Origin of the sequence: Burkholderia sp. RF2-non_BP3 (assembly GCF_001522185.1) — a bacterium.
GTDB classification, from domain to species: Bacteria; Pseudomonadota; Gammaproteobacteria; order Burkholderiales; family Burkholderiaceae; genus Burkholderia; species Burkholderia diffusa.
Genome location: NZ_LOSU01000076.1, coordinates 56202 through 170074, shown reverse-complemented (window position 1 = coordinate 170074; position 113873 = coordinate 56202). Strand labels below are relative to the sequence as shown.

99 protein-coding genes, 1 tRNA gene and 2 pseudogenes (1 of these 102 only partly in view) are annotated in these 113873 nt (G+C 67.2%); 56 read left to right on the top strand and 46 right to left on the bottom strand.

From position 1 onward, the window contains the following. The 11 genes and pseudogenes from WS45_RS32620 to WS45_RS34575 form a co-directional block, all read left to right on the top strand. On the top strand, positions 1–1039 hold the 3' portion of the coding sequence (locus WS45_RS32620; RefSeq protein ID WP_373559455.1) for a right-handed parallel beta-helix repeat-containing protein. The gene continues 224 nt to the left of window position 1, outside the view; the window shows 1039 of its 1263 coding nt (coding positions 225–1263); its start codon lies off the left edge, out of view; it ends in the stop codon at positions 1037–1039. A 678-nt stretch (positions 1040–1717) separates the two neighbouring features. Further along, on the top strand, positions 1718–2491 hold the full coding sequence (rfbF, locus tag WS45_RS32615) for a glucose-1-phosphate cytidylyltransferase (protein WP_059527428.1): 774 nt from the start codon (positions 1718–1720) through the stop codon (positions 2489–2491). Further along, entirely contained in the window at positions 2473–3558 is a 1086-nt protein-coding gene (rfbG, locus tag WS45_RS32610; protein ID WP_257140721.1) for a CDP-glucose 4,6-dehydratase, read from the top strand. Before rfbF ends, rfbG begins: the two co-directional genes overlap by 19 nt. 15 nt (positions 3559–3573) lie before the next feature. After that, positions 3574–4887: a lipopolysaccharide biosynthesis protein RfbH gene (gene rfbH / locus WS45_RS32605; RefSeq protein WP_059703479.1), complete on the top strand. Its 1314-nt coding sequence runs from the start codon at positions 3574–3576 to the stop codon at positions 4885–4887. 12 nt (positions 4888–4899) lie between these two features. Then, positions 4900–5955, top strand: a complete 1056-nt coding sequence (locus WS45_RS32600; protein WP_059703478.1) for an NAD-dependent epimerase/dehydratase family protein — start codon at positions 4900–4902, stop codon at positions 5953–5955. Next, on the top strand, positions 5952–6758 hold the full coding sequence (locus WS45_RS32595) for a transketolase (RefSeq protein WP_059703474.1): 807 nt from the start codon (positions 5952–5954) through the stop codon (positions 6756–6758). Before WS45_RS32600 ends, WS45_RS32595 begins: the two co-directional genes overlap by 4 nt. Then, positions 6755–7672: a transketolase family protein gene (locus tag WS45_RS32590; protein WP_059703472.1), complete on the top strand. Its 918-nt coding sequence runs from the start codon at positions 6755–6757 to the stop codon at positions 7670–7672. The genes WS45_RS32595 and WS45_RS32590 overlap by 4 nt, the downstream gene beginning before the upstream one ends. Next, positions 7659–8060: a GtrA family protein gene (locus WS45_RS32585; RefSeq protein ID WP_059703470.1), complete on the top strand. Its 402-nt coding sequence runs from the start codon at positions 7659–7661 to the stop codon at positions 8058–8060. The genes WS45_RS32590 and WS45_RS32585 overlap by 14 nt, the downstream gene beginning before the upstream one ends. Next, positions 8057–9028, top strand: coding sequence for a glycosyltransferase family 2 protein (locus WS45_RS32580; protein WP_059703464.1), 972 nt, complete (start codon positions 8057–8059; stop codon positions 9026–9028). The genes WS45_RS32585 and WS45_RS32580 overlap by 4 nt, the downstream gene beginning before the upstream one ends. A gap of 33 nt (positions 9029–9061) precedes the next feature. Beyond that, positions 9062–11386, top strand: a complete 2325-nt coding sequence (locus tag WS45_RS32575) for a DUF7024 domain-containing protein (RefSeq protein ID WP_059703462.1) — start codon at positions 9062–9064, stop codon at positions 11384–11386. Between the two features lie 81 nt (positions 11387–11467). Next, positions 11468–11703 (top strand): annotated as a pseudogene (locus WS45_RS34575) (transposase); the annotation flags it as partial. 10 nt (positions 11704–11713) lie between these two features. Here the strand turns inward: WS45_RS34575 and WS45_RS32570 are convergent. From WS45_RS32570 to WS45_RS32560, 3 genes and pseudogenes are all read right to left on the bottom strand, one after another. Beyond that, positions 11714–12031 (bottom strand): annotated as a pseudogene (locus WS45_RS32570) (Arm DNA-binding domain-containing protein); the annotation flags it as partial. Positions 12032–12194: 163 nt separating this feature from the next. Next, a tRNA-Arg gene (locus WS45_RS32565) sits at positions 12195–12269 on the bottom strand. A 147-nt stretch (positions 12270–12416) separates the two neighbouring features. Continuing rightward, positions 12417–12599: a rubredoxin gene (locus tag WS45_RS32560; protein WP_006478164.1), complete on the bottom strand. Its 183-nt coding sequence runs from the start codon at positions 12597–12599 to the stop codon at positions 12417–12419. Between the two features lie 197 nt (positions 12600–12796). On the opposite strand from WS45_RS32560, the gene WS45_RS32555 reads away from it, so the two are divergent. The 5 genes from WS45_RS32555 to WS45_RS32535 all read left to right on the top strand — a co-directional run bounded on the left by WS45_RS32555 (position 12797) and on the right by WS45_RS32535 (position 20676). Further along, positions 12797–13201: a DUF4399 domain-containing protein gene (locus WS45_RS32555; protein ID WP_059528288.1), complete on the top strand. Its 405-nt coding sequence runs from the start codon at positions 12797–12799 to the stop codon at positions 13199–13201. 229 nt (positions 13202–13430) lie between these two features. After that, the gene (locus tag WS45_RS32550; protein WP_059689435.1) at positions 13431–15380 is read left to right on the top strand and encodes an ATP-binding cassette domain-containing protein; all 1950 of its coding nucleotides are present in this window, start codon (positions 13431–13433) and stop codon (positions 15378–15380) included. 223 nt (positions 15381–15603) lie between these two features. Beyond that, complete coding sequence (locus tag WS45_RS32545) at positions 15604–17586, top strand: DNA topoisomerase IV subunit B (RefSeq protein WP_059527399.1); 1983 nt, start codon at positions 15604–15606, stop codon at positions 17584–17586. Between the two features lie 62 nt (positions 17587–17648). Beyond that, positions 17649–19970 carry a DNA topoisomerase IV subunit A gene (gene parC, locus WS45_RS32540; RefSeq protein ID WP_059703460.1) on the top strand — a complete coding sequence of 774 codons (2322 nt, stop codon included), beginning with the start codon at positions 17649–17651 and terminating at the stop codon, positions 19968–19970. 247 nt (positions 19971–20217) lie between these two features. Beyond that, entirely contained in the window at positions 20218–20676 is a 459-nt protein-coding gene (locus tag WS45_RS32535) for a CopD family protein (RefSeq protein WP_059448642.1), read from the top strand. A gap of 62 nt (positions 20677–20738) precedes the next feature. Here the strand turns inward: WS45_RS32535 and WS45_RS32530 are convergent, their stop codons facing one another. Continuing rightward, a complete protein-coding gene (locus WS45_RS32530; RefSeq protein WP_059703459.1) occupies positions 20739–21623 on the bottom strand; it encodes a LysR family transcriptional regulator in 885 nt (294 codons plus the stop codon). 112 nt (positions 21624–21735) lie between these two features. On the opposite strand from WS45_RS32530, the gene WS45_RS32525 reads away from it, so the two are divergent. Next, a complete protein-coding gene (locus WS45_RS32525; RefSeq protein ID WP_059527391.1) occupies positions 21736–22182 on the top strand; it encodes a multidrug/biocide efflux PACE transporter in 447 nt (148 codons plus the stop codon). Positions 22183–22218: 36 nt separating this feature from the next. Here WS45_RS32525 and WS45_RS32520 read toward each other — a convergent pair whose 3' ends face one another. The 7 genes from WS45_RS32520 to WS45_RS32490 all read right to left on the bottom strand — a co-directional run bounded on the left by WS45_RS32520 (position 22219) and on the right by WS45_RS32490 (position 30573). Next, entirely contained in the window at positions 22219–23433 is a 1215-nt protein-coding gene (locus tag WS45_RS32520; RefSeq protein WP_059703457.1) for a chromate transporter, read from the bottom strand. A 196-nt stretch (positions 23434–23629) separates the two neighbouring features. Further along, the gene (locus WS45_RS32515) at positions 23630–25969 is read right to left on the bottom strand and encodes a bifunctional diguanylate cyclase/phosphodiesterase (RefSeq protein WP_059527386.1); all 2340 of its coding nucleotides are present in this window, start codon (positions 25967–25969) and stop codon (positions 23630–23632) included. Between the two features lie 217 nt (positions 25970–26186). After that, positions 26187–27068: a PhzF family phenazine biosynthesis protein gene (locus WS45_RS32510; RefSeq protein ID WP_059703455.1), complete on the bottom strand. Its 882-nt coding sequence runs from the start codon at positions 27066–27068 to the stop codon at positions 26187–26189. Between the two features lie 13 nt (positions 27069–27081). Beyond that, a complete protein-coding gene (locus WS45_RS32505; RefSeq protein WP_006478174.1) occupies positions 27082–27540 on the bottom strand; it encodes a RidA family protein in 459 nt (152 codons plus the stop codon). 42 nt (positions 27541–27582) lie between these two features. Next, positions 27583–28764, bottom strand: a complete 1182-nt coding sequence (locus tag WS45_RS32500; protein WP_059600352.1) for an aminotransferase-like domain-containing protein — start codon at positions 28762–28764, stop codon at positions 27583–27585. Between the two features lie 152 nt (positions 28765–28916). Beyond that, positions 28917–29825, bottom strand: a complete 909-nt coding sequence (locus WS45_RS32495) for a DMT family transporter (protein ID WP_059703450.1) — start codon at positions 29823–29825, stop codon at positions 28917–28919. Positions 29826–29880: 55 nt separating this feature from the next. Then, positions 29881–30573 carry a VOC family protein gene (locus WS45_RS32490; RefSeq protein ID WP_059703449.1) on the bottom strand — a complete coding sequence of 231 codons (693 nt, stop codon included), beginning with the start codon at positions 30571–30573 and terminating at the stop codon, positions 29881–29883. 230 nt (positions 30574–30803) lie between these two features. Here WS45_RS32490 and WS45_RS32485 point away from each other — a divergent pair, with 230 nt between their 5' ends. The 4 genes from WS45_RS32485 (at position 30804) to WS45_RS32470 (ending at position 35402) form a co-directional block, all read left to right on the top strand. Further along, the gene (locus WS45_RS32485; RefSeq protein ID WP_059703499.1) at positions 30804–32264 is read left to right on the top strand and encodes an aminotransferase-like domain-containing protein; all 1461 of its coding nucleotides are present in this window, start codon (positions 30804–30806) and stop codon (positions 32262–32264) included. A 158-nt stretch (positions 32265–32422) separates the two neighbouring features. After that, a complete protein-coding gene (htpG, locus tag WS45_RS32480; RefSeq protein WP_059689430.1) occupies positions 32423–34321 on the top strand; it encodes a molecular chaperone HtpG in 1899 nt (632 codons plus the stop codon). Positions 34322–34329: 8 nt separating this feature from the next. Next, positions 34330–34926, top strand: a complete 597-nt coding sequence (locus tag WS45_RS32475; protein ID WP_059689448.1) for a chorismate--pyruvate lyase family protein — start codon at positions 34330–34332, stop codon at positions 34924–34926. Beyond that, entirely contained in the window at positions 34926–35402 is a 477-nt protein-coding gene (locus tag WS45_RS32470) for a DNA-deoxyinosine glycosylase (RefSeq protein WP_059689429.1), read from the top strand. The genes WS45_RS32475 and WS45_RS32470 overlap by 1 nt, the downstream gene beginning before the upstream one ends. 37 nt (positions 35403–35439) lie before the next feature. On the opposite strand, the gene WS45_RS32465 is transcribed toward WS45_RS32470, so the two are convergent. Beyond that, complete coding sequence (locus WS45_RS32465) at positions 35440–35694, bottom strand: hypothetical protein (RefSeq protein WP_059689428.1); 255 nt, start codon at positions 35692–35694, stop codon at positions 35440–35442. 142 nt (positions 35695–35836) lie between these two features. On the opposite strand from WS45_RS32465, the gene WS45_RS32460 reads away from it, so the two are divergent. From WS45_RS32460 to WS45_RS32445, 4 genes are all read left to right on the top strand, one after another. After that, entirely contained in the window at positions 35837–36754 is a 918-nt protein-coding gene (locus WS45_RS32460) for a hypothetical protein (protein WP_059689427.1), read from the top strand. Positions 36755–36953: 199 nt separating this feature from the next. Further along, positions 36954–37196: a DUF3311 domain-containing protein gene (locus tag WS45_RS32455; RefSeq protein ID WP_059703448.1), complete on the top strand. Its 243-nt coding sequence runs from the start codon at positions 36954–36956 to the stop codon at positions 37194–37196. Continuing rightward, complete coding sequence (gene mctP, locus WS45_RS32450) at positions 37193–38743, top strand: monocarboxylate uptake permease MctP (RefSeq protein WP_059527358.1); 1551 nt, start codon at positions 37193–37195, stop codon at positions 38741–38743. The genes WS45_RS32455 and mctP overlap by 4 nt, the downstream gene beginning before the upstream one ends. A gap of 430 nt (positions 38744–39173) precedes the next feature. Further along, positions 39174–39686 carry a hypothetical protein gene (locus WS45_RS32445; RefSeq protein ID WP_156437357.1) on the top strand — a complete coding sequence of 171 codons (513 nt, stop codon included), beginning with the start codon at positions 39174–39176 and terminating at the stop codon, positions 39684–39686. A 53-nt stretch (positions 39687–39739) separates the two neighbouring features. Here WS45_RS32445 and WS45_RS32440 read toward each other — a convergent pair whose 3' ends face one another. From WS45_RS32440 to WS45_RS32420, 5 genes are all read right to left on the bottom strand, one after another. Beyond that, positions 39740–40192: a VOC family protein gene (locus WS45_RS32440; protein WP_059527353.1), complete on the bottom strand. Its 453-nt coding sequence runs from the start codon at positions 40190–40192 to the stop codon at positions 39740–39742. Between the two features lie 246 nt (positions 40193–40438). Continuing rightward, positions 40439–41392 (bottom strand): transaldolase, encoded by a 954-nt coding sequence (tal, locus tag WS45_RS32435; protein WP_059689424.1) that lies wholly within the window; start codon positions 41390–41392, stop codon positions 40439–40441. A 168-nt stretch (positions 41393–41560) separates the two neighbouring features. Further along, positions 41561–42772, bottom strand: coding sequence for a benzoate/H(+) symporter BenE family transporter (locus tag WS45_RS32430; protein ID WP_059703444.1), 1212 nt, complete (start codon positions 42770–42772; stop codon positions 41561–41563). A 56-nt stretch (positions 42773–42828) separates the two neighbouring features. Then, positions 42829–44004, bottom strand: a complete 1176-nt coding sequence (locus WS45_RS32425; RefSeq protein ID WP_059527344.1) for a vWA domain-containing protein — start codon at positions 44002–44004, stop codon at positions 42829–42831. 21 nt (positions 44005–44025) lie between these two features. Next, positions 44026–44868, bottom strand: coding sequence for an AAA family ATPase (locus WS45_RS32420; RefSeq protein WP_059527339.1), 843 nt, complete (start codon positions 44866–44868; stop codon positions 44026–44028). 244 nt (positions 44869–45112) lie between these two features. On the opposite strand from WS45_RS32420, the gene WS45_RS32415 reads away from it, so the two are divergent. Together WS45_RS32415 and WS45_RS32410 are read left to right on the top strand one after the other, a co-directional pair. After that, entirely contained in the window at positions 45113–45472 is a 360-nt protein-coding gene (locus WS45_RS32415) for a c-type cytochrome (RefSeq protein ID WP_011885616.1), read from the top strand. A gap of 40 nt (positions 45473–45512) precedes the next feature. Next, on the top strand, positions 45513–45872 hold the full coding sequence (locus tag WS45_RS32410; RefSeq protein WP_011885615.1) for a c-type cytochrome: 360 nt from the start codon (positions 45513–45515) through the stop codon (positions 45870–45872). A 72-nt stretch (positions 45873–45944) separates the two neighbouring features. On the opposite strand, the gene WS45_RS32405 is transcribed toward WS45_RS32410, so the two are convergent. Further along, positions 45945–46412, bottom strand: coding sequence for a DUF1841 family protein (locus WS45_RS32405; RefSeq protein ID WP_373557189.1), 468 nt, complete (start codon positions 46410–46412; stop codon positions 45945–45947). 202 nt (positions 46413–46614) lie between these two features. Between WS45_RS32405 and WS45_RS32400 the strand changes: the two genes are divergently transcribed. Then, positions 46615–47544, top strand: coding sequence for a DMT family transporter (locus WS45_RS32400; RefSeq protein WP_059703443.1), 930 nt, complete (start codon positions 46615–46617; stop codon positions 47542–47544). A gap of 109 nt (positions 47545–47653) precedes the next feature. Here WS45_RS32400 and nth read toward each other — a convergent pair whose 3' ends face one another. After that, on the bottom strand, positions 47654–48298 hold the full coding sequence (gene nth, locus WS45_RS32395) for an endonuclease III (protein ID WP_006754450.1): 645 nt from the start codon (positions 48296–48298) through the stop codon (positions 47654–47656). Then, positions 48295–49290 carry an electron transport complex subunit RsxB gene (rsxB, locus tag WS45_RS32390; protein ID WP_059689421.1) on the bottom strand — a complete coding sequence of 332 codons (996 nt, stop codon included), beginning with the start codon at positions 49288–49290 and terminating at the stop codon, positions 48295–48297. The genes nth and rsxB overlap by 4 nt, the downstream gene beginning before the upstream one ends. 156 nt (positions 49291–49446) lie before the next feature. Here rsxB and WS45_RS32385 point away from each other — a divergent pair, with 156 nt between their 5' ends. After that, complete coding sequence (locus WS45_RS32385) at positions 49447–50079, top strand: TetR family transcriptional regulator (protein WP_059527327.1); 633 nt, start codon at positions 49447–49449, stop codon at positions 50077–50079. Between the two features lie 81 nt (positions 50080–50160). Here the strand turns inward: WS45_RS32385 and WS45_RS32380 are convergent, their stop codons facing one another. Continuing rightward, on the bottom strand, positions 50161–51648 hold the full coding sequence (locus tag WS45_RS32380; protein WP_059689420.1) for a polyhydroxyalkanoate depolymerase: 1488 nt from the start codon (positions 51646–51648) through the stop codon (positions 50161–50163). Between the two features lie 211 nt (positions 51649–51859). Continuing rightward, positions 51860–53689 carry a glycoside hydrolase family 15 protein gene (locus WS45_RS32375; protein WP_059527320.1) on the bottom strand — a complete coding sequence of 610 codons (1830 nt, stop codon included), beginning with the start codon at positions 53687–53689 and terminating at the stop codon, positions 51860–51862. 165 nt (positions 53690–53854) lie between these two features. On the opposite strand from WS45_RS32375, the gene WS45_RS32370 reads away from it, so the two are divergent. Further along, on the top strand, positions 53855–55102 hold the full coding sequence (locus tag WS45_RS32370; RefSeq protein ID WP_156437356.1) for a lactonase family protein: 1248 nt from the start codon (positions 53855–53857) through the stop codon (positions 55100–55102). Between the two features lie 101 nt (positions 55103–55203). Here the strand turns inward: WS45_RS32370 and WS45_RS32365 are convergent, their stop codons facing one another. Next, positions 55204–60036 carry an FtsK/SpoIIIE family DNA translocase gene (locus tag WS45_RS32365; RefSeq protein WP_059703439.1) on the bottom strand — a complete coding sequence of 1611 codons (4833 nt, stop codon included), beginning with the start codon at positions 60034–60036 and terminating at the stop codon, positions 55204–55206. 180 nt (positions 60037–60216) lie between these two features. After that, positions 60217–60762 carry an META domain-containing protein gene (locus tag WS45_RS32360; protein ID WP_059527312.1) on the bottom strand — a complete coding sequence of 182 codons (546 nt, stop codon included), beginning with the start codon at positions 60760–60762 and terminating at the stop codon, positions 60217–60219. 215 nt (positions 60763–60977) lie between these two features. On the opposite strand from WS45_RS32360, the gene purT reads away from it, so the two are divergent. From purT to WS45_RS32340, 4 genes are all read left to right on the top strand, one after another. Beyond that, entirely contained in the window at positions 60978–62192 is a 1215-nt protein-coding gene (gene purT / locus WS45_RS32355) for a formate-dependent phosphoribosylglycinamide formyltransferase (RefSeq protein ID WP_059703437.1), read from the top strand. An 18-nt stretch (positions 62193–62210) separates the two neighbouring features. Next, positions 62211–62405, top strand: a complete 195-nt coding sequence (locus tag WS45_RS32350) for a DUF6726 family protein (RefSeq protein ID WP_059703436.1) — start codon at positions 62211–62213, stop codon at positions 62403–62405. 82 nt (positions 62406–62487) lie between these two features. Further along, positions 62488–62871, top strand: a complete 384-nt coding sequence (locus WS45_RS32345; RefSeq protein ID WP_059703434.1) for an MliC family protein — start codon at positions 62488–62490, stop codon at positions 62869–62871. 431 nt (positions 62872–63302) lie between these two features. Further along, entirely contained in the window at positions 63303–64850 is a 1548-nt protein-coding gene (locus WS45_RS32340) for a DEAD/DEAH box helicase (protein ID WP_059528283.1), read from the top strand. Positions 64851–65095: 245 nt separating this feature from the next. Here the strand turns inward: WS45_RS32340 and gluQRS are convergent, their stop codons facing one another. Both gluQRS and WS45_RS32330 read right to left on the bottom strand, forming a co-directional pair. Beyond that, positions 65096–65989, bottom strand: a complete 894-nt coding sequence (gene gluQRS / locus WS45_RS32335) for a tRNA glutamyl-Q(34) synthetase GluQRS (protein ID WP_059689415.1) — start codon at positions 65987–65989, stop codon at positions 65096–65098. Between the two features lie 22 nt (positions 65990–66011). Beyond that, positions 66012–66866, bottom strand: coding sequence for a sulfurtransferase (locus WS45_RS32330; RefSeq protein WP_059527299.1), 855 nt, complete (start codon positions 66864–66866; stop codon positions 66012–66014). Between the two features lie 222 nt (positions 66867–67088). On the opposite strand from WS45_RS32330, the gene dnaE reads away from it, so the two are divergent. From dnaE to WS45_RS32315, 3 genes are all read left to right on the top strand, one after another. Next, on the top strand, positions 67089–70622 hold the full coding sequence (dnaE, locus tag WS45_RS32325; protein ID WP_059689413.1) for a DNA polymerase III subunit alpha: 3534 nt from the start codon (positions 67089–67091) through the stop codon (positions 70620–70622). Positions 70623–70941: 319 nt separating this feature from the next. Then, a complete protein-coding gene (locus WS45_RS32320) occupies positions 70942–72030 on the top strand; it encodes a glycosyltransferase family 9 protein (RefSeq protein ID WP_059689412.1) in 1089 nt (362 codons plus the stop codon). 196 nt (positions 72031–72226) lie between these two features. Beyond that, a complete protein-coding gene (locus WS45_RS32315) occupies positions 72227–73405 on the top strand; it encodes a glycosyltransferase family 9 protein (RefSeq protein ID WP_059689411.1) in 1179 nt (392 codons plus the stop codon). 147 nt (positions 73406–73552) lie between these two features. Here the strand turns inward: WS45_RS32315 and WS45_RS32310 are convergent, their stop codons facing one another. The 3 genes from WS45_RS32310 to WS45_RS32300 all read right to left on the bottom strand — a co-directional run bounded on the left by WS45_RS32310 (position 73553) and on the right by WS45_RS32300 (position 76700). Further along, complete coding sequence (locus WS45_RS32310) at positions 73553–74833, bottom strand: O-antigen ligase family protein (protein ID WP_059703432.1); 1281 nt, start codon at positions 74831–74833, stop codon at positions 73553–73555. Between the two features lie 127 nt (positions 74834–74960). Continuing rightward, on the bottom strand, positions 74961–75803 hold the full coding sequence (locus tag WS45_RS32305; RefSeq protein ID WP_059689409.1) for a glycosyltransferase family 2 protein: 843 nt from the start codon (positions 75801–75803) through the stop codon (positions 74961–74963). A gap of 144 nt (positions 75804–75947) precedes the next feature. Next, positions 75948–76700: a glycosyltransferase family 2 protein gene (locus WS45_RS32300; protein ID WP_059689408.1), complete on the bottom strand. Its 753-nt coding sequence runs from the start codon at positions 76698–76700 to the stop codon at positions 75948–75950. Between the two features lie 223 nt (positions 76701–76923). On the opposite strand from WS45_RS32300, the gene msbA reads away from it, so the two are divergent. Further along, entirely contained in the window at positions 76924–78675 is a 1752-nt protein-coding gene (msbA, locus tag WS45_RS32295; RefSeq protein WP_059689407.1) for a lipid A export permease/ATP-binding protein MsbA, read from the top strand. A gap of 88 nt (positions 78676–78763) precedes the next feature. Beyond that, complete coding sequence (locus WS45_RS32290; protein WP_059689406.1) at positions 78764–79156, top strand: RcnB family protein; 393 nt, start codon at positions 78764–78766, stop codon at positions 79154–79156. Positions 79157–79214: 58 nt separating this feature from the next. Here WS45_RS32290 and WS45_RS32285 read toward each other — a convergent pair whose 3' ends face one another. From WS45_RS32285 to WS45_RS32270, 4 genes are all read right to left on the bottom strand, one after another. Beyond that, positions 79215–79799, bottom strand: coding sequence for an FUSC family protein (locus WS45_RS32285; RefSeq protein ID WP_059703431.1), 585 nt, complete (start codon positions 79797–79799; stop codon positions 79215–79217). Between the two features lie 30 nt (positions 79800–79829). Further along, positions 79830–81089, bottom strand: a complete 1260-nt coding sequence (locus WS45_RS32280; protein WP_059703429.1) for an MFS transporter — start codon at positions 81087–81089, stop codon at positions 79830–79832. Continuing rightward, entirely contained in the window at positions 81086–82051 is a 966-nt protein-coding gene (locus WS45_RS32275; RefSeq protein WP_059703427.1) for a PRC-barrel domain-containing protein, read from the bottom strand. Before WS45_RS32275 ends, WS45_RS32280 begins: the two co-directional genes overlap by 4 nt. Before the next feature lie 326 nt (positions 82052–82377). Then, the gene (locus tag WS45_RS32270) at positions 82378–82713 is read right to left on the bottom strand and encodes a YggL family protein (protein WP_059703425.1); all 336 of its coding nucleotides are present in this window, start codon (positions 82711–82713) and stop codon (positions 82378–82380) included. A gap of 307 nt (positions 82714–83020) precedes the next feature. Here WS45_RS32270 and WS45_RS35530 point away from each other — a divergent pair, with 307 nt between their 5' ends. After that, the gene (locus WS45_RS35530; protein WP_156437355.1) at positions 83021–84046 is read left to right on the top strand and encodes a pentapeptide repeat-containing protein; all 1026 of its coding nucleotides are present in this window, start codon (positions 83021–83023) and stop codon (positions 84044–84046) included. Positions 84047–84098: 52 nt separating this feature from the next. Here WS45_RS35530 and rng read toward each other — a convergent pair whose 3' ends face one another. The 9 genes from rng to upp form a co-directional block, all read right to left on the bottom strand. Continuing rightward, entirely contained in the window at positions 84099–85568 is a 1470-nt protein-coding gene (rng, locus tag WS45_RS32260) for a ribonuclease G (RefSeq protein WP_059703423.1), read from the bottom strand. An 8-nt stretch (positions 85569–85576) separates the two neighbouring features. After that, positions 85577–86209, bottom strand: coding sequence for a Maf family protein (locus WS45_RS32255; protein ID WP_059703421.1), 633 nt, complete (start codon positions 86207–86209; stop codon positions 85577–85579). 51 nt (positions 86210–86260) lie between these two features. Next, positions 86261–86731, bottom strand: a complete 471-nt coding sequence (rlmH, locus tag WS45_RS32250) for a 23S rRNA (pseudouridine(1915)-N(3))-methyltransferase RlmH (protein ID WP_044844705.1) — start codon at positions 86729–86731, stop codon at positions 86261–86263. Positions 86732–86750: 19 nt separating this feature from the next. Beyond that, the gene (rsfS, locus tag WS45_RS32245) at positions 86751–87197 is read right to left on the bottom strand and encodes a ribosome silencing factor (RefSeq protein WP_059533282.1); all 447 of its coding nucleotides are present in this window, start codon (positions 87195–87197) and stop codon (positions 86751–86753) included. 4 nt (positions 87198–87201) lie between these two features. Beyond that, a complete protein-coding gene (locus WS45_RS32240) occupies positions 87202–87960 on the bottom strand; it encodes a nicotinate-nucleotide adenylyltransferase (RefSeq protein ID WP_373557203.1) in 759 nt (252 codons plus the stop codon). Further along, a complete protein-coding gene (gene hemF, locus WS45_RS32235; protein ID WP_059533277.1) occupies positions 87957–88877 on the bottom strand; it encodes an oxygen-dependent coproporphyrinogen oxidase in 921 nt (306 codons plus the stop codon). The genes WS45_RS32240 and hemF overlap by 4 nt, the downstream gene beginning before the upstream one ends. 118 nt (positions 88878–88995) lie before the next feature. After that, positions 88996–90276, bottom strand: a complete 1281-nt coding sequence (purD, locus tag WS45_RS32230; RefSeq protein ID WP_059468145.1) for a phosphoribosylamine--glycine ligase — start codon at positions 90274–90276, stop codon at positions 88996–88998. A 105-nt stretch (positions 90277–90381) separates the two neighbouring features. Then, positions 90382–91110 (bottom strand): YebC/PmpR family DNA-binding transcriptional regulator, encoded by a 729-nt coding sequence (locus WS45_RS32225; protein ID WP_044844700.1) that lies wholly within the window; start codon positions 91108–91110, stop codon positions 90382–90384. A 217-nt stretch (positions 91111–91327) separates the two neighbouring features. Then, positions 91328–91978, bottom strand: coding sequence for a uracil phosphoribosyltransferase (gene upp / locus WS45_RS32220; RefSeq protein ID WP_006478229.1), 651 nt, complete (start codon positions 91976–91978; stop codon positions 91328–91330). Between the two features lie 217 nt (positions 91979–92195). Here upp and WS45_RS32215 point away from each other — a divergent pair, with 217 nt between their 5' ends. From WS45_RS32215 to WS45_RS32135, 16 genes are all read left to right on the top strand, one after another. Continuing rightward, positions 92196–92975, top strand: coding sequence for an SDR family oxidoreductase (locus WS45_RS32215; RefSeq protein WP_059703420.1), 780 nt, complete (start codon positions 92196–92198; stop codon positions 92973–92975). Positions 92976–93030: 55 nt separating this feature from the next. Continuing rightward, complete coding sequence (locus tag WS45_RS32210) at positions 93031–93423, top strand: methylglyoxal synthase (RefSeq protein ID WP_059533273.1); 393 nt, start codon at positions 93031–93033, stop codon at positions 93421–93423. A 172-nt stretch (positions 93424–93595) separates the two neighbouring features. Then, positions 93596–94570 (top strand): quinone oxidoreductase family protein, encoded by a 975-nt coding sequence (locus tag WS45_RS32205; RefSeq protein ID WP_059703418.1) that lies wholly within the window; start codon positions 93596–93598, stop codon positions 94568–94570. 308 nt (positions 94571–94878) lie between these two features. After that, entirely contained in the window at positions 94879–94971 is a 93-nt protein-coding gene (gene kdpF / locus WS45_RS32195) for a K(+)-transporting ATPase subunit F (RefSeq protein ID WP_006752209.1), read from the top strand. Further along, entirely contained in the window at positions 94968–96773 is a 1806-nt protein-coding gene (gene kdpA / locus WS45_RS32190) for a potassium-transporting ATPase subunit KdpA (RefSeq protein WP_059703417.1), read from the top strand. Before kdpF ends, kdpA begins: the two co-directional genes overlap by 4 nt. 54 nt (positions 96774–96827) lie before the next feature. Further along, complete coding sequence (gene kdpB / locus WS45_RS32185) at positions 96828–98912, top strand: potassium-transporting ATPase subunit KdpB (protein ID WP_059533267.1); 2085 nt, start codon at positions 96828–96830, stop codon at positions 98910–98912. A gap of 27 nt (positions 98913–98939) precedes the next feature. Continuing rightward, entirely contained in the window at positions 98940–99521 is a 582-nt protein-coding gene (gene kdpC, locus WS45_RS32180) for a potassium-transporting ATPase subunit KdpC (protein ID WP_059703415.1), read from the top strand. A 147-nt stretch (positions 99522–99668) separates the two neighbouring features. Next, entirely contained in the window at positions 99669–102512 is a 2844-nt protein-coding gene (locus tag WS45_RS32175) for a sensor histidine kinase (RefSeq protein WP_059703413.1), read from the top strand. After that, positions 102505–103203, top strand: a complete 699-nt coding sequence (gene kdpE / locus WS45_RS32170) for a two-component system response regulator KdpE (RefSeq protein ID WP_059533261.1) — start codon at positions 102505–102507, stop codon at positions 103201–103203. Before WS45_RS32175 ends, kdpE begins: the two co-directional genes overlap by 8 nt. A 158-nt stretch (positions 103204–103361) precedes the next feature. Then, complete coding sequence (locus tag WS45_RS32165; protein ID WP_059689393.1) at positions 103362–103646, top strand: putative hemolysin; 285 nt, start codon at positions 103362–103364, stop codon at positions 103644–103646. A gap of 164 nt (positions 103647–103810) precedes the next feature. After that, positions 103811–104131: a quaternary ammonium compound efflux SMR transporter SugE gene (gene sugE / locus WS45_RS32160; RefSeq protein WP_059703411.1), complete on the top strand. Its 321-nt coding sequence runs from the start codon at positions 103811–103813 to the stop codon at positions 104129–104131. A 222-nt stretch (positions 104132–104353) separates the two neighbouring features. Beyond that, entirely contained in the window at positions 104354–104971 is a 618-nt protein-coding gene (locus WS45_RS32155; protein WP_040144699.1) for a DUF4126 domain-containing protein, read from the top strand. A 107-nt stretch (positions 104972–105078) separates the two neighbouring features. After that, entirely contained in the window at positions 105079–107583 is a 2505-nt protein-coding gene (locus tag WS45_RS32150) for an ABC transporter permease (RefSeq protein WP_082722105.1), read from the top strand. 42 nt (positions 107584–107625) lie between these two features. After that, positions 107626–108036: a group II truncated hemoglobin gene (locus tag WS45_RS32145; RefSeq protein ID WP_059703408.1), complete on the top strand. Its 411-nt coding sequence runs from the start codon at positions 107626–107628 to the stop codon at positions 108034–108036. 103 nt (positions 108037–108139) lie between these two features. Beyond that, complete coding sequence (locus WS45_RS32140; protein WP_059533251.1) at positions 108140–108871, top strand: alanyl-tRNA editing protein; 732 nt, start codon at positions 108140–108142, stop codon at positions 108869–108871. Further along, positions 108868–109485, top strand: coding sequence for a DUF924 family protein (locus WS45_RS32135; protein WP_059703407.1), 618 nt, complete (start codon positions 108868–108870; stop codon positions 109483–109485). The genes WS45_RS32140 and WS45_RS32135 overlap by 4 nt, the downstream gene beginning before the upstream one ends. A gap of 101 nt (positions 109486–109586) precedes the next feature. Here the strand turns inward: WS45_RS32135 and WS45_RS32130 are convergent, their stop codons facing one another. The 4 genes from WS45_RS32130 to WS45_RS32115 form a co-directional block, all read right to left on the bottom strand. Further along, on the bottom strand, positions 109587–111482 hold the full coding sequence (locus WS45_RS32130) for an ArnT family glycosyltransferase (RefSeq protein ID WP_059703404.1): 1896 nt from the start codon (positions 111480–111482) through the stop codon (positions 109587–109589). A gap of 230 nt (positions 111483–111712) precedes the next feature. Further along, a complete protein-coding gene (locus tag WS45_RS32125; RefSeq protein WP_059533247.1) occupies positions 111713–112477 on the bottom strand; it encodes an SDR family oxidoreductase in 765 nt (254 codons plus the stop codon). Between the two features lie 22 nt (positions 112478–112499). Beyond that, positions 112500–113081, bottom strand: a complete 582-nt coding sequence (locus WS45_RS32120) for a TIGR00730 family Rossman fold protein (RefSeq protein ID WP_059703402.1) — start codon at positions 113079–113081, stop codon at positions 112500–112502. Beyond that, positions 113078–113833, bottom strand: coding sequence for a TetR/AcrR family transcriptional regulator (locus tag WS45_RS32115; protein WP_059533242.1), 756 nt, complete (start codon positions 113831–113833; stop codon positions 113078–113080). Before WS45_RS32115 ends, WS45_RS32120 begins: the two co-directional genes overlap by 4 nt. Positions 113834–113873: the final 40 nt, after the last annotated feature.

The window sequence follows — 113873 nt, the reverse complement described above, 5'->3', positions numbered from 1 at the left end:
ACGCCTGGTCATCGCACCGGGACGCTACGTCGTCGGGCATTCGCTTGCCGTGACGGCGCCGCAGGCAGTGATTTCCGGATACGGCGCGACGCTGGCCGCCACGAATCCGGCCGACCAGACGATCGAGATGCGCGGTGCCGGTTCGACGCTCGTCGGCGTGACGCTGGCCGGCACCGGCACGACGCGCCTCACGACGCCCGAGTCGACGAAAGTCGAGGTGACGGGCTCGGACGTGCAGGTGCTCGGCGTGACGATCCTGGGCGGCGCGAGCGCCGGGATCTTCGTGTTCGGCGGCAACGGTATCGCGATCGTGGGCAATACCGTGCGGGCGACGCTGGCCGACGGCATCCATACGACTTACGGTTCGGCCAACGTGCTGGTGCAGAACAATACGGTGGCCGGCACCGGCGACGATCTGATCGCCGTGGTCAGCTATCTCGGCGACGGCCGCCTGAGCAACAACGTGCTGATCGACCATAACGCGGTGTCGGGCAACGCGTGGGGGCGCGGCATCACCGTCGTCGGCGGGCAGGCGGTAACGATCTCGAACAATACGGTCGACGGCGTCGAGAAGGCGGCGGGGATTCTGGTCGCGCAGGAAGACAGCTGGAAAACCTACGGGTCTTCGAACGTCGTCATCAAGGGCAATACCGTGACCAACATCCAGAACGCGAACGTGAACAACGGGCTGCAGCCGACGCAGCAGGCCGCGATCGAGCTGGATACGTGGTCGGGAACCGTGTCGGATGTCACGGTGGCGGACAACCGCGTGTCGGGCTCCGGCTATGCGGGTTTCCGGGCGTACGGGAACGTCTGTTCGTTCAGTGTGACGGGCAACACGTTCTCGTCGATTGCCGGCTTGCCGGTCTGGTTGTTGACGAATGGTTGCGCGGCGAACCAGATCGTCGTCGATGCGAATCGGCTCGGGGACGGCAGTCTGCTGGTGCTGCCGGCCGGGGCGTCGCCGACGGGGACGTTTGCCGTGACGGGCGCGAATGCGAGTCTGATGCCGCAGGTCAGGACGGGGTTGATGCAGTGAGCGGCGACCATTGCGGGGCGGTGCATGCGGGTGGTGGGCGTTATGGGGACAATTCCCGCGAGGTCAGAACCGGCGGCGTTCTCCGGGCGGCGAATGTTCGGGAATAGTTTGACCGCCGACAGAATTCATGCGTCAGGAATGAAGCGGGGGCAACACGAATCGCGTGTATGGAAATGGCGTCAGACCAAGGAGTCTGCAGTTGCCTGCATGCCTGATACGGGTTGCGACTACTTTCGCTCCGAGCGGGAATCTGTTGTAATTTCACGTTTAGATACATGGTTGTCGCGTGGGCTTCCGATCCATCGACGAGATGCGTCGGCTCGGCACAGTGCGTTCATCCCTCGAGATGTCTCCCATCAGCCGCCCTTGATGGCGTCCGAGACAACTGATGTTCCACCCGCAGCGTGACAATCCTGACATCTGAAAGCCGTATCTTTTGCATTTTCGTACAACCCCTGCACCCTCGACGTGTCCGGCAAGGTTGCTAACCAGTGCATCCGGCTCAAATATTTTGGTTGTCAGACGAAGTGAAACAGTTCCTCCAAATTGTCCCGTCGCGACATCAACATGCGAGTCGCGATGACTATCCGGCTCGTCACGCTGGTTGAGTACGGCATCCGCTGTTATCTCCTTTCAGGGCAGGGCGGCTAGCCGCTCGACGTTCAACACAGGATTCTGATGAAAGCAGTCATTCTTGCGGGTGGGCTGGGAACGCGCATTTCGGAGGATACGGTCAACCGCCCGAAGCCGATGATCGAAATTGGCGGGAAACCGATCCTCTGGCACATCATGAAGATTTATTCCGCTTACGGTGTGAACGACTTCGTGATCTGCTGCGGCTACAAAGGCTACATGATCAAGGAGTATTTCGCGAATTACTTCCTGCATATGTCCGATGTCACTTTTGATATGCGGACCAATGAAATGCAGGTGCATCAGCAATACTCGGAACCCTGGAAAGTCACGCTGGTTGATACGGGCGAATCGACCATGACGGGGGGGCGTCTTCGTCGCGTGAAGAATTTCGTCAAGGACGAGGCAGCGTTCTGTTTCACGTATGGTGACGGCCTGAGTGACGTCAACATCACCCGACTCGTCGAGTATCACCAGAAGAGCAACGCGCTCGCCACCCTTGTGGCCGCGTTTCCGCCTGGGCGCTTTGGCGCGCTGGATATTCACGACAACAAGGTCACGTCGTTCAAGGAAAAGCCGAAGGGTGACGGCGGCATGATCAATGGCGGTTTCTTCGTGCTGTCGCCGAAAGTGATCGATCTGATCCCCGGCGATGCGTGCGTCTGGGAACAGGAGCCGCTCGAGCAACTTGCCGAGCAGGGCAACCTCGCAGCCTACGAGCACGAAGGATTTTGGCAGCCGATGGATACGTTGAGGGACAAGTTGCTCCTCGAAAAACTTTGGCAGACCAATGAGGCGCCATGGAAGGTATGGTCATGATTGCCCCATCGTTCTGGTCCGGAAAACGTGTCTTTCTGACGGGGCATACGGGCTTCAAGGGAAGCTGGTTGACGCTGTGGCTCCATTCGCTCGGGGCAGAGGTCACGGGTTATTCGCTCGCGCCCGACACCACGCCGAACCTGTTTTCCCTTGCACGAGTGGACGAGGGTATCGAGTCAGTCATTAACGATATTCGCGATCGCGGACAGTTGCTCAACGCACTGCGCCGTGCTGAGCCCGAGGTCGTGATCCACATGGCAGCACAATCGCTCGTTCGCGCGTCATATGCGAGCCCGGTGGAAACATACGAAACCAACGTAATGGGCACCGTGCACGTGCTGGACGCAATCCGCCAAGTACACAGTGTCCGATCGGTCGTGGTCGTTACGACCGACAAATGCTACGAAAACCGCGAATGGGAATGGGGTTACCGCGAGAATGAAGCAATGGGCGGCTACGACCCATATAGCAGTAGCAAAGGCTGCGCAGAACTCGTTACCGCCGCGTATCGCAATTCGTTTTTCAACGAAGCCGCCTACGATACACATCGCGTGGCAATTGCGAGCGCACGTGCCGGTAATGTGATCGGCGGTGGCGACTGGGCATCGGACCGTCTCATTCCGGACATCGTCAAGGCGATCGGCGCCGGCGAAATCGTCAGCATCCGCAACCCGCACGCGATTCGCCCCTGGCAGCACGTGCTGGAGCCGCTTGGCGGCTATCTGCTGCTTGCCGAGAGACTGTACGTCGAAGGGGTACGTTACGCCGGAGCATGGAATTTCGGGCCAGATGATGCCGATGCACAATCAGTGCAGGCGATTGTCGAGCGCATGGCTTCCCGGTGGGGTGACAACGCACGCTGGCAGCTGGATGGAGGCGATCATCCGCACGAGGCTACCTACCTCAAGCTCGACTGTTCAAAAGCACGTGCCCGTCTCGGATGGCGGCCCCGTTGGGACCTCGACTTAACCCTGGACAAGATCGTCGATTGGTACAAGGCGGCGCGCGAGTGTGAGGACGCGAGGACACTGACGCTTGCCCAGATCGCCGACTATACCCGGTCATAGCTATTTATCATCGCAATGAACACAGATCAAATCCGCACGCAAATCATCGAGCTCGTCAAACAGTATGGCGAGCTCGCGACTCGACGCCCTGCCTTCGAGCCTGGCCAGACGGTGGTGCCTCCGTCAGGCAAGGTGATTGGCGCACGGGAAATGGAACTCATGGTCGAGGCATCCCTCGATGGTTGGCTGACGACGGGACGATTCAACGAAGCGTTCGAAAAAAGGCTCGCGGCGTATCTCGGCGTCGAGTACCTGATCACCGTGAACTCAGGCTCGTCGGCGAATCTAGTGGCATTCTCGACCTTGACCTCGCCGAAACTTGGTGACCGCGCCATTCGTCCGGGTGACGAAGTCATCGGCGTCGCAGCAGGGTTTCCGACGACGGTCAACCCGATTCTTCAATTCGGTGCGGTTCCTGTATTCGTAGACGTCGAATTGGGTACGTACAACATCGATGCGACGAAGATCGAGGCGGCCATCTCGCCCAAAACCAAGGCGATCATGCTCGCCCATACGCTTGGCAACCCGTATAACCTCGAGGCAATCACCGCGTTGTGCAGGAAGTACAACCTGTGGCTGATTGAAGACTGCTGCGACGCGCTCGGCGCAACTTACAATGGCCAACTGGTCGGCACCTTCGGCGATATCGGCACGCTCAGTTTCTACCCGGCCCATCACATCACGATGGGCGAGGGTGGCGCGGTGTTCACCAACAACCCGGAATTGAAACTCATCGCCGAATCCTTCCGTGACTGGGGCCGCGACTGCTATTGCGCGCCCGGTAAGGACAATACGTGCGGCAAGCGCTTTTGCTGGAAGCTCGGCACGCTCCCGGAAGGCTACGACCACAAGTACACGTATTCCCACCTTGGCTATAACCTGAAGATCACCGACATGCAGGCGGCGTGCGCACTCGCGCAAATGGACCGGCTGGATGGATTCGTTCAGGCGCGCCGCGAGAATTTTGCGTATCTGCACGAGCGTTTGCAGACTTGTACGGAGCATCTGCTCCTGCCGCACGCGACACCGAACGCTGATCCGTCGTGGTTCGGCTTTCCCATCACGCTGAAGCCCGAGGCAGAGTTCTCGCGCGTCGACTTGCTGACTTACCTCGACCAGAACAAGATCGGCACCCGCTTGCTGTTTGCCGGCAACCTCACGCGTCAGCCTTATATGATTGGTCAGGAATATCGCGTGAGCGGCGCTTTGACGAATACCGACATCGTGATGAACCAGACTTTCTGGGTCGGCGTCTACCCGGGGCTGAGCCACGAAATGCTTGACTTTATCGTCGAGAAAATTGAGACGTTTGTCGGCGTCAATTTCTAGGCGTTGTCATCGATGCGGAAGCCGTACCCACGAGAAGATCTCGAACTGATCGTTCAGCATACGGCGAATGTCTGGGCGGATTTCCGTGGGGCGCGACTATTCATCACGGGTGGCACGGGTTTCATCGGATCGTGGTTGCTGGAAGCAGTCCAGCACGCCAATCGGACACTCGGTAGCGGGATCGAGGTTGTCGTACTGAGTCGCAATCCCGAAAAGGCGCGCACGTTCGCGCCGCATCTTTATGCAACTCCTGACCTGGCATTGTACGAAGGTGATGTCATCGATTTCGAAACGACGACGGGCACGATGGGTGCGATCGACCTTTGCATCCATGCAGCGACCGACGTCGCGGACATCACGAAGGCTGGCGATGGTTTGCGGGTGTTCGATGCGAATGTGACCGGTACACGTCGGGTGCTGGATTTCGCGTGCTCGAATGGTGCGACACATTTTTTGCTGACGTCGAGCGGCGCCATATACGGGCGTCAGCCCTCGACGCTGGAGCGGACGCCTGAGAGCTATTGTGGCGCGCCTGATACGCTCGACACAAAAGCGGCGTACGGGCACGGAAAGAGGTCGGCTGAATGGCTCGCATCGACCTACGGCGAGCAGCATGACATCGATGTTTCCATTGCGCGAATCTACGCGCTCGTCGGGCCGGGTATCCCGATGGACGGTCCATTTGCCGCCGGCAACTTCATCCGCGATGCGCTGGCGGGGCAGCGCATCGTCATCAAGGGCGACGGGCGGCCTCTACGCAGCTATCTGTACATCGCAGATGCCTGTATCTGGCTTCTGCGGATGCTGCACGGAGGCGTGACGGGGCGCGCCTATAACGTGGGCTCCGAACGCGCAGTGTCGATTCTCGAACTTGCTCGCATGGTGGAGACGCTATGCAGGGCACGCGAGGCCGCCGTGCCGGACATGGCGCCTGCGTCCGGTCCGGCGCCGCGCTATATACCTTCGACCTCTCTAGCGCGTCATTCGCTTGGCGTGGCGGAGTATACGACTCTGGAGTCGGCTCTTGCCAAGACGATCAACTGGAACCGAAACACGGTCATCGCATGAAGACATTTGAATCGTCCCGGCTTCGCAAGACCATTCTCGATATGGCGTTCGCAGGATCGACCGTCCATATCGGTTGTGCATTTTCCATCGTTGAGCTGCTGGCGGTGCTGTACCGCAAACACCTGCGCTACGAGCCAAGCGATCCGCGTTCTCCCGGTCGCGACTATATGGTCCTGAGCAAAGGCCACGGTGTGATGGCTCAGTATGCCTGTCTGAATGAAATAGGCTGGCTCGCCGACGATGAAATCGCCCATTACTTTGGCAATGGCACGCGCCTCAAGGGACTCGCCGACGCGCACGTGCCCGGTATCGAAGCTACGGCAGGGTCGCTCGGACATGGCCTTTCCGTCGGAGTCGGTCTTGCGTTGGCTGCGAAGCGAAACGACACCGATCAGAAGTGCTATGCGCTCGTTGGAGACGGCGAACTGAATGAAGGCTCAATCTGGGAGGCGGCGCTCTTTGCGGCCCAGTTCAAGCTGGACAACCTAATCGTCATCGTCGACGCAAATGGATTCCAGGCCATGGGCACGACAGACGAAGTGATCGGACTCGGCGACATCCAGGCCAAGTTCGAGGCATTTGGTTTCGATGCCGTCTCTGTCGATGGTCACGACGAAACCGTAATCGATCAAGCGTATCGGACACTGAAGGCCCGAAAAGACGGGCGCCCGAAAGCGATGGTGGCTCGCACGATCAAAGGCAAGGGCGTCTCGTTCATGGAGCATGAAAATATCTGGCACTACACGCGACTCACGGCGCAAACCTATGACCTCGCGATTGCCGAGCTGGGAGAGAAGCGATGAGGGATGCATTTTCTGATGCGATTGTCGGCGCGGCGCGGCAAGATCCCAAGGTTCTTCTGCTGACGGGCGATCACGGCTACGCGCTCTTCGATGCATTTCGCAAAGCATGCCCCGATCAATACATCAATTGCGGCATCGCAGAGCAGAACATGGTGGGCGTAGCCGCAGGTCTTGCCAAGGGCGGATTCAAACCGATCGTCTACGGACTCGCCGCATTTGTGCCGATTCGCGTTCTGGAGCAGATCAAGATCGATGTCTGCTATGAAGGTCTGCCGGTGACTTTCATCGGCGATGGCGCGGGAGTGGTCTACGCGCAACTGGGTACGAGCCACCAAAGTACGGAAGACATTGCTGCGCTTCGCGCGATCCCGCAGCTGTCGATATATTCTCCTGCTGACCGGTTCGAGCTGACTGCCTGCATGCAGGACATCTCGGACAGACAGGCGCCTGCCTATCTGCGGATGGGCAAGGCGGATCTTGGCGATGTGCATTCCGCTCCGATCGACTCGTGGCGCGCTGGCAACGCTGTCCCACTGACGAACGAAGCGCACCCGAGCCTTTTCATTGCGACAGGTTCGGGTGTGCGGCTGGCTCAAAAGGTCGCGGCTGCTGTTGGTGGCGCGGACATCGTCTCCGTACCCTGCATCAAACCCTTTCCTGTCGAGTCGATTCACCGGCTTGCAGCGGGCAGGCAAGTGATCGTGACGTTTGAAGAGCATTCGATTTACGGTGGATTGGGTGGCGCCGTCGCGGAAGCGCTGATGGGAAGTTTCGTCGGGACGTTCGTGCGTATAGGCATTCAAGACAGATTCAGCACGTTCTGCGGCAACTATCCCTATTTGATGGAAAGCCATGGTCTTTCCCCGGATGCCGTCAAGGTGCAAATAAAGAAGGCACTCGATGCAAGCGTCTAATTTCGACCGCGAGCCTTTGACAAAGGCGTTTGTCCAGCTATTGCGTTTTCTGGTTGTCGGAGGGCTGAACACACTGGTTGGCTACTCGTTGTTTGCGGTTCTGACTTACGTGGGTCTCGCTTATCCCGTCGCTATCGGGCTCGCCACCGTCGGCGGTGTGCTCTTCAACTTCCAGAGCGTCGGACGGCTTGTATTCGACGGTGCACCGCGGTCGCGCTTCTGGCGATTCGTCGGTGTCTACTGTGTGATCTACCTGTTGAATCTCGGCGGAGTGCGGTTGCTGCTCGGTCTTGACGCAAACATCTATATTGCGAATGCTCTGACGTTGCTTCCGCTCAGCGTCATTGCGTTTATCCTGAATCGCCGTTTTGTCTTCAACCTGTCATGAAGCATATAACCGTTGTCACGCCTTGTTTCAATGAAGAGGAAAACGTCCGGGCTGTCTACGAAGAGACACGTCGCGTGTTCTCGACGATTCCGGAGGTGACCTACGACCATCTCTTCATCGACAACGCATCGACGGATTCGACGGTCAGCATCCTGCGAACGATCGCTGCGGATGATCCGGCGGTTGGCGTGATCGTTAACGCACGGAACTTCGGACACATCCGATCGCCGATGCATGGTCTTTTGCAGGCTAAGGGCGATGCTGTCATTCTGCTGGTCGCCGACCTGCAGGATCCGCCCGAACTGATGCGCGAGTTCGTGAAGAACTGGCTCGCTGGCGCACCCGTCGTGGTCGGCGTAAAGCCTGAATCGAAAGAATCAGCGCTCTTCTTCGCGCTGCGCAGGATGTACTATCGTCTGGTCACGCAGATCGCCAACGTCACGCTGATCCAGAACTTTACGGGGTTCGGGCTTTACGACCGCAAGGTCATCGAGATCCTGCGACAGATCGATGATCCATACCCCTACTTCCGCGGCCTCGTGTGCGAGATCGGGTTCGAGATCAAACAGATTCCATACGTCCAGCCGCGCCGCAAACGGGGGATATCGAAGAACAACTTCTACACGCTCTACGATATCGCAATGCTGGGTATTACCTCGCATTCGAAGGTACCGTTGCGGCTTGCCACGATCGCCGGGTTTGTCCTTTCCGGCCTGAGCCTTTTCGTCTCGTTCATGTATTTCGTCTTGAAGCTCGTGTTCTGGAGCAGCTTCTCGATGGGCAGCGCTCCGATGCTGATCGGTCTATTTTTCTTTGCGTCGGTGCAGTTGTTCTTTATTGGCCTGCTTGGCGAGTATGTGGGCGCGATTCTTACCTATGCGCAAAAGAGACCGTTGGTGGTCGAGCGCGAACGGATCAATTCGGGTGGGACCGCCATTGAGGCTCAAGCGGCCTCGAGACCGAATTGATCGACAGTCCAGATGATCTCCTGAGCAAACGGCATGAACGATCGACCTCCCGGCAGAATCTCCCACATGCAATCGTCAGAAAATCGGTTGGCTTCCGAGTGGACTTTTTCAGGCACGCTGATGATGGTGTGTCTGGTCGTGGGCTGGCAGCTATCGGGTGCAGCCTATCTCGGTCTTCATCTCCCGCTCATCTATGGAAGCGATGGCATTTTCACTCTCTCGTTGATACAGCGTGCGGTGAGGAGTCACTGGTTCTTCAGCACTGAACTATTGGGCGCGCCGTTCGGCGCTAGTCTGTATGACTATCCGATTCCGGACTCGGGCAGTATGCTCGTGCTCAAGGTTCTTGGCCGGACTTTCGGTAATCCCGCTACCGCGCTCGACCTCTACTATTTGATTGGATTTCCACTCAATGCGGTCGCGGCATACTGGGTGCTCCGGAAGCTTCGGATCTCGAAGGTGCTGAGTTTCGCGGGAGGATTCATCTTCACGCTGCTTCCGTTCCATTTTCTTCGACTCCATCATCTCTTTTATACTTGGTACTTCGCCGCACCGATGTTCGTCTGGTTCGCCAAGCGGATCTGGGATGGTGAAATGTCTTTCAGTTTCGAGCGACGCGCCGTGAAGAGAACGCTGCTCGATGCGTTGATCCTGCTCGTGCTTTCATGTTTCGGCGTGTATTACGCGTTCTTTGGCGTTCTTTGCCTGCTTACGGCCGGCATCGTGCGATCGGTTCAGCAAAAGGCGATTAAGGCGATCTGGCCTGCCATCGTGGCCGTGGCGATCGTATCGTTCGGCATTGTGGCCAACGTCAGTCCGAACCTGTTCTATCGGATGCAGCACGGCGTTAATCAGGAAGCGGCGTGGCGCTCGCCCGGCGAAGCGGAACTATACGGTCTCAAGATCGATCAGCTTCTGCTGCCGCGGCCGGATCATCGCTATAAGCCGTTTGCCAAGCTTACGGCGGACTACTCGACGACCTTTCCGCTCGTCAACGAAAATGCCTTTGCATCGCTTGGCATCATCGGCAGCGTTGGCTTGCTAAGCCTCGTGATTTTTGTGGTCGTGCCGACGCAGCGGCGCATTCCTGAAGAGCCCCTGCAACTCCTTGCAAGTCTCACGATCGTGCTGGTGTTGTTCTGCACGATCGGTGGATTTTCCGGCATATTCAGCCTGCTCGTCAGCCCGATGATTCGAGCCTGGAATCGGGTCAGCGTATTTGTTGCCTTTATGTCAATTGCTGCGGTATTGCTGTTGATCCAGCGATATCTGTGCGCCGGCGAACGCGCTTCTCTCCGGATCGCGACGTTCACTTTGGCGTTGTGTGCATTTGCGCTATGGGATCAGACAACGTCGCCCTCTCTGACTCGTCTTGAAAAAAACAAGGTTGAATTCAATAGCGACGCGAGTTTCGCCCGTGCGATCGAACAGCAGGTTCCGGCCGGAAGTGCGATCTATCAATTGCCATACGTCGGGTTTCCCGAAGGACCCACGCTCAACCGCCTCGAGCCATACGATCTGGCACGCCCCTTTTTGCATACCAGTGCGCTCAGGTGGAGCTTCGGCGGTATGAAGGGTCGCGACGGCGATCTGTTCTTTCGCTACCTCGCACTCGAACCCGTCGCACGGCAGATAGAAGTGATCAGGCGAATCGGCTTCAACGGTATCTATATCGACCGGCGCGGTTATGCTGACAACGGCGCTGCCATCGAAGCCGAGCTTACTCGGAACCTCGGTGTTGCGCCGACTGTCAGCCGGACCGGCGACCAGGTCTTCTTTGCTCTTGCAAGCCGGTCGGCTGGAACGACCAACGTGGATCTTTCCGGAATGACAGCGCATCAGATCATGGAGCGGGCTGGCTATGTGGTCGACAAATTGGGGCCGCGGAACAACAACTCACTCAGCGAAGGCATTGACCTTACCCAAACAAGTTTTCCGAGGTTCCTCGAGAACGTTCGCGGTTTATCGATGCGAGAAGACTGGGGGCGTTGGTCGGATGCCAGTGTGTTCCCCGGTGTGGAGTTGACCTTCGTTCGGCCGCTTCCAGCACGATTCACGCTGCACGTCCGCATGCAGGGATACGGGCCGAACATTGGGAAACCTTCAAGCATCATGATTGGTCAACAGACCGAAACCGTGATTCCAGGTACCGAGATTCGCGAATTCGCGTTGCGCTTTGACAATCCCACTGCAGCACGCGCAATCTGGATCCAACCGGCTTTGCCGCGCTCTCCGCAGCAAAGCGGTACGGGTAACGATGGCCGGCTGCTTGGCGTCGGCATACAGAAGATCTGGATAACGACCGGGGACGCCCCGGCGCTGGAAAGCGAATCGCGACGATACCCCGCAGGTGCGTGATTTCGGGGCTGGAGGTGACCCGGCCACCAGCAAACAGGGCGAACCGGGATCTAGCAAAGTTCGTTTTCGGAGAAGACGAACATGAAGAAGCGCTTTGCGGAAGAGCAAATCATCGGTTGTCTGAAGGCGGCCGGGGCCGGTATGCCGGTCAAGGAGCTGTGCAGGAGCACTGGGTTCAGTGACGCATCGTTCCACCCTTGGCGCGCGAAGTTCGGCGGCATGGGGTATCTGAAGCTCGCCGACTCAAGGACCTGGACAGCGAGAACACGCGGCTCAAGAATCTGCTGCCTGGAGCGATGGTCGACATGAAAGCGCTCTAGGTAACCGCTCGCGGGCTACCGCTTCGAATGAGTTGGCCGCCGCGATCTCGGCGGCCCGTCTTGCGTCCTTCTTCGCCTCGCCCGGATCGATGCCGGCCGCGATCTGCTCGCGGGCATCGTCGCGCTTCTTCCGTGCCGTCGCAAGCGTGACGGCCGGATAGACGCCGAGGGCGAGCGTCTTCTGCTTGCCAAGGAAGCGGTAAGACAAGCGCCAGTACTTCGCGCTGTTCGGTTTGACGAGCAAGAATATCCCGTTGCCGTCCGTCAGTTTGTATGGTGCCGCGCTGGCCCTCGCGTTCCGCACCTGTATGTCAGTGAGAGGCATTGTTGGTATCTGTGTTGTTGGTATCTGCTGATACCAACAAAAATACCAACACTTTCTCTGGCTGTCACTGAGCAACGTTGGGTAACGATAGGCGCGAGAGGGCCGCCGGACGGGCTTGAGCGGGGAGTTTCTTGTGAATCTTGGGGGAGGTTTGGGGCTTGGCTGGTCCCCCCGACAGGAATCGAACCTGTATCTAGCGCTTAGGAGGCGCTTGTTCTATCCATTGAACTACGGGGAGAGCCATGTCCGCAGTTTCACGCACAGAAGACGCGAACGGGACGGCAATGTGGACAGCGCGCAGAGTATAGCAAACGCGCGGCGCATCGGCGGACGGAATGCGTGCCGATGCGCGCCGCGCGCGCTCGATCGTGTCCGGAAGCCCGAATCAGAAATCGACGACGACGAAATCTTCCTTGCCCACGTCGCACAGCGGGCAGCGCCAGTCGGCGGGAATGTCGGCGAAACGGGTGCCGGCGGGGATGCCCTCGTCGGGCAAGCCTTCCGCTTCGTTGTAGACCCACCCGCAAATCAGGCAGACCCAGCTCTGGTATTCGGTTACTTCGCTCATGTGGTGCTCGGAATGATGAAAATCTGTGATGCCGTCCGCGGCGTGGCCGGCGGACGAAAGGCGCAATGGTACCGGAATTTCGCCGAACGCCTCTGCAACGTCGTTTTAAACGTGCGCATCGCGAACAACGGACGTCATCGCGCGGGCCGCGCACGCAGTGTATGCTTCGTGAGCCTTTCAATCTGAAGGAGGAAACGATGCTCAACAAGAAGTGGATCGCGGGTGCGGTATGTGTCGCGGCGCTGGCCGTGTCGACGCTCGCGCGTGCCGAGGCGCGCGTGTTCTTCGTCGAGCCGAAGGACGGCGCGACGGTGTCGAGCCCCGTGCACGTGAAGTTCGGCCTCGAAGGCATGGGGCTCAAGCCGGCCGGCGACATGACGCCGGATACGGGCCACCATCACCTGCTGATCGACGGCAAGCCGGTGCCGAAGGGCGACGTGATCCCCGCGACGGACCATTCGCTGCACTTCGGCAAGGGCCAGACCGAAACCGACGTGACGCTGCCGCCCGGCCAGCACACGCTGACGCTGCAGCTCGGCGACGGCGCGCACCGCTCGTACGGTCCCGAACTGAGCTCGACGATCTCGGTCAACGTGAAGTAATCGCACTGCCCGCATGCGCGCACCCGGCCGGGAAGCTGCGGCCGGATGCCCGCCGCGGGGGCTGCGCAACATCGCCGCGTCGCATGCCGGCCCCGTCCGCCGGGCGCGCCGTCATGCCGCCGCGGCACGAAATGAACCGCGCACCGGCCTAGTCCGTCCGGCCATCCCGGCGCAGGCGTCCGCCACCGGTACAATGGGCGCTTCCGATTTCTCTCTTCGCCGTCTCCCCATGTCGCTTTATTCCATTACCGGCGCGCAACTCGCGTTCGGTCACGTCGCGTTGCTCGATCACGCGGATTTCTCGCTGGAGGCCGGCGAGCGCGTCGGCCTGATCGGTCGCAACGGCGCGGGCAAGTCGTCGCTGCTGAAGATCGTCGCCGGGCTGGCGAAGCCCGACGACGGGCTGATCACGCGCCAGCAGGAGCTCGTGACCGTCTACGTGCCGCAGGAGCCCGAGTTCGAACCGGGCGCGACCGTGTTCGATGCCGTCGCGTCGGGGCTCACGCACACGCGCGAAGTGCTCGAAGAATACGATTCGATCGCGCACCGCCTCGCGGAGACGCCCGAAGGCGCCGAGCACGACGCGTTGCTCGCGCGGATGAACGCGCTGCAGTCGTCGCTCGATGCCCACGATGCATGGAACTGGCGTACGCGCGTGTCGATGACGCTCGCGCAGATCGGCCTGACGGACGGCGACGCGCAGGTCGACGCGCTGTCGGGCGGGATGCAGAAGCGTGTCGCGCTGGCGCGCGCGCTCGTGCTCCAGCCCGACGTGTTGCTGCTCGACGAACCGACCAACCACCTCGACTTCGACGGCATCCGCTGGCTGGAAGAACTGCTCGTCGCGCAGCGCGCGGGCCTGCTGTTCATCACCCACGATCGCGCGTTCCTCGACCGCGTCGCGACGCGCATCGTCGAGCTCGACCGCGGCCGGCTGCTGTCGTATCCGGGCAATTTCTCCGCGTATCAGACGCGCAAGGCGCAGCAGCTCGAAGTCGAGCGCGTGGAAAACGAGAAGTTCGACAAGCTGCTCGCGCAGGAAGAAGTGTGGATCCGCAAGGGCGTCGAGGCGCGCCGCACGCGCAGCGTCGGCCGCATCGCGCGGCTCGTGCAGATGCGCAACGAGCGCGCGGAGCGCCGCAATTCGCAGGGCAACGTGAAGCTCGACGTCGCGCAGGGCGAGAAGTCGGGCAAGATCGTCGCGGAGTTGACGGACGTGACGAAGCGCTACGGCGATCGCACGGTCGTCGACACCTTCTCGACGACGGTCATGCGCGGCGACAAGATCGGTTTCGTCGGCCCGAACGGCGCCGGCAAGACCACGCTGCTCAAGCTGATCCTCGGCGAACTGAAGCCCGACGCGGGCACGGTGCGCACCGGCACGAACCTGCAGGTCGCCTATTTCGATCAGATGCGCGCGCAGCTCGACCAGGAAAAGAGCCTGGCCGACACGATCAGCCCCGGTAGCGAATGGGTCGAGATCGGCGGCGTGCGCAAGCACGTGATGAGCTATCTCGGCGATTTCCTGTTCGCGCCGGAGCGCGCACGCTCGCCGGTGAAGTCGCTGTCGGGCGGCGAGCGCAACCGGCTGTTGCTCGCGCGCCTGTTCGCGCGGCCGGCCAACGTGCTGGTGCTCGACGAACCGACCAACGACCTCGACATCCCGACGCTCGAACTGCTCGAAGAGCTGCTGGCCGACTACGACGGCACGGTGCTGCTCGTCAGCCACGATCGCGCGTTCCTCGACAACGTCGTCACGTCGGTGATCGCGGCCGAGGGCGACGGCAAGTGGCGCGAATACGTCGGCGGCTTCACCGACTGGCAGATCCAGAGCGAGCGTTCGCAGCAACTCGCGCAGCAGGAGGCGGCGAAGCGCGCGGTGAAGGAGGCGGCGCCGGTCAAGGAAGACGCGGCGAAAAGCGCGGCCGGCCGAAACGCACAGCGCACGGTGAAGCTGTCGTTCAACGAGCAGCGCGAACTCGATGCGCTGCCGGAGAAGATCGCGGCGCTCGAGGAAGAACAGAAGACGATCAACGCGCAGCTGGAGGACGGTTCGATCTTCGCGAAGGATCCGCAGGAAGGCACGCGCCTGACCGAACGGTTCGCGGCGATCGACGACGAGCTCCTCGCCGCGCTCGAGCGGTGGGAGACGCTCGAGGCAAAGCGCAAGCCGGTCTGACGCCCCGTGCGCCGTGTAATTGAACTTGCGACGGCGCGCCACGCGGAACCAGTAAAATACCGCGCGTCCCGGGCAGCGCAGCGAACGCTGCGCGCCCGCTTTCGGAGCAGTCCAAGCACACCGTTGTTTCGATTCGCTTTTTTACGGAACTCAACGTTTTGTCCACGACGTTATCCACACGAGGTGTGGACAACGTCCCGATGAATGACGAAATTCAGCGCCTATGTCAACGAAGAAGCCCAGCGCGGCCTATAGCGAAGCATCGATCAAGGTGCTCAAGGGTCTCGAGCCGGTCAAGCAGCGGCCCGGCATGTACACCCGTACCGAAAATCCGCTGCACATCATTCAGGAAGTCATCGACAACGCGTCCGACGAGGCGCTCGGCGGCTACGGCAAGCAGATCACGGTCACGCTGCATGCCGACCAGTCGGTGTCGGTCGAGGACGACGGCCGCGGCATCCCGTTCGGGATGCACCCCGAAGAGGGCGTGCCGGTCGTCGAGATCGTGTTCACGCGCCTGCACGCGGGCGGCAAGTTCGACAAGGCCGCCGGCGGCGCGTACACGTTCTCGGGCGGCCTGCACGGCGTCGGCGTGTCGGTGACGAACGCGCTCGCGACGCGTCTCGACGTGACGGTCTGGCGCGACGGCAAGATCGCCGAGCTCGGCTTCGCCGAAGGCGACGTCGTGAAGCCGCTCGCGACGCAAGGCGCGGGCCGCGGCGAGAAGAAGTCCGGCACGCGCGTGCAGGTCTGGCCGAATCCGAAGTATTTCGATTCGCCGAACCTGCCGCTCGGCGAGCTGCAGCGTCTGCTGCGCTCGAAGGCCGTGCTGCTGCCGGGCGTCGAGGTCGTGCTCGTCAACGAGAAGACCGGCGAGCGCCAGGCGTGGAAGTACGAGGACGGCCTGCGCGGCTACCTGCTCGACGAGATGAACGGCAGCGAGCTGCTGATTCCGCTGTTCGAAGGCGAGCGCTTCGCCGATGCGCGTTCGACCGACGAAACCTTCGCCGAAGGGGAAGGCGCGTCGTGGGTCGTCGCCTGGAGCGAGGAAGGATCGCTCGTGCGCGAGTCGTACGTGAACCTGATCCCGACGCCGGCCGGCGGCACGCACGAGTCGGGCCTGCGCGACGGTCTCTACCAGGCGGTCAAGAGCTTCGTCGAACTGCACAACCTGCAGCCGAAGGGCGTGAAGCTGCTCGCGGAAGACGTGTTCGCGCGCGTGTCGTTCGTGCTGTCCGCGAAGGTGCTCGATCCGCAGTTCCAGGGGCAGATCAAGGAGCGCCTGAACAGCCGCGACGCGGTGAAGCTCGTATCGTCGTTCTCGCGTCCGGCGCTCGAATTGTGGCTGAACCAGCACGTCGAGCACGGCAAGAAGCTCGCCGAACTGGTGATCAAGCAGGCGCAGGCGCGCACGCGCGCCGGCCAGAAGGTCGAGAAGCGCAAGAGCTCGGGCGTCGCGGTGCTGCCGGGCAAGCTGACCGACTGCGAGACGGAAGATATCGCGCGCAACGAACTGTTCCTCGTCGAGGGCGACTCGGCGGGCGGTTCCGCGAAGATGGGCCGCGACAAGGAATACCAGGCGATCCTGCCGCTGCGCGGCAAGGTGCTGAACACATGGGAAACCGAGCGTGACCGCCTGTTCGCGAACAACGAGGTGCACGACATCTCGGTCGCGATCGGCGTCGATCCGCACAGCCCGGACGACACAGTCGACCTGTCGAACCTGCGCTACGGCAAGATCTGCATCCTGTCGGACGCGGACGTCGACGGCTCGCACATCCAGGTGCTGCTGCTCACGCTGTTCTTCAAGCATTTCCCGCAGCTGATCGAGCGCGGTCACGTGCATGTCGCGCGGCCGCCGCTGTTCCGCGTCGATGCGCCCGCGCGCGGCAAGAAGCCCGCGCAGAAGCTCTATGCGCTCGACGAAGGCGAACTCGAGGCGACGCTCGACAAGCTGCGCAAGGACGGCGTGCGCGAAACGCAGTGGAGCATCAGCCGCTTCAAGGGTCTCGGCGAAATGAGCGCGGAGCAGTTGTGGGACACGACGATGAACCCCGACACGCGCCGCCTGATGCCGGTGAAGCTCGGCGAACTCGACTACGAGGCGACCGTCGCGCGGATGACCATGCTGATGGGCAAGGGCGAGGCAGCCGCGCGACGCGGCTGGCTCGAGGAAAAGGGCAACGACGTCGAAGCGGACATCTAAACCCGCGCGGCCGGGCATGACGCCCGGCCCGGCCTCACGCCACTTACGAATACGGAATTCAGATGGACGACAATACTTCCGATCTCTTCGCCGGATCCGACGCACCGGACGCCGATGCGCTGACGCTCGGCAACTACGCGGAGCAGGCGTACCTCAGCTACGCGGTCAGCGTCGTGAAGAGCCGCGCGCTGCCCGACGTGTGCGACGGCCAGAAGCCGGTGCAGCGCCGGATCCTGTTCGCGATGAACGAAATGGGCCTCGGCCCGGACGCGAAGCCGGTGAAGTCGGCGCGCGTGGTCGGCGACGTGCTCGGTAAATACCACCCGCACGGCGACCAGTCGGCATACGACGCGCTCGTGCGTCTCGCGCAGGATTTTTCGCTGCGCTATCCGCTGATCGACGGGCAGGGCAACTTCGGCTCGCGCGACGGCGACGGCGCGGCGGCGATGCGATACACCGAAGCTCGGCTCACGCCGATCTCGAAGCTGCTGCTCGACGAGATCGACCAGGGCACGGTCGACTTCATGCCGAACTACGACGGCTCGTTCGAGGAACCGAAGACGCTGCCGAGCCGCATGCCGTTCGTGCTGCTGAACGGCGCGTCGGGCATCGCGGTCGGTCTCGCGACCGAGATTCCGTCGCACAACCTGCGCGAGGTCGCGGCGGCGGCGGTCGCGTTGATCCGCAATCCGAAGCTCACGCATGCGGAGCTGATGAACCTGATCCCCGGCCCGGACTTCCCGGGCGGCGGCCAGATCATCTCGAGCGACACCGAAATCGCGGCGGCCTATGAAAGCGGCCGCGGCAGCCTGAAGGTGCGCGCGCGCTGGAAGATCGAAGATCTCGCGCGCGGCCAGTGGCAGCTGGTCGTCACCGAGCTGCCGCCGAACACGTCGGGCCAGAAGGTGCTCGAGGAAATCGAGGAACTCACCAACCCGAAGCTCAAGCTCGGCAAGAAGACGCTCACGCCCGAGCAGCTCAACACCAAGAAGGCGATGCTCGACCTGCTCGACGCGGTGCGCGACGAGTCGGGCAAGGAAGCGGCGGTGCGGCTCGTGTTCGAGCCGAAGTCGCGCACGATCGACCAGACGGAATTCGTGAACACGCTGCTCGCGTACACGAGCCTCGAGTCGAACGCGACACTGAACCTCGTGATGATCGGCGCCGATGGCCGGCCGGGCCAGAAGGGGCTGCTGACGATCCTCGACGAATGGGTGAAGTTCCGCCAGCTGACGATGACGCGCCGCTGCCGCCATCGTCTCGCGAAGGTCGACGACCGCATCCACATCCTCGAAGGGCGGATGATCGTCTTCCTGAACATCGACGAGGTGATCCGCATCATCCGCGAGTCGGATGAGCCGAAGGCCGCGCTGATGAGCGCGTTCGGTCTCAGCGACCGCCAGGCCGAAGACATCCTCGAAATCCGCCTGCGTCAGCTTGCGCGGCTCGAGAAGATCAAGATCGAGAAGGAACTCGAGGCGCTGCGCGACGAGAAGGCGAAGCTCGAGGAGCTGCTCGCGAACGAAAGCGCGATGAAGCGGCTGATGATCAAGGAGATCGAGGCCGATGCGAAGCAGTACGGCGACGATCGCCGCACGCTGATCCAGCAGGAGAAGCGCGCGACGTTCGAGGCGAAGGTCGTCGACGAGCCGGTGACGGTCGTCGTGTCGCAGAAGGGCTGGGTGCGTGCGCTGAAGGGGCACGGGCTCGACCCGGCCGGTTTCTCGTTCAAGGCAGGCGATCACCTGTATGCGGCGTTCCAGTGCCGCACGCCCGATCGACTGATCGCGTGGGGCAGCAGCGGCCGCGTGTACTCGGTCGACGTGTCGGTGCTGCCGGGCGGGCGCGGCGACGGCGTGCCGGTGACGTCGCTGATCGAGCTCGAGTCGGGCTCGCACCTGATGCACTACTACGCGGCGCCGGCCGACCAGCAACTGCTGCTCGCGTCGAGCAACGGCTTCGGCTTCCTCGCGAAGGTCGGCGACATGGTGAGCCGCGTGAAGGCCGGCAAGTCGTTCATGACCATCGATGCGGGCGCGGTGCCGCTCGCGCCGATGCCCGTGCTGCCGAACGCGACGCAGGTCGCGTGTCTGTCGAGCGGCGGCCGTCTGCTGGTGTTCGGGATGGACGAGATGAAGACGCTGTCGGGCGGCGGTCGCGGCGTGATCCTGATGGCGCTCGACGACAAGGAAACGCTCGTGCAGGCGCTCGCGATCGACCCGGCCGGCGTGGTGCTGATCGGCACCGGTCGCGGCGGCAAGGCGCAGGACGAAACGCTGTCGTACGCGGGGCTCGCGCCGCACGTCGGCAAGCGTGCACGCAAGGGCCGCGCGCCGGAAACGAAGCTCAAGGTCGTCAACGAGCTGCGTCCGCTGCTCGGCTGACGCCGCATCCGTTGGCCGGTTCGACCGGCATCGAAGGCCGCACCTCCGCTTCGGCGGGCGTGCGGCCGGTTCTTTTTTGCGCGACATACTCAGGTAAGCGCGAGTGGCGCCGTCACGCGGAACTTGCAAAATATTGTGAAATTCCGCCAGGGGTCTGAACCGCGCGGCGGCGCGCCGGTCGAACGTCGCTCGAGACCGCGCATGACGCGGCCGTTCGTTGCACACAACTCATACCAGGATTGCCGCCATGTCCCACGCCGTTGCCGTCGCGCTGTTTCTTCATCTGCTGGCCGTCGCCGTGTGGGTGGGCGGGATGGTCTTCGCGAACTTCTGCCTGCGCCCGGCGCTGTCCGACCTGACGCCGCAGTTGCGACTGCCGCTGATCGAGGGCGTGTTCGGCCGTTTCTTCAACTGGGTGTCGGGCTCGGTGATCGTGATCCTGCTGTCCGGCGGTTTCCTGCTCACAGCATTCGGCGGCGCGCACGCGACGTGGACGCTGCACGCGATGGCGGGGCTCGGTGTCGTGATGATGCTGATCTTCGGCCACATCCGCTTTGCGCTGTTCCCGCGCATCCGCCGCGCGGTTCAGGCGCAGAACTGGCCGGACGGCGCGCGCGCGGTGAACACGGTGCGCCTGCTCGTCGTCGTCAACCTCGTGCTCGGCGTCGTGACGATCGGCGCGGCCGTGCTGTCGCGCGGCTTCTGATCGCGAACACCTGACCTTGCGGCGCCGTTCGGCGCCTGCCGCCGGCGCGATGCCGCGCGCCGCTACGCGGCCAGCATCGCATCGAGCAGCCACGCGCCGGCCGGGCCGAGCGGCCGGTTGCGCGACCACACCGCATCGACCCGCACGCGGCGCGGCCAGCCGCGCGAGCGCAGCTCGCACAGGCGATCGCGCGCGAAGTGCTCGACCATCCAGCGCGGCAGCTCGGCCCAGCCGAACCCCAGCACCGCCATCTCCAGCAGCATCAGGTAGCTCGGCGCGAGCCAGCGCTGCGTGCCGATGACGATCCGGTCGTCAGCGCCGCGATCCTCCGGTTTCACGTACGTGTTGAGGCGCAGCTCGCGCGCGTCGCGCAGCGCCGAATGCGGCACGTCAGCGTCGCCGCAGGCCGCCAGCGCGTGCGTGCGCCCGACGAACAGCCCGATCTCCGATTCCTCCGCCACCGTCGCCGCGCCGATATCGGGCGGGTAGACGGCGCGCGCGGCCATCAGCCCGAGCTGTGCGCGGCCCTGCTGGATCAGGTCGAGCACGTCCTCGTGTTCGGCAATCTGGCATTCGAGTTCCAGCGTCGGAAAGCGCCGCTCGAGCGCCATCAAGGTTTCCTCGTAACGCTTCGATTGATACGTATCGGACACGACGAGCGTCAGCCGTGCTTCCTCCCCCTGCGCGAGCCGCGCGGCGGTGCGGTCGATCGCCGCGCCGGCTTCCAGTGTGCGCTGCACCTGCGGCAGCAGCGCGCGTCCGGCATCGGTCAGCGTCGGTGTGCGCGTCGAGCGGTCGAACAACTGCACGCCGAGATCGATCTCGAGGTTCGCGATCGCTTCGGACACCGTCGACTGGCGCTTGCCGAGCTTGCGCGCGGCGGCCGTGAACGAGCCGAGCAGCGCGGCTTCGGCGAAGGCGAGCAGGGCTTCGGGGGCGTGGCGCATGCGTGGATCTCACATCGTTGTATCGGTAAAACCGATGGTATCAAACTGGATTCATGCAGGCACGCCGATCAAAATGGCCGACATTTGCTGCACAACCGAATTGGAGGGAACCATGAAACAGATGAACAAAACGGTGACGGAACGCCTCGTTCACGCGCTGACGTTCGAGCTGGTGGCGATCGCGCTGTGCGCGCCGATCGGCGCGTGGCTGCTCGATATGCCGGTGTCGCACGTCGGCGTGCTGACGGTGATGGTGTCGCTGATCGCGATGGCCTGGAACATGACGTTCAACACGCTGTTCGACCGTTTCGAGCGCCGCGCCGGCCTCACGCGCACGCTCGGGATGCGGATCGCGCACGCGGTCGTGTTCGAACTCGGCCTCGTCGCGATGGTGGTGCCGGTGGCCGCGTGGTGGCTGAACGTGAGCCTCGTCGAGGCGCTGCTGCTCGACCTCGGCATCGTGCTGTTCTTCCTGCCGTACACGTTCTGCTTCAACCTCGCGTACGACGCGCTGCGTGCACGTTGGGTCGCGCGCCGCGTCGCGGTGCAGGCGAGCTGAGCGGCAATCGTCCGGCGGTGGTGGGAGGGGTTGCCGTCAGTGCGCGATGGCGGCCCACAACAGCCATCCGCCGCATACGATCGCGACCGCACCGTAGACGGCGTACACGGGCACCTTGAAGCGCGCGAAGCACAGCGTCGCAAAGGCGCCCGTGAGCCAGTAGACGGGATCGGCCGGTTCGCGATGCAGGATCCTCACGACGGCGACGACGAGAAAACCCGTCGTCGCCGCGCGCAGCAGGCGCATCCCGTGCTCGAAGCGCGAGTGGCGCTTGAGCCGGAACAGATGGTTCTGCGCGAACACGACGAGACACCCCGACGGAATGAACAGCGCGGCGGTCGCGAGCAGCGCGCCGGTCCAGCCGTCGGTCAGGTAGCCGAGAAACGGCACGACGTTCAGCAGCGGGCCGGGCGACACCGGCGACAGCGCGAACGCGAGCGTGAAGTCGTGATCGGAGATGCCGGTGGCCGGCGACACGAACAGCGTCTTGAGCACGGGCAGCGCGGAGAAGCCGCCGCCGAACAGCGTCATGCCCGCGCCGGCGAGCCGCGGCCACAGCAGCGTCTCCTGGTAGTCGCCGGGCAGCGGCAGCGCGAACAGCGCGACGAGCACGGCGAGCAGCACGAGCAGGTTTCGGTCGCGTTTGGACAGCGTGAAGTCGACCGCGTCGTGTTGCGGCGGCCCGGTCAGCCAGCCGGCAGCGAACGCAGCGAAGAGAATCCCGACGAAAGCGGCCGGACTATGCGCGAAAGCGAGCAGAATCGTCGAGAGCGCGGCGATCGACCGTTCGAGCCGTGTGCTCGCGAGCGTGCGCAACTGCTTGACCCACGTGACGCCGATCAGCGCGGCAAGCACCATCCCGAAGTGATTGATCAGCATCGGCGCGGCGAGCGAGCGCACGATCGGCGTGCGGTAGAAGATCGCGAACAGCGTCATCAGCACGGAGAACGGCAGCACGCTCGCGATGCCGGCGATCCATGCGCCGATGCGGCCGTGCAGCGTCTGGCCGACCTGCACCGCGACATTGCAGCCGACGGGGCCTGGCACGAGCCATGCAAGGGCGACGAGATCGGCGAACACGTGCGGCTCGATGCGCTGCAACCGGTCGACGTAGTGGCGTTCGAGCTGCGCCATCATCGAAAGCCCGCCCCACGACACGGCGGAAATGCCGGCCACGACCTTGAACAAGGCCCATAGGGATGCCTGTGTCTGTTCGACACGTTCGGCCGCTTCGACTTCGATGGTTGTCATGACGGTGCTGTTGGCGCTGGGCCTGGTCTCGCGCGTGGAAACGTGCCGGCGGCCCGCCGACACGATGGCCCTCCCGATTGTCCGCCGCGCATCGTGACACTGCCATGCGCGAAAACGCTAGTTAATGAACTAAACAACCGGATCGGAAACCGAAATAATCGGTGTGCTGCGCAACATGGCCGCGCGGGCCGCGGGCTCAGGCGCCCGTGCTGCCGGTTGCGCGGTGCGCGAGGACACTCGGCCGGTCGCCGCGCACGCCGAAGCGCGCGATCAGCGCCGGGATCGCGTCGGCCGGCACGGGGCGGGAGAACAGGAAGCCCTGCGCCTCGATCTCGCCGAGCGCGGACAGCCACGCGATCTGCTCCTCGGTTTCGGTGCCTTCGACGACCACCGTCAGGCCGAGCGAGCGCGCCAGATGCACGATCGACGACACCATCACGCACACGCTGCGATCGTTCGGGATCGCCTGCACGAACGAGCGGTCGACCTTCAGCGTATCGACGGAGAAGCGGTGCAGGTACGACAGCGACGAATAGCCGGTGCCGAAATCGTCGAGCGCGATCCGGATGCCGAGCTTCTTCAACGCGACGATCTTCTCGGACACGAGCTCCGGATATTCCATCATCGCGGTCTCGGTGATCTCGATTTCGAGTCGGTTCGCCTCGATGCCGGTGTCCTGCAGCGCCTGCGAAATCGTCTCGATCAGGTCGCCGCGCCAGAACTGCACCGGCGAGATGTTGACCGCGAGCGTCAGCGTGTCGTGGCCGTCGTCGCGCCAGCGCGCGATCTGTTCGCACGCGGTGCGGATCACGAAGTCGCCGATCGGCACGATCAGGCCCGTCGACTCGGCAATCGAAATGAACTCGTTCGCGGAGATGATGCCGTGCTCGGGGTGATCCCAGCGCGCGAGCGCCTCGAAGCCGGTGATCGTGCGGTGCGTCAGGTCGATCTTCGGCTGGTAGGCGAGGAACAGCTGCCCCTCGGCGAGCGCGACGCGCAATTGCTGTTCCCAGCGCATCAGGTGGTCCGCGCGATGCGACAGGTGCGGCGCGTAGAACTGGTAGCAGTTCTTGCCCGCGTCCTTCGCGCTGTACATCGCGAGGTCGGCCTTCTTCAGCAGGTCGATCTCGCTTTCGTTCGCGACGGTGTGCAGCGCGATGCCGATGCTCGCGTGCAGCACGAACGAACTGCCGCGCACGTCGAACGGCTCGGCGAACATCCGGATGATCGCTTCCGCGAGCCGCACCGCGCGCCGTTCGACGTCGTCGCCCTTCATCACGACGACGAACTCGTCGCCGCCGATCCGTGCGAGCGACCCTTCGTCGCCGACGGCATCCGACAGGCGCGACGCGGTCATCTGCAGCACGATGTCGCCGGCGTTGTGGCCGAGCGTGTCGTTGACGGTCTTGAAGTTGTCGAGGTCGATGAACAGCAGGCCGAGCCGCGACAGGCTGGCCGGCATCGACACGTCGTTGCGCAGCCCGCGCAGCGTCGCATAGCGGTTCGCGAGGCCGGTGAGGAGGTCGTATTCGGCGAGCTGGGTCATCTCGCGCTCGCGGCCGAGCAGTTTGCCGATCAACCCCGTCGCGACGCCGAAGAATGCGAGCATCGCGAGCGTGATGAAGCTCGTCATCAGCAGATAGACGTTGCGCGTGTGGTAGTAGTCCGCGAATTCCTCGGACTGCGACAGCCCGACCATCACCGCGAGCGGATAGCCGTCGAGGTGGCGGTACGACACGATGCGCGTCACGCCGTCGATCGGGTCGATGATCGTGCCCGTCACGCGCTCGGCGATCGGATAGACGCCCGACGCGGAGAACGCACCGGGCGCGTTGTTGAGCGAGCCGGTTCGCCGCGCGAGGACGGTGCCCGTGTCGGACACCACGGCGATCACGCCTTCCTTGCCGATCGCCGCGTTGTTGTAGAAGTCGTTCGTGAAGTAGCTCGGGTCTTCCGACACCACGACGATGCCCGCGAAGCTGCCGTCCGGATTGTTCAGGCGCCGCGTCATCTGCAGCGTCCAGTGGCTCGACACGCGGCCGAGCACGGGCTTGCTGATGTACAGGCGATCGTCGTTGTGCGCGAGGTGGACCTTGAAGTGCTCGCGGTCGGCCAGGTTGATCGGCTTCGGATGGAGTTCGGCCGTGTTCGCGAACAGGACGCCCTTCGCGTTGACGAGCGAAACCTGGATCAGCGTGTCGCTCGGCACGACGCCTTTTTCGACCGCGCTCGCGAGGTTGAAATGCGCGGGCGATTTCTCGAATTCGAACTTGACGAAGCGGGTGATCTGGTCGACCTGATGGATGGCCTTGACCGTGTGCTGTTCGAGCGCGGACGACAGGATCGCCGCGGAAGCCGCCGCTTCCTTGTATGCGCTGTCCTTTTCGACCGACAGCCGCGCGACGATCACCGCCCACAGCAGCGCGAGCGCCAGCATCCCGAGCAGCGGGATCGCGAACAGCGCGCGCCGGCGCGACTTGCGCGGCGCGCGCAGCGGTCGGGTCGGCGGCGTGTGGTTTGACCGGGCGGAGCTCATCTGAGAGGGCGGCGTCCTGCTCGCGTGCGTCATCCGTCAGGATGGCTGGCTATGGTTCGGGTTGTCCCGACGTCTGTTCGTTCGCGGGACACGCAACCATGGACAGACCTCCGAAACAACGGATTAGGCCCGATATTACTGGCTGGAACGTTTTTGCGATAGTTGGGCGAATCGTAGGGGCGCCGGGCGGGCCGGCGCCAGCGCACATCGCGAAATGTTACACGGGCGACCGGAAGGTGCCGTCGACGACCGTGACGACGTGGCCGCCGATCCACGTGGTGCCATCTTCGTCATAGCTGACGGAGATGCGGCCGTCGCGGCCGATCGCCGTACCCTGGCGGGCCGTGTACGACGGGCCGGGGCGGCGTTCCTGCCGCGTCAGCAGCCCGGCCAGCGCGGCGTTTGCGCTGCCGGTGACCGGGTCCTCGCCGAAGCCGAAGTTGCCGCCCGTCATCAGGCAGCGGATTTCGAACGTCGCGGGGCCGCCTTCGGCGTGCGGCGCGTAGACCGCGAGGCCGTCCATACCGTAGCGGTGCGTGAGCGCCTCCAGCGCGGCCGGATCCGGCGACAGACCGATGCACGCGTCGGCCGACTTCAGCCGCACGACCAGCCACGGCGCGCCGTTGTCCACCGCGCACGGCTCGGCTTCCAGGTCGATCGCGTCGCTGCGCAACGCGGCAACCAGCGCCGCGTAGTCCGAACGGTCGAGCGGCGTGACGCGGGCCGGCGGCGCGGCGAACGCCCAGCCGCCGGCCTGCTCGCGCAGCGCCACCCGGCCGACCCCGCACTGCTGGATCAGCCGGCCCGGCGTGCGCGGCCGCACGCCGCTTTCCAGGAACGCATGCGCGGTGCCGAGCGTCGGGTGGCCGGCGAACGGCAGTTCACCGGCCGTCGTGAAGATCCGTACGCGGTAGTCGGCGTCCGGATCGGTCGGCGTGCAGACGAACGTCGTTTCCGACAGGTTCGTCCAGCGGGCGATCTCGAGCATGGCGTCGTCGCCGAGCGAATCGGCGTCGAACACGACGGCGAGCGGGTTGCCCTTGAACGGCACCGACGTGAAGACGTCGACCTGCTTGAAGCGGACGAGACGACCGGTCATCTCGATGCGCCCGTTACGCGACTTCGGCGATCAGTTCGATCTCGACGCACGCGCCGAGCGGAATCTGCGCGACGCCGAACGCCGAACGCGCGTGCTTGCCTGCGTCGCCGAACACTTCGGCGATCAGTTCCGACGCACCGTTCGTCACGACGTGCTGTTCGGTGAAGTCGAGCGTCGAGTTGACGAGGCTCATCAGCTTCACGATGCGCGTGACCTTGTTCAGGTCGCCGGTGTGCGCGTGCAGCGTCGCGAGCAGGTCGATCGCGATCGAGCGGGCGGCCGCCTTGCCGTCTTCCGTCTGCAGATCCGCGCCGAGCTTGCCGGCCCAGACCTTGCCGTCCTTCTTCGCGATGTGGCCCGACAGGTAGACCGTGTTGCCGCTTTGCGCGCTCATCACGTAGGCGGCGGCCGGTGCGCCGGCGGTCGGGAGTTCGATGCCGAGCGACTTCAGTTTGTCGTAGACGTTAGCCATGTGTTCGATTCCTCGTTGAGAGTCGTGACAGGAAAAAGGGGATCAGAGACGCTCGCGCAGCAGCTTGCCGAGACGCGCGACGCCTTCCTCGATCTTCTCCGGCGGCACCGTCACGAACGACAGGCGCAGCGTGTTCTGCTGCGGGTCGTTCGCGAAGAACGGCGCGCCCGGCACGAAGGCGACGTGGTTGGCGACCGCGGCTTCGAGCAGCTTCATGCTGTCGATCTGCGCGGGCAGGTTCACCCAGATGAACATGCCGCCGTCCGGGCGATTCCACGTGACGCCTTCCGGCATGTGGCGCGCGAGCGACGCGAGCATCGCTTCGCATTGCGCGCCGTACAACTGGCGGATCGTCGGGATGTGCTCGTCGAGGAAGCCGTCCTTGATCACTTCGTGCGCGATGCGCTGCGTGAGCGTCGGCGTATGCAGGTCGGTGGCCTGCTTGGCCTGCACGAGCTTGAAGTGGAGTTCCTCGGGGGCAATGATGTAGCCGATCCGCAGGCCCGGCGCGAGCACCTTCGAGAACGTGCCGAGGTGCACGATATGGTCGGGCGCCATCGACAGCATCGTCGGCAGCGGCTCGCCCTGGTAGTTCAGCGCGCCGTACGGGTCGTCTTCCAGCACCGGGAACGGGCTCGACTGCGCGAACGCGGCGAGCGCGCGGCGGCGCTCGACGGGCAGGCGGCGGCCGGTCGGATTCTGGAAGTTCGGCTGCGCGTACAGCAGGCGCGCGCCTTGCGTCAGGTCGGGCGTGAGGCCTTCGGGCAGCAGGCCCAGCTCGTCGGTCGGCACCTGAACGTAGCGCGGCTCGTACAGCGAGAACGACTGCAGCGCGCCGAGGTAGGTCGGGGTTTCGACGAGGATCGGGCTGTCCGGATCGATCAGCGCCTTGCCGAGCAGGTCGAGCGCCTGCTGCGAGCCGGTCGTGATCAGCACCTGCGACACGCGCACGCTGTAGCGCTCGGCGATCCATTCGCGTAGCGGCAGGTAGCCTTCGGTCGCGCTGTACTGGAGTGCGGCGGCGGGCGCATCGCGCAGCACGCGGTCGGCCGCGGCGCGCATGCGTTCGGCCGGGAACGTCGCGGGAGCGGGCAGGCCGCCTGCGAACGAGATGACCTCGGGGCGTTCCGTGACCTTCAGGATCTCGCGGATCGCAGAGCTCGTCAGCTTGCGGGCGCGTTCGGAAAGCTGCCAGTGCGGCGGATGCAGGTCGCTCGGATTCATAGTCTCCTCGTTCGGATATCGTGGTCAGTCAAGAAAGGTCGATCGGGCTGATCGCGTCGACGCGGCCGGGTGGGCGTGCGGGAGCGCGACCGGGCCGTCGCGGCCGGGTGGGCAAAACCGTTCAGGCAAAGCGAACATTATGGCGCACCTCATCAACCGGCGCGAGCGGGACGCGGGGCCGTGGCCACCGCCGAGCGCCGGCCGAGCATCACGGTCGCGATCACGGCGGCCGCGAACAGCCACGTCGACGGCGTCACCGTCTCGCCGAACAGCAGCGCGGAAAAGGCGATCGTGAAGAAGATCTGGAGCAACTGCACCTGGCCGACGCGCGCGATGCCGCCCATGGCGAGTCCGGCGTACCACGCGAAAAAGCCGATGAATTGGGAAAAAAGGGTCACGTAGCCGAATGCGAGCCACGTGCGCAACGCGAGCGGGGCAGGGTGCGCGACGTGCTGCGTCCACGCGAGCCAGCCGACCGGCAGCACCAGGAACGGTGCGGACACGACGAGCGCCCAGCAGATCACCTGCCAGCCGCCGATCTGGCGCGCGAGGCGCGCGCCTTCCGCATAGCCGAGCGCGCCGATGCCGACCGCGACGAGCATCAGCGCGTCGCCGGCCTGCACCGTGCCGCCGCCGTCGCGCAGCGCGAACGCGATCACGAGCGCGCTGCCCGCCAGCGCGCTGGCCCAGAACGCCTTCGACGGCCGCTCGTGCGACAGCCACGCCGCGTACAGTGCAACGAACAGCGGCTGCAGCCCGTTGACGACCGCGCCGTGCGAGGCCGGCACGGTTTTCATCGCCCAGGCGGAAAACACCGGATACGCGATGATCACGCCGGCCGACACGACCGCGAGGCTTTTCAGCTGCGCGCGGGTCGGCAGCCGTTCGCGGCGCCACCACAGCAGCAGGCCGGCCGGCGCCGACGCGGCGAGCGCGCGGCCGAGACCGTTCAGCAGCGGGTTGAGTTCGGAGACGACGATACGCGTCATCGGCAGCGTCAGGCTGAAGATCATCACGCCGATGAGGCCGAGCAGCATGCCCCGGGTTTCGCGCGAATTCATGAAATGGGTGTCTCCGTATTGCGGGCTTCGTGTAATCGAGGGGCGGCAGCGGCATTCAGCGCAGCGTGCGTGCGCCTTGCGGCGTGTCGAATTCGGCGACGAGCCCCGGCGGGCCGTCGCCGGTGTCGAGGTCGAGCAGATGGCCCGCGCCGAGCCAGTCGAGCTGCTCGCGGATGACGTCCGCACGCGGGTGGACGCCCTTGAGCGCCTTCAGTGCGACGCCGTCGTTCGGCAGCGATTCGGCCGGATGGCGCGGGCTGTCCCACTGGATCAGCGATGGCACGAGGCCGTCGCCGGCGCCTTGCCAAGCGGGGAACGCGCCGTCGTCGGGCACCGTGAGGCCCCAGCTCAGGTCGCCGCGCCGCATCGCGACGACCGGCGCGATGCGCGCCGGGTACTGGCGTTGCCACATCGCGAGCTGGCGCGGGCGGTCGACGCGTGCGACCCAGTGCGCGAGGAACGGGCCCTGCGCGAGCCGGGCATGCATCGCCGGATCGTCGAGGCCGAACAGCCGCGCGCGCGGCGGCGTGGCGTCGTCGCCCGTGGCGGGCGCATCGGGATCGATCGCGATCACTTCGAGGTACAGCCCGCCCCATGCGCCGAACAGCGCGTTATGGGTGCGCATCAGCGGATGGCGGCCGCCGCCGGCCGGTTCGATGCCGAGCGACGCGGCGACATGGCGCACGCCTTCGTCGAGCGTGCGCGCGGCGATCACGAGATGGTCGAGGGTCAGGGAGCGGGCTGGCATGAACGTCGGTCGGGAAGCGAAAGTGTCATGGTAGGCGGGCGATGCGCCGGGCGGTTGCGGAACCGGCCGGTGCCCGGGCCGCGATACGGGCCCGGCGGTGCGGCGCCGCGTGCGGCAAGGCCGCGACGGCGGCCGCACGATCGCCATTCCGGTCAACTGTAATCGTCGGCACCGGCACAGTAACGGTACAATCGGCGCGATAGCCTTCGGTACAGTTGGAGTCGCCGCTCATGTCCACCGTCCCACTCGCCCAGATTCCCGCGCCGCACGATACGGCCACGCTCACGCTCGTCGACCAGCTCGTCCAGTGGGCGCGGCGCCGCATCGACGAACGCGTGTTCCGGCCCGGCATGCGCATGCCGTCGATCCGCAAGCTCGCGCTCGACAAGAGCGTGTCGCGCTTTACCGTGGTCGAAGCGTACGAACGGCTCGTCGCGCAGGGCTATCTCGACTCGCGACGCGGCTCGGGCTTCTACGTGCGCGAGCGCACGGCCACCGGCCCGCAGCCGGCCGACAACGTGGTGCGCGTGGCCGAGGCCGCGCCCGTGCACAACACGATCGACGTCGTCTGGCTGCTGCGCAACATGCTGCATACCGTCAGCCCGGAAAAAGGGCCGGGTCTCGGCTACCTGCCGGGCCGCTGGCTCGACGGCGAGCTGATCACCGGCGCGCTGCGCGCGCTCGGGCGCCAGTCCGGCGCGCAGATGCTCGGTTTCGGCACCGCGCAGGGCTTCCTGCCGCTGCGCCAGCAATTGCAGACGCGGCTCGCGGAAGTCGAGATCGGCGCGAAGCCCGAGCAGCTCGTGCTGGTGTCGGGCATCACGCAGGCGATCGACCTGATCTCGCGGATCTACGTGCGGCCCGGCGATGCGGTGATCGTCGGCGATCCCGCGTGGTTCCAGATGTTCGGCCGCTTCGCGTCGCAGGGCGCGCAACTGGTCGGCATGCCCTATACGCCCGACGGCCCCGATCTCGACGCGCTGGAAACGCTCGTGCAGATGTGGCGGCCCAGGATGCTCGTGATCAATTCGGTGTTGCAGAATCCGACCGGCACGTCGCTGTCCGCCGCGCAGGCGTTCCGGATACTGAAGCTTGCCGAGGCGTACGACTTCCTCGTGGTCGAGGACGACGTGTACGGCGACCTGTGCCCACCGAGCTATCCGGCCACGCGACTCGCGAGTCTCGACCAGCTGAAGCGCGTGATCTACCTGGGCAGCTATTCGAAGACGCTCGCGGCGAATTTGCGGGTCGGCTATGTCGCCTGCGCGCCGGAGATCGCGAAGGCGGTCACCGACCAGAAGATGCTGGTCGGGATGACGACGCCCGAGCTCAACGAGCGCGTGTTGTACAAGATCCTGACCGAAGGGCATTACCGGCGACACGTCGAGCGGCTGCGCGCGCGGCTCGACGGCGTGCGCGACAAGACCGCGCGGATGCTCGAGCGTACCGGGCTGCGGCTCTTCACGATGCCGGCGGCGGGGATGTTCCTGTGGGCCGACACGGGCGTCGATTCGGACGCGCTCGCGGCCGCCGCGCACGAGGAAGGGTTCCTGCTGACGCCGGGAAGCCTGTTCTCGCCGCAGCAGTCGTCGTCGACATGGACGCGCTTCAACGTCGCGAACTGCGGCGATCCGGCACTGCCGGGGTTTCTCGCGCGCTATATCGAAGCGGCGGCGCGGCGCGCGTCGTGACGGCGGGCGGCGCACCGCCCCTTGAAATCCGGTCGCCCGTCCCCAGATACCCGCGCGAACCGCTTGCGCCAGGCGGTCGTCCTTGACGGGCCCGCCGGCATCGCGCGCCGGGCGCCCGCGCCACACCATTCAAGTTCATGTAAGAGGAAACAGCATCCATGGCACACGAAACGATGAGCTTTCAGGCAGAGGTCAAGCAACTCCTCCACCTGATGATTCATTCGCTCTACAGCAACAAGGAAATCTTCCTGCGCGAACTGGTGTCGAACGCGTCCGACGCGGCCGACAAGCTGCGTTTCGAAGCGCTCGCGGACAACGCGCTGTACGAGAACGATCCGAATCTGCGCATCCGCATCGGCTTCGACAAGGCCGCACGCACGATCACGATCGAGGACAACGGCATCGGCATGAGCCGCGACGAGGCGATCGCGAACCTCGGCACGATCGCGCGTTCGGGCACCAAGGAATTCTTCACGAAGCTGTCCGGCGACCAGCAGAAGGACGCGGCGCTGATCGGCCAGTTCGGCGTGGGCTTCTACTCGGGCTTCATCGTCGCAGACAGGATCACCGTCGAGACGCGCCGCGCCGGCCTGCCGGCGAACGAAGCCGTGCGCTGGGAAAGCGCGGGCGAGGGCGATTTCACAATCGACGCGATCGAGCGCGCGCAGCGCGGCACGACGATCACGCTGCATCTGCGCGAAGGCGAGGACGAGCTGCTGTCGTCGCACCGCCTGAAGTCGATCATCCAGAAGTACTCCGACCACATCGCGCTGCCGATCCTGATGCAGAAGGAAGAGTGGGATCAGGAAAAGGGCGAGATGGTCCTGAAGGACGAGGACGAAACCGTCAACCAGGCGAGCGCGCTCTGGACGCGTTCGAAGAGCGACGTCAGCGACGAGCAGTACACGCAGTTCTACCAGCACATCGCGCACGATCACCAGGATCCGCTCACGTGGACGCACAACCGCGTCGAGGGCCGCAGCGAATACACGCAGCTGCTGTTCGTGCCGGCGCACGCGCCGTTCGACCTCTGGAACCGCGATTACCGCGGCGGCCTGAAGCTGTACGTGAAGCGCGTGTTCATCATGGACGACGCCGAGCAGCTGCTGCCGCAATACCTGCGCTTCGTGAAGGGCGTCGTCGATTCGGCCGACCTGCCGCTGAACGTGTCGCGTGAAATCCTGCAGGAAAGCCGCGACGTGAAGGCGATCCGCGAAGGCGTGACCAAGCGCGCGCTGTCGATGCTCGAGGAACTCGCGAACGCGGAAGAGGACGCCGGCAAGGAAAAGTACAAGACGTTCTGGAGCGCGTTCGGCCAGGTGCTGAAGGAAGGTCTGGGCGAGGATCACGCGAACCGCGAGCGGATCGCGAAGCTGCTGCGCTTCGCATCGACGCACGGCGACACCGACGCGCAGGACGTGTCGCTCGCCGACTACGTGTCGCGCATGAAGCCCGAGCAGAGCAAGATCTACTACGTGACCGCCGATACGTGGCAGGCCGCGAAGAACAGCCCGCACCTGGAAGTGTTCCGCAAGAAGGGCGTCGAGGTGCTGCTGCTGACCGATCGCGTCGACGAATGGATGCTGTCGTTCCTGCATGAATTCGACGGCAAGCCGCTCGCGAGCGTGGCCCGCGGCGATCTCGACCTCGGCGAGCTGAACGACGAGGAAAAGAAGGCGCAGGAGCAGGCGGGCGAGGCGATCAAGCCGGTCGTCGAGAAGATGAAGGAAGCGCTCGGCGACAAGGTGAAGGAAGTGCGCGTCACGTTCCGCCTGACCGATTCGCCGTCGTGCCTCGTCGCGGACGACAACGACATGAGCGGCTACCTGCAGCGGATGCTGAAGGCGGCCGGCCAGAACGCGCCGGCGATGCAGCCGATCCTCGAGATCAACCCGGAGCACGCGCTCGTGAAGCAGCTGAACGCCGACAGCGCCAATTTCGGCGACTGGTGCCACCTGCTGTTCGACCAGGCGTTGCTGGCCGAAGGCGGGATGCTCGACGATCCGGCGAGCTTCGTGAAGCGGACCAACGCGCTGCTGCTGTCGCGCACCGCGTGAACGCGCGGATGCGATTCGACGGCGCACGGGCGGGCTGGCGCGAAACGCCCCGGCCCGGCTGCACGCTCGATCAGCGCGACTGGCTGACGCGCGGCGGTTCGCTGACCGCGCATCTGGCGCGCCTCGGCAGCGTGAGCGTGCGCGTGACGCGCGAGGCCGTCGACTGTCCGTGGTTCGACGAACCGGACGCGCTCGACAGTGCGCCGCGCGCGCCGATGTGGGTGCGCGAGGTGATCCTGTCGGTCGACGGCATGCCGTACGTCGCCGCGCACAGCATCGCGCCGCTCGCGGCCAGCAAGGGTGTCTGGCAGGCAATGCGGCGGTTGCGCACGCGGCCGCTCGCGGAGCTGCTGTACAGCGATCCGCAGGTGGAGCGCTCCACGCTCGTCAGCCGGCGCGTGATCGCCGGTCATCCGCTGTATGCGCTCGCGAGCCATGCGTTGCAGGGCGCGCGGGCGCCACATGCGTTCGCCGCGCGGCGCTCGGTGTTCCAGCGGCACGGCAAGCCGTTGATGGTCACCGAATGCATGCTGCCCGCGCTGTGGCGCCATCTCGATGCGCACGGCGACGGGCCGCGATCCGCCGGGCCGCGCGGAGCGGCGTGATGCTGCAGGGCTTTCCGCCGGTCGTCGGGCCGCATACGCACACGATGATTCTCGGCAGCTTTCCGGGCGAGGCGTCGCTCGATGCCGCGCAGTACTACGCGCATCCGCGCAACCAGTTCTGGCGGTTGCTCGGGGCGGTGCTCGGCGAGCCGGGGCTGCACGAGCTTGCGTACGACGCGCGGCTCGAGCGCGTGCTTTCGCACGGCATCGGCATCTGGGACGTCCTCGACGCCTGCCACCGGCAAGGCAGTCTCGATTCTGCGATCCGGAATGCGAAGCCGAACGACTTCGCGTCGTTGCGCGCGCATGCGCCGTTGCTGAAGAAAGTGTGTTTCAACGGCAAGACGGCAGGGCGGTTTGCCGACGTGATCGGCCAGGCCGGGTACGACACGCTGGTGCTGCCGTCGTCGAGTCCGGCGAATGCGATGCTGTCGTTCGAGCAGAAGCTGGTGCAGTGGCGGGCGATTCTCGCCTGACATCGATCCGGATCGCGCGCGGCCGTCGCCGCGGCGCTCAGTCGTCCTTGCCCCATCTCCACCTGGGCTTTTCGCCCTTGATCCAGCAAACGGCGGTCAACAGCGCGACCAACACCGCGATGCATGCAGCGTATGCGATCGGCGACCGGTGCGGCGGCACCAGCCACGCGCTCGCGATGATCCCGATCGCGAACAGCAGCAGTACGACCCAGCCTTGCCAGGCAATCGGCAACCCCCATCCCCATCCGTAGCGCTTCGCCGGAAACCAGATCCTTTTGCCGTTCGGGTTCATGCGTTCTCCTTCGATCACCGAGCGCAGCGTAGCGCCAACCGGCTTCGAAGTCACGCAGGGCAGGGTGGGCGGCACGGCCGCCATCCCCCACCAATGCTATCCTCTCGTCCGCTCATCCAGCGTCACCCAGCGAGATTCAATCATGACCCGACTGATCAAGCGCGCGTCCGCCGAGGCGCGCGCGTTCAAGCAACGCAAGCCGGCCGCCTACAACGGCTCCGACAAACTCCAGCCGGCGCGCGTGAAACGCCGTCCGGAGATCGACGAACACGACGACGTGCCCGTCCTCGAGGCGCCGCGCAAGCCGCGCTTCGCGCCCGTCACGTTCTCCGAAGAGCGCGGCGTGCGCTTCCTGCACTTCGGTACCGAATGGGTGCAGGGTGCGATGCGGATCTCGAAGCCGCTGCACATCGAGCTCGAATACGCGCAGCAGATGATGGCGTGGCTGCTGTTCCTCGAAACGCCCGAGCGGATCGTCCAGCTCGGGCTCGGCACCGGCGCGCTGACCAAGTTCTCGCATCGCTTCCTGCCGCACGCGAAGGTCGAGGCCGTCGAACTGAACCCGGCCGTGATCGTCGCGGCGCGCACGATGTTCGCGCTGCCGCCCGATGACGCACGCCTCGTCGTGCACGAAGCCGACGCATGGGATTTCGTCAACGATCCGGCCAACCGCGGCACGACGGGCGCGCTGCAGATCGACCTGTACGACGCGACCGCGCGCGGTCCGGTGCTCGACAGCGTCGCGTTCTACCGCGCGGTGCGCGGCTGCCTCGCCGACGCGGGCATCGCGACGATCAACCTGTTCGGCGACCATCCGAGCTTCGTGCGCAACATGAAGCATCTGAACGCGGCGTTCGACCATCGCGTGATCGCGCTGCCGGAAGTGCACGACGGCAACCGGATCGCGATCGCGTTCTCGGGCCCTGCGCTCGACGTGTCGTTCGCGCAGCTGGAGGCCCGCGCGAAGCTGATCGAGGACACGCTGAAGCTGCCCGCGCGCAAGTGGGTGAAAGCTTTGAAAGAAACGATCGGCGCACGCGAATCCTCGTTCGCGATCTGACGCTCATGCACCGGTCGCATGCCGGTGCAACCAGCCTGACTGGGGGCGGATCACCTCGGGTTCGCCCCTGCTTGACCGCTCGCTCGCGGCTCCTATACTGGCGCGAAGCCAGGGGAGCCGCAGCTTACCCGTTTTGCCCCTCCTCTCGCCGCCGTACCCGCTTGACAAGATCGATAACCGGGAAAGATGAGGAGACGTCATGGCTCACGATGCCGACGCCAATCGGGCCGCCAAGCGCTGGCTCTGGCTGCTGGTGCTGCCGCTGATCGCGATGGTCTGGGTGCCGTCGTACAGCAGGATCGAACCGCAATGGTTGGGTTTTCCGTTTTTCTACTGGTATCAGTTGCTGTGGGTGTTCATTAGCGCGGTGATCACCGCGTTCGTGTATTTCAAGACCAAGAACGCGTGGAAGGCGAGCGGCCCGCAAGGAGGTGCGCGATGAACCTCGGCGCAACCTTCGTCTTCGTCCTGCTCTTCATCGGCGTCACGATCATCGGCTTCCTGGCCGCGAACTGGCGGCGCGGCGATCTCGCCCACCTCGACGAATGGGGCCTCGGCGGACGCCGCTTCGGCACGATCGTCACGTGGTTCCTGCTCGGCGGCGACCTTTACACGGCCTATACGTTCGTCGCGGTGCCCGCGCTCGTGTTCGGCGCCGGCGCGATGGGCTTCTTCGCGTTGCCGTACACGATCCTGATCTACCCGTTCGCGTTCGTCGTGTTTCCGAAGCTGTGGAGCATCGCGAAGCGGCACGGCTACGTGACGGCCGCCGACTTCGTCAACGCGCGCTACGGCAGCCGGATGCTCGCGCTCGCGATCGCGGTGACGGGCATCCTCGCGACGATGCCGTACATCGCGCTGCAGCTCGTCGGCATCGAAGTCGTGATCGGCGCGCTCGGTTTCGACACGACCGGCTTCATCGGCGATCTGCCGCTCATCATCGCGTTCGCGATTCTCGCCGCATACACGTACACGTCGGGGCTGCGCGCGCCCGCGATGATCGCGATCGTGAAGGACATCCTGATCTACATCACGATTGCCGCGGCGGTCATCGTGATCCCGGCGAAGCTCGGCGGCTTCGGCCATATCTTCGCGTCGGTGCCGCCGGCGAAGCTGCTGCTGAAGGCGCCCGACGCGGCGAGCCTGAACGGCTACAGCGCTTACGCGACACTCGCGATCGGTTCCGCGCTCGCGCTGTTCCTGTATCCGCACTCGGTTACGGCGATCCTGTCGTCGGCGTCGGGCAACTCGATCCGCCGCAACATGGCGATGCTGCCCGCGTACTCGTTCGTGCTCGGCCTGCTCGCGCTGCTCGGCTACATGGCGCTCGCCGCGGGCGTGAAGGACATGCCGCAGTACGCGCCGTACTTCAAGGCGTTCGGCCCGAACTTCGCGGTGCCCGCGCTGTTCCTCGAGTATTTCCCGTCGTGGTTCGTCGGCGTCGCGTTCGCGGCGATCGGCATCGGCGCGCTGGTGCCGGCGGCGATCATGTCGATCGCGGCCGCGAACCTGTACACGCGCAACATCCACCGCGAGTTCGTGAACCGCAACATGACGCACGACCAGGAGACGCACGTCGCGAAGCTCGTGTCGCTGATCGTGAAGGTCGGCGCGGTGGCGTTCATCCTCGGGCTGCCGCTGACCTATGCGATCCAGCTGCAGCTGCTCGGCGGGATCTGGATCATCCAGACGCTGCCCGCGATCGTGCTCGGCCTGTACACGCGGCTGCTCGACCACCGCGGCCTGCTGGCCGGCTGGGCGGCAGGCATCGTGTGCGGCACGTGGATGGCGGTGTCGCTGAAGCTTGCGAGCTCGATCTTCACGATCCACCTGTTCGGCCTCGCGATCCCCGGCTATGCGGCCGTGTGGTCGCTGGTCGTGAACCTCGTGGTGTCGGTGGTGGTCAGCGTGCTGGTGCGCGCGATGGGCATGGCGCATGCGGAGGACCGCACGCGGCCGGAGGATTACCTCGACGTCGTCGAGAGCTGAACGCACCCGAGCTGTTGCAGTTTCGACACGGCGCCCGCGACGCAAATCGCGGGCGTTTTGCATGGTCCGCCGCGAACGCCCCGTGCGGCCGTGCTTCCGTTCTCGTTGATCTCCAAGCGATTCTAGGATGACCGCGCCGCGGTGAAAATCGGTGTATGACCGATTGGAAGAGGCGCTTGCCGATTGTCAATATTGCGTCCCGCCCGGCCCACGCCGGGTGATTCGATCTCGACACGATTCGACTACATGAGGGATGCAATGATGAAGATGGGGTTGCTGGTGCTCGGCCTGTGGTGCGCCACGCTTGCCGGTTGTGTGAACGCGTACTACCGGTGAGGCCAACGATGAGAGTCCTGTTGATGTGGGTGCTCGTCGCCCCGATCCTGCTCGCCGGCTGCGCGAACATGTATTACCGGTGATGGTGGGCCCGATGAAAACGATCTTGCCGGCCGCGATGTTATGCGCGATGCTCGCCGGCTGCATTTCAGTCTACGGTCCTGGACAGCGGTACGCGGCGCGCGATGCGCCGTCGGAGCAGCAGGATACGTCCGACCGCGCGCACGGCGCCGACGATGCGTCGGGCATCGTGATCGGCAATCGCAAGTACGACGAAGTATGGACGGCCGTCGCGCAGTTCTATGCGGACCACAAGCTTGCCGTGCGCGTCAGCGATCGCGACGCGGGCCTTCTTGCCGCCGCCTATGCCGATTATCCGAACGCGGGCAATTTCCTGGATTGCTCCGCGCTGAAGCAGACGTCGAACGTCACGCATACGCTGAAGGTCGTGACGCGCATCGACGACGCCACGCAAGGCGTGACCGTGTCGATCGACGTCGCGGGCACGGCCAGCGTGGTCGCGGCCGGCAAGCAGAAGAGCGCGCGCGTCGCGTGCCATTCGAACGGCACGCTGGAGCGGGCGCTGGCGGAAGTGCTGCGCAAGTAGCGAGGCCGCCCGGATCCCGGCGCTTGCGCGGCGGTCCGGGCGGCGCGGGTGCGTTACTGTCCCGCGCGTTTCGCGAGATCCTCGCGTTGCGAGAGGTCTTCGACGTTGACCATCCAGTGCACGCCGAAACGATCCTTCGCCATCCCGAAGCCGAGCGCCCAGAACGTCTTGCCGAACGGCATCGTCACTTCGCCGCCGTCGGCGAGCGCATTGAACAGCTTCTGACCTTCCTCGACCGTCGCCGGGTTCAGCGACAGCGAATAACCCGAATGCGTGCCGCCCGGCTGGCTGCAGTCGCCGTCCGAGCACATGATCATCGAGTCGCCGATCGTGAAGCTCGCATGCATCACCTTGTCGCTCATCTCCGGCGACATCGGGTAGTCGGGATTCGGCGGCGCGTCCTTGAAGTGCATCTTGAACATCGTCTTCGCGCCGAGCGCCTTTTCGTAGAACTGAAGGGCCTCTTCCGCGCGGCCGTAGAACGTCAGATACGGTTGGACTTGCATCGTTGTCTCCTGTTGACCGGCCCGGCGTGTCGGTGCCGGCCCGGGTACTTCCAAGATTGACCGGGAAGAGCACGCCGGGATGCGGCCGGCCCACTCGTGACGTGGATTGTAGTGCGCGCGCTTGACGATGGAATGAAAAATAAAAACGGCCGCGAACACGCAGTTCGCGGCCGTTTGCCACGCTTGCTGACGGCTGTTGTCAGGCTTGCTGACAGTTCAACTGACAGCCGTCACGTGCAGCGCGGTTCAGCGCAGCGCATCGATCAGCTTCTCGAGCTTCACCGCGTCGGCGGCGAACACGCGGATGCCTTCGGCCAGTTTTTCCGTTGCCATCGCTTCGTCGTTCAACTGGAAGCGGAACGATGCCTCGTCGATGGCGACGCGCTCGGTCGGCTTGTCCAGCAGCGCGTCCGGCGACAGCTTGCGTGCCACCGTGTCGTTGCTGTCCTGCAGCTTCTGCAGCAAATCGGGGCTGATCGTCAGCAGGTCGCAGCCCGCGAGCTCGGTGATCTGGCTCGTCGTGCGGAAGCTCGCGCCCATCACTTCGGTGTTGTAGCCGAACGTCTTGTAGTACGTGTAGATGCGTCGCACAGACTGCACGCCCGGATCGTTCGCACCGCCGTTCTTCGCTTCATCCCAGTCGGCGCCGGCCTGCTTCTTGTACCAGTCGTAGATGCGGCCGACGAACGGCGAAATCAGTTGCGCGCCGGCTTCCGCGCATGCGGCGGCCTGGACCAGCGAGAAAAGCAGGGTCATGTTGCACTTGATCCCTTCCTTCTGCAGCACCTCGGCCGCGCGAATGCCTTCCCACGTCGACGCGAGCTTGATCAGGATGCGCTCGCGGCCGATGCCGGCGGCTTCGTACAGCTTGATGAGCTCGCGGCCCTTGTCGATCGAACGCTGCGTGTCGAACGACAGGCGTGCATCGACCTCGGTCGACACGCGGCCCGGGATCAGTTTCAGGATCTCGGTGCCGAATGCGATCAGCAGGCGGTCGATGATGAAATCGGTGCTTTCGTCGCGGTGATCGCGGACGGTTTTCTCGAGGATCGGCTTGTATGCGTCCTTCTGGACGGCCTTCAGGATCAGCGATGGGTTCGTGGTCGCGTCCTGCGGCTTGTATTGCGCAAGCTGCTGGAAATCGCCCGTGTCGGCGACGACGGTCGTGTACTGCTTCAGCTGGTCGAGTGCGGTAGTCATGGCGATTCGGGAGGAGGGCGCAAGGCGCCGGGGTTCTCACGGGCCGCGCGAGCGCGGCAGCGAAGCGAGGCGGCGCCGGGCGCCGCCTCCGGTCCACTATTCTAGGCCCGAATCGCGTCGCGCACGTTTCGGCGTGCCGTTTGCGGTGCGGGCCCGCGCCATGCGGCGCTATGCGGGGCGCCGCGCGTTCAGGATCACCTGCGTGACGATCCCCGCGACGAGCCCCCAGAACGCCGAGCCGATCGACAGCAGCGTGAGGCCCGACGCGGTGACCATGAACGTGACGAGCGCGGCTTCGCGCTGCTTCACGTCCTGCATCGCGTTTGCGAGCCCGCTCATGATCGAGCCGAACAGCGCGAGCGCGGCGACCGACACGACGAGCGCCTTCGGCAGCGCCGCGAACAGCGCGGCGATGGTTGCGCCGAAGATCCCGGCGATCAGGTAGAACGTGCCGCACCACACGGCGGCCGTGTAGCGCTTCGCGTGATCCTCGTGCGCTTCGGGGCCCGTGCAGATCGCGGCGGTGATCGCCGCGAGGTTCACGCCGTGCGAGCCGAACGGCGCGAGCAGCAGCGATGCGAGGCCGGTGGTCGCGATCAGCGGAGACGACGGCGTCGAATAGCCGTCCGCGCGCAGCACCGCGATGCCCGGCACGTTCTGCGACGCCATCGCGACCACGAACAGCGGAATGCCGATGCTGACGATCGATGCGATCGAGAACGCGGGCATCGTGAACACGGGCTGCGCGAGGGCGATATGGAAGCGGCTGAAGTCGAGCAGGCCGAGGCCGCCGGCCACGGCGGTGCCGACGATCAGCGTCGTGACGATCGCGTAGCGCGGCGCGAGCCGCTTGACGATCAGGTAGGTGAAGAACATCGCGAGCACGAGCGCGGTCTGGAACTGCGCGGCGCGGAAGATCTCGATGCCGATCTCGAACAGGATGCCGGCGAGCAAGGCGGCCGCGATGCCGGCCGGAATGCGCCGCATCAGCGTGTCGAACAGCCCGCTCAGGCCGATCGCGGTCAGCAGCAGCGCGCACACGACGAACGCGCCGATCGCCTCGGCGTAGGGCACGCCGGGCAGCGACGCGATCAGCAGCGCGGCGCCGGGCGTCGACCAGGCGACCACGACGGGCGCGCGAAAGCGCAGCGACAGGCCGATCGTCGTCAGCGCCATGCCGATCGACAGCGCCCAGATCCATGACGAGATCTGCGCGTCGGTCAGGTGCGCGGCGCGACCGGCCTGGAACATCAGCACGAGCGAGCTCGTGTAGCCCGTCATCATCGCGACGAAGCCGGCGACGAGCGTCGAGACGGACGTATCGGCGAAAAAGCGGCGGCCGCCGGCGCGGCCAGCGCTCGCGGTGGGCGAAGGGTTCATGCTATCTCCGGGGGAGGCCGCCTGGACGCGGCCTTCGTGTCTACAGGGCGGGTTCGTTATTTGCTGAGTGCGCGCATCGCGGTTTCGAGGCCCGCGAGCGTGAGCGGATACATGCGTTGACCGAGCAGATCGCGGATCACCGCGACCGATTGCCGGTACTCCCATAGCCGCTCGGGCTCGGGGTTCAGCCAGGCATGGTGGGGGAACTGGTCCGCGAGGCGGCGCAGCCAGACGGCGCCGGCTTCCGGGTTGTTGTATTCGACCGAGCCGCCGGGCTGAAGCACCTCGTACGGGCTCATCGTCGCGTCGCCGACGAAGATCAGCTTGTAATCGGGCGTGAACTTGTGCAGCACGTCCCACGTCGCGGTGCGCTCCGAGTGGCGGCGGCGGTTGTTCTTCCACAGGTGGTCGTACACGCAGTTGTGGAAGTAGTAGAACTCCAGGTGCTTGAATTCGGCCTTCGCGGCCGAGAACAGCTCTTCGGTGCGCTTGATGTGATCGTCCATCGAGCCACCGACGTCGAGCAGCATCAGCACCTTCACGTTGTTGTGGCGCTCGGGCACCATCCGCAAGTCGAGCCAGCCGGCGTTCGCGGCCGTGCTGCGGATCGTGCCGGGCAGGTCGAGTTCCTCGGCCGCGCCTTCGCGCGCGAAGCGGCGCAGGCGCCGCAACGCGACCTTGATGTTGCGCGTGCCGATCTCGACCGAATCGTCGTAGTCGCGGTAGGCGCGCGCCTCCCACACCTTGACCGCGGTGCGGTTGCCGTTCGACGGGCCGCCGATGCGCACGCCTTCGGGGTTGTAGCCGCCGTGCCCGAACGGCGACGTGCCGCCGGTGCCGATCCACTTGTTGCCGCCTTCGTGGCGTTCCTTCTGCTCGTCGAGCAGTTCCTTCAGGCGCTCCATCAGCTTGTCGAGGCCGCCCATCGCTTCGATCTGCGCCTTTTCCTCCGGCGACAGCTCGCGCTCGAGACGCTTCTCGAGCCAGTCGAGCGGAATGTCGAACGCTTCGGACGGCAACGCGGACACGCCATGGAAATACGCGCCGAACGCCTGGTCGAACTTGTCGAAGTACTGCTCGTCCTTGACGAGCGTCATCCGTGCGAGGAAGTAGAACGCGTCGATCGACGGCGAGATCAGCCCGGCCTTCAGCGATTCGAGCAGCGTCAGGTATTCCTTCACCGAGACGGGCAGCTTGGCTGCGCGCAGCGCGTAGAAGAAATTGAGCAGCATGGCCGGGCCTTCGCGGGTGGGTTACCGGTTGTGCCGGTTCATGTAGACGAGCCGCTCGAGCAGGCTCAGATCCTGCTCGTTCTTCAGCAGCGCGCCCGCGAGCGGCGGCACGATCTGCTTCGCGTCGGCGCCGCGCAGCGCGTCGGCCGGGATGTTCTCGGCGAGCAGCAGCTTCAGCCAGTCGAGCAGTTCGGACGTCGACGGCTTCTTCTTCAGCCCGGACACGGCGCGCAACTCGAAGAAGCTCTCGAGCGCCGCGCGCAGCAGCTCCTCGCGGATGTGCGGGAAGTGGACCGCGACGATCTGCTGCATCGTCGACGGATCGGGAAATTGGATGTAGTGGAAGAAGCAGCGGCGCAGGAACGCGTCGGGCAGTTCCTTCTCGTTGTTCGACGTGATGATCACGAGCGGGCGGTGCTTCGCGCGTACCGTCTCGCGCGTCTCGTACACGTGGAATTCCATCCGGTCGAGCTCGCGCAGCAGGTCGTTCGGGAATTCGATGTCGGCCTTGTCGATCTCGTCGATCAGCAGCACGCTCGGGTGCTCGGCGTCGAACGCCTGCCACAGCACGCCCTTCACGATGTAGTTCGAGATGTCCTTCACGCGCTCGTCGCCGAGCTGCGAGTCGCGCAGCCGCGATACCGCGTCGTATTCGTACAGACCCTGCTGCGCCTTCGTCGTCGACTTGATGTGCCACTGCAACAGCGGCATGTCGAGCGCGGCCGCCACTTCCTCGGCGAGCATGGTCTTGCCGGTGCCGGGCTCGCCCTTGATCAGCAGCGGCCGTTGCAGCGTCAGCGCGGCGTTGACCGCGAGCTTCAGGTCGTCGGTGGCGACGTAGTGCGAGGATCCTTCGAAACGCATGGCGGCGCTCTTTCCTGGTCGCAAAAAAACCCAGTATAAGTCAGAAGGGCTGTCCGGTTGGCCCGGGGCCGCGTATCGTTGCGGGGCTGCGGCGGGGCGGGCCGGGGCGCCGTATGGACGCATTCCCCGCCGACGCGGTACAATCTGGCCGTTTTTTTTGGCCTGCGTGGCGACCGACAAGCAAAACGGCGCGGGCCGTTGCCGCTTCGGCGCCAGTTTCCCCTCAAGCTAGGTTACAAGAGCTATGAACAAATTCGTCGGCAAACACGTCGTTGTCGCAGCGCTCGTGGCGCTCGCGGGCAGCGCGCAGGCGGCCGGTGTGGTCGGCAACCCGAAGGACGGGGCGAGCAAGGCCGCCATGTGCATCGGTTGCCACGGCATCCAGGATTACCGCGCGGCATACCCGGAGGTCTACCGGGTGCCGGTCCTCGGCGGCCAGAACCAGCAATACCTCGAGAACGCGCTGAAGGCCTACCGCAAGAAGGATCGTCATTTCCCGTCGATGAACGCGATCGCCGGTTCGCTGACGGACCAGGACATCGCGGATCTGGCGGCCTACTACGCCGCCCAGAAGGCCGACACGAAGGACAATCCCTACAAGTAAAGCGCGCGCCGCCGATCTGACCGGCGGGACAGGAGCATTCATGAACAACGCATTCAAGACGGCGGCGGTTGCACTAGCGGCCGGCCTCGCGATCGGTACCGCGCATGCGGCGGACACCACGAAGGGCAAGGAGCTGGTCGAGTCGCACAACTGCGCGGCCTGCCACGGCGCGCAGCTGAACAAGCCGATCAACGCGGAATATCCGCGCCTCGCGGGCCAGCACGCCGACTACCTCGTGTGGGCGATGCGCCAGTACCAGATGGGGCTGACGAACCCGCTGCTCGGTCGCAACAACGCGATCATGCAGGCGCAGGTGCAGAACCTGTCGGTCAGCGACATGAAGGACATTGCCGCCTACATCGAGTCGCTGAAAGAGACCGATCTCGTCTTCAAGAAGTAAGCGCGCCGGACCTTGCCGGTCCGTGCAGCCAGCATACCCCGCCGCGGCGGGGTATCTTTTTGTCCGCGGCGCTCAGTCGCGCGACGCGCGGCGCAGGATGCGCTGCAGGTACGCGTCGGTATCGGGCGGCGTGCCGGTGCGTTGCGCTTCCCAGATCGTCTCGCCGAGGCATTCCATGATCATGTGCTGCGCCTCGTGGGTCGAATCGAGCTTCGCGGCCAGCTTGTCGTGCGCGGCGCGGATGCCGGGCGGCTGATCGATCGACAACTGCTCGCTGATCGCGAGGTGCATCGACAGGTGCAGGAACGGGTTCGTGCGGCCTTCCTCGGGCGTGTAGTTGCGCGCGGCGGCGCTGTCGGCGTCCGCGAGATCGTCGTGGTATTCGGGATGCTCGACGATCCAGTCGGCCGCCATCGCTTCCAGCGGCGTCAGGATCTCGCCGGCGCGCTGCTTGCGCCAGGTCTCGGTGAAAAAGCGACGGACTTCGTCGCGACTCGGATTGAACATGGTGGGGACGCGTCGTGATTCGGGCGGCGTCATGCCGCGTCGCGCATTGTACGCCGGGTCGGCGCATGGCGCTGGCGGGGGGCGGGGCGCGCGCCGTGGCGTAGCGCGGCGACGTCGATCGGCGTCGGCCGGCACGGGCTGCGGCGCGACGCAACAGGTAAGCGAGGGCTAGGCTGCCGGCCAGCGGGCCGCTACACTCCGACGATTCCCGTCGTCGCACTTGCCCACTTACATCATGTCCGCCACCGTCCGCTCATCGTCCGCCGCGCTGCAGGGCGCGCTCTACGTCGCGCTGTCCGCAGCCGCATTCGGCGCGATGGCGATCTTCGGCCGCTATGCGTATGCGGCCGGCGTCGACGTGCTCGGGCTGCTGATCGTGCGCTTCGCGATCGGCGGCGCGGTCCTGGCCGCGATCGCCCGGCACCGCCGCGTCGCATGGCCGCGCGGCCGCGCGCTCGCGCCGCTCGTGGCGATGGGTGCACTTGGCTACGTCGGGCAGTCGTTTTGCTATTTCAGCGCGCTCCAGCATGCGCAGGCGAGCCTCGTCGCGCTGCTGCTGTACCTGTATCCGGCCTTCGTCACGCTGTTGGCCGCGTGGTGGCTCGGCGAGCGCCTCACGCGCGCGAAGGCGATCGCGCTCGTGCTCTGCGTCGCGGGCTCCGCGCTGATGGTCGGCGGCGGCCACGGCGAGCCGCTCGGCATCGCGCTCGCGCTGGCTGCCGCGGTGATCTATTCGCTGTACATCGTCGGCGGCACGAAGGCGACGCGCGGCGTCGATCCGCTCGCGACCACCGCGATCATCTGCCTGTCGGCGACCGCGACGCTCGTCGCGATCGCGATCGTGCGGACCGCGGCGTTCGGCGCGCCGCCGCGCTGGCCGGCGACGGCCGGCGGCTGGGCGTCGATGCTCGCGATCGCGCTGGTGTCGACGGTCGCCGCGATGCTCGCGTTCTTCGCCGGGCTCGAGCGGCTGGGGGCTGCGCGCACGTCGATGCTGTCGACGCTCGAGCCGGTCGTGACGGTCGCGCTCGCGGCGCTGCTGTTCGGCGAGGCGCTGTCGCCGTTGCAGTGGGCCGGCGGCGTCGCGATCCTCGCGGCCGTGCTGGCGCTCGTGCGCGCGGGCGGCGCGGCGGCCGACGACGCGACGGCGACGTCCAACGCATAAGCAGCAGAAACGGGGAAAGTCGTGGGCGCCGCACCGGCGCTTGCGGGGCGCGCCGCGCGCCGCGCACGGCCAGGCCGGCCGCGTGAGGCGCGTCGGCCGCGGCCGGCGCTCACTCGTTCGGCGGCGGTGTCTTCGGCCGGAATTCGCACAGCGGCTCGATCGCGCAGTGCCAGCATTCGGGCTTGCGGGCCTTGCACACGTAGCGACCGTGCAGGATCAGCCAGTGATGCGCGTCCTGCAGGAATTCCTTCGGCGTGAACTTCTCGAGCGCGGCCTCGACGGCCCGTACGTCCTTGCCCGGCGCGAGCCCCGTGCGGTTCGCGACGCGGAAGATATGCGTGTCGACCGCGATCGTCGGCTGGCCGAACGCGGTGTTCAGCACGACGTTCGCGGTCTTGCGGCCGACGCCCGGCAGGCTCTCGAGCGCTTCGCGATCGGCCGGCACCTCGCCGTCGTAGCGCTCGAGCAGGATGTTGCACGCCGCGATCACGTTCTTCGCCTTGGTGCGGTACAGGCCGATCGTCTTGATGTAGTCGGCGACGCCTTCTTCACCGAGCGCGACGATTTGTCGCGGGGTGTTCGCGACCGGGAACATCTTGCGCATCGCCTTGTTGACCGACACGTCGGTCGCCTGCGCGGACAGCATCACCGCGATCAGCAACTCGAACGGCGTCGTGTATTCGAGCTCGGTGGTCGGATGCGGATTGAGGCTCTGCAGCGTTTCGTAGATCGCGCGTCGTTTGGTGGCGTTCATGGACGGTTCTTGTCGGGCGGCGCGGTCGGGTCGCTTTGGTCGTCGTTGTTCGGAACGTCGCGGTCGTCGCGCGCAGCCGCAGCTTCGGCGTCGCGCTGCGCCTGCTGTTCGGCGAGCCGCTTGCGGCGGGCTTCGGCCGCGTCGATCTGCGCCTGCACGGCCGCGCTCACGCCTTCGGTGTTCTTCGGCGCGGCGCCTTGTTCGGACAGTTCTTCCTTCTTCTTGCGGGCGCGTTCGAGCGCGGCGGCGATGATCGCGCGTTTCTTCGCGTCGGCGTCGTCGGCCGGGGCGGCGCCCGGCGTGCCAGCCGGCGCCGCGGCCGGCGCCGCCTTGGCCGCACCGGCACTGGCCGCGCGGCGGGCGGCGGCGCGCGCTTCGGCGGCCTCGCGTTCGCGGCGCTGGCGGGCGAGCCGGCGGTCGTGGCGTTCGCGCGCGGCGTCCGCCTGTTCCTGCGACCACGCGTCCCAGCCGGTGCGCTCGTCGGTCACGGGGACCATCGCGATGCAGTCGACCGGGCAGGGCGGCACGCACAGGTCGCAGCCCGTGCACAGCGATTCGACGATCGTGTGCATCTGTTTCGGTGCGCCGATGATCGCGTCGACCGGGCATGCCTGCATGCACAGCGTGCAGCCGATGCACAGGCTTTCGTCGATGAACGCGACGGCGCGCGGATGCTCGGTGCCGTTGACGGGGTTCAGCGGGATCACCGGCTTGCCGAGCAGGCGCGCGAGGCGCGCGATGCCTTCGGCGCCGCCGGGCGGGCACTGGTTGTAGTTCGCGTCGCCGGCGGCGATCGCGTCGGCGTACGGACGGCAGCCGTCATAGCCGCACTTCGTGCATTGCGTCTGGGGAAGCAGATCTTCGATGCGATCCGCGAGGGTCTTGGAATCGGTCACGGTGACAACGGGCGCAGCAGCGCCGAATGGCTCTCGGCCGCGTCTGGCGCGGCCGGAAAGGTTTGCCAAACCTCGATTATCGCCGATTTCCCGCATTGCGCTGGACGCTGTCTGTGCGCATAATCGAACCGCTTTTTTGCAGGGGCTCAGCAGGAGGGCGGCCGCACGCGGCGCGCTCGTTCCAGGGCAGCCGGCGCCGAGGCGGTGGGGGTGCCGGTCCGGATCACGCGGCTCACATAGCAAAACGCCACCATGAATCAGCCAAAAATCAAAAGAGATCCTGAAGGTACCCGCCGCCGCATCCTGATGGCGGCAGCCGAAGAGTTCGCGAGTGGAGGGCTGTTCGGCGCGCGCGTCGACCAGATCGCGCGCCGGGCCGAAACCAACGAGCGCATGCTCTATTACTATTTCGGCAGCAAGGAGCAGCTGTTTACGGCCGTGCTCGAACACGCGTTCTCCGCGCTGACCGAGGCCGAGCGCGTGCTCGATCTCGACGGCGTCGCGCCCGTCGAGGCCGTCACGCGGCTCGCGCACTTCGTGTGGGATTACTACCGCGATCATCCGGAGTTGCTGCGGCTCATCAACAACGAGAACCTGCACGAGGCGCGCTACCTGCACAAGTCGACGCGAATCCGCGAGATGATGTCGCCGATCGTCGCGAAGCTCGGCAACGTGCTGATGCGCGGCCAGAAGGCCGGGCTGTTCCGCAGCGACGTCGATCCGCTGCGCTTCTACGTGACGCTGTCGGGGCTCGGCTACTACATCGTGTCGAACCGTTTCACGCTCGCCGCGACACTCGGCCGCGACTTCAGCCAAGCCGACGAGCGCGCGGAGATGGTCAGGATGAACACCGAGGTGCTGCTCGCGTATCTGTTGCGCCGATGAGCGGCCCGCCCGTGGCCGCCGGATAAAAAAACGCCGCCGTGCGCAAGCAACGGCGGCGTTTTTGCGTCGGAACGCGGCGCGTCAGGCGGCCTTGCGCGCGCGAACGGTTTTGGCGCGCGTGGCGCCCGCGCGTTTCGCGGCCGGTGCGGCCTTCGCGGTTGCCGTCTTGGCGGGCGCAACCGTCACGGCCGGCGCCTTCGCGCGCGCGCGCTTCGCGGCAGTCGCTCGCGCCGTCGCTTCGGGCTGCGGCTTGACGGCCGGCACGGCGGCGAGCGTCGTCGCGGCCGGTGCTTCGGCGGGCGCCTTGGTCGCGCCGTTCTTCGGTTCCGGCGCATGCTCGCGGATGAAATCGCGCAGCTGCGGGTAGATGATCGTGCGCCAGCGGCGGCCCGAGAAGATCCCGTAGTGACCGCATTTCTCGGCGGTCAGGCTGCGGCGATCGTCCTGCGGGATGCCCGTGCACAGCTCGTGCGCGACATGCGTCTGGCCGCTGCCCGAGATGTCGTCGAGTTCGCCCTCGATCGTCATCAGCGCGGTGTGCTTGATGTCCTGCGGACGCACGCGCTCGCCTTCGACATCCCACGTGCCTTCCGCGAGCCGGAATTCCTGGAACACGACGCGGATCGTCTCGAGGTAGTACTCGGCGGCCATGTCGAGCACCGCGTTGTACTCGTCGTAGAAGCGGCGGTGCGCCTCGGCGTCGTCCTCGTCGCCGCGCAGCAGGCTCTGGTAGAAGTCCCAGTGCGATTGCGCGTGACGTTCCGGATTCATCGCGACGAAGCCCGTGTGCTGCAGGAAGCCCGGATACACGTGGCGGCCTTCGCCCGGATAGTTCGCGGGCACCGTGTGGATCACGTTGTTCTCGAACCACGCGGTCGAGTGCTGCGTCGCGAGCGAGTTCACCGACGTCGGGCTGCGGCGCGCGTCGATCGGGCCGCCCATCATCGTCATCGTGAGCGGCGTGTCCTCGCCGCGGCTCGCCATCAGCGAGATCGCCGCGAGCACCGGCACGGTCGGCTGGCACACGGAAATCACGTGCAGGTTGCGCGCGCCGATGTGGCGGATGAATTCCTGGATGTACGCGATGTAGTCGTGCAGGTGGAACGGGCCGACCTCGACCGGCACCATCCGCGCGTCGATCCAGTCGGTGATGTATACCTTGTGATCCTGCAGCAGCGTGCGCACGGTGTCGCGCAGCAGCGTCGAGTGGTGGCCCGACAGCGGCGCGCAGACCAGCACGACCGGCTCGTCCTTCAACTGCGTGACGGCATCGGCGTCGTCCGAATAGCGTTTGAAGCGCAGCAGCCGGCAGAACGGCTTCTCGATGATCGTCTGCTCGACGATCGGGATGTTGTGGCCGTCCTTGACGATCTGATGAATGTTGAATTCGGGCTTCTCGTAATCCTTGCCGAGCCGGTACATCAGCTCGTACGCGGCGGCCATCCGCGTCGCGCCGGGCATCAGCGAGAACGGGCTGGACGGATTGGCGAACGACTTGGATGCGGCCTGGGCCCAGGCCGTGAGCGGGCTCAACATCGCCCGCTGGAATTCGTGCAGTTGGTAAAGCATGCAGACTACTCCCGCGTGGGGGACGGTGCGCAAGGGCGGCGTGGGGCGTCGCGGCGTGCCGTGTGGGTCAGCGACCGGCCATGGTGCAGTGCGGCCGGACAATCGAATCGATCATATCGGACAACGATGGGTGTTGCAATGCAACATTTCCCCGATTTTTCATCAAACTTTTGCGAATTGACGATCTCTGAAGAAGCCGCTCCGGCCCCGGTCAGCGCCCCGTCGCCACGGCCGGCGCCGGCTGGCCGGCCGCGCGCGCCATGGCGTCCTCGTGGTGCATCAGGTTCATAGCAGTATGCACCAGCGCCACGTGCGAGAACGCCTGCGGGAAGTTGCCGACGAGCCGGCCCTCGACCGGGTCGTATTCCTCGGCGAGCAGCCCGAGGTCGTTGGACAGCGCGAGCAGCCGGCTGAAGAGCCGGTGCGCGTCGTCGATCCGGCCGAGCAGCGCGTAGTTGTCGACCAGCCAGAAACTGCACGCGAGAAACGTGCCTTCGCCGGGCGGCAGGCCGTCGTCGTACTCCGTCGTTCGGTAGCGCATCACGAGCCCGTCGTGCAGCAATTCCCGCTCGATCGCGTCGACCGTGCCGACGATGCGCGGGTCTTCCGGCGGCAGGAAGCCGAGCAGCGGCATCAGCAGCACGCTCGCGTCGAGCTCGTCGCTGCCGTAGCTCTGCGCAAACGCCCGTTTGCCTTCATGCCATGCGTTGTCGCAGACGTCGGCGTGGATCCGGTCGCGCAGCGCGCGCCAGCGGTCGAGCGACGCGGGCAGCCGGAACATTTCCGCCGACTTGATCGCGCGGTCGAACGCGACCCACGCCATCACCTTCGAGAACGTGAAATGGCGGCGGCCGCCGCGCGTTTCCCAGATCCCCTCGTCGGGTTCCTGCCAGATCTTCTCGAGATGATCGAGCAGCGAACACTGGACGGACCACACCGTGTCGTCGGCCTGCAGGCCGCCCACGCGCGCGAGGTGCAGCGCGGCCATCACTTCGCCGAACACGTCGAGCTGGAGCTGGTTCGCGGCGCCGTTGCCGACGCGCACCGGTTTCGAATCCTGGTAGCCGGGCAGCCAGTCGAGCTCCATTTCCGGCAGCCGGCGCTCGCCCGCGATCCCGTACATGATCTGGATTTGCTCGGGCGAGCCGGCCATCACGCGGCCGAGCCACGTGCGCCAGGCGCGCGCCTCGTCGTAGTAGCCGCCGCGCATCAGCGCGAGCAGCGTGATCGTCGCGTCGCGCAGCCAGCAGTAGCGGTAGTCCCAGTTGCGGTTGCCGCCGATCTTCTCGGGCAGCGACGTGGTGGGCGCCGCGACGATCCCGCCGGTCGGTTCGTACGCGAGCGCCTTCAGCGTGATCAGCGAGCGGCGCACGGCGGCCGCGTAGCGACCCTGCACCTGGCAGCGGCCCGACCATTCGAGCCAGTAGTTCTCGGTGCGGGCGAGCATCGACAGCGGATCGCGCGCAGGCGGCAGCCGCAGGTGCGACGCCGCGTAGCTGAGCGAAAACGGCACGCGTTCATCGGCGCTCACCGTGAATTCCGCGAGCGTATGGAGGTTCTTGCCGGTGAGCGGCACCGGCGTGCGCAGCACGACGGTATCCGGGCCGGCGATCGCCTTCATGCCGTCCTCGCGGGTCAGTTGCGTGACCCACGGGATCGAGAAACCGTAGTCGAAGCGCAACACCAGTTCCATGCGCATCTTCATCGTGCCGTGGCGGCCGACGACGATCCGCACCAGTTCGGACCAGCCGTTGCCGGGCGGCATGAAGTCGATCACGGTGACGGCGCCGTCGGCGCTTTCATAGTCGGTCTCGAGGATCAGCGTGTCGCCGCGATAGCGGCGCGTCGTGTGCGTGATCGCGGCGTCGTCGGCCGGCGCGAGCAGCCAGCGGCCGTGCTCGGGCGTGCCGACCAGCGCCGCGAAACAGGCGCCCGAATCGAAGCGGGGCCAGCACAGCCAGTCGACGGAGCCGTCTTTCGAGATCAGCGCGGCGGTGTGGCCGTCGCCGACGAGGGCGTAGTCTTCGATCAGGGCGGGCATGGGCAAGCGGTCCTTGGGTATTCGAGTTCACTATGCAGGCGGAGGCGCCCTGGCTTCACGTGCCGGCGTCGCGCCCCGTATACTCGGCCGGGCGGCGGAGCGCATGAACGGCCGGCGTTTCGTCCTATCTCAACACTTGAAGCGACTCGATGCAAGGAGGATTCAATGCCCAGCCGTTTACGCGAGCGTGACGCACGCGCTTCGACACGAGGGTTCCCGCTTAGGCTCGCTCACTGGATGAAAGGTTTCGCGATCGTGCTGTCCTTGTCCGCGACCCATGCCTTCGCTCAACAATCGCCGGCACCGGCCGACGGCGTCTACAACCTGCTCGTCGGCACCTATACGGGGCGCGGCAGCGACGGGATCTACGTTTACCGCTTCGATACGAAAACGGGCAGTGTCGCACCCGTGTCGTCGGCGAAGACCGTGAATCCGTCCTACCTGTTGCCGAGCCGCGACGGTCGCACCGTCTACGCGGTCAACGAACTGCCCGGCGACAACGGCCCGGCGACGCAGCGCGGCGGCGTCAGCGCGTTCGGCTTCGATCCGAAGACGGGGGCGCTCACGTTCATCGACCGCGTGTCGTCCGAAGGGAACGATCCTTGCTATCTCGCGCTGTCGCCGGACGGCAAGTACCTCGTCACGGCCAACTACTCGGTCGCGGCCGATCCGGGCGGCAGCTTCGCCGTGTTCCCGGTTCGCGACGGCGGTGCGGTCGGCCCGGCCGCGCTGACGGTGCATCACGAAGGCACGGGGCCCGTGAAGGGGCGCCAGGACGGCGCGCACGTGCACTCGACGGTGTTCTCGCCCGACGGCCGTTACCTGTTCGTGCAGGACCTCGGCGCGGACAAGATCTACGGCTACCGCTACACGATCGACGGCAGCCGCGGGCTGATCAGCCCGACCGACACGCGCTACACGCCGGTGAAGGCCGGCTCCGGCCCGCGTCACATGGTGTTCGGCGCCGACGGCCGGTTCGCGTACGTGACGAGCGAGCTCAACGCGGCGGTCGAAGTGTTCGGCCACCACGACGGCAAGCTGACGCCGGTCGAGTCGCTGCCGATGACGGTGCCGGGCTTCAAGGGCAAGGTGGGCGGCGGCGCGATCCACCTGTCGCCGGACGGCCGCTTCCTGTACGCGAGCAACCGTGGCGACGTGAACGAAATCGTGATCTACGCGGTGAACAAGGCCGACGGCCGGCTGAAGACCGTCGGGCGCCAGTCGAGCCTCGGCAAGACGCCGCGCGAATTCCTGATCGATCCGACCGGCAAGTGGCTGATCGTCGGCAACCAGGACAGCGACACGTTCTACGTATTCAGTCGCGACGTCGAAACGGGGCAGCTCGGCCCGAATCCGCAGAAGGTGGCGGTCGGCAGCCCGGTCGATTTCAAGCTGGTGCCGGTGGCGCAGTAAATGGAGAAAGGGCGCTGCCTCGGCAGCGCCCTTTTTTCGTTCGGGCGGCCGCTTGCGCGGGGCGCCCGTATCGGTCGTCGTCGGCCGCGCGGCCGCCGTGCTCAGTCGGCCGCGGCCGGTACGAGCACCTCGCGGCTGCCGTTGATGCCCATCGGTGACACGAGCCCGGCCGCCTCCATCTGCTCGACGAGGCGCGCGGCGCGGTTGTAGCCGATGCGCAACTGGCGCTGCACCGACGAGATCGAGGCGCGCCGCGTGCGCACGACGAAAGCGACCGCTTCGTCGTACAGCGGATCGGCTTCCGCATCCGGCGCGTCGCCGAACAGGTCCTGCGTCGCGCCGTCGGCGGCCGGGCCGTCGAGAATCCCTTCCTCGTACTGCGGCTCGCCGAACTGCTTCAGGTATTCGACGATCCGGTGCACTTCCTCGTCCGCGACGAACGCGCCGTGCACGCGCTGCGGGTAGCCCGTGCCCGGCGGCAGGAACAGCATGTCGCCCTGGCCGAGCAGCGATTCGGCGCCCATCTGGTCGAGGATCGTGCGCGAGTCGATCTTCGACGACACCTGGAACGCGACGCGCGTCGGGATGTTCGCCTTGATGAGGCCGGTGATCACGTCGACCGACGGGCGCTGCGTCGCGAGGATCAGGTGGATGCCGGCCGCGCGCGCCTTCTGCGCGAGACGGGCGATCAGCTCCTCGATCTTCTTGCCGGCGACCATCATCAGGTCGGCCAGCTCGTCGATCACGACGACGATCAGCGGCAGCTTCGACAGCGGCTCGGGATCGTCGGGTGTCAGCGAGAACGGGTTGCCGATCTTCTTTTCCTTCGCCTCCGCGTCGCGGATCTTCTGGTTGAAGCCCGCGAGGTTGCGCACGCCGACGGCCGACATCAGGCGGTAGCGCTTCTCCATTTCGCCGACGCACCAGTTCAGCGCGTTCGCCGCGAGCTTCATGTCGGTGACGACCGGCGCCAGCAGGTGCGGGATGCCTTCGTAGACCGACAGCTCGAGCATCTTCGGGTCGATCATGATGAGCCGCACGTCCTCGGGCGTCGCCTTGTACAGCAGCGACAGGATCATCGCGTTGATCGCGACCGACTTGCCCGAACCCGTCGTGCCGGCGACCAGCATGTGCGGCGCCTTCGCGAGATCGGTGACGACCGGGTGGCCGGTGATGTCCTTGCCCATCGCGATCGTCAGCTGCGACGCCGAATGCTGGTACTGGCGCGATTCGAGGATTTCCGACAGACGGATCATCTGGCGTTTCGCGTTCGGCAGCTCAAGGCCCATGCAGGTCTTGCCGGGAATCGTCTCGACGACGCGGATGGACGTGAGGCCGAGGCCGCGCGACAGGTCCTTCATCAGGCCGACGATCTGGCTGCCGCGCACGCCGAGCGCGGGTTCGATCTCGAAGCGCGTGATCACCGGCCCTGCCGATGCGCCGACCACGGTCACCGGCACCTTGAACTCCTGCAGGCGCTGCTCGATGACCTGAGCGGTCTGCGCGAGGTGTTCCTCGGTGATCGTTTCGATATCGTCGGAGGCGGGCTCGAGCAGGTCGAGCGTCGGCAGTTCGACGTTGAACGACGCGGGCGCGTGGAATTCGAACGCGTTCGGGCGCGGCTGGCGCGCGGGTTCGGCCGATGCATCCGGGGCCGGGGCGCTCGATTCCGCCGGTGCCGACGGCACGGGGGGCTCGGATAGCGTCGTGTCCGGCGGCGGTGCGGTCGTGACGGCCGGGATGGCGATGCCGGTTGCCGCGGGCATTGCGCCCGTGCCGGGCATGGACCAGCTCGCCGATGCAGCAGCGGGGGCCGGCGGGGTGGTGAACGACTGGGCCTGCGGCGCCGGTGTGGACGCGATGGGTTGTGCAGGTGTCGCCGTGTCGATGGATCCGCCCGGTGTGGAGAAGGTCGGCATTGCCGACACAGACGCGGTCGCGGAGGTCGGGGGCGCGGCCGATGCCGTCGCGGGGGCGGTCGTGGCGAAGGAGGCCGGCGCGCCACCCGTCGCTGCAGGCACGCCGCCGAACGCGGCGGGTGCAGCGGCAACGATCGTGCTCGTCGGGGCGAGCGCGCCGGAAGACGGTGCCGGGGTGGCTGCAGCGGCGGCGGCAGGCGCGATGCCGGGTGCTGCCTGTGCTGCTCCGGGCGGCGTGGCCTGGGTGCCGGTCGACCAAGTGTCAGGCGTGCGGTTCGCCGGTGTTGCCGAAGGCGTCGCCGATGCGGTCGACGTTGCGGTAAATGCGCTGCCGGACGGGGCGCCAGACGCGACGTCAGGCGACACCTGCGTGCTTTGCGCCGAATGCGATCCGGTTGCGCTGAAGGACGTGTCGGTCGATGCGGGTGCGGTCTCGGCCGGCTGCAATGTGGCCGGACCGGAAGCACTCGTTGCGGGCGTCGGGGCAGACGCCGCCGCCACGCCTGACGCGGTTACACCGGAGGCTCCGGTCGCAACCGTCGGGGCCGACGTCGCCACGGGAGCGGACGGCTGCGCGGCGGGCAGGACGGCGGCACCGGTTGAAGGCGTGTGGGCGGGTGCCGTCGGTGCGGGCGTCGGCGTGACCGCGGCCGATGCCGCAGCCGGCACGTGACCGCTGGAACCGTGTGCGGCCCCCGTGGCGCCCATCGGCGCGAACGGCTCGGCCGATACAACGGGCGCCGCCGATGCGGAGGATTGCGACGGCGACCAGGAGGTCGTGCCCGTCGTGCCGGAGAACGAAGGTGTCGCGGCGGCCGGTGTGCTGTTCGACGTGTTCGCTGGTGCGGTTGCCAGGGCAGCAGAGCCCGGCGTGGTCCCGACGCGCGACGACGCGGAAGTTGCCGGAATCGTCTGCGCAGCAGAGGAGGGTTCCGCGGACAACGGCTTCGACCACGACGCAGACGCAGGTTCCGCCATCGCGGAGATCGACGCCGCCGACGCGGGTGGCATGGCGGATTGCGTGCCGGCAGCCGACGGTGCGGTTTCTCCGGCGTGCTTTGCTGCCGCATGCCAGGCCGTTCCCGTCACGGCGCCGGCCGGTGCGGTGGTCGACGTGTCCGAGGCCGCCGGCGTCGCTGCCGCGACGGGCATGGCATCGGCAAGCGGCCACGTCGGTGTTGCCGCGATCGACGAAGCGGGGAGGGGAGTGGTCGGCGCGACCTGCTGGACAGGCTTCACGACGTCCGGAATCGAGTGCGTGTCCAGTTTCGTATCGACCGATACGGTGGTATCGGCCGGCGGCGTGGATCGCGACTGGACCTGACCGACCGTCCCTGCGGCCGTTGCCGCATCCTTCGCGTCGGCGGTGCGGCCCATGCCGCTTGCCGTCGACGTGACGGTGGCCGCATGCGAACTGACAGCCTCGCTCGTCGCCCCCGACTCATCCGCATCGGACAGCGGCGCGGCAATCGGGCTTTCATGCGATGCGTCGAGTCCGGAAACCGGCGGGCTGACGATGTCTTCCCACGGTGCGAAGTCGATCGGTGAATCGAATGCCGGCGCGGCGGGAGCATAGGCCTCATGCCGATGCTCGCCTTCCGCATGACGCGTCGGTGCATCGGTCTCGACACCGCGATCCGGTATGGCATGCCGTGCAGTTTCGCCGACGGCCGGAATGCTCGAGCCAACATCGACAACGGGCATGCGCGTGCTCGGCTCGGCCGGCATGAATGCATCCAGCACGATCGGTGCGTCGTCGTATGCCGGCGTGGCTTCGTGCATGTCCGGAAGGCCTGCGTCTTGGGGCGCGGCCTGAAGCGCGCCCGCAACGACCCCGGCGGGTACGGCCATCGATGCCGATGCCGATGCCGACGCCGACGCCGCGACGCTCGCTGCCGCCGCAACCGCGGCGGCCGTCGCCGGCGCCGCATCGGGCGCACGCACGTCGTCGAGCGTCGCCCATTGCGCGGTGCTGGCCTCGATCGAGCGCAGCGTGTCGTGAACGCTCGGCGCCGGCGTGATCGGCTCCGCGGGCTGCTGCACCCATGCGTAGAGCGGCGCGCGCGCGGGGACCGGTGGCGTGGGGCGGCGCCGTGCGGCGTCCGGCGACTGGCCGGCGCCCGCCGCTGGGCGCGCGGGCGTACGCGGCGGCGTCGCGCCGGCCGGGCGCGGCGTGACCGCGGCGCGCGGCGCGGCCGGCTGCTTCATTGCGGCTGCGGGCGCGCGCGCGGTGGTCGGCTGCGGCCGAACGGGCTCGAACCCGGCCGGAAGCGGGGCCGGATTCGGGCGCGGCACCTGTGCATTCGCTGCGGCTCGCGCGAGGCTGGCGGTGCTGCCGGTCGTCGGCGGCGGCATGGCGCTCGTCGTGCCCGCTGCGGGCGGCGGGGGCATGCGATGGGCCGACGTCGGCTTCAGCCAGCCCGACGGCGCAACGGGCTCCGCGAGCGGACGCGGCGCTGCGTTGCCGCGCGGCTTCGGCCGGGCCTGCGGATCGGGTTTCCACAACGTCGGGCGTGAATAGCGGCCGTTCTGCCGCGGCGCCATCGAGTTGACGGTGTGCGCGGTGGTCGGCTGCACGATGTCGTCGTCGCGATGCAGCGCGCTGCGCGGCAGGTCGGCGACGCCGCGCACGTCGTCGTCGTCGACGTCGCGCGCGAGCTTGACGCCGAACGACGTGTCGACCCACGCGGCGAACTGCCGCCAGCCGATGCCGGTCAGCCACGGCAGGCCGGCGAAGAACAGCACGACCATCGCGACCGGCGTACCGATCGGGCCGAGCAAATGCGCGAAGCCGTTCGAGAGCGCGTGGCCGAGCGCATTCGTGTCGGGACCCGACAGCGGGCTCGTCAGCGCGCAGCTCGCGACGAACACGGCCGCGAAGCCGAGCCACAGGCGAATCGAGCCGCGGCCGGCGAGTCCGCCGCCGCCGGGCAGCATCGCCTGAACGAGGCGCCAGATGAGAAGGAGGAACCAGACGGCGGAGATGCCGAACCAGCCGAAGACAACCGTGTGCATGCTTTGATGAAACAGGAAGAGGGCGGGGAGCGCGGTGCGCGACCCGCCGAGTTTAACCGGCCGGCGAACAGGACTCTAAGGCGGCATGAAGGCGTCGACGCGCTTCCAGGCCGCGGGACGCGTGCGTCCGGGATTCGCGCGTGGCGAAGGCGGCCGGTCGGCCTTCGCCCGCGCGCTGCATCAGGGGCTCCGGCGCGTGAAGGTCAGCGTCGCGCCGGCTTCGGTCACGATCTGCAATTGCTGCGGCTCGCGCATCTGCACGCCGGTCTTCTCGATGTGCGCGAGCGCATCGAGGTACGCGTGTTCGAGCTGGCCGCCGAGTGCGTTCGGGCATGCCATGCGCGTGCCGGCCAGCGGCCCGAAGCTCAGCAGACCGTTCTTGAGCGCGTAGGTGCCCATGTAGCGGTTGCAGCCGGAAAAGCCGCTGGCGCGCCGGACGCCCGATTCGGTGGACAGCGCGAGCTTGATCGGCTCGCCGTTGTCGCCGTGCGGAATCGTGCGCGGCGTGCCGTCGGCGTTCACCCAGCTGGTGAGCTCCCAGCTCGTGTCGTCGAGCAGCTGGACGGCGGCGGGGTTGTACGGGTCGGGTGCGGGGGCGGCGGAATCGGGGTGGGTCGGCATCGCGCAGGCGGCGAGAAGCGTGGCAAGCGTCAACGCGCAGAGCGGCGCGCGCAGCGGGCGAAGCAGGCCGGTGCGTGCGCGTGCGGCGGCGGACAGGTGGGACATGAGCCTCGTTCCTCATCGGATTCTGATCAAGGCGTAAGAGTAACGCACCCGCCCCGCGCGAGGCGAGCCGACACTTCGCGCGTGAAAACGTTCGCAGGCCGCCGGCGGGCTTCACGCGGCGACGCGCGACGCGACGAAACCGCCCGGACCGGCACGGGTGCGCGTGTTAACATCGAAGCCGTTTTCGTCCTCCAACAGAACCAGCGGGAAATCACATGCAGATCGGTCAGCGGCTCGGTACGCCGCTTTCACCCTCGGCCACGCGCGTCATGCTGCTCGGCGCGGGCGAACTCGGCAAGGAAGTCATCATCGCGTTGCAGCGTCTCGGCGTCGAAGTCGTCGCGGTCGACCGCTATCCGGACGCGCCGGGCCACCAGGTCGCGCATCGCGCACACGTGATCGACATGACCGACGCCGCCGCGCTGCGCGCGGTCGTCGAGGCAGAGCGCCCGCACCTGATCGTGCCGGAGATTGAGGCGATCGCGACCGATGCCCTCGCGGCGATCGAGGCGGCCGGCCTGGCCGAGGTGATTCCGACCGCGCGCGCGACGCAGCTCACGATGAACCGCGAAGGCATCCGCCGCCTCGCGGCCGAGGAGCTCGGGCTGGCGACTTCGCCGTATGCGTTCGCCGAGTCGTTCGACGCGTTCAGCGCGGCCGTCGCGAAGATCGGCATGCCGTGCGTCGTGAAGCCGGTGATGTCGTCGTCGGGCAAGGGGCAGTCGGTCGTGCGGACCGAGGCCGACGTGAAACCCGCCTGGGATTACGCGATGGCGGGCGGCCGCGTGAACCACGGCCGCGTGATCGTCGAGGGCTTCATCGATTTCGACTACGAGATCACGCAGCTGACCGTGCGCGCGATCGATCCGGCGACGCTCGAGACGCGCACCTACTTCTGCGAGCCGGTCGGGCACGTGCAGGTGGCGGGCGATTACGTCGAATCGTGGCAGCCGCAGCCGATGAGCGCCGTCGCGCTGGAGAAGTCGCGCGAGATCGCGCACAAGGTGACCGAGGCGCTCGGCGGGCGCGGGCTGTTCGGCGTCGAGCTGTTCGTGCGCGGGGACGAAGTCTGGTTCTCCGAGGTGAGCCCGCGGCCGCACGACACCGGTCTCGTGACGCTCGCGTCGCAGCGTCAGTCGGAGTTCGAACTGCACGCGCGCGCGATTCTCGGGCTGCCGGTCGATCCGACGCTCGGCTCGCCGGCCGCGTCGGCGGTGATTTACGGCGGGCTCGACGAGCGCGGCATCGCGTTCGAGGGTGTGCGTGACGCGCTGGCCGTGCCGGGCGCCGACCTGCGCCTGTTCGGCAAACCGGAAAGCTTCGTGAAGCGGCGCATGGGCGTCGCCGTCGCGACCGGCGCGACCGTCGACGAAGCCCGCGAACGCGCGAAGCGCGCCGCGGCGGCCGTGCGGCCCGTGTCGGCGCGCTGACCGGATCGGGAGCGCGCGATGGCGTCGACATGGCGGCGGATCGGACGTATCGGCAAGATGGGCGCCGCGCTGGCGCTGGTCGCGAGCCTCGCCGGGTGCGGCCTCGCGGCCGCGCCGTGCCGGGTCGCATCGGCCGGGCTGAAGATCGTGCCGGTCGTCGGCCATGTCGCGGCCGCGCCGACCGACGCGTGCGCCGACGTCATCGATCCCTGAGCGACGAACGCTCAATCCATGACCAACGATAACCGCGCGTCCCGCGAGGGCGCGCTTCCACCCGTCTCGTGAGAGGACCTGCATGATTCGCCAAACCTTCGCCGCGCTCGCGCTGGCCGGCACCGCCGTTTCCGCCGCGCATGCCGCGCAACTGACCGTCGAGGAGATCGACGCCGATTCGCGCCAGCAGGCCCTCTATCAGTGCGCGAACCAGAAGCAGCCGGTGCGCGTGTCGTACTGGCGCGCGGGCAACGGCCAGAGCTTCGCGCTGGTGCCGGTCAACGGGCAGCAGATGCTGTTCGTCGATACCGTTTCGGCGTCGGGCGTGCGCTACCAGGCCGGACGCTATACCTGGTGGACGAAGGGCAAGGAAGGGACGCTGCGCGACGAGATCGCCGACCAGAATGCGGCACCGCTGCTGGGCGACTGCGTGCAGGTCGAGAAGAAGAAAAAGAAGAAGGGCTGAGCGCCGCGCGCGATCGGATACGCCGTGCCGGCGTGCCGATTGCCGCGTTCGATGCGGGCTGCCGGGTTCGACCTCCAGCGGATCGCGGGGCAGGCGGCGCCCGGGCTCGTCGACCGCTTGCCGATTTTCCGAAGTGCACACCCGGAATTCGCCCCCTATTTCTGCCCATCAGCCGATCGGGATAGCCCGGTCGCTCGACGCATCCGCCCGTGCCCGGCCTGCCGGCGCTCGCCGCGAACCGCCACCGAGGGCGTTCGCGGCGTTGTCACGGACAGATTGCTGCGCAGTGCTACAATACGCCCCTTTCCGCCGGCATTCGCGCCGAACGGAGTCCGCACGGCCTGTGGCGCCCGATGTTCGAAATGAACCGGTCCCAAGCGCCAGAGCGGCGCCGCGCGGCGCGCCGCGGCTCCGTCTACTTCCGAAATGTGATGAGCGCAGGCCCGGCCGGCCTGACGCACGATGTCCCCGCCGCGCCTTTTGAGCGAAACGCCACCATGTCCGATTCAGTCGCCAAGCCAGCCGACGCAACCTTCGATCAATTCGGCCTTGCCGCCGATATCCTGAAAGCCATCGCGGAGCAGGGCTATACGACGCCGACGCCGATCCAGGCGCAGGCCATTCCGGTCGTGCTCGCCGGCCGCGACGTCATGGGCGCCGCGCAAACGGGCACCGGCAAGACCGCGAGCTTCTCGCTGCCGATCCTCCAGCGGCTGCTGCCGCAGGCCAACACGAGCGCATCGCCCGCGCGCCACCCGGTGCGCGCGCTGATCCTCACGCCGACCCGCGAGCTTGCCGACCAGGTCGCCGCGAACGTGCATGCGTACGGGAAGCACACGCCGCTGCGCAGCGCGGTGGTGTTCGGCGGCGTCGACATGAACCCGCAGATGGCCGAGCTGCGCCGCGGCGTCGAGATCCTGATCGCGACGCCCGGCCGCCTGCTCGACCACGTGCAGCAGAAAACGGCAAACCTCGGGCAGGTGCAGATGCTCGTGCTCGACGAGGCCGACCGGATGCTCGACATGGGCTTCCTGCCGGACCTGCAGCGCATCCTGAACCTGCTGCCGAAGGAGCGTCAGACGCTGCTGTTCTCGGCCACCTTCTCGCCGGAAATCAAGAAGCTCGCATCGACCTACCTGCGCAACCCGCAGACGATCGAGGTCGCGCGCAGCAACTCGACCAACGCGAACGTCACGCAGATCGTCTACGACGTCGCCGAAGGCGACAAGCAGGCCGCCGTCGTGCAGCTGCTGCGCGATCGCGGGCTCAAACAGGTGATCGTGTTCTGCAACAGCAAGATCGGCGCAAGCCGGCTGGCCCGCAATCTCGAGCGCGACGGCGTGGTCGCGTCGGCGATCCACGGCGACAAGACGCAGATCGAGCGGATGCAGGCCCTCGACGCGTTCAAGCGCGGCGAAATCGAGGCGCTGGTCGCGACCGACGTGGCCGCGCGCGGTCTCGACATCGCCGAACTGCCGGCCGTGATCAACTTCGACCTGCCGTTCAACGCGGAAGACTACGTGCACCGGATCGGCCGCACGGGCCGCGCAGGCGCGACGGGCGATGCGCTGTCGCTGTGCAGCCCGAACGAGCGCAAGCAGCTCGCCGATATCGAGAAGCTGATCAAGCGTCCGCTCGACGTGCAGACGCTCGCGCTCGACAAGCCGGCGCGCCATCGTCACGACGAGCGTGGCGGCGATCGCGGCGGTGAGCGTGGCGGCGAACGCGGCGGCCGCCGCGAGCGCGACGAGCATCGCGGTGCGTCGGGGCGTCGTTCGGGCGGTTCCGAGCGCGGCGGCCATCACCGTCGTCACGAGGCGCCGGTCGACGATTTCTTCCTGAAGCCGTACGAGCCGTCGGCGCCGGCGAATCAGCCGGAAGAGACGAAGTCCGCGCAGCAGCCCGAGAAGAAGGGGCCGAAGCGTCAGGTCGCCGCGCTGCTCGGCGGCTTCGGAATGCCGCGCAAGCCGTCGGCGTAAGCGGGCGGTTCAGGCGGTCGGTGCAGCGCGCGAGCGCTGCCGCGGAAACGGGTGCATGCGATGAGCATGTGCCCGTTTTTCATTGGGCGAGACGATTCGTGACGAGGCAGCCGGGAGGAGGGATGACTGATCGCGTGGGCGGGAGGCTTCGGTGCAGTGTCGTCAGCGCGCGTGCAGTTTCGGGTCGATTCAGCGTTGACGGATGCCGGAACGCGGTCGTTGCGAACCGGGATTCCGCGAACGGCTCAGCCGGCGTGTGGCCCGAAGCGACGCGCCCACGCATCGGTCGCGGTCGCGTAGAACGCATCCATCGTGTCGCCCGATGGATCGCCATCGGCGGCAAGGCCGAGATGCATGGCGGCGGCCCGCAGCGCCGGCAGCGGATCGTCCCGCTGGAGCGCGATCGCGCCGGTCTGCTTGCTGAGCTTTTCGCCGTTCGCGTCGACGACGACGGGCACGTGCAGGTATTCGGGCGTCGGCACGCCGAGACAACGCTGCAGGTAGATCTGGCGCGCGGTCGAATCGAGCAGGTCGGCGCCGCGCACGACGTGCGTGATGCCCGCGTCGGCATCGTCGACCACCACCGCGAGCTGATACGCCCATTGGCCGTCCGCGCGCTTCAGCACGAAATCGCCGACGTCGGTCGCGAGATTCTGCGCTTGCGTGTGCTGCCAGCGGTCGTCGAACGTGACGATCGCATCGTCGCCGTCCGGCACGCGCAGCCGCCACGCGCGCGCGGGCTTGCCGTGCAGGCCGGTGCGGCAGGTGCCCGGGTACGCGAGCGTCGTGTGGCGCTCGTGCGCGGCACGTAGCGAATCGGCGATTTCCTTGCGCGTGCAGCCGCACGGGTAGACGAGTCCTGCGTCGACGAGCCGGTCGAGCGCGGCCGCATAGTTGGCCTCGCGCGTGCTTTGCCACACGGGTGGCTCGTCGGGCGTCATGCCGAAATGCGCGAGCGTCGCGAGGATGTCGTCGGCGGCGCCGGGCACCGTGCGCGGGCCGTCGATGTCCTCGATGCGCACGAGCCATGCGCCGCCGTGCGCGCGCGCGTCGAGCCAGCTCGCGAGCGCACCGACCAGCGAGCCGAAATGCAGCGGGCCGGTGGGCGACGGCGCGAAGCGGCCGCGGTAGCCGTTCATCGGGGCGCGGAGCGACGCGCGCTTACGCGGCGCTGGCGGCCTGCGCGCAGGCCGGGCACGACTGGCCTGCCACGTAGCTCGGCGATTGCTGGGCTTCCGGCGTGACGACCGCGCGGCACGCGAAGCACGTGACGTTTTCGGTCGGCTGCAGTTGCGGATTCAGCGCGGTGCGGTAGTCGAACACGAAGCAGTCGCCGTGATAGTGCGCGCCGCCGACTTCCTCGAAATACTTCAGGATCCCGCCCTCGAGCTGGTACACGTTCTCGATGCCGATTTCCTTCATGTGGATCGCCGCCTTCTCGCAGCGGATGCCGCCCGTGCAGAACGACACGACCGTCTTGCCCTCGAGATCGGCGCGGTTCGCGTCGATCACTTCCGGGAACTCGCTGAACTTGTCGATCCGGTAGTCGAGCGCGTCGTCGAACGTGCCGACGTCCACTTCGAACGCGTTGCGCGTGTCGAGCATCACGACCGGGCGGCCGGCATCGTCGTGGCCGCGGTCGAGCCACGCCTTCAGCGTGCGCGCGTCGACCGACGGCGCGCGGCCGAGCTCCGGCTTGATCGCGGGCTTCTTCATCGTGATGATCTCGCGCTTCAGGCGCACGAGCATCCGGCGGAACGGCTGCGAGTCGGACAGGCTCTCCTTGAACTGCAGCGTCGCGAACTTGCCTTCGAACAGCGGATCGTGGCGGATGTAGTCGATGAACGCGTCGGTCGCTTCGCGCGGGCCGGCGATGAACAGGTTGATGCCTTCCGGCGCGAGCAGGATCGTGCCGCGCAGGCCGAGTTCGTTGCAGCGGGCGGTGACGAGCGGGCGCCATTGCTCGGTCGCGTCGAGCGACACGAAGTGGTAGGCGGCAAGGTTGACGATGGTCATGATGGTCCGACGGGAAAACGGCCGCGGCCGTGCGGCGGGCGCACGGCGGCCCCGCAAAAAAGGGTGCGAAGCCGGGGCGATGATTCGAAAACCCGTATTATCCCGCAAACTGCGCATGCGCCGGCACCTGACCGTTCGGCCAACGTCGCTCGCATCGGCCGAACGGCCGGGCGCGGGGATTTTTTGGGCAGCCTTCGCGACGACGCGGCTACAATATCGCCCATGTCAGATCCCCGCTTCGTCCATCTTCGCGTTCACTCCGAATTCTCGATTGCCGACGGCATCGTGCGTCTCGACGACATCGTCAAGGCGGCGGCCGCGGACGGTCAGGGCGCGCTCGCCCTCACCGATCTCGGCAACGCATTCGGCCTCGTCCGTTTCTACCAGGAAGCCCGCGGCAAGGGCATCAAGCCGATCGCCGGCTGCGACGTCTGGATCACCAATCCGGACGATCGCGACAAACCGTCGCGCCTGCTGCTGCTGGTGAAGGACAAGGTCGGCTACCTGAACCTGTGCGAACTGCTGTCGAAGGCATGGCTCACGAACCAGTATCGCGGCCGCGCGGAACTCGACGCGAGCTGGCTCGACGGCGAGCTCTCGCACGGGCTGCTCGCGCTCTCGGGTGCGCAGCAGGGCGATATCGGGCTCGCGTTCGCGGCCGGTAACGAGGAAGCCGCGCGCCGGCATGCCGAGCGCTGGGCGAAGATCTTCCCGGGCGGTTTCTACATCGAACTGCAGCGTTACGGCCAGCCGGGCGCCGAGGCGTATATCCAGCAGGCCGCGACGCTCGCCGCGTCGCTGAAGCTGCCGGTCGTCGCGACGCATCCGACGCAGTTCATGACCGACGACGACTTCACCGCGCACGAGGCGCGCGTGTGCATCTCGGAAGGCGACATGCTCGCGAATCCGCGACGCCAGAAGCGCTTCACGACCGATCAGTATTTCCGCACGCAGGACGAGATGGCCGCGCTGTTCGCCGACTTGCCGTCGGCGGTCGCGAACACGGTCGAGATCGCGAAGCGCTGCAACCTGAAGCTCGAGCTCGGCAAGCCGAAGCTGCCGCTGTTTCCGACGCCGGACGGCATGTCGCTCGACGACTACCTGGTCCAGCTGTCGAAGGAAGGGCTCGAGAAGCGCCTCGAGCAGCTGTATCCGGATGCGGCGGAGCGCGAAGCGCAGCGCGACACGTACTACAAGCGGCTCGAGTTCGAGTGCGGGACCATCACGAAGATGGGCTTCCCGGGCTACTTCCTGATCGTTGCGGACTTCATCAACTGGGCGAAGAACAACGGCGTGCCGGTCGGTCCGGGCCGCGGCTCGGGCGCCGGTTCGCTGGTCGCGTACGCGCTCGGCATTACCGATCTGGACCCGCTGCGTTACAACCTGCTGTTCGAGCGATTCCTGAATCCGGAACGCGTGTCGATGCCCGACTTCGACATTGACTTCTGCCAGCACGGCCGCGATCGCGTGATTCAGTACGTGAAGGAAAAATACGGCGCGGACGCCGTGTCGCAGATCGCCACCTTCGGCACGATGGCCGCGAAGGCGGCCGTGCGCGACATCGGCCGCGTGCTCGACCTCGGCTACATGTTCACCGACGGCGTCGCGAAGCTGATTCCGTTCAAGCCCGGCAAGCACGTGACCATCGCCGACGCGATGAAGGAAGAGCCGCAACTGCAGGAGCGCTACGACCACGAGGACGAAGTGCACCAGCTGCTCGACCTCGCGCAGCGCGTCGAGGGCCTGACGCGTAACGTCGGGATGCACGCGGGCGGCGTGCTGATCGCGCCCGGCAAGCTGACCGACTTCTGTCCGCTGTACACGCAGGGCGACGACGGCGGTGTCGTCAGCCAGTACGACAAGGACGACGTCGAAGCCGTCGGCCTCGTGAAGTTCGACTTTCTGGGTCTCACGACGCTGACGATCCTCGACTGGGCCGAGCGCTACATCCGCCGTCTCGATGCGTCGAAGGCCGACTGGTCGCTCGCGCAGGTGCCGCTCGACGATCCGGCATCGTTCCAGATCCTGAAGAAGGCCAACACGGTCGCCGTGTTCCAGCTGGAAAGCCGCGGGATGCAGGGCATGCTGAAGGACGCGCAGCCCGACCGCTTCGAGGACATCATCGCGCTCGTGTCGTTGTACCGTCCGGGCCCGATGGACCTGATCCCGAGCTTCTGCGCGCGGAAGCACGGCCGCGAGAAGGTCGACTATCCGGATCCGCGCGTCGAACCCGTCCTGAAAGAGACCTACGGCATCATGGTCTATCAGGAGCAGGTGATGCAGATGGCGCAGATCATCGGCGGCTACTCGCTCGGCGGCGCCGACCTGTTGCGTCGCGCGATGGGCAAGAAGAAGCCCGAGGAGATGGTCAAGCACCGCGAGATCTTCGCGGAGGGTGCGGCGAAGAACGGCCTCACGCGCGAGAAGTCCGACGAGATCTTCGACCTGATGGAGAAGTTCGCGGGCTACGGCTTCAACAAGTCGCACGCGGCGGCCTACGCGCTGCTCGCGTATTACACCGCGTGGCTGAAGGCGCACCATCCGGCCGAATTCATGGCGGCCAACATGACGCTCGCGATGGACGACACCGACAAGGTGAAGATCCTGTTCGACGACTGCGTCGTGAACAACCTCGTCGTGCTGCCGCCGGACATCAACCAGTCGCATTACCGGTTCGAGCCCGTCGCGGAAGCCGACGGCAAGCGCTCGCGCACGATCCGCTACGGTCTCGGCGCGGTGAAGGGCAGCGGCCAGAACGCGATCGAGGAAATCCTGCGCGCGCGCGAGGAAAAGCCGTTCACCGACCTGTTCGATTTCTGCGAGCGGATCGACCGGCGTGTCGTCAACCGCCGCACGGTCGAGGCGCTGATCCGTGCCGGCGCATTCGATTCGCTGAACGCGAATCGCGCGCAGATGCTCGCGTCGGTGCCCCTCGCGATGGAAGCGGCCGAACAGGCCGCGGCGAACGCGATGCAGGCCGGCCTGTTCGACATGGGGGCCGAGTCGCCGCACGCGCATGCGCTCGTCGACGAACCCGCGTGGGACGACAAGCGTCGCCTGCAAGAAGAGAAGGGCGCGCTCGGCTTCTACCTGTCCGGCCATCTGTTCGATGCGTATCGCGACGAAGTGCGCCGGTTCGTGCGGCAGAAGGTCGGCGACCTGAAGGAAGGGCGCGACAAGCTCGTCGCGGGCATCATCGCATCGCTGCGTACGCAGATGACCCAGCGCGGCAAGATGCTGATCGCGTTGCTCGACGACGGTTCGGGCCAGTGCGAGATCACGATCTTCAACGAGCAGTTCGAGGCGAACAAGGCGCTGTTCAAGGAAGATGAACTGCTGATCGTGCAGGGGCAGGCACGCAACGATGCGTTCACCGGGGGCATCCGTTTCACGGCCGACACGGTGATGGATCTCGAGCGTGCGCGCAGCCGCTACGCGCAGGCGGTGCGGCTCACGATGAACGGCAATGCGGATGCGGCTGCGCTGCGCCGCGTGCTCGAGCCGCACGTGTCGAAGGACGATCCGGCGGCCGCGCAGGCGGTCGAGGCGCCGGCGCCGCGCGGCGGCGGGCGCGACGGCGGCCGTCGCCCGCAGGCGCCGCTGCCGAACGGGCTCGCGGTCCAGGTTCACTACAGCAACGCGCGCGCGCAGGGTGAAATGCGTCTCGGCGACGCGTGGCGCGTCAAACCGAGCGACACGCTGCTCGCGGAGTTGCGCGCGACGTTCGACGGCAGCATCGTCGAAATCACGTACTGAGCGGTCGCCGCCCGACGGTCGTCTGCACGGCCCGTCGCATCGCCATCGTGCGGTGCGGCGGGCCGTTTTCATTTCGGCGGGTGCTTGGGGCCGTCATCCGGACGCTATACAATCCGTCGCGCGCGACGCAAATGCGGCGCCGGCCGGGGCATGTCCGCCGGCCGGGGCGATTTCGCGCGGGTGAAAACGGGGGCGGTTCAGCGCGGCACGCGAGGCGGCGCGGTGCCGCGAGCGACCACGCGACGAGGCCGGCACGGAGAAGGGCGCCGTGATGCCGGTCGGTACGCGACGATAAAAAACCGACAGCACGACTACAACAATGGCCAACGGGAAACCGATGAGGCGGATCCTCGTGATCCGGATTGATTTTCTGGGCGACATGCTGTGCACGACCGCTTTCCTCGGCGCGCTGAAACAGCGCTGGCCCGGTGCGGAACTGCACGTCGTCGCGAACCGCTACAACGCGGCCGCGCTGGTCGGCAACCCGGACGTGGACGCGGTCCATACCTACGTGTACAGCCGTCAGTGCGAGCGCAACGACCGCCCGGGACGGATGCGCGCGCTCTTCGACAGGCTGCGGCTCGTGCGCCGGCTGCGCCGCTTGCGGTTCGACCTCGTGGTCGTGCCGAACGGCGGCATGCATCGCAGCAGCATCCAGTTCGCGCGACAGCTCGGCGTGAAGGATTGCCGCTGGCACGATGCCGATTCAGAATTCGACGATCGCAAGCCCGAACACGTCGCGTCGCGGCCGATGTGCCATGAGGCGCTGTCGGGATTCCGGCTCGTGCCCGAGCTCGGCCGCACCGGGCTCGACGGTCTCGAGCTGTCCGTCCACCCGGACCGCGCGCTGCAGGAAACGTGGTATCGGCTGCTCGGGCCACGCATGAAGCCGCGCGTCGGGCTCTTCGTGTCGAACAAGGCGGCGGAGCGGCGCTGGCCGGCCGATCGATGGCGCGACCTCGCCCGGCGGCTCGCACCGCTCGCCGACGTGATCGTGTTCCGCGATCCCGCCGTGTCGGCCGCGGCCGACCACGACACGTGGCGGGACGTGGACGCCCGGCATGTCGCGCCGTCGTCGGTCGCCGAACTGGTGGCCGCCGCGAGCCTGCTCGACGCGATCGTGTCGGCCGACAGCGCGCCCGTGCATCTCGCGTCGGCGCTCGGCGTGCCGGTCACCGCGCTGTTCGAGGACCGTCCCGAGAAATACCGGCGCTGGCATCCGCTCGGCGTGCCGCACATCATCCTGCGGGCCGGCGCGACGGTCGACGCGATCGGCGTCGACGCGCTCGAGCGCGCGGTGCTTCATCTGTTGATGCCGGCCGGACAGCCCGAAGCAGCGATGGACGGCGCGGTGCGGCTTCCGGCTACTGCCTTCGCGGCACCTGCAGTCGACGCAATCGTTTCGTAGCCACCGGGACGCCAGGCGGCACGATGGCCGCAAACCCCGCCGTGCGCGGCGCGTCGTTGTCTGCCGCGATACCGGACGGGTGCCCCCAATTTCCGACCGCGACGCGTTGTCGACGCCTGCGCCCGACGCCACGCCACCGGCCGCAAAATCCTGTACATTGCGAGCCTTGTCCAGCCAGCTAGACGGAACGATCGCCGTGGCCCTGTTTTCTTCCGCCCGCCCGCCCAGAACCATCCTCGTCGCAGCCCCGCGCCGTATCGGCGACGTGCTGCTGACGACGCCGCTCGTGCGTTCGCTGAAGGCGCGCTGGCCCGACGCGCAGATCGACATGCTGGTGTTTCGCGGCACCGAGGGTGTGCTGGAACACAACCCCGACGTGCGGCGCGTGATCGTCGTCGCGCAGCGTGCGGGATTCCGGGAGCGTTTGCGCGACGCGCTGTCGATGTGGCGCCGCTACGATCTCGCGTGCGCGGCGCTGAGCTCCGACCGGCCGCGTTTCTACAGCTGGTTCGCCGGCCGCAAGCGCGTCGGCCTCGTCGATCCGAACCGCGTCACGTGGCTGACTCGAATGATGCTGAACGGCATCGCGATCAATCATCACGAATCCGCGCATACGGTCGTCAGCACGCTCGCGCTCGCACCGGTGATCGGCATCGAGCCGGTATCCGAGGTCGTCGCGCCGGGCATCGGCGACGATCCCGCGCGGCGCGCGCGATTCGACGCGTGGCTGGCCGAATCGCCGGCGATCCGCGACGGCAAGCCGCTCGTCGTGCTGCATCCGTATCCGATGTTCCGCTACAAGCAATGGCGGCTCGAGGGCTGGGTCGAGATGATCGAATGGCTGCGCGCGCAGGGGTTTGCGATCGCGCTGTCGGGCGGCCCGGCCGATCGCGAGCGCGAGTACGCGGAGCAGGTCGCGGCCGAGGCGGGCGGCGACGTGCTGAATCTGGTCGGCCGCCTGACGTTCGGCGAAAGCGCGGAACTGGTGCGGCGTGCGCGGCTCTTCATCGGGCCCGATACGGGCGCGACGCACGTTGCGGCCGCGACGGGCACCGACACGATCGCGCTGTTCGGTCCGTCCGATCCGGTGCGCTGGGGGCCGTGGCCGCAGCACTGGCCGGCGACGGAGAACCCGTGGGCGTTGCGCGGCTCCGCGAGGCACGGCAACGTGTGGCTGCTGCAGGGCGAAGGCGATTGCGTGCCGTGCCGGCACGAAGGCTGTGAGCGCCATGTCGACAGCCATAGCGATTGCCTCGTCAATCTCGGCACGCAGCGTGTGAAGGCGGCGGCCGCCGAGATGCTCGGGCTGAATCCGCCGGGCGCCGCCGACGCGGTCGTCGACACGTCGCGCTTGCATCGCGCGCGTTCCGACTGACCACGCCTGAAGGCCTGACGTTTCCTGATTCGAAAAGCGGGGGAGCGGCGACGCGTCGACGGCGCGCGTCCGCCGCCATTGCAGCCCGAGAGGCTGAAGCTGCGGCGGGCGGCAACGCGGATCGCGTGCCGCCCGTCGCATGATGCGTTACGCGCTGCGCCGGATCGCCGACGTCTCGCGGGGCAGTGCTTCGGTGCGCGCGCCGCAGCCGAGCAGGATGCCGGCGAGCAGCACCAGCAGGTGACCTTCGGCGAAATCGAGCAGCAGCGAATTCGCGAGGCTGCCGATCGCGAAGATCGCGAGCCACGCGAGCAGCAGCTGCCGCGAACGCGGATCGAGCGCGCGGCTGCCGCGCGCGATCTGCACGATCAGGTTCAGGAACAGCAAGACGCCGAGCGTGCCGAGCTGCACGGCCATCAGCAGGTATTCGTTATGCGGATTCGACGTGAGCTGCCCTTCGGCGGCCGTCTTGCCGGCCGTGAGCTTCTCGAACTCGAATTCGAGGCCGCCCGCACCGTAGCCGATCACGGGACGCATGCGATACAGCTCGAGCCCCTTCTTGTACCACTCGAGACGCAGCCCGGTCGACGTGACCGCATCGGTCTGCCGATACTGCTGCACTTCCGACACGACCTTCAGAAGCCGGCCGTTGTGTACCGTGCACGCGGCGACGACGAGCGCGACGCCCGCCAGGACCAGCGCCCCGGCGGCGAGCCCCGCGCGCAGCGCCGACTGGCGGCGCATCAACAGCACGAAACGCACCGCGACGACGAGGATCAGCAGCAGCGCGATGACCTGCCCGGTGCGTCCCTGCAGCATCACGAACACGTTGATCAGCGACCACGCGGCGACGCCGGCATACGCGGCGCGCGACAGCCCGGTGCGGGCCGACAGCGCGAGGTCGGCCGCCTGGTAAAACAGCAACGCGCCGAACATGCCGGCCGCGATGTGGTTCTTGAACACCCAGGCACGCGACAGCGGCAGTTCGGTCGCATGCGCGGGGCCGATCGCGGTCAGCCCGAGATAGTTGGTGGTCGACAGCAGCAGGATCGCGCACAGCGTGCCGAACCACGCGCGTCGCACGATCGGTGCCCAGTTCGAATGGCGGAAGGCGAGCACGGCAAACGGCAACAGCAGCAGCTTGTCGTACTTGGCGACCCAGTTCCACGCCTTCGGGTGCGGCGCGACCGTATAGGTGACGCTCGCGGTCAGCGCCGCGAGGATCAGCAGCGCCGCGAGCGACGCCGGTTCGGTGACGAACGTGCGCAGGTCGCGCCAGAATTCGGGGGAGATGACGAGCGCGGCCGCGAACAGTCCGCAGAACACGTTGGTCAGCGCGGTCGAGACGGGCACCATGCACAGCGCGATGACGGCGAAGGCGCGGGCGGCGGTCAGGCGCCGCGTGGCGGGAGCGGAAAACGAAAGCATCGGAACCTGTCGAATGGACGAATGCGGCATGCGGGCACCGTGCCGCGCGTCCCGGCGGCACCGCGCGGGACGAAGCGCGCAGTATACGCGAAGCGGCGGGCGTTTCTTTACCGTTTCCGGGGTCGGATCAGCTGAATGCGCGCTTGATCCGCGAGCGCAGCAGTGCGCGCTTCAGGCGCCCCTCGACGGCCGGCGTGTCGAGCGCGAGTCGCGAGCCCGCCGGCTCGCCGCGATGCAGGTAATAGCGGTCGAACGTGGCCTGCGTCATGCCCCATTTGTTGAGGAACTGGCGGCGGCCGTCGTTCTTGACGATCTTGCCCGTGCTTTTCTGCTGGAAGTGATAGACGAGGCTGTCGCCGACGCCGAGGAAGATCCGGCAGCCGGCGTCCCAGAATTTCATCGAGAAGTCGTTGTCGCTGCTCATCCCCGGCGACAGCTCGCTGCTGTAGCCGCCGATGCGGTTCCACCAGTCGCGGTGCACGAGCGTCGGCGGCCAGGTCGAGCCGAGCCAGTCCGCGCGCGCGAGCCGCGGCGTGGCCTCGACGAGGCCGGCCGCGTCGAACTGTTCGGCGTCGCGGCCGAAATTGCTGACGACGACGCACGGGTTGCGCGTGTCGACGGGCTCGACCATCGTGCCGGACAGCATGAACAGGTCGGTCGGCATCTGCTCGATGCGCCGCACGAGCGCCGCGTCCCAGCCGGGGCAACAGTACATGTCGTCGTTCATGTAGACGACGTAGTCGCGCGTCGCGCGCGCGGCGGCCAGGTTCACCGCGTGGCAGATGCCGATGTTGGCCGGCGACGCGGTGTGCTCGATGCCTTCGCTGCGCACCCAGTCGAGCGTGCCGTCCGAGCCGTCGTTCACGTGCACGATGATCTGGTGGTCGTACGCCGAATGACGGCGCAGGCTGTCGACGACGAGCTTGAGGTACGGCAGGTTGTTCCAGGTCGGGATGATGATGGAGAACATGGCGGTCGGATTCGGTGGTCGTCGTGTCGGCGGCGCGTGGCGCGGCGCCGCACTCGGGCGCGCATGGCGCGCGGGCAGCCCGGCATTGTAACGCCGGGCCGGCCGCATGCCGGCGGCGTCAGGGGCGGGGCAGGGGGCGCGCGCTCAGCGGGCCGGCTCGTGGCCGAGCTTCAGGAACCGGTAATACACCGTTTCCGCGTTGAACACGGCGATCATGAAACCCGCTCGGCCGTCGAGAAACCCGCGCCGCAGCACATAGGTCCGCACGAACGCCCATGCGCCGCGCGCGAGCGCCTTGCCGAAGCCGCCGCGCTGGCCGGCCGCGCGGCGCTGGCGCGCGCCGGCCGTCGAATACGCATCGAGCTTGCGCACGACGGTTTCGAAATCCTCGTACGAATAGTGCATCAGCTTGCCCGGCAGCCGCTGCGCGGGCGTGTCGAACACGAGCCGTTCGTGCACCAGGTCGTCGGAGAAGCGGGCGGTGCCGCGCCGGAACAGGCGCGGCACCCAGTCGGGATACCAGCCGCTGTGGCGGATCCACTGGCCGCAGAAGCTCGACAGCCGGTCGAGCGCATAGACCTGCGCGGCCGGCGCGCGGATGGCCGCGCGGATCGACTGCGCGAGTTCCGGGCTGACCACCTCGTCGGTGTCGAGCGACAGGATCCAGTCGGTGCCGAGGGCGTCGAGCGCGCGGTTCTTCTGCGGGCCGAAGCCCGGCCAGTCGCGCTCGACGATCACGCGGGCGCCGTGCGCGCGGGCGATCGCGACGGTATCGTCGGTGCTCCCGCCGTCGATCACGACGACGTCGTCGGCGAAGGTCAGCGCGTCGAGGCACTGCGCGAGCCGCGCGGCCGCGTTGAGGGCGATGAGGGCGACGCCGAGGGTGGGTTCTGCCATGAAATCGTCGAAAAGGCGGAGAAAACGGTGAGCGGCAGTATACCCGCGCGCCGGCCGGCGGCCGCTTCGGCGACGGCCATGCCGGCGCAGGCGGTACAGCTATAATGTTGGGCCTTTTTCGGCACCCGCCGGACGGGGTGAATTCCGGGCAGTCACGCCCCGGGCGCCGCGTCGCGGCTCAAGAAGGATTGCCTTGGAAACCCAGAACACTCTTCGCAAACCGATGGACGGCACCGGTACGTCGCCGGTCACGGTCCTCAAGCGCCTGTGGCCGTACATCCGGCCGCTCATCGGCATCGTGCTGCTCGCCGTGATGACGATGGGCGTCGTCGCGGCCACGGAAGCCGGGATCCCGGCGCTGCTCAAGCCGCTGCTCGACCACGGCTTCGGCTCGCACGGCAGCGACCGCGCGAAATGGTACGTGCCGATCGCGGTGATCGGCCTCGCGCTCGTGCGCGGCGTGTCGCAGTACACGTCCAACTACCTGCTCAACTACGTGTCGAACCGCATCCTGCTGCAGCTGCGGCTCGAGATGTTCCAGCGGATGATCCACACGGGCGCGTCGTTCTTCCAGCGCGAGACCGCGAGCACCGTGATCAACGCGATCGTGTTCGAGGTCAACCAGATCCTGTCGGTGCTGACCGGTGTGATGGTCACGCTCGTGCGCGACTCGCTGACCGTGGTGTTCCTGCTCGGCTACCTGTTCTACCTGAACTGGCGGCTCACGCTGATCGTCGCGGTGATCCTGCCGGGCATCGGCTGGCTCGTCAGCAAGATCAACCGTCGCCTGCGCCGCCTGAACCGCGAGCATCAGACGCTGACCAACGAGCTGTCGTACATCGTCGAGGAGACGGTCGGCGGCTACAAGGTCGTGAAGGTGCACAACGGCGAAGCGTACGAGATGGACCGCTTCACGACGATGAGCAAGCGGCTGCGCGGCTACGCGATGCGCATGACGATCTCGGGCGGGCTCGCGCAGCCGCTGACGCAGTTCCTCGCGTCGATCGCGCTCGCAGTCGTGATCACGATCGCGGTCGTGCAGTCGACCAACGACCAGACGACGGTCGGCGGCTTCGTCGCGTTCGTCACGTCGATGCTGCTGGTGATCTCGCCGCTCAAGCACCTGATCGACGTCAACCAGCCGCTGCAACGCGGGATGACGGCCGCCGAACTGATCTTCGGGCTGATCGACGAGCCGGCCGAGCCGCAGGGCGGCGGCCGTGCGCTGCCGCACGCGCGCGGCGAGATCGAATTCCGGGACGTGTCGTTCGACTACGGCGCCTCCGAGCGGCCGACGCTCGACCGCATTTCGTTCAAGGTCGCGCCGGGCGAGATGATCGCGCTCGCGGGGCCGTCGGGCAGCGGCAAGACGACCCTCGTCAACCTTCTGCCACGTTTCTTCGATCCGACGGGCGGCGCGATCCTGGTCGACGGCGTGCCGGTGGCCGACTACGACCTCCACGCGCTGCGCGGCCAGATGGCGATGGTCAGCCAGGACGTCGTGCTGTTCAACGACACGATCGCCGCGAACGTCGCGTACGGGCAGACGCCCGACCGCGCCCGCGTGCAGGCGGCACTCGAGGCCGCGAACCTCGCCGACGCGGTCGCCGCGATGCCCGACGGGCTCGACACGCTGGTCGGCGGCAACGGGATGCGTCTGTCGGGCGGCCAACGGCAGCGGCTCGCGATCGCGCGCGCGATCTACAAGGATGCGCCGATCCTGATCCTCGACGAGGCGACCTCGGCGCTCGATTCGGAATCCGAGCGTCACGTGCAGGCCGCGCTCGAGCGGCTGATGGAAGGGCGCACGACGCTCGTGATCGCGCACCGGCTGTCGACGATCGAGCGTGCGGACCGGATCCTCGTGCTCGAAGCCGGCAAGATCGTCGAAACGGGCAGCCACGACGAACTGCTGCGCCATGGCGGGCTGTACGCGCACCTCCACCGGATCCAGTACCAGCAGCAGGCGGCGTGACGTCGGATCGCACCCGTGTGCTAGTCTTCATCGGGCAGGTCCGGTTTCGTTGTTTCCGGTTCGACGTGACAACACGGAGGGAAGGGCAATGAAGAAGATGCACGGGATGATGCTGGCCGCGCTGGTCGCGGCGGGTTTCGCAGCGCCGGCCGCGATGGCGCAGGATCACGGCAACGACGACAACCATGGAGCCCACGGCGGCCCGGGCATGCGGCACGGCCACGGTCCGAAGCACATGCCGCCGGGTCAGGCGATGCATCGCGAGGACGATGTGCCGCCGCGCTGGGCCGACCAGCCGCGCCGCGACTGGCACAAGGGCGACCGTCTCCCGGACGAATTCCGCGATCGCCAGTACGTGGTCGACGACTGGCGCGGCTATCGCCTGAGCCCGCCGCCGCGTGGCTATCACTGGGTGGGCGTCGGCGGCGACTACCTGCTCGTGCAGATCGGCTCGGGCATCGTGCTGCGGGTCGGTCCGTAACACCCGCCGCCGATCATCGATTCATCCGGCTGCCGGGGCGTGTGTTCCGGCAGCCGCGTCACTTGTCCTTGTCCTTATCTTTGTCCGCCGCGCGGCGGAACCAGCGCCGCTCGACCCGCGACATCGCCCAGCACACGGCCAGCGCGCAGACGGTGCCGAGCGCCACTTCCCCGAGCCGCATCAGCGGAATGTCCCATAGTGGGCCGTTGCCTGGAAACAGCAGCACGATCGTCGCGGTCACGCCGCCGAGCCGCGCCGCGCTGCCGACGTTCAGGCACCAGCAGCTGACGATCGTGACCGCGACCGCGATCGCATAGGCGACGAGGCGGTCGCCGCCGAGCGCGGCGCCCGCGAAGCCGACCAGGCCGCCGATCATCGCGCCGATGAACTGGTCGCGCGACAGCGACATCGTGTCCGAATAGTTGTGCTGCGTGACGGCGATCGCGGTGACCGCCGCCCACACGGCCTGCTCGGTGTGCAGCGCGCGGCCGATCATGTACGCGAGGCACGCGCCGCAGACGGCTTGCAACGCCATCAGCGCGCCTTGCGTGAGCCGCTCGCCGAAAGTCAGTCCCTTGAACAGATCGAAGATCGACTGCTGGATCTGCTGGCGGGCTTCGTTGAGTGTCCTGATCGTATCCATCGTGTCGGGCCGGGAAGCGGGGCGAGCGCGTCAGTGCGCCTGTTCCGGCGATGCGGCGGCCGGCTCGCCGGTGGTCGCGTCGCCGTTCTCGACGCGCGTTTCCGGCATCGCGAGCCAGACCAGCAGCACCGCGAGCGTGCCGGCGGCGGCGAGCCCGAAGAAGCTGACCGCATTGCCGAAGTGATCGGCGACAAAGCCGGCCACGGCGGTGCTGAGCGTCGCGCCGATTCCGGCCGCGAGCCCGAACAGCCCGATGCACAGGTTGTAGCGGCCCTTTCCGCCCGCGACGTCGGCCGCGATCAGCGGCAGCATCACGCCGAACACGGCCGCGCTGATGCCGTCGAGCATCTGCACCGGCACCAGCAGGTAGGGGCTGCTTACGCCGGCGAACAGCAGCGCGCGCACCGGCAGCGCCGAGAAGCCGAGCAGCAGGATCGGCCGGCGCCCCCAGCGTTGCGCGGAGCGGCCGACCCACGGCGACAGCATCGCGACGATCGCCTGCGGCACGATGATGCACGCGGCGATCACGAGCTGCACGTTCTCGCCCATCCCGGCCGTCACTTCGCCGGCCGCGAGGTTGAGCATCGCCGCGTTCGACAGGTGGAACAGCACGACGCACGCCGCGAAGATCAGCATCCGGCGATCGCGCAGCAGCTCGAGCAGCGTCTCGCGCTCCTCGCCTTCGTCGCGGTCGTCGGGTGCCGATGCATGCGGGATCACTTCATGTGTCGGCTGGATCATCGCGAGCGCGAACAGCGCGGGCAACGCCAGTACCGCGGTCAGCCAGAACACCGCGCGCGCGGAGAAATACTCGCCGGTGAGCCCCATCAGGCCCGCCGCGACCGCGCTGCCGATCGATGCCCAGCGTGCGTTGCGGCCGAGCCGGTCGCCGAGGTCGGCGCGGCCGACCAGCGAGAACGAGATCGCGGCCATCGCGGGCACGAGCATGCAGCTCGCGAAGCCGTGGAACACTTCGGCCGCGATCACCGGCACGATCGTCGGGCTCGACGCGAGCAGCACCGCGGACAGGATGATGGCCGCGATCGCCCACGCGGCCGCGCCTTTCTTGTTCTTCAGCGCGTCGACGGCGGCGCCGCCCGGCACCTGGCTGACCATCGCGCTGATCGTGCCGATCGACAGCACCATGCCGATCTCGCCCTGCGTCCACTTGTGCGATGCGAGGTAGGACGCGATGAACGGACCGAACCCGGTTTGAACGTTTGCAACGAAAAAGTTGAGCCAGTCGAGGGCCCGGAGACTGCGAACGCTGACGGAATGCTTGATCGTCATCGGGCGGCACTCGCAGGCGAAGCCGGCGCGGCGGCGGTGACCGGCGGCGAGACCACGACGATCGGCTTGTCGGCCGCGTAGGGCGGCGACGCCTTGATCTGCGCGTCGTTCAGGTCGAGTTGCGGACGCAGCGCCTTGTCGCGCGTGACGAAGCGCAGCGCGCCCCAGCTCGCGGCGATCGAACGGCGGTCGGTATTGACGAGCCCGCCGAGGTCGAGCACGACGGCCTGCGGTTGCGCGCCGCGGTCGATGAGCACGTCGACGACCCGGCCGATCTTCGTGCCGTTCGGGCGTTCGACGTCGCTGTCGAGCAACGGCAGACGCGTCGTGGGCGACGCCGCGGCCGAGCCCGACAGCGGCACGGCCTTGGGCCGGGCGGCCGGCGGCAGGTCGCCCGACGGCACGTCGAGCACGATCGGTTCCTGTTTGCCGCCCGGCGTGAAGCGGAACACGTTCCACGGGAAGACGACCTTGCGGTCGCCGATACCCATGAACCCCTGCAGGTTGACGATCATCTCGCGCGGTTTGCCGCTTGCGTCGGTCACCATGTCGACCGCGCGGCCGATCACCTTGCCGTTGCGGCGCGCGACCTCGCTGTCGAGCAGCGCGTGGATCTGGGTGCGGTCGAGCGGGCGTGTCGCGACGAGCGGCGGCGGGGGCGGCGGAGGCGGCGTCGGCGATTCGGGGCGCTGCACCGGTTTCGGCTTCGCCACTTCACGGTGCGGCTTCTTCGGCGCTTCCGGTTCCTCCGGCTGGACGAGCGGCGGCACGGGCGGCATCGTCAGCGGTTCGCCGGCGGTTTCCTCGACGGGCTCGACGAGCGCCTCGCTGATCGGCGCGGGCGGATTCTGGGTCGGCAGCAGCCCGCAGCCGGACAGCAGCGCGGCGGCCGCGAGAACGAGGAAAACCGTCGAGGACGGGAACGACATGCGGGATGCGGGAAACGGGAGTCCGCCGCTCATTGACACTCACTCCATGGGTCGGGGGCGGGCCCGGGGGCTCGCGGCTGGCGATGGATGGCGGGTGCGGGCGGCGCACCACGCGAGGTGAGAGTTTAACGTGTCTTCCTTTCAGGACCGATTTATGCGAGGAATCGGGCGCGGGATGACCGGGAAATGGCGGGGGCGATCGCCGCAAGGGCGGCGTTTGGGGGGGCACAACGAGCGCGGCGCCCGACCGTCGACGACGGGACGGGCGCCGCACGGGCTTCCGACGTGGCGTTACTTGACCAGCGAGCCGAGCATCGTCGTCACCGGGGCGCAGTGCGAGGCGCGGAGCAACCGGAACGTCAGGCGTCCGGATACCACGCGTCGCTGAATTCGCTGACCTTGACGTCGGTCAGCTCCGGACGTGCGGCCAGCCATGCTCGGACGTTCTCGCGGTCGGCATCGGTCGTCGTGCCGCGCGGCGCGCCGGAGATCACGTAGGCGCCGATCCCTTCGTCGGCGGATGCGACGGTCAGCAGCCCGTTCGCTTCGACGAAATCGATGAACGCGTCGATGAGCTGGCCGCGCTCGAGGTCGGACAGCTCGTTGCGGTAATGCGCGGTCGCGTTGAACGCGAGTTCCTGGAACTCGGCGATGTGGAGTTTCTTGCGCTGGCGGCGGTTGTGGCGTTGGCTCATGGTGTTGGATAAATAACGCGTTACGTGGAGATCGGTCGCGCAGTGTATCGCATGGCCGTCGGTCCGTCTTCTTGAGGTAACTGTACGTGGCGGGCATTGACGCGACCGCCTTGCTGCACTTGAAGGCCGCGTTCGAAAGCCCGACGGCAGCTTTGGCACGCTGTACACGGCGAGGTGGAAATTGCAGTGCCAGGAAGGATTAAGCCGGAGCAGGTGGAGGCAGTCTATGAAGTGGTGACGAGTCGAAGCGGAAAATTGATGGCGCGTAAATTGCCAAGGTAATCACAAAATTGTCCGGAGAAATTGGATGCAGATGAACGCCGCCGAAGTGCGGGAATTGCGCGATCGATGGAACGTCGGGAAGTACAAGGACCTACTCGATGCGATCAAGGGCGCGTTGCCGGAGGACGAATGGGTGCCTCTGTGCGATTCGCTGCCCCATGTACTGGATGGATCGCCGACGATCGATCTTCGAGGAGCATCGCTCCCGGATACCAAGCTCGCGAATCTCGACTTGAGCTACAGCCATCTCGCCTTTGCTACGTTCGATGGAGCGCAATTTGAAGAAGTCGGGTTTCAATACGCGATTCTGGACGGCGTCTCCTTCAAAAGGTGCGGATTTCACCTAGCGCAAATGCTCCCGGTCTACGGCGCGGGTGTCGACTTTCGCCATGCGCGATTCCGGCAATCGTTCATCGAGCATGCCAAGTTGAGCAATAGCGATCTTTCCGGTGTGACGATGGCAGAGGGAAGTCTGAATTCGTCGGAGCTCGTGGAATGCAATTTTTCCGGGGTCCTGGCTGAGCGAAACGAGTTGCGCTGGAATACGACATCGCGATGCGATTTCGTGGCTACTCGTTTCGTCGAGTGCAGACTCACTGCATCTCGGTTTGACGCCGCGCGACTGACTGACGCCGTGTTTGAGAATTGCGATATGAGCGGGGTCGATTTCAGGGGGGCGGATCTAACGGGCGTGCGCTTTTTGGGGGGCGCCTTTGGTGACGTACAACAGGGCGAGACGACTTTTCGGACGCGGTTCGACGATACGCCGGAGGCTCGCCGGGTGGTTGCCGCAGGTAGTACGGAAAACCAGCTCGCCGTGGAATGGTGTCCTGTTACATCGGGTTCGAGCGAACCTGTCCGGCCAAATGCCTCGGCGAAGCTGAAGGCGAGGCCCGGTGACGTCGTGCCGCAGAGCGGATGGTGGGTCTGTCCCGCACTGGGCAGCGAACAGGGGCGGCGCTATTTCAACGCGGGGGAGAGGTTTCCCGACATCAAATCGACAAACTGGGGGCTCGTGATCTGGAGCTATAACCCTACGGATCAGGGCTGAGGTTGCCGCACGGTTCGCCGCGCGGCGAGGCCGGCGGCGAATGGGCGGAACGTCACATCAGCACGATATCGTACTGCTCCTGGCTCAGGTTCGACTCGACCTGCAGCGATACCGGCTTGCCGATGAAGTCGATCAGCATCGCGAGATGCTGCGACTCCTCGTCGAGGAACAGGTCGATCACCTGCTGCGCGGCGATCACGCGGAATTCGCGCGGATTGAACTGGCGCGACTCGCGCAGGATCTCGCGCAGGATGTCGTAGCAGACGGTGCGCGACGTCTTCACCTGGCCCTTGCCCTGGCAGGTCGGGCACGGCTCGCACAGCACGTGCGCGAGCGATTCGCGCGTGCGCTTGCGCGTCATCTCGACGAGCCCGAGCTGCGAGAAGCCGTTGACCGTCACGCGCGTGCGATCGCGCGACAGCGCCTTCTTCAGCTCGGACAGGACCGCGTCGCGATGCTCGGCGTTCTCCATGTCGATGAAGTCGATGATGATGATCCCGCCGAGGTTGCGCAGACGCAGCTGCCGCGCGATCGTGTGCGCGGCCTCGAGGTTGGTCTTGAAGATCGTGTCATCGAAGTTGCGCGCACCGACGTAGCCGCCGGTGTTCACGTCGATCGTCGTCATCGCCTCGGTCTGGTCGATCATCAGGTAGCCGCCCGACTTCAGGTCGACGCGGCGCGACAGCGCGCGCTGGATCTCCGTCTCGATGTTGTACAGGTCGAACAGCGGCCGCTCGCCGGTGTAGTGATGCAGCTTCGGGCTCACCGCCGGCGTGAACTCGCCCGCGAAGTCCGCGAGGCGCTGGTAGGTCTCGCGCGAATCGACCTGAATGCGCGTCGTGTCGTCGTTCGCGAAATCGCGCAACACGCGCTGCGCGAGATCGAGATCCTGGTACAGCAGGCTCGTCGCCGGCAGCCGCTGCGCTTGCGCGACGATCGTCGCCCAGGTCTTGCGCAGATACGTGACGTCGCCCGCCAGTTCGTCGGAAGTCGCGTCCTCGGCGATCGTGCGCACGATGTAGCCGCCTTTCTCGTCCGGCGGGATCACGGCGGTCAGCCGTGCGCGCACGGCCTCGCGCTCGGCCTCGCTCTCGATCTTCTGCGAGATGCCGATGTGCGGCTCCTGCGGCAGGTACACGAGCGTGCGGCCCGCGATGCTGACCTGCGTCGACAGTCGCGCGCCCTTCGTGCCGATCGGATCCTTGATCACCTGGACCATCAGCGTCTGGCCTTCGAAGACGGTCTTCTCGATCGGCTGGTGCGGCGTGCTCGACTGCGGCTCGCCCGCGAGGCGCGGATGCCAGATGTCCGCGACGTGCAGAAAAGCCGCGCGCTCGAGGCCGATGTCGATGAATGCCGACTGCATGCCGGGCAGCACGCGCACGACCTTGCCGAGGTAGATGTTGCCGACCCGCCCGCGCGACAGCGTGCGCTCGACGTGAAGCTCCTGCACCGCGCCTTGCTGGACGAGTGCGACCCGCGTTTCCTGCGGCGTGAGGTTGATCAGGATTTCTTCGTTCATGGTGGGATTCAGAAGTCGACGCGCGCGGCGCGCAGCAGTGCCGCGGTCTCAAAGAGGGGCAGACCCATGATACCCGAATGGGAGCCTTCGATTCGCTCGATGAATTCGGCCGCGCGCCCCTGGATCGCGTAGGCGCCGGCCTTGCCGAACGGTTCGCGGGTGTCGACGTAACGTTCGAACGCCTCGCGCGGCGCGGCCGCGAAGCGCACCGACGAGCGCGACAGCGCGGGCGGCAGCAGTTCGCCGTCGGCGCCGATCACCGCGACCGCGGTCAGCACGTCGTGTTCGCGGCCCGCGAGGCGGGTCAGCATCGCGAGCGCGTCGGCGGCATCGGCCGGCTTGCCGAGGATCGCGCCGTCGATCGTCACGGTGGTGTCCGCAACCAGCACCGGCGCGGCCGGCTTGCCGCTCGCGACGAGGCGCGCACGCGCGGCCTCGGCCTTCGCGACGGTCACGCGCCGGACGTACGCATCGGCGGCTTCGCCGGGCAGTTCGGCTTCGAGCGCCTCGGCGTCCTCGTCGGGACGCGGCAGCAGCAATTCGAAGCGCACGCCGATCTGCTGCAGCAGCTCCTGGCGGCGCGGGCTTTGCGAAGCAAGGTAAAGGGTCGGAAAAAGGGCGGGGGGCGTGCTGGACGGCATGGTGTCGTTATCTCGTTGAGCGCGCGCGCCGCGCGTCCCGAGGACGACGCGTCATGCGCGGTGGTAGGGGTGATTCTGCGTGATGCTCCACGCCCGGTAAAGCTGTTCGGCGAGCAGCACGCGCACCATCCCGTGCGGCAGCGTCATGCTCGAAATGCGCAGCAGCAGGTCGGCGCGCGCCTTGAGTTCCGGATCGAGCCCGTCGGCGCCGCCGATCACGAACGCGACGTCACGGCCGTCCTGCTGCCAGCCGGGCAGCGCCTGCGCGAGCTGCATGGTGGTCCAGTCGCGGCCGCGCTCGTCGAGCGCGACGATGCGCGCGCCCTTCGGCAACGCGGCCTCGATCTTCTGCCGCTCGGCCGCCATCACGCTTTCCGCGCTGCGGCCGCCCGAACGCAGTTCGGGCTTGATCTCGCGCAGCTCGATGCGCAGCTCGGGCGGCATGCGCTTCGTGTATTCGTCGAAGCCGGACGCGATCCAGCCGGGCATCTTGTGGCCGACCGCGAGGATGAAAAGCTTCATCGGGACGACTCGCTGCGGGTCAGCGGCGGCGGGCCGCCGTCTTGCGCGCCGGGCGTGCGGGCGCTTCTTCCTCGTCGTCCTCGTCTTCGCCGGCCGTCGCGACGCCGTTCGGGCCCTTGCCGCCGCCGAGCTTCATCCGCACGGGCTTGTCGCCCCAGATTTCCTCGAGGTTGTAGTATTGGCGCAGTGCCGGTTGCAGGATGTGCACGACGGCGTCGCCGCAGTCGACCAGCACCCATTCGCCCGTGTCTTCGCCCTCGGAGCTGACGATGTCGCCGCCGGCTTCCTTGACCTTGTCGCGCACGCTCGACGCGAGCGCCTTGGTCTGGCGGTTCGACGTGCCCGACGCGACGATCACGCGGTCGAACAGTTCGGTCAGGTGGCTGGTGTTGAACACCTTGATGTCTTGCGCCTTGATGTCTTCGAGAGCGTCGACGATCACGCGCTGCAGTTTGCGGATATCCATGGAATCAGGAATGGTAGAGACGATGTTGAAGAATATAGGCCCAGACGGCGGCCGGCACATGCTCGGCCGACGCATCGGGCATTTGCGCGTGACGCGCGATGCATTCGCGCAGGTGCGCACGGATGTCGGTTGCGGCGATATCGAACGCCAGCGTCGTGTCGATCAGCAGATGGCCGGCCGGTGTCGCTTTCAGCACGTCGGCGCCGGCCTGCCGCCGCGCGATTTCCTGCGCGACGGCAGGCGGCGCCGTGCCGAGGTCGAAGCCCGGGCGCGTCGACGCGCACACGTGCGCATAGTCGAACAGCTTGCGCCAGTCGCGCCACGTGTCGAGCCGCACCAGCTGGTCGGCGCCGATCAGCAGCGACAGCGAAGCGTCGGGGCCGATCCGCTCGCGCCAGCGCGCGAGCGTCTCGACCGTGTAGGTCGGCCCCGCATGCTCGATCTCGTCGGTTGCGACGGTGATCGTCACGCCGGGCAGGGACAGCGAGCCGGCAGCGGCGCGCGTCATCGCGAGCCGATGCTCGGCGGCCGACACGTCGCGCTTCTGGTAAGGCTGCCCGGCGGGCAGCAGCACGAGGTCGGTCAGCCCGAGCACGTCGGCGAACCGGCGCGCAAGCGCGAGGTGGCCGTCGTGGATCGGATCGAACGTGCCGCCCAGCAGGCCGATGCGACGTGACGGCGTTCGCGGCTGCGGGGCGGGGCGGGCGGTGGTGTTCAGAAAAACGTGTCCTGTTCTTGGGGCGGCGGGGCGCGGCGGGCTCAGACCCAGTCGCGCGGCACGAGGAACTCGCTCAGGCGCGCTTCGGGCGAGCCCGGCTCGGGTTGCCAGTTGTAGCGCCAGTTCGCGACCGGCGGCATCGACATCAGGATGGATTCGGTCCGGCCGCCGCTTTGCAGGCCGAACAGCGTGCCGCGGTCGAACACGAGGTTGAATTCCACGTAGCGGCCGCGCCGGTAAGCCTGGAAGTCGCGTTCACGCTCGCCGTACGGCAGCGCGATGCGGCGTTCGACGATCGGCAGATACGCATTCAGGAACGCGTCGCCGACGCTCTGCATCATCTCGAACGAGCGTTCGAATCCGGGTTCGGCGAAGTCGTCGAAGAAGATCCCGCCGATGCCGCGCGTCTCGTTGCGGTGCTTCAGGAAGAAATACTCGTCGCACCACGTCTTGAAGCGCGGATAGAGCTCGGCGCCGAACGGGTCGAGCGCGTCCTTGCAGGTCTGGTGGAAATGGCGCGCGTCGTCCTCGAACGGATAAACCGGTGTCAGATCCATCCCGCCGCCGAACCAGAAGATCGGCGCCTCGCCGGGCTTCGTCGCGATCAGCATCCGCACGTTCATGTGCACCGTCGGGCAGTACGGGTTGCGCGGGTGCAGCACGAGCGACACGCCGAGCGCCTCGAAGCCGCGGCCGGCCAGCTGCGGGCGCGCGGCGCTCGCCGACGGCGGCAGCGCGTCGCCCGCGACGTCGGAAAAACCGATCCCCGCGCGCTCGAACACGCGGCCGCCTTCGAGAATCCGCGTGCAGCCGCCGCCGCGCAGGCGCTCTTCCGGCCCGCGCTGCCACGCATCGGTCGCGAGCGGCGTGCCGTCGAGCGCGCCGAGCGCGTCGGCGATGCGTGTCTGCAGGCCCTGGAGGTACGTGCGCACGCGCGCCACGTCGTAGGTCGAATCGGTCATGTCTGAACTGGGTGCCTCCGCGCGAAGCGGCGGCCGTAAAAAAGGCATCTGCCGGGCATTCTATCGAACCCCGGCAGAGGAGGCCGCCGCTTGCGACGGCAAGGCGGCGGTCAGGGCGTCACGCGCTCTTGCGGTTCAGCGCGCGAAAGCCGATGTCGCGGCGGTACTGCATGCCTTCGAAATTGATCTGGTTGATCGTGTCGTACGCATGCTGCTGCGCTTCGCGCACCGAATCGGCGAGACCGACCACGCACAGCACGCGGCCGCCCGACGTGACGAGCTTGTCGCCTTCGGCGAGCGTCGTGCCCGCATGGAACGTCACGGCCTGTTCGGTCTCGGCCGGGATCCCGTTGATGCGGTCGCCCTTGCGCGGCGCGTCCGGATAGCCGTGCGCGGCCAGCACGACGCCGAGCGCGGTGCGGCGGTCCCAGTCGAGCTCGACCGTGTCGAGCGTGCCCGCGATCGCCTGTTCGACGACCTTCGAGAAATCGCTCTTCAGGCGCGCCATGATCGGCTGCGTCTCCGGGTCGCCCATCCGGCAGTTGAACTCGAGCGTGCGCGGATTGCCTTCCTTGTCGATCATCAGGCCCGCATACAGGAAGCCCGTGAAGCGGATGCCGTCCTTCTCCATCCCGCGCACCGTCGGCATGATGATTTCGCGCATCACGCGTGCGTGCATCTGCGGCGTGACGATCGGCGCGGGCGAGTAGGCGCCCATGCCGCCCGTGTTCGGGCCGCGGTCCTCGTCGAGCAGGCGCTTGTGGTCCTGGCTGGAAGCCAGCGCCAGCGCGTGCTTGCCGTCGACCATCACGATGAAGCTCGCTTCCTCGCCGTCGAGGAATTCCTCGATCACGACGCGCGCGCCGGCGTCGCCGAGCTTGTTGCCCGACAGCATCATGTCGACCGCGGCATGCGCTTCTTCCAGCGACATCGCGACGACGACACCCTTGCCGGCCGCGAGGCCGTCGGCCTTCACGACGATCGGCGCACCCTTCGCGTCGATGTACGCGTGCGCGGCGGCGGCGTCGGAGAAGGTTTCGTAGTCGGCGGTCGGAATGCCGTGGCGCTTCATGAACGCCTTCGCGAAATCCTTCGAGCTTTCGAGCTGCGCGGCTTCGCGGGTCGGGCCGAACACCTTCAGGCCGCGGGCGCGGAACAGGTTGACGATGCCGGCCGCGAGCGGTGCTTCCGGGCCGACGAGCGTGAAGGCGACGCCTTCGCTTTCCGCGAAATCGGCGAGTGCGTCGAGCGACGTGATGTCGACGTTCTTCAGACGCTCGTCCTGCGCCGTGCCGCCATTGCCGGGCGCGACGTAGACCATCTGGACACGCGGCGACTGCGCGAGCTTCCACGCCAGCGCATGTTCGCGGCCGCCGGAACCGACGACGAGTAGTTTCATGGGATTCCCCGCAGACTAGAAAACAGGGCGGCCGGCACGCTCAGGCGCGCCGGCCGCGAAATCGGTCGGGCCGCCGTCGCGACGATGCGCACGGCGGCCGGCATCTCATTCCTCGACGATGACGGCGTTCGTATACACCTCCTGCACGTCGTCGAGGTTCTCGAGCGCGTCCAGGAGCTTCTGCATCTTCGCCGCATCGTCGCCGGTGAATTCGACTTCGTTCTGCGGCTTCATCGTCACTTCGGCGAGTTCGGCCTTGAAGCCCGCGGCTTCGAGCGCGTCCTTCACCGCCGAGAAGGCCTGCCAGTCGCACAGCACTTCGATCGAGCCGTCGTCGTTCGTGCTGACGTCGTCCGCGCCGGCTTCGAGCGCCGCTTCCATCAGCGCGTCTTCCGACGTGCCGGGCGCGAACAGGAACTGGCCGACGTGATCGAACATGAACGCGACCGAACCGTCGGTGCCCATGTTGCCGCCGAACTTCGAGAATGCATGACGGACTTCCGCGACCGTGCGGGTGCGGTTGTCGGTCAGCGTGTCGACGATGATCGCCGCGCCGCTGATGCCGTAGCCTTCGTAACGGATTTCTTCGTAGTTCGCGCCGTCCGCGCCGCCGACGCCGCGGTCGATCGCGCGCTTGACGTTGTCCTTCGGCATGTTCGCGTCGGCTGCCTTGTCGACCGCGAGACGCAGACGCGGGTTCGAGCTGGCGTCGCCGCCGCCGAGGCGGGCCGCGACCTGGATTTCCTTGATCAGGCGGGTCCAGATCTTGCCGCGCTTCGCGTCGGCCGCTGCCTTCTTATGCTTGATGTTGGCCCATTTCGAATGACCAGCCATACCTTTCTCCGTGCCCGGGCGCGCTGCGCGGGCGATTGTGCCAATGTGTCGTTGAATCGGCGGCCGTCTGGGCGGGCGTGATGCCGCGGGGCCGCGCGTGTCGAGTGGAACGTGATTTTATCACGCGGCGACCGTCGCTTCGGGGCCGCCGTGCATGGCCGAACGGCCGGGCGGGCCGTTCGGTTTGCCGGGCCGCGCGGCCCGGCGGCGACGTGCGTCAGTTCTTGGTGCCGAACAGGCGGTCGCCCGCGTCGCCCAGGCCCGGCACGATGTACGCGTGCTCGTTCAGGTGCGAGTCGAGCGACGCGACGAACAGCTTCACGTCCGGGTGCGCGTCCTGGAACACCTGCACGCCCTCGGGCGCGGCGACCAGCGCGACGAACATGATGTTCGCGGCCGGCACGTTGCGGCGCTTGAGCACGTCGACCGCGTGCACGGCCGAATAGCCGGTCGCGACCATCGGGTCGCACAGGATGAAGATGCGATCCTCGAGATCGGGCAGGCGCACCAGGTATTCGACCGGGCGGTGATCCTCGGCGCGGTAGACGCCGATGTGGCCGACGCGCGCGGACGGCACCAGGTCGAGCAGGCCGTCCGACATCCCGATGCCGGCGCGCAGCACGGGCACGATCGCGAGCTTCTTGCCCGCGATCACCGGCGCGTCGACCGCCACGAGCGGGGTTTCGACCCGCTTGGTCGTGATCGGGAGGTTACGGGTGATCTCGTAGCCCATCAGCAGCGTGATCTCGCGCAGCAGTTCGCGGAACGTGCGCGTCGATGTGTCCTTGTCGCGCATGTGGGTCAGCTTGTGCTGGATCAGCGGGTGATCGGTGATGAAGAGATTCGGGAAACGGCTGTCCTGTTTCATGACGGGGTGCCTTGGCGGCAAAAGGGGATCGGGGGCGGCGATGGCGCCACGCCGGCCGCCGCTTATGGCCGCAATTTTACCAAGGCGCGCCGCGTGATCCGGATATTATCGACGTCTCACGACAATCCGCGCGCCGTGTCCGGCCGTTCGCGCCCGTTCGCCCGTCCGGCGATGCGGCCGGGCCGCGCCGGCGCGCGTCGCCATAAGGGAATCGACGATGGATCTCGGCATCGCAGGAAAGACCGCGCTCGTGTGCGCGGCGAGCAAGGGGCTCGGACGCGGCTGCGCGGAAGCGCTGGCCGCCGAGGGCGTGAATCTCGTGATCGTCGCGCGCACGCGCGACACGCTGGAGGAAACCGCGGAGGAGATCCGCGCCCAGTCGAACGTGTCGATCACCGCCGTCGCCTGCGACATCACGACGCCCGACGGCCGCGCGGCCGCGCTCGCCGCCTGCCCGCAGCCGGACATTCTCGTGACGAATGCCGGCGGGCCGCCGCCCGGCGACTTCCGCGATTTCTCGCACGACGACTGGATCCGCGCGCTGGAGTCGAACATGCTGACGCCGATCGAGCTGATTCGCGCGACCGTCGACGGGATGATCGGGCGCGGTTTCGGCCGGATCGTCAACATCACGAGTTCGGCCGTGAAGGCGCCGATCGACGTGCTCGCGCTGTCGAACGGCGCGCGCTCGGGGCTGACCGGCTTCGTCGCGGGGCTGTCGCGCAAGGTCGCGGGGCAGGGCGTGACGATCAATAACCTGCTGCCCGGGCTGTTCGACACCGACCGGATCGCGACGACGCTCGCGGCGTCGGCGAAGGCACAGGGCGTGACGGTCGACGAGATGCGCGCGCGGCGCGCGAAGGAAATCCCGGCCGGGCGCCTCGGCACGCGTGCCGAATTCGGCGCGGCGTGCGCGTTCCTCTGCAGCGTCCACGCCGGCTACATCACCGGGCAGAACTGGCTGCTCGACGGCGGCGCGTATCCGGGCACGTTCTGACGCGCGCACCGCCATTCACGCATACGACAACAATCGACCCACGAAGGAAACGGAGATGAGCAAACCCCGCATCGCATTGATCGCGCACGACGCGAAGAAGGACGAGATCGTCGCGCTCGCGGGCCAGTACCGCGAGACGCTCGCGCAATGCAGGCTGGTCGGAACGGGTACGACGGGCGGCCGTATCGCCGCCGCGCACGGGCTCGAGGTCGAGCGCAAGCTGTCGGGGCCGCTCGGCGGCGACCTGCAGATCGGGGCGGAACTGGCCGAAGGCCGCGTCGACATCGTCGTGTTCCTGCGCGACCCGATGACCGCGCAGCCGCACGATCCGGACATCACCGCGCTGGTGCGCGCGTGCGACGTGCACGACGTGCCGGTCGCGACGAACGTGGCGACCGCGCGGATGCTGCTCGACGATCTGGCGCGCAACATGCAGGACGTTTGCTAGTCGGCCGCCGGCCAGATTGCCCTTGCTGACGGCAGGGCCATGCACGCCCGGCCGTGACGCGCGAGAATCGGGCGTCGCGACGCGCACCGCCGCCGGTCCCGTACCGATCGGCATCGGAGCGCGTCGGCGACCCGAATATCCCCTGACCGATTCAGAAACGAGGAGCGAAACGATGCCGAAAGCAATCCGATACGACCAGCCGGGCGGCCCGGACGTGATGAAGTGGGTCGATGTCGAGGTCGGCGAGCCGAAGGCGGGCGAAGTCCGCATCCGGCAGCATGCGGTCGGGCTCAACTACATCGACGTGTATTTCCGCACCGGCCTCTATCCGCAGCCGCTGCCCGGCGGCCTCGGGATGGAGGCGGCGGGCGAGGTGACGGCCGTCGGCGAGGGCGTGACCGCGCTCAAGGCGGGCGATCGCGTCGCCTACGTCGGGCAGCCGCCGGGCGCATATGCGCAGGAGCGCGTGATGCCGGCCGAGCGGCTCGTGAAACTGCCCGACGGGATCAGCTACGACGACGCGGCGTCGGTGATGCTGCAGGGGCTGACCGCGCACTACCTGCTGCGCCGCACGTACCCGGTCAAGGCCGGTGACACGATCCTGATCCACGCGGCGGCCGGCGGTGTCGGCCTGCTCGTGTGCCAGTGGGCGAAGGCGCTCGGCGCGACCGTGATCGGGACGGTGGGCTCCGACGAGAAGGCCGCGCTCGCGAAGGCGCACGGCTGCGATTATCCGATCGTCTATACGCGCGAGAACTTCACGCAGCGCGTGAAGGAGATCACGAACGGCGCGGGTGTGCCGGTCGTCTACGACTCGATCGGCAAGGATACCTACATCGGTTCGCTCGACTGCCTCGCGCCGCTCGGGTTTTTCGTCAGCTTCGGCAATGCATCGGGCCCGCTGCCGGCGATCGACTCGAAGGAGTTCTCGTCGCGCGGTTCGCTGTTCTTCACGCGGCCGACGCTGTTCTCGTACATCGCGAAGCGTGCGGATCTCGAATCCGCGACCGCCGAGCTGTTCGACGTGATCCTGTCGGGCAAGGTGAAGACGAGCATCAACCAGCGCTATCCGCTCGCGGAAGTCGGCCGCGCGCATGCCGACCTCGAGTCGCGCAAGACGACCGGCTCGACGATCCTCGTTCCCTGACCCATCCCTTCGTGCCGGCGCCACGCCGGCACGCACCGCGACGGGCGGCGCTGGCCGCCGCCCGCTCCGTCTTCGTCCCGCCCGCCGTTTCCCGCCGCACGCGTTTACGGGTTTTTTATACCGGCCCGATCAGCTTTGACCCGACCTTTACGCGCGATCCCATAAGGTTCTAGTCGTCCGATTTCGACGACGGAGAACACAAAAATGGATGGGGTTTTCATCGGCGCACTGGTGTTGTTCACCGCGCTGATCCTCGGTTTGCTTGCCGGTTGCGAGAAGCTCGTGCAATACGGTCGCGGGGGACGCGCATGACCTGGATGCTTTGGCTCGCGGGTGCCTCGACGGCCCTGCTGTTCGCGTATCTCGTCTTTGCGCTGCTGCGCGCGGAGGACATCGAATGAACGCGAACAACCTGTTGCAGATACTGCTGTTCATCGTCGTGCTGCTCGCGGCGGCCGTGCCGGTCGCGCGCTACCTCACGGGCGTGATGGACGGCAGTTCGCGTGTCGTGCGCGTGTTCGGGCCGCTCGAGCGCGCGCTGTACCGCATCGCCGGCGTCGACGCCGGCACCGAAATGAACTGGAAGCAGTATGCGATCGCCACGATCGCGTTCAACGCGCTCGGCGCGCTGTTCCTGTACGGCCTGCTGCGCCTGCAGGGGTTCCTGCCCGGCAATCCGCAGCAGTTCGGCGCGATGACGGCCGACGGTGCGTTCAACACGGCCGTCAGCTTCGTCACCAACACCAACTGGCAGGACTACACGCCCGAGCAGACCGTCAGCTACCTGACGCAGATGCTCGGCCTGACCGTGCAGAACTTCCTGTCGGCGGCAACGGGCATCGTCGTCGTGATCGCGCTGATCCGCGGCTTCGCGCGTCATACCGCGCAGACGATCGGCAACTTCTGGGTCGACCTCACGCGCGTGACGCTGTACGTGCTCGTGCCGATGGCCGCGCTCGTCGCCGCGCTGCTGATGAGCCAGGGCGTGATCCAGAACATGAAGGCGTACCAGGACGTGCCGGTGCTGCAGGCGAGCACCTACGCGGCGCCGAAGCTCGACGCGCAGGGCAACCCGGTCAAGGACGACAAGGGCAACCCGGTGACGGTGCCCACGCCGCTCGTGAAGCAGACGCTCGCGATGGGTCCGGTCGCGTCGCAGGAAGCGATCAAGATGCTCGGCACCAACGGCGGCGGCTTCTTCAACGCGAACTCCGCGCATCCGTACGAGAACCCGACGCCGTTCGCGAACTTCCTGCAGATCTTCTCGATCCTGATCATCCCGGCCGCGCTGGCCCTCGTGTTCGGCCGGATGATCGGCGACCGCCGGCAGGGCATCGCGGTGCTCGCGGCGATGACGGTCGCGTTCGTGATCGCGATCGGCGTCGAGGTGAGCGCCGAGCAGGCCGGCAACCCGACGCTCGCCGCGCTGCACGTCGACCAGTCGACGAGCGCGCTGCAACCGGGCGGCAACATGGAAGGCAAGGAAACGCGCTTCGGCATCGCGCAGACCGGCATCTTCACGGTCGCGACGACGGCCGCGTCGTGCGGCGCGGTCGACACGATGCACGATTCGCTGACGCCGCTCGGCGGTCTCGTGCCGATGCTGCTGATGCAGCTCGGCGAGGTGATCTACGGCGGCGTCGGTTCCGGCCTCTACGGGATGCTCGTGTTCGCGCTGCTCGCGGTGTTCGTCGCGGGCCTGATGATCGGCCGCACGCCGGAATACGTCGGCAAGAAGATCGAGTCGTACGAGATGAAGATGGTGTCGATCGTCGTGCTGCTCACGCCGCTGCTCGTGCTGCTCGGCACGTCGATCGCGGTGCTCGCCGATGCGGGCAAGGCCGGCATCGCGAATCCGGGCCCGCACGGCTTCTCGGAAATCCTGTACGCGTTCAGCTCGGCCGCGAACAACAACGGCAGCGCGTTCGCGGGCCTGACGGTCGGCACGCCGTTCTACAACTGGATGACCGCGATCGCGATGTGGTTCGGCCGCTTCGGCACGATCGTGCCGGTGCTGGCGATCGCCGGCTCGCTCGCCGCGAAGAAGCGCATCGCGGCGACGAGCGGCACGCTGCCGACGCACGGCCCGCTGTTCGTCGTGCTGCTGCTCGGCACCGTGATGCTGGTGGGCGCGCTGACCTACGTGCCGGCGCTCGCGCTCGGCCCGGGCGTCGAGCATCTGATGATGTGGCTGGGCGCGTGATGCGCGCCCGCATGGCGACACCTTGCAAAGACTGAAGAGATTGAAGAGATCGCAATGACTCAACATTCCGCAACACGGTCCATGTTCGATCCGGCGCTGCTGCGTCCGGCGATCGTGGATTCGTTCAAGAAACTCACGCCGCGCACGCAGTTCCGCAACCCGGTGATGTTCTGCGTGTACGTCGGCAGCATCCTGACCACGATCCTGTGGATCGCGGCGCTCGTCGGCCAGGCCGAGGCGCCGGCGGGCTTCATCCTCGCGATCGCGCTGTGGCTGTGGTTCACGGTGCTGTTCGCGAACTTCGCCGAAGCGCTCGCCGAAGGGCGCTCGAAGGCGCAGGCCGCATCGCTGCGCAGCGCGAAGAAGGACGTGATGGCGAAGAAGCTCAACGAGCCGCATCCGAAGTCGCCGATCCGCATCATGACCGCGTCCGACCTGCGCAAGGGCGACGTCGTGCTGGTCGAGGCCGGCGACGTGATCCCGGCCGACGGCGAAGTCGTCGAGGGCGTCGCATCGGTCGACGAATCGGCGATCACCGGCGAATCCGCGCCGGTGATCCGCGAGTCGGGCGGCGACTTCTCGTCGGTGACGGGCGGCACGCGCGTGCTGTCCGACTGGATCGTCGTGAAGGTCACGGCGAACCCGGGCGAGGCGTTCCTCGACCGGATGATCGCGATGGTCGAAGGCGCGAAGCGCAAGAAGACGCCGAACGAGGTCGCGCTGACGATCCTGCTCGTCGCGCTGACGATCGTGATGCTGCTCGCGACCGCGACGCTGCTGCCGTTCTCGATGTTCGCGGTCGACGCGATGAAGGCCGGGCACGTGGTGACGATCACCGTGCTCGTCGCGCTGCTCGTGTGCCTGATCCCGACGACGATCGGCGGGCTGCTGTCCGCGATCGGCGTGGCCGGGATGAGCCGGATGATGCAGGCGAACGTGATCGCGACGTCGGGCCGCGCGGTGGAAGCGGCCGGCGACGTCGACGTGCTGCTGCTCGACAAGACCGGCACGATCACGCTCGGCAACCGCCAGGCGTCGATGTTCGTGCCCGCGCCGGGCGTGACCGAGGAAGCGCTGGCCGACGCCGCGCAGCTGTCGTCGCTCGCCGACGAAACGCCGGAGGGCCGCAGCATCGTCGTGCTCGCGAAGGAACGCTTCAACATCCGCCAGCGCGACATGGCGCAACTGCATGCGACGTTCCTCGGCTTCTCCGCGCAGACGCGGATGAGCGGCGTCGATCTGCCCGGCCGTGAAATCCGCAAGGGCGCGGCCGATGCGATCCGCCGCTACGTCGAGACGCACGGCAGCCGCTTTCCGGACGAAGTGCGCCGCGCGGTCGACGACGTCGCGCGCCGCGGCAGCACGCCGCTCGTCGTGGCCGACCTGCATGACGGCGCGGCGCGCGTGCTCGGCGTGATCGAGCTGAAGGACATCGTGAAGGGCGGCATCAAGGAGCGCTTCGCGGAACTACGCAAGATGGGCATCAAGACCGTGATGGTGACGGGCGACAACCGGCTCACCGCCGCGGCGATCGCGGCGGAAGCGGGCGTCGACGATTTCCTCGCGGAAGCGACGCCGGAAACCAAGCTCGCGACGATCCGCGAGCACCAGGCGGCGGGGCGCCTCGTCGCGATGACGGGCGACGGCACCAACGACGCGCCGGCGCTCGCGCAGGCCGATGTGGCGGTGGCGATGAACACCGGCACGCAGGCGGCGAAGGAAGCCGGCAACATGGTCGACCTCGACTCGAACCCGACGAAGCTGATCGAGATCGTCGAGATCGGCAAGCAGATGCTGATGACGCGCGGCTCGCTGACGACCTTCTCGATCGCGAACGACATCGCGAAATACTTCGCGATCATCCCGGCCGCGTTCGTGACGACGTACCCGCAGCTGCGCGTGCTCGACATCATGCATCTGACGTCGCCGGCGTCGGCGATCCTGTCGGCGGTGATCTTCAACGCGCTGATCATCGTCGCGCTGATCCCGCTCGCGCTGAAGGGCGTCACCTACCGGCCGCTCGGCGCCGCGTCGCTGCTGCGCCGCAACCTGCTGGTGTACGGCCTCGGCGGCGTGCTGCTGCCGTTCCCGTTCATCAAGCTGATCGACATGACGCTCGCCGCGCTCGGCTGGGCCTGATGCGCCGCACCTGAAGGAAGAACCATCATGAAATCGTTGATTCGCCCGCTCGTCGTGATCTTCGTCGTACTGACCGTCGTGACGGGGCTCGCCTACCCGGCCGTGATGACCGTGTTCGGCCAGGCCGTGTTCCCGTCGCAGGCGAACGGCAGCCTGATCGAGAAGGACGGCGAGGCGGTCGGCTCCGCGCTGATCGGCCAGCCGTTCGATGCGCCGAAGTATTTCTGGGGCCGGCTGTCGGCCACGTCGCCGATGCCGTACAACGCGACGGGCTCCGGCGGCTCGAACCTCGGCCCGCTGAACCCGTCGCTCGCCGACCAGGTGAAGGCGCGCATCGCCGCGCTGCGCGACGCGGGCACCGACATGTCGAAGCCCGTGCCCGTCGACCTCGTGACGGCGTCGGCGAGCGGCCTCGATCCGGAGATCACGCCGGCCGCCGCCGCGTACCAGGTCGAGCGCGTCGCGAAGGCGCGCAACCTGACGGCCGATGCGGTCGCGCAGCTCGTCGCCGCAAACACGGCCGGCCGCCAGTTCGGCGTGCTCGGCGAGCCGCGCGTGAACGTGCTGAAGCTGAACCTCGCGCTCGACGCGGCGCAGGCCGCGCACTGAGCGTGTGCGACAACCGGCGTCCGGCGCGGCCCGATCCGCGCCGGACGCGCCTTTCCGACGGCGCATGCGCCGTCTTTGCCTTTTGCGGCGATTTGGAACAACAATGACGGTACTCGTTCGCAATCCCGCGCTTCGCCTTCCCGACGCATGAACCGCCCCGATCCCGACCAACTCCTCGACAAGCTGCAGCGCGACGAAGAAAAGCAGCGGCGCGGCCAGCTCAAGATCTTCTTCGGCGCGTCCGCGGGCGTCGGCAAGACCTACGCGATGCTGCAGGCCGCGCGCCAGCGCAAGCAGGATGGTGTCGACGTCGTCGTCGGCATCGTCGAGACCCACGGCCGCAGCGAAACCGCCGCGCTGCTCGACGGCCTCGACGTGCTGCCGCTCGCGCGCATCGACTATCGCGGCCGCACGCTCGCCGAATTCGATCTCGACGGCGCGCTCGCGCGTGCGCCGCAACTGATCCTCGTCGACGAGCTCGCGCATTCGAACGTGCAGGGCGCGCGTCACCTGAAGCGCTGGCAGGACGTCTACGAACTGCTCGACGCGGGCATCGACGTGTACACCACGGTCAACGTCCAGCATCTCGAAAGCCTGAACGACGTGGTCGGCGCGATCACCGGCATCCGCGTGTGGGAGACCGTGCCCGACCGCGTGTTCGACGCGGCCGACGAGGTCACGCTGGTCGACCTGCCGGCCGAGGAACTGCTCGCGCGGATGCGCGACGGCAAGGTCTATCTCGCGCAGCAGGCCGAGCGCGCGGTGCGCAACTTCTTCCGCAAGGGCAACCTGATCGCGCTGCGCGAACTGGCGTTGCGGCGCACGGCCGACCGCGTCGACGCGCAGATGCGCGAATACCGCGCCGACCGTTCGATCCAGCGCATCTGGCAGGCGCGCGAGCGGCTGCTCGTGTGCGTCGGGCCGGGGCCCGAGGCGCCGACGCTCGTGCGCGCCGCCGCGCGGCTCGCCGCGAGCCTGAAGGCCGACTGGATCGCCGTCTACGTGGAGACGCCGCGCCTGCAGCGGCTGCCCGACGCGCGGCGGCAGCGCACGCTCGACGCGCTGAAACTCGCGGCCGAGCTCGGCGCGGAGACGGCCACGCTCGCCGGCGACGACGCGGTCGCCGCGCTGATCGGCTACGCGAAGGTGCGCAACGTGTCGAAGCTCGTCGCGGGCGGCTCGCCGAAGGTCGGGCTCGCGCGCCGCTTCGCGCGGCCGTTCGGCGAAAAGCTCGCCGAGCGCGCGGGCGATGTCGACCTGATGCTGATCCGTGCGTCGGCGAGCGACGAAGTGCGCGCGACGCCGCTCGACGCGCGCGCGCGCGACTGGCGCGACACGTTCGCGCAATTCGGCATGCGGCGTTCGCCGCCGCGCCACTACCTGTACGCGGCCGCGATCTGCGCGGCGATCACCGGCGTCGCGAGCATCGTGTCCGAGCGGCTCGACCTGACGAACCTCGTGATGCTGTACCTGCTCGGCGTCGTGTTTTCGGCCGTGCGGCTCGGGCGCGGCCCGGGTGTGCTGCAGTCGTTCCTGTCGGTCGCCGCGTTCGATTTCTTCTTCGTGCCGCCGCGCATGTCGTTTTCGGTCAGCGACACGCAGTACCTGCTGACCTTCTTCGGGATGCTGCTGACGTCGCTTGTGATCAGCCACCTGACGTCGACGCTGACGCGCCAGGCGAGCATCGCGCAGCGTCGCGAGCGCCGCACCGGCGCGATCTACGCGATGGCGCGCGAACTCGGCGCGGCGTTGACGACCGAGCAGATCGTCGAGATCGGCAGCCGCCACGTAGGCGAGGTGTTCCGCGCGCGCGTGGCGTTCCTGCTGCCCGACAGCGCGGACCAGGTGCGGCAGAAGATCGAGGAGCCCGACGCGGTCGTCACGCTGACGGGCGCGGATCTCGACAGCGACGTCGGCCAGTGGGTGTACGACCAGCAGAAGCCGGCCGGCCGCGGCACCGACACGCTGCCCGCGACCGCCGCGCTGTACCTGCCGCTGAAGGCGCCGATGCGCACGCGCGGCGTGCTCGCGGTCGCGTCGCGCGACCCGCGGGAGCTCGAGGTGCCCGAGCAGCTGCGGATGCTCGATGCGTTCGCCGCGCAGATCGCGCTCGCGCTCGAGCGCGTGCACTACGTCGAGATCGCGCGCGACGCGCTCGTCAACATGGAGTCCGAGCGGCTGCGCAACTCGCTGCTGTCGGCGATCTCGCACGACCTGCGCACGCCGCTCACGACGATCGTCGGTTTTTCGTCGATGCTCGCGAACGGACGCGCGGCCGCGCAGGACGGCGACGCCGCGGCGGCCGAGCGCTTCGCGCAGCGTGAGGGCGAGCTGGTCGACGCGATCCACGACGAGGCGCTGCGGATGACGGGCATCGTCACGAACCTGCTCGACATGGCGCGGCTGCAGGCCGGCAGCCTCCAGCTCAAGCGCCAGTGGTCGCTGCTCGAGGAAACCGTCGGCGCCGCGCTCGCCGCGTGCAAGCGGGTGCTCGCGCGGCATCCCGCGCGCGTGGCGCTGCCGACCGACCTGCCGCTCCTGCAGATGGACGCGGTGCTGATGGAGCGGCTGTTCACCAACCTGTTCGAGAACGCGGCGAAGTACACGCCGCCCGATACGTCGATCGAGATCGGCGCCGAGCGCGTGACCGACGACGGCCAGCCGTTCGTGCGCGTGCACGTCGACGATCACGGCCCGGGCCTGCCGGCCGGCATGGAAACGCGGATCTTCGACAAGTTCACGCGCGGCGAGAAGGAATCGGCGACGCCGGGCATCGGGCTCGGCCTCGCGATCTGCCGGGCGATCGTCGAGGCGCACGGCGGTAAAATCGGCGCGCTCAACCGTACCGCGCCCGACGGCCGCGTGACGGGCGCGCGCTTCTGGTTCACGCTGCCGGTCGACACGCCGCCGGCCGTGCCTGCCGTACCCGACGACGAAATCGACGTGCCCGGCGCATCGTCCCCCTCCGAGCCATTGCCAGACCATGAGTGAACCGAGCCTGACCGTCGTCCTGATCGAGGACGAGAAACAGATCCGCCGTTTCGTGCGCGCCGCGCTCGAAGAGGAGGACATCGCCGTGTTCGAGGCGGAGACGGGCAAGCAGGGGCTGATCGACGCGGCGACCCGCAAGCCCGATCTCGTGATCGTCGATCTCGGCCTGCCCGACACCGACGGCCTCGACGTGATCCGCGAGCTGCGCGGCTGGTCCGAGGTGCCGGTGATCGTGCTGTCCGCGCGCACGCAGGAAGAGGAGAAGGTCGCCGCGCTCGACGCGGGCGCCGACGACTACCTGACCAAGCCGTTCGGCGTGTCCGAGCTGCGCGCGCGGATCCGTGCGCAACTGCGCCGGCGCAACCAGGGCGGCGCGAACGAATCGCCGAAGGTGGGCTTCGGCGGCGTGACCGTCGATCTCGCGCTGCGCCAAGTGTGGCGCGACGGCGAGATCGTGCACCTGACGCCGCTCGAATACCGGCTGCTCGCGACGCTCGTGCGGCATGCGGGGCGCGTGCTCACGCACCGTCAACTGTTGCGGGACGTCTGGGGGCCGTCGCACGTCGAGAGCCATCACTATCTGCGGATCTACATGGCGCACCTGCGCCAGAAGCTCGAGCGCGATCCCGCGCAGCCCGAGCACATCGTCACAGAGACGGGCGTCGGCTACCGGCTCGTCGGCGCTGCGTGACGGCCGCGGCATGCCGCGTGATGTGATCTGAATGCAAGGCCGTCGCGCCGGTGAAGTTGCATCGGCGCGACATTGCCGCCGCATGCGCCGGCCGTGCACACCGGCCACGGATTCCCCGCTATGCTGACCGTTCCGCGAACGAAACCGAGGAGCGTGCCATGTCCGTCCGTCTCGTCGTCATCAGTGCGCTGGCGCTTGCCGCGCCCGGCGCGTTCGCGCAGCCGCTGCCGCCCGGGCAGCAGCCTTCGGCGCCGCAGCAGGCGCTCGCCAATCCCGCCTCGGTCAATTGCGAAAAGCTCGGCGGCCGCCACGTGATCCGCAACCTGCCGAGCGGGCAGGTCGGCATGTGCGTGTTCAAGGACGGCCGCGTGTGCGACGAATGGGCGTTGTACCGCGACGACCGCTGCATCGGCGGTGGCGGCGCCAAGCGCGTGTCGAACTGAGGCCGGACGCGGCAGGGCGGGCGTGGCCGCGCCAGGCGTCGGCCCGATCTCCGTTCGCGCCCGGCATGCCCGTAAGCCTCTTGTTATACTCGGCGCCGCCCGGGGACGACCCCGGGTCATTCGCTTCAACGGGGACGGCCCCATCCGATCCGGAGTACGTCGAGATGGCGTGGGTATTGTTGTTGATTGCCGGTTTGCTGGAAGTGGCGTGGGCGGCCGGCATGAAATCGTCCGAGGGTTTCACGAAGCTCGGACCGTCGGTGTTTACGATCGTGACGGCGGTTGCCAGCTTCGGGCTGCTCGCGGTCGCGATGCGCCAGTTGCCGCTCGGCACCGCGTATGCGGTGTGGACGGGCATCGGCGCGGTCGGCGCGTTCGTGTTCGGGATCGTGATGATGGGCGAGGCGCTCACCGCCGCCCGCGTCGCGAGCGCGTCGCTGATCGTGCTCGGGCTGGTCGGCCTGAAGCTGTCGTCGGCCGCCTGACGCCGCCGCGCCGGGCGCCGGCCGGCGCCGGTGCCCGGCCGTGACGCACTGCGGAATTGCGCCGGCCCTCGTGCCAGCCTGTCTATAATGGAACGCATTCGGGCCTGAATGTCGCCGCGCCGCGCTCGGCAGCGGCGCCGGTCGCCACGCGCCGCGCGGCCGGTCGTACCGGCTCGATCCGATCAATCGGCAAAGCGCACGGAAAAGTGCAAGGAGAGGGCCATGATCGAAGCCATTTCGCTCGGCGCGGGGCTCGCGTGGGCGAGCGGGCTGCGCCTTTACCTGACGGTGCTGATCGCCGGCGTGCTCGCGCGGGTCGGCTGGCTCCATCTGCCGGACACGCTCGCGGTCCTGACGTCGCCGTGGGTCATCGGCGCCGCCGCCGTGCTCGCCGTCACCGAATTCCTTGCCGACAAGATTCCCGCGTTCGATTCGCTGTGGGACGCGGTGCACACCTTCATCCGCATTCCGGCCGGCGCGGTGCTGGCCGCCGGTGCGCTCGGCCATGCCGACCCGACCGTGCTCGCGGTTGCCGGGCTGGCCGGCGGTTCGCTCGCCGGTGCCGCCCATGTCGCGAAGGCCGGCACGCGCGCGCTGATCAACCTGTCTCCCGAGCCGATCTCGAACTGGGTCGCGTCGTCCACCGAGGACGGCCTCGTGTTCGGCGGCCTCGCACTCGCATTCTTCGTTCCGCTCGCATTCCTCGTCCTGCTCGCCGCGTTCATCGCGGCGTCGGCCTGGGCGCTGCCGCGCCTGTGGCGCGGCGTGTCGGGCGGCTTTCGCGGGATGGCGAACCACATGGTGTCGCGGCTCAACTCGATCGGGGGCAAGCGCGATTGAAGGCGCCGTCCCCCGTCGAGCGGCAGCACGCTGACCCGTCGCCGGCCGGGCGGCCCGGCCATGCCGGCCGCTTCGGCTGGCACGACCTGATCCGCCAGGCCGCGCGGATGACCGCGCGCGACTGGCGCGCCGGCGAACTGACGCTGCTCGTGCTGGCGCTGGTGCTCGCGGTCGCCGCGCTGACGAGCGTCGGCTTCCTCGCCGACCGGCTGCGCCAGGGGCTCGAGCGCGACGCGCGCCAGATGCTCGGCGCCGATTTCGTCGTGCGCGCCGACCATCCCGTCGATCCGTCGTTCGACCGCGAGGCGCGCGCGCTCGGGCTGCGCACCGCGACGACCGCGATCTTCCCGAGCATGATCGCATCGGCCGCCGGCGGGCAGGCGAGCGATGCGGCGCCCGCGCGCCTCGCGGCCGTGAAGGCCGTATCGCCCGGGTATCCGCTGCGCGGCGCGGTCGAGATCGTGCCGGCCGGCGCGAGCGCCGCGCACAAGGCGACAGCGATCCCCGCGCCCGGTACCGTATGGGCCGATCCCGCGCTGCTCGACGCATTGCACCTGAAGGCGGGGGACACCGTGCGCGTCGGGCTGCGCACGTTCACGGTCGCCGCGTCGATCTCCCGCGAGCTCGATCGCGGTTTCTCGTTCGTCAATTTCTCGCCGCGGCTGATGATGCGCGCGGACGAGCTCGCTGCGACGGGGCTCACCGGTTACGGCAGCCGCGTCACGTACCGGCTGCTCGTGGCCGGCGACACACCGGCCGTCGCGCGCTTCGAGGCTTACGCGCACGGGCGCGTCGACGGCGGCAAGCTGCGCGGCGTCGGTCTCGAATCGTTGCAGGAAGGCCAGCCGCAGGTGCGCCAGACGCTCGATCGCGCGCGCCATTTCCTGACGCTCGTCGCGCTCCTGACCGCGCTGCTCGCGGCGGTCGCGATCGCGATGGCCGCGCAGCGCTACATGCGGCGCCATCTGGATGGCTGCGCGACGATGCGCTGCCTCGGCGTGAGCCGCCGCACGCTCGGCGCGCTGTTCACGCTCGAATTCGCCGGCATCGGCATCGTCTCGGGCGTCGCCGGCGCGGTGCTCGGCTACGGCGGCCACTGGGCGCTTCTCGCGGCGCTCGGCAGCCTGATCGACGTCGTGCTGCCGCCGCCCACGCCTTGGCCCGCGCTCGTCGGGATCGGCGCCGCGCTCGTGCTGCTGCTCGGCTTCGCGCTGCCGCCGCTCGCGCCGCTCACCCGCGTGCCGCCGGTGCGCGTGCTGCGGCGCGACTGGGGCGACGCGTCGCGCACGGCCTGGGCCTTGTATGCGCTCGGTGTCGTGCTGTTCGCGGGGCTGTTGATCGTCGCGGCGGGCAATCTGAAGCTCGGGCTGATCGTCGCGGGCGGGTTCGCGGGCGCCCTGGTCGGTTTCTCGCTGATCGCACGGCTCGCGCTGTATGCGGCGGCGCGCGCGGTGCGCGATGCGCGCGTGGCCGCAGGCGTCGGCTGGCGCTACGCGCTCGCGTCGCTGCACCGGCGCGGCACGGCCAGCGCGCTGCAGATCACCGCGCTCGCGCTGGGCCTGATGTGCCTGCTGCTGATCGCGATCACGCGCAACGACCTCGTCGCCGGCTGGCGGCAGTCGACGCCGCCCGATGCGCCGAACCAGTTCCTGATCGACATCCAGCCCGACCAGCGCGACGACGTCGCGGCATGGCTCGCCGCGCACGGCGTACGCGACGCGGTGCCGGCGCCGATGGTGCGCGGCCGGCTCGTCGCGATCAACGGCAAGCCGGTGAACCCGGATGCGTATCCGTCGGACGAGGCGCGCCGGCTCGTCGACCGCGAGTTCAACCTGTCGTATACGACCGAGCTGCCGTCCGACAACCGGATCGTCGAAGGCGACTGGTTCGGCCGTTCGGCCAGCCCGCAGATCTCGATCGAGGCCGGGCTCGCGAAGACGCTGAACGTGAAGCCGGGCGACACGCTGCGCTTCGACGTGACGGGGCTGACGGTCGATGCGCCGATCACCAGCGTGCGCAAGCTCGACTGGGGCTCGTTCCGCGTCAACTTTTTTGTGCTGATGCCGCCGCCCGTGCTGAAGGATTTTCCGGCCGTCTACGTGACGAGTTTCCACCTGCCGGCCTCGCAGGCGGCGCTGCTCGATCCGCTGATCGCGCGCTACCCGAACCTGACCGCGATCGACGTTGCACCGATCCTCGCCCAGTTGCAGCGGATGATGCTGCAGGTGGTCGGCGCGGTGCAGTTCCTGTTTGTGTTCACGCTCGCGGCGGGCGTGCTCGTGCTGTACACGGCGCTCGCCGGCTCGCGCGACGAGCGCGTGCGCGAGGCTGCGCTGCTGCGCGCGCTCGGCGCGTCGCGCGCGCAAATCAATGCGGTGCAGCGCGCGGAATTCATCGTCGTCGGTGCGCTGGCCGGCGCGCTGGCGTCGGCCGGTGCGATTGCGGTCGGCTGGGTGCTCGCGTCGCGCGTGTTCGACTTCCAGCTCGCCGTCGATCCGTGGCTCGTGCCGGCCGGCATCGCGGCCGGCGTCGCGTGTGCCGGTGCGGCCGGCTGGCTGAGCCTGCATAATGTGTTGCGGCGCCCGGCGCTGCAGTCGCTGCGCGACGCCTGAGCGTCGCCGGCGGCCCCGACTATCCCGTTTCCGATTATCCGTATGACCGATGTGAATGATGAGGCGCCGTCGCAACCGACGGCGTTCGAGCTCGTGGGCGGCGAAGCCCGCGTGCGTGAAATGGTGGATCGCTTTTACGACCTGATGGACCTCGAGCCCGAGTTCGCGGAGATTCGCGCGCTGCATCCGGCGTCGCTCGACGGCTCGCGCGACAAGCTGTTCTGGTTCCTGTGCGGCTGGCTCGGCGGCCCGGATCACTACATCAGCCGGTTCGGCCACCCGCGGCTGCGCGCGCGGCACTTGCCGTTCCCGATCGCGTCGGTCGAGCGCGATCAGTGGCTGCGCTGCATGGCGTGGGCGATGGAGGACATCAGGTTGGCCGAGCCGCTGCGTGAGCGGCTCATGCATTCGTTCTACGACACGGCCGACTGGATGCGCAACCGGCCCGGTTGATCGACCGGTACGCCGCTGTCCGTACGCCGGACGATCTGCGTCTGGGCGCCTGGCCGGCGCGGCGCGACACTGTCCGCTTCCCCAACGATACGAGGCTCGCCCGATGACGACCCACGCACTGTTTCGTGAAGATGCCTATCTGACGCAATGCGAGGCCGTCGTCGCGGCCATTGGCGATGACGGCATCCGGCTCGACCGCACCGTGTTCTATCCGCTTGGCGGCGGGCAGGCCGGCGACAGCGGCACGCTGACGCTGCCTGACGGCAGCGCGATCACGATCGCCGACACGCGCAAGGCGAAGTTCGACGGCGCAACGCCCGACGACGCCGTGCACGTGCCCGCGACGGGCCAGGAAGCGCGCGTCGCGGCGCTCGCACCCGGCGCGCGCGTGATCGCGGACATCGACTGGCCGCGCCGCTACCGGCACATGCGGCTGCATACGGCCGCGCACCTGATGTGCGCGGTGCTGCCGTATCCGGTCGACGGCTGCAGCGTGACAGCCGACTACGTACGGCTCGATTTCGCGACGTCGGACGCGATCGATCGCGTCGACGTCGAGCGCCGTCTCGCGGCGCTGGTCCACGGCGCGCATGCGGTCACGACCGAATGGATCACCGACGCCGAGATGGCCGAGCGGCCCGACCTCGTGCGCACGATGAGCGTGAAGCCGCCGATGGGGCTGGGCCGCGTGCGGCTGCTGCGCATCGAAGGCGTCGATCTGCAGCCGTGCGGCGGCACGCATGTGCGCAATACGTCGGAAATCGGCGACCTGCGGGTCGCCAAACTTGAAAAGAAGAGCGCGCGGACTCGGCGCCTCGTACTGGAGTTTGCATGACGGTCGACAACCTGACGGACAGTGCCGCGGCGCTCGATCCGCAAGCGCGCGAGATTCTCGATTTCTGGTTCGGCGAGCCGGGTTCGGTCGAGTTCGGCCACGCGCGCAAGGTGTGGTTCAACGGCGGTGTGGCGTTCGACGACGTGCTGCGGACGCGCTATGGCGCGTTGCTCGACGCCGCGTGCGATGGCGCCCACGATCGCTGGGCCGACACGCCGCTCGGTGCGCTCGCGCTGATCGTGGTGCTCGACCAGTTTTCGCGCAACATTCATCGCGGCACGCCGCGTGCGTTCGCCGCCGATCCGAAGGCGCTGGCGCTCGCGCGGCGCGTCGTCGCGGCCGGGTGGGACGCGCGATTGCCGAGCGGCCATCACCGCGCGTTCGCGTACCTGCCGTTCGAACATGACGAATCGGACGAGAGCCAGCGCGAGGCCGTGCGACTGTGTGCGGGCATTCGCGGCGAGGCCGGGTGCGAGAGCTATCACGACTTCGCGTTGCGTCATGCGGCCGTGGTCGAGCGCTTCGGCCGTTTTCCGCACCGGAACGCGATTATCGGCCGTACGTCGACCGATGCGGAGACGGCATTCCTGCGCGAGCCGGGCTCGTCGTTCTGACGTGCGGGGTGGTGGGGCGGCGCGCGTGAAAGCGCGCTCGAGCGCCGCTTGGCCGGCCTTCCGGAAATGACGACGGCGCCGTTTCGCGGCGCCGCCTTGCATCACTGCGTTTCGTGCTCTTCGGGGGTGCGCACGTAGACGCGCAGCAGTTCCTCGTCGTCGCCCGGGCGGGCGCCGGTCCAGAACAGCTTCCATTCGCTGCCCGGCGCCGGATCGACTGCCCGCACGCCCTGGACGATCATCCACGTGCAGCGTGTCGTCTTCGCGTCGTCGATCGGCGTGTGCTGGATACCGGAGAAGTAGTACAGCATCGGCGCTTCCGATTCGCCGAGCCCGTGCAGGCTCGCCATGCAGTCGCCGTCGCTCCATTCGAGCGCGAGATGCGCATTCAGGTCGTCGAACACCGACCGGTAACTCTTCGCGACGTCGAGCCACGGCAGCAACAGCGTATACACGAGACCCCACGCGACCAGCGCGCCCGCGCCCCACGACAGCGCGCCGCGCCACAGGCCGGTCGTGCGCAGCTTCGGCAGCAGCCACAGCCAGCCGACCGTCAGCACGAGCGCGCCGATCACGAGCCCGGGCACGATCGGCATCGTCCAGTCGAGCGGCAGCCATCGGCCGAGCGGCGCGAGGTCAGCACGCGATGCGCCCGGATCGGCCATCACCGCCCAGATTCCCCATGCAAGCGCGACGACGGTGCCGAACAGCAGACGGCTCACGTAATCCCACGCGAGATGCAGCCCGCGCGGCAGGCGCTCGATCGCCTGCGCGGCAACCAGCGCGAGCGGCGCGAAGAACGGCAGGATGTAGAGCTGGCGCGAGGTCGCGGACACTTGCAGCACCGCGAGGCCAACCGCGGCGAACAGGACGGGCAGCGCGATGCGGGGCGTGCGCCAGTCGCGCCATGCGCCGCGCGCCAGCGCGACGATCGCGAGCGGCGCGACCGGGAAGCCGAGCAGCAGGAACGCACGCAGGATGAAGAACGGCTTGTCGTTTTCCGCGCCGAGTTCCGGCACCGAGAAACCGAAGAAGCGGCCGACGTTGTTGTCCCAGAACCAGGTCATGAACAGCGTCTCGGAACGCAGGAACAGCGCGGTCGGCCAGATGAGCGCGAACGGTGCGAACACCAGCGCGGCGACGCCGAGCGAGCGCGCGAACGCACGCGTACGGCACGCGGGGTAGAGCACCAGCGCGCCCGTGAGCGTGGCCGCGAACACCAGCGGCACGAACAGGCCCTTTGCCATCAGCGCGATGCCGACGCCCGCGCCGAAGATCGGCGCGGCCCAGCGGCCGGACGGCCGCACCGGCAGCCCGTGCCGCATCCGGCGCGCCCGCGCGACGTGCTGCATCACGAGCTCGAGCAGGCCGCAGAAGCCCATCGCGGTGCCCGCGAACAGCGCGACGTCGGTCATCATGTCGTGCACGTGCTTGACGACGACGAGCGTGCTCGCGCTCAGCACGACGGGGCCGATCACGCGTAGGTCGAGCCAGCTGTCGGCCCGGCTGGCACTGCGTGCCGCGCGTGCGATGAAGCCGAACGCGAGCGCCGCGAAGAGCGCGCTCGCGAGCCGTGCCGCGTCGTGCAGCGGCATCACCCGCTGCAACAGCCACGCGAGGCTCGTCGCGACCCACGCGTAGAGCGGCGGCTTTTCCATGAACGGCTGGCCCGCGTTGGTCGGTACGACGAAGTCGCCCGTCTCGAGCATGTGCTGGATGATGCCGAACGTATAGGTTTCGTCCTGCTTCCATGGATCGTGGCCGAGCACGCCCGGCAGCGTGTACGCGCAGACCAGCGCGGCAACCAGCAGCCAGACGCGCCAGCCGAGCTGGAGGACGCGATCGCGGGCGGTGTCCGTCGCGGCGGTGCCGGCCACGGCGGGCGTACCGGCGGCATGGAGTGTCGCGCTGAGGTCGGGATCGGTGGCTGGTCGGGCGTGCGTGGCCGGAGCGGGCACGGACGTGCGTCGCCGGCCGGGCGCTGCGGTTCCTGGCATGGAAAAAGATCTCGGTCGGGTCAAGCCGGTCCGGCGACATGGGCCGGACCCAATAAGGGTCGCATCAAAGCGAGATGACAGCCGGATGACCGGCTGTTTTTTGACTTGGCGCTAGTAGAGCACGGAACTGTTACGGATGTTTACTGAAATGGTCACGATATTGTGGAGATTTGTGGTGTCGTGACCACGGACCGCTTCAGCGGTCCGTTTTTCCCCCTTTTGGGGCGCGATTACCGGCCGCCGCCGACGTCGAGCAGGGCGCCCGTCGTGTATGACGCCGTATCGCCGAGCAGCCAGACGATCGCTTCCGCGATCTCCTGCGCCTCGCCCGCGCGGCCGAGCGGCGTCTGCGCGCCGAGGCGTGCCGCGCGGCCCGGCTGGCCGCCGCTCGCATGGATTTCGGTCTCGATCAGGCCGGGCCGCACCGCGTTGACGCGCACGCCATGCGGGCCGAGTTCCTTCGCGAGGCCGATCGTCAGCGAATCGACCGCGCCCTTCGAGCCGGCATAGTCGACATACTCGTTCGGCGAACCGAGCCGCGATGCGATCGACGACACGTTGACGATCGCGCCGCCGCGCCCGCCGCGATCGGTGGACAGCCGGCGCGCAGCTTCGCGCGCGCACAGGTAGGCGCCGAGCACATTGGTATCGAACATCCGCCGCAGCCGGTCGACCGGCATGTCGGCGAGCGGCATCGACGGCGCGACGATCCCCGCATTGTTGACGAGCGCGTCGAGGCGACCGAACGCCGCCGCGACGGTGTCGAACATCGCGATGACGTCCGCTTCGTTCGCCACGTCGCCGGCGACGACGCACGCGCGTGCGCCGGCGTCGCGAACGGCTTGCGCGGTCAGTTCGGCTGCCGCCGCGTCGCGTGCGTAGTTGATGCCGACGTCCCAGCCGCGCTCGGCCGCGAGCACGGCGGTCGCGCGGCCGATGCCGCGGCTCGCGCCGGTGATGAGGACGGCCTTGCGCTCGGACGACGGTGCGGGCATCGCGTGCGGCTCCCGATAGACGTTACTTGGCCGCGTCCGGCGCCCACTTGTCGCGGACGGGCGGCTGGTAGCGGCGCAGCTGTTCGATCAGCGCGACCGGTTCGGCGTCGAGGCACAGCGCGTCGAAGTAGGTCGGGCGCATGAAGCCTTCGTCGACCGTGTGGCGCAGCAGCGCGATCAGCGGATCGTAGAACGAATCGATGTTGTACAGCGCAACGGGCTTGCGGTGATAGCCGAGCTGCGCCCACGTATAGACCTCGAAGAATTCCTCGAGCGTGCCGGCGCCGCCGGGCATCGCGACGAACGCATCCGCGAGGTCGGCCATCATTTTCTTGCGATGGTGCATGTCGGGCACGACGTGCAGCTCGGACAGCCCGGTATGGCCGACTTCCTTGTCGACCAGCAACTCGGGGATCACGCCGACCGCATGGCCGCCGGCCGCCATCACTTCATCGGCGATCACGCCCATCAGGCCGACGCGGCCGCCGCCGTAGACGAGCGTGAGGCCCGCATCGACGAGCGCGCGGCCGATCGCGCGCGCGGCGTCCGCATAGACGGGCCGCACGCCGGACGACGAGCCGCAGTAAACACAGACTGCCTTCATTGTTTCGCATCCTTCGCGGCGGGCTTGGCGGCGACCGGGCTGCCCGCGGGGCGCGGCGAACCGTCGCGCGGCGGCAGGTAGTCGGTGAACTGGCGCTTGGGCAGCTTGCCGGAAACGAGATCGTCGAACAGCTGGCGCGAACGGCCGCGCAGGTACGGAGCCATGATCGAGATCACGTGCATGCTCACCTGGTGCAGCTCTTCGCGGATCGCGTCCTGGTCGTTGTACTTGCGCGGGTGCATCACGTACTGATACGACAGCCAGTACGTCGAGATCACGGCCATGTTGGTGGCGATGACTTCGATCTCGGCGGGCGTCGCGACCATTTCGGCGTCGGACACGAGCAGCTCGCACATGTCGTGCGCGAAGCGCACCTTGTGGCTGATGATCTGCTTGAAGTGTGTCTCGAGCGTGCGGTTGCGCGCGAGCAGGTCGTTGAGGTCGCGATACAGGAACCGGTAGGTCCACATGAAGTCGGCCATGTACTGCAGGTACGACCAGGTTTCGTCGATCGTCGGACGGTGATCTTCGGGAAAGCGCAGTCGCCGTTCGATCTGCTGCTCGAACTGCGCGAAGATGCTGTTGATGATGTCGTCCTTGTTGCGGAAATGGTAGTACAGGTTGCCTGGACTGATTTCCATTTCCTCGGCGATCGTCGTGGTCGTGACGTTCGGTTCGCCGATCTCGTTGAAGAGTTTCAACGACAACTCGAGAATCCGTTCGCGGGTGCGGCGGGGAGGTTTCGCTTCCATGTCGTCCGGCCCTGTGTGTGCCGGACTGGCGGGCGCTGCA

What these genes read in the sequence shown, in the direction of transcription:
- rfbF (WP_059527428.1), top strand. Translation starts at nt 1,718, where the DNA reads ATGAAAGCAGTCATTCTTGCGGGTGGGCTGGGAACGCGCATTTCGGAG.
- rfbG (WP_257140721.1), top strand. Translation starts at nt 2,473, where the DNA reads ATGGAAGGTATGGTCATGATTGCCCCATCGTTCTGGTCCGGAAAACGT.
- rfbH (WP_059703479.1), top strand. Translation starts at nt 3,574, where the DNA reads ATGAACACAGATCAAATCCGCACGCAAATCATCGAGCTCGTCAAACAG.
- WS45_RS32600 (WP_059703478.1), top strand. Translation starts at nt 4,900, where the DNA reads ATGCGGAAGCCGTACCCACGAGAAGATCTCGAACTGATCGTTCAGCAT.
- WS45_RS32595 (WP_059703474.1), top strand. Translation starts at nt 5,952, where the DNA reads ATGAAGACATTTGAATCGTCCCGGCTTCGCAAGACCATTCTCGATATG.
- WS45_RS32590 (WP_059703472.1), top strand. Translation starts at nt 6,755, where the DNA reads ATGAGGGATGCATTTTCTGATGCGATTGTCGGCGCGGCGCGGCAAGAT.
- WS45_RS32585 (WP_059703470.1), top strand. Translation starts at nt 7,659, where the DNA reads ATGCAAGCGTCTAATTTCGACCGCGAGCCTTTGACAAAGGCGTTTGTC.
- WS45_RS32580 (WP_059703464.1), top strand. Translation starts at nt 8,057, where the DNA reads ATGAAGCATATAACCGTTGTCACGCCTTGTTTCAATGAAGAGGAAAAC.
- WS45_RS32575 (WP_059703462.1), top strand. Translation starts at nt 9,062, where the DNA reads ATGAACGATCGACCTCCCGGCAGAATCTCCCACATGCAATCGTCAGAA.
- WS45_RS32560 (WP_006478164.1), bottom strand. Translation starts at nt 12,599, where the DNA reads ATGAGCGAAGTAACCGAATACCAGAGCTGGGTCTGCCTGATTTGCGGG.
- WS45_RS32555 (WP_059528288.1), top strand. Translation starts at nt 12,797, where the DNA reads ATGCTCAACAAGAAGTGGATCGCGGGTGCGGTATGTGTCGCGGCGCTG.
- WS45_RS32550 (WP_059689435.1), top strand. Translation starts at nt 13,431, where the DNA reads ATGTCGCTTTATTCCATTACCGGCGCGCAACTCGCGTTCGGTCACGTC.
- WS45_RS32545 (WP_059527399.1), top strand. Translation starts at nt 15,604, where the DNA reads ATGTCAACGAAGAAGCCCAGCGCGGCCTATAGCGAAGCATCGATCAAG.
- parC (WP_059703460.1), top strand. Translation starts at nt 17,649, where the DNA reads ATGGACGACAATACTTCCGATCTCTTCGCCGGATCCGACGCACCGGAC.
- WS45_RS32535 (WP_059448642.1), top strand. Translation starts at nt 20,218, where the DNA reads ATGTCCCACGCCGTTGCCGTCGCGCTGTTTCTTCATCTGCTGGCCGTC.
- WS45_RS32530 (WP_059703459.1), bottom strand. Translation starts at nt 21,623, where the DNA reads ATGCGCCACGCCCCCGAAGCCCTGCTCGCCTTCGCCGAAGCCGCGCTG.
- WS45_RS32525 (WP_059527391.1), top strand. Translation starts at nt 21,736, where the DNA reads ATGAAACAGATGAACAAAACGGTGACGGAACGCCTCGTTCACGCGCTG.
- WS45_RS32520 (WP_059703457.1), bottom strand. Translation starts at nt 23,433, where the DNA reads ATGACAACCATCGAAGTCGAAGCGGCCGAACGTGTCGAACAGACACAG.
- WS45_RS32515 (WP_059527386.1), bottom strand. Translation starts at nt 25,969, where the DNA reads ATGAGCTCCGCCCGGTCAAACCACACGCCGCCGACCCGACCGCTGCGC.
- WS45_RS32510 (WP_059703455.1), bottom strand. Translation starts at nt 27,068, where the DNA reads ATGACCGGTCGTCTCGTCCGCTTCAAGCAGGTCGACGTCTTCACGTCG.
- WS45_RS32505 (WP_006478174.1), bottom strand. Translation starts at nt 27,540, where the DNA reads ATGGCTAACGTCTACGACAAACTGAAGTCGCTCGGCATCGAACTCCCG.
- WS45_RS32500 (WP_059600352.1), bottom strand. Translation starts at nt 28,764, where the DNA reads ATGAATCCGAGCGACCTGCATCCGCCGCACTGGCAGCTTTCCGAACGC.
- WS45_RS32495 (WP_059703450.1), bottom strand. Translation starts at nt 29,825, where the DNA reads ATGAATTCGCGCGAAACCCGGGGCATGCTGCTCGGCCTCATCGGCGTG.
- WS45_RS32490 (WP_059703449.1), bottom strand. Translation starts at nt 30,573, where the DNA reads ATGCCAGCCCGCTCCCTGACCCTCGACCATCTCGTGATCGCCGCGCGC.
- WS45_RS32485 (WP_059703499.1), top strand. Translation starts at nt 30,804, where the DNA reads ATGTCCACCGTCCCACTCGCCCAGATTCCCGCGCCGCACGATACGGCC.
- htpG (WP_059689430.1), top strand. Translation starts at nt 32,423, where the DNA reads ATGGCACACGAAACGATGAGCTTTCAGGCAGAGGTCAAGCAACTCCTC.
- WS45_RS32475 (WP_059689448.1), top strand. Translation starts at nt 34,330, where the DNA reads ATGCGATTCGACGGCGCACGGGCGGGCTGGCGCGAAACGCCCCGGCCC.
- WS45_RS32470 (WP_059689429.1), top strand. Translation starts at nt 34,926, where the DNA reads ATGCTGCAGGGCTTTCCGCCGGTCGTCGGGCCGCATACGCACACGATG.
- WS45_RS32465 (WP_059689428.1), bottom strand. Translation starts at nt 35,694, where the DNA reads ATGAACCCGAACGGCAAAAGGATCTGGTTTCCGGCGAAGCGCTACGGA.
- WS45_RS32460 (WP_059689427.1), top strand. Translation starts at nt 35,837, where the DNA reads ATGACCCGACTGATCAAGCGCGCGTCCGCCGAGGCGCGCGCGTTCAAG.
- WS45_RS32455 (WP_059703448.1), top strand. Translation starts at nt 36,954, where the DNA reads ATGGCTCACGATGCCGACGCCAATCGGGCCGCCAAGCGCTGGCTCTGG.
- mctP (WP_059527358.1), top strand. Translation starts at nt 37,193, where the DNA reads ATGAACCTCGGCGCAACCTTCGTCTTCGTCCTGCTCTTCATCGGCGTC.
- WS45_RS32445 (WP_156437357.1), top strand. Translation starts at nt 39,174, where the DNA reads ATGAAAACGATCTTGCCGGCCGCGATGTTATGCGCGATGCTCGCCGGC.
- WS45_RS32440 (WP_059527353.1), bottom strand. Translation starts at nt 40,192, where the DNA reads ATGCAAGTCCAACCGTATCTGACGTTCTACGGCCGCGCGGAAGAGGCC.
- tal (WP_059689424.1), bottom strand. Translation starts at nt 41,392, where the DNA reads ATGACTACCGCACTCGACCAGCTGAAGCAGTACACGACCGTCGTCGCC.
- WS45_RS32430 (WP_059703444.1), bottom strand. Translation starts at nt 42,772, where the DNA reads ATGAACCCTTCGCCCACCGCGAGCGCTGGCCGCGCCGGCGGCCGCCGC.
- WS45_RS32425 (WP_059527344.1), bottom strand. Translation starts at nt 44,004, where the DNA reads ATGCTGCTCAATTTCTTCTACGCGCTGCGCGCAGCCAAGCTGCCCGTC.
- WS45_RS32420 (WP_059527339.1), bottom strand. Translation starts at nt 44,868, where the DNA reads ATGCGTTTCGAAGGATCCTCGCACTACGTCGCCACCGACGACCTGAAG.
- WS45_RS32415 (WP_011885616.1), top strand. Translation starts at nt 45,113, where the DNA reads ATGAACAAATTCGTCGGCAAACACGTCGTTGTCGCAGCGCTCGTGGCG.
- WS45_RS32410 (WP_011885615.1), top strand. Translation starts at nt 45,513, where the DNA reads ATGAACAACGCATTCAAGACGGCGGCGGTTGCACTAGCGGCCGGCCTC.
- WS45_RS32405 (WP_373557189.1), bottom strand. Translation starts at nt 46,412, where the DNA reads ATGACGCCGCCCGAATCACGACGCGTCCCCACCATGTTCAATCCGAGT.
- WS45_RS32400 (WP_059703443.1), top strand. Translation starts at nt 46,615, where the DNA reads ATGTCCGCCACCGTCCGCTCATCGTCCGCCGCGCTGCAGGGCGCGCTC.
- nth (WP_006754450.1), bottom strand. Translation starts at nt 48,298, where the DNA reads ATGAACGCCACCAAACGACGCGCGATCTACGAAACGCTGCAGAGCCTC.
- rsxB (WP_059689421.1), bottom strand. Translation starts at nt 49,290, where the DNA reads ATGCGGGAAATCGGCGATAATCGAGGTTTGGCAAACCTTTCCGGCCGC.
- WS45_RS32385 (WP_059527327.1), top strand. Translation starts at nt 49,447, where the DNA reads ATGAATCAGCCAAAAATCAAAAGAGATCCTGAAGGTACCCGCCGCCGC.
- WS45_RS32380 (WP_059689420.1), bottom strand. Translation starts at nt 51,648, where the DNA reads ATGCTTTACCAACTGCACGAATTCCAGCGGGCGATGTTGAGCCCGCTC.
- WS45_RS32375 (WP_059527320.1), bottom strand. Translation starts at nt 53,689, where the DNA reads ATGCCCGCCCTGATCGAAGACTACGCCCTCGTCGGCGACGGCCACACC.
- WS45_RS32370 (WP_156437356.1), top strand. Translation starts at nt 53,855, where the DNA reads ATGCCCAGCCGTTTACGCGAGCGTGACGCACGCGCTTCGACACGAGGG.
- WS45_RS32365 (WP_059703439.1), bottom strand. Translation starts at nt 60,036, where the DNA reads ATGCACACGGTTGTCTTCGGCTGGTTCGGCATCTCCGCCGTCTGGTTC.
- WS45_RS32360 (WP_059527312.1), bottom strand. Translation starts at nt 60,762, where the DNA reads ATGTCCCACCTGTCCGCCGCCGCACGCGCACGCACCGGCCTGCTTCGC.
- purT (WP_059703437.1), top strand. Translation starts at nt 60,978, where the DNA reads ATGCAGATCGGTCAGCGGCTCGGTACGCCGCTTTCACCCTCGGCCACG.
- WS45_RS32350 (WP_059703436.1), top strand. Translation starts at nt 62,211, where the DNA reads ATGGCGTCGACATGGCGGCGGATCGGACGTATCGGCAAGATGGGCGCC.
- WS45_RS32345 (WP_059703434.1), top strand. Translation starts at nt 62,488, where the DNA reads ATGATTCGCCAAACCTTCGCCGCGCTCGCGCTGGCCGGCACCGCCGTT.
- WS45_RS32340 (WP_059528283.1), top strand. Translation starts at nt 63,303, where the DNA reads ATGAGCGCAGGCCCGGCCGGCCTGACGCACGATGTCCCCGCCGCGCCT.
- gluQRS (WP_059689415.1), bottom strand. Translation starts at nt 65,989, where the DNA reads ATGAACGGCTACCGCGGCCGCTTCGCGCCGTCGCCCACCGGCCCGCTG.
- WS45_RS32330 (WP_059527299.1), bottom strand. Translation starts at nt 66,866, where the DNA reads ATGACCATCGTCAACCTTGCCGCCTACCACTTCGTGTCGCTCGACGCG.
- dnaE (WP_059689413.1), top strand. Translation starts at nt 67,089, where the DNA reads ATGTCAGATCCCCGCTTCGTCCATCTTCGCGTTCACTCCGAATTCTCG.
- WS45_RS32320 (WP_059689412.1), top strand. Translation starts at nt 70,942, where the DNA reads ATGGCCAACGGGAAACCGATGAGGCGGATCCTCGTGATCCGGATTGAT.
- WS45_RS32310 (WP_059703432.1), bottom strand. Translation starts at nt 74,833, where the DNA reads ATGCTTTCGTTTTCCGCTCCCGCCACGCGGCGCCTGACCGCCGCCCGC.
- WS45_RS32305 (WP_059689409.1), bottom strand. Translation starts at nt 75,803, where the DNA reads ATGTTCTCCATCATCATCCCGACCTGGAACAACCTGCCGTACCTCAAG.
- WS45_RS32300 (WP_059689408.1), bottom strand. Translation starts at nt 76,700, where the DNA reads ATGGCAGAACCCACCCTCGGCGTCGCCCTCATCGCCCTCAACGCGGCC.
- msbA (WP_059689407.1), top strand. Translation starts at nt 76,924, where the DNA reads ATGGACGGCACCGGTACGTCGCCGGTCACGGTCCTCAAGCGCCTGTGG.
- WS45_RS32290 (WP_059689406.1), top strand. Translation starts at nt 78,764, where the DNA reads ATGAAGAAGATGCACGGGATGATGCTGGCCGCGCTGGTCGCGGCGGGT.
- WS45_RS32285 (WP_059703431.1), bottom strand. Translation starts at nt 79,799, where the DNA reads ATGGATACGATCAGGACACTCAACGAAGCCCGCCAGCAGATCCAGCAG.
- WS45_RS32280 (WP_059703429.1), bottom strand. Translation starts at nt 81,089, where the DNA reads ATGACGATCAAGCATTCCGTCAGCGTTCGCAGTCTCCGGGCCCTCGAC.
- WS45_RS32275 (WP_059703427.1), bottom strand. Translation starts at nt 82,051, where the DNA reads ATGAGCGGCGGACTCCCGTTTCCCGCATCCCGCATGTCGTTCCCGTCC.
- WS45_RS32270 (WP_059703425.1), bottom strand. Translation starts at nt 82,713, where the DNA reads ATGAGCCAACGCCACAACCGCCGCCAGCGCAAGAAACTCCACATCGCC.
- WS45_RS35530 (WP_156437355.1), top strand. Translation starts at nt 83,021, where the DNA reads ATGCAGATGAACGCCGCCGAAGTGCGGGAATTGCGCGATCGATGGAAC.
- rng (WP_059703423.1), bottom strand. Translation starts at nt 85,568, where the DNA reads ATGAACGAAGAAATCCTGATCAACCTCACGCCGCAGGAAACGCGGGTC.
- WS45_RS32255 (WP_059703421.1), bottom strand. Translation starts at nt 86,209, where the DNA reads ATGCCGTCCAGCACGCCCCCCGCCCTTTTTCCGACCCTTTACCTTGCT.
- rlmH (WP_044844705.1), bottom strand. Translation starts at nt 86,731, where the DNA reads ATGAAGCTTTTCATCCTCGCGGTCGGCCACAAGATGCCCGGCTGGATC.
- rsfS (WP_059533282.1), bottom strand. Translation starts at nt 87,197, where the DNA reads ATGGATATCCGCAAACTGCAGCGCGTGATCGTCGACGCTCTCGAAGAC.
- hemF (WP_059533277.1), bottom strand. Translation starts at nt 88,877, where the DNA reads ATGACCGATTCGACCTACGACGTGGCGCGCGTGCGCACGTACCTCCAG.
- purD (WP_059468145.1), bottom strand. Translation starts at nt 90,276, where the DNA reads ATGAAACTACTCGTCGTCGGTTCCGGCGGCCGCGAACATGCGCTGGCG.
- WS45_RS32225 (WP_044844700.1), bottom strand. Translation starts at nt 91,110, where the DNA reads ATGGCTGGTCATTCGAAATGGGCCAACATCAAGCATAAGAAGGCAGCG.
- upp (WP_006478229.1), bottom strand. Translation starts at nt 91,978, where the DNA reads ATGAAACAGGACAGCCGTTTCCCGAATCTCTTCATCACCGATCACCCG.
- WS45_RS32215 (WP_059703420.1), top strand. Translation starts at nt 92,196, where the DNA reads ATGGATCTCGGCATCGCAGGAAAGACCGCGCTCGTGTGCGCGGCGAGC.
- WS45_RS32210 (WP_059533273.1), top strand. Translation starts at nt 93,031, where the DNA reads ATGAGCAAACCCCGCATCGCATTGATCGCGCACGACGCGAAGAAGGAC.
- WS45_RS32205 (WP_059703418.1), top strand. Translation starts at nt 93,596, where the DNA reads ATGCCGAAAGCAATCCGATACGACCAGCCGGGCGGCCCGGACGTGATG.
- kdpF (WP_006752209.1), top strand. Translation starts at nt 94,879, where the DNA reads ATGACCTGGATGCTTTGGCTCGCGGGTGCCTCGACGGCCCTGCTGTTC.
- kdpA (WP_059703417.1), top strand. Translation starts at nt 94,968, where the DNA reads ATGAACGCGAACAACCTGTTGCAGATACTGCTGTTCATCGTCGTGCTG.
- kdpB (WP_059533267.1), top strand. Translation starts at nt 96,828, where the DNA reads ATGACTCAACATTCCGCAACACGGTCCATGTTCGATCCGGCGCTGCTG.
- kdpC (WP_059703415.1), top strand. Translation starts at nt 98,940, where the DNA reads ATGAAATCGTTGATTCGCCCGCTCGTCGTGATCTTCGTCGTACTGACC.
- WS45_RS32175 (WP_059703413.1), top strand. Translation starts at nt 99,669, where the DNA reads ATGAACCGCCCCGATCCCGACCAACTCCTCGACAAGCTGCAGCGCGAC.
- kdpE (WP_059533261.1), top strand. Translation starts at nt 102,505, where the DNA reads ATGAGTGAACCGAGCCTGACCGTCGTCCTGATCGAGGACGAGAAACAG.
- WS45_RS32165 (WP_059689393.1), top strand. Translation starts at nt 103,362, where the DNA reads ATGTCCGTCCGTCTCGTCGTCATCAGTGCGCTGGCGCTTGCCGCGCCC.
- sugE (WP_059703411.1), top strand. Translation starts at nt 103,811, where the DNA reads ATGGCGTGGGTATTGTTGTTGATTGCCGGTTTGCTGGAAGTGGCGTGG.
- WS45_RS32155 (WP_040144699.1), top strand. Translation starts at nt 104,354, where the DNA reads ATGATCGAAGCCATTTCGCTCGGCGCGGGGCTCGCGTGGGCGAGCGGG.
- WS45_RS32150 (WP_082722105.1), top strand. Translation starts at nt 105,079, where the DNA reads ATGACCGCGCGCGACTGGCGCGCCGGCGAACTGACGCTGCTCGTGCTG.
- WS45_RS32145 (WP_059703408.1), top strand. Translation starts at nt 107,626, where the DNA reads ATGACCGATGTGAATGATGAGGCGCCGTCGCAACCGACGGCGTTCGAG.
- WS45_RS32140 (WP_059533251.1), top strand. Translation starts at nt 108,140, where the DNA reads ATGACGACCCACGCACTGTTTCGTGAAGATGCCTATCTGACGCAATGC.
- WS45_RS32135 (WP_059703407.1), top strand. Translation starts at nt 108,868, where the DNA reads ATGACGGTCGACAACCTGACGGACAGTGCCGCGGCGCTCGATCCGCAA.
- WS45_RS32130 (WP_059703404.1), bottom strand. Translation starts at nt 111,482, where the DNA reads ATGCCAGGAACCGCAGCGCCCGGCCGGCGACGCACGTCCGTGCCCGCT.
- WS45_RS32125 (WP_059533247.1), bottom strand. Translation starts at nt 112,477, where the DNA reads ATGCCCGCACCGTCGTCCGAGCGCAAGGCCGTCCTCATCACCGGCGCG.
- WS45_RS32120 (WP_059703402.1), bottom strand. Translation starts at nt 113,081, where the DNA reads ATGAAGGCAGTCTGTGTTTACTGCGGCTCGTCGTCCGGCGTGCGGCCC.
- WS45_RS32115 (WP_059533242.1), bottom strand. Translation starts at nt 113,833, where the DNA reads ATGGAAGCGAAACCTCCCCGCCGCACCCGCGAACGGATTCTCGAGTTG.